The sequence below is a fragment of the Streptomyces sp. NPDC002209 genome, from assembly GCF_042890265.1.
Lineage (GTDB): Bacteria > Actinomycetota > Actinomycetes > Streptomycetales > Streptomycetaceae > Streptomyces.
In genome coordinates this window covers 1-111658 of the sequence record NZ_JBIARX010000002.1, presented here as the reverse complement: position 1 = coordinate 111658, position 111658 = coordinate 1, and the positions used below count along the sequence as shown (strand labels likewise).

Genomic DNA, 111658 nt, shown 5'->3' with positions numbered 1-111658 from the left:
CGAGTGCACCCACGTTGCCGAACTGCCGCGCCCCGAGCCTGTCCCGACTGCCCTGACCTGCCCTGAATGTCAGGTGCTCGGCAGCCATCCGGTGCAGTTGCGGATGTGTCTGGGGTGCGGCTACGTGGCGTGCTGCGACTCCTCCCCGCACCGGCACGCCACGGCGCACCATCAGAGCACCGGCCATCCGGTCATGCGAAGCTTCGAGCCGGGCGAGACGTGGCGGTGGTGTTTTGTCGACGGTTCGATCGTCTGAACCGGGGTAGGTCAACCCTCCGCCGGTTCCCCTGATTTGGGCCCGCAGACCCCTAGCCACTGTGCGTACCCATGGGCTTACCATCAGTCACTGGCCGTGGGCGGGGGTGTCTGGAACGGGCGTCATGAGGGGTGCCGCGACACGATCGCCCGGATCGCGGTAGCGTCACCGGCGAACAGAGCTCGTACCACCTTGGAGGTGAGGGTGTCCCAGATCGCAGGCGAGCCCGGGACCCAGGACTTCGTGGAAGTCCGGCTGCCCGCTGCGGGTGCCTACCTGTCGGTGCTGCGAACGGCCACGGCCGGTCTCGCGGCACGTTTGGACTTCACCCTCGACGAGATCGAGGACCTCCGCATCGCGGTGGACGAGGCCTGCGCGATCCTGCTCCAGCAGGCCGTGCCGGGCTCCGTCCTCAGCTGCGTGTTCCGGCTGGTCGACGACTCGCTCGAGGTGACCGTCTCGGCGCCGACCACGGACGGACGTGCGCCCGAGCGCGACACGTTCGCCTGGACCGTCCTGTCGGCGCTGGCCGGCAAGGTCGAGTCCACCGTCGAGGAGGACAAGACGGTGAGCATCAGCCTCTACAAACAGCGCGGCGCGGGTCCAGGCCCGGCGTGAGCGGCGGGGAGATCCCGGTGCGGGGCGGGGATCGGCCCCGGGTACGGCACGAGGTCGACGGCGGCATCCCGGAGCAGCAGCACGCCCGGCCGCACCCGGCTGACGCGTATGCGGAAGACGGCTTTTTGGACTCGGCGGAGCGACGGGCGGGCCCTATGAGCGAGAACCAGCACGAGGAACCACAATCTTCACAGCCACCCGGAGCCGCTGCCACGGCGCCGGACACGGAACCGGCACCGGCACCGGTGCTGCCGGTGCCCACGGCGCTGCCCGATCCGCGCGACCGCAGCGGGGCGCGGGCCCTGTTCATCGAGCTGCGGGCGCTGCCCGACGGCTCGGTGGAGAAGGCGGAGCTGCGCAACCGGCTCGTGCGGATGCACCTGCCGCTGGTCGAACACCTCGCCCGGCGGTTCCGCAACCGCGGTGAGCCGCTCGACGATCTGACGCAGGTCGCCACGATCGGCCTGATCAAGTCGGTGGACCGGTTCGACCCGGACCGCGGCGTCGAGTTCTCGACGTACGCGACTCCCACCGTGGTCGGCGAGATCAAGCGGCACTTCCGCGACAAGGGCTGGGCCGTGCGCGTGCCGCGGCGCCTGCAGGAGCTGCGGCTCTCGCTGACCACGGCCACGGCGGAGCTGTCCCAGCAGCACGGCCGCTCCCCCACGGTCCACGAGCTCGCCGAACGGCTCGGGATCTCCGAGGAGGAGGTGCTGGAGGGGCTGGAATCGGCCAATGCCTACAGCACCCTCTCGCTGGACGTCCCGGACACCGACGACGAGTCGCCGGCCGTGGCGGACACGCTGGGCGCCGAGGACGAGGCGCTGGAGGGCGTCGAGTACCGCGAGTCGCTCAAGCCCCTGCTGGAGGGGCTGCCTCCGCGGGAGAAGCGGATCCTGCTGCTGCGGTTCTTCGGCAACATGACGCAGTCGCAGATCGCGCAGGAGGTCGGCATCTCACAGATGCACGTCTCCCGCCTGCTGGCCCGCACCCTGGCCCAGCTGCGCGAGAAGCTCCTGGTCGAGGAGTAGGAGTACGGGTACGGGCACGGCCGCAGGTTCGCGGCGCCCGTACGGACCGCCGGGTCTAGCGGGTCTGCCCGCCGGGCCCGATTCCCAGCGCCTCGGTCGCCGTCGGGTTCACCAGCAGGGCCACGACGGCCACCGCGGCCACGGCCAGCGCCACGGCGGCGGCGATCATCGCCCCGCCCGTGGAGTACAGGGTCCACGCCACCGGCAACGCCATCAGCTGGGTGATCAGCGCGGGCCCGCGGCTCCAGCGGCGGCCCAGGCGCAGCCCGCGCGCCGCGACCAAAGGCAGCGCGGCGAGCGCGAGCAGGGTGATCCCGCCGGTCTCGGCCTGCTGCGGGGAGTCGGGGTCGCCGGCGATGCCCACGAACAGCATGTAGACGCCGAGGCCGGCCAGCGCCAGGCCCTCCAGGGCGGTCAGCGCGGCGGCGGCGGTCAGCCGTCCGGGCAGCGGGGCGGTCGGCTGGGCCGTGGCGGGGGTGGGCTTCGTACTCACCCCAGCAGGGTAGCCGCGCGCCCGCGCCCCCGGAGGGGACGGGCAGTATGGGCTGCATATGAACGGGTCGGTAGGCTGGCGCCCATGCGTGCACTTCTCGTGGCCAACCCAGCAGCGACGACCACCAGTGCGCGCACGCGCGACGTCCTGACCCATGCCCTGGCCAGCGAGATGAAGCTGGAGGCGGTGACCACCGAGTACCGCGGGCACGCCCGGGACCTGGGCCGCACGGCGGCCGAGAACGGCATCGACCTCGTCGTGGCGCTCGGCGGCGACGGCACGGTCAACGAGGTGGTCAACGGGCTGCTGCACAACGGGCCGGATCCGGAGCGGCTGCCCCGGCTGGCGGTGGTGCCCGGCGGCTCGACGAACGTGTTCGCCCGCGCACTCGGGCTGCCCAACGACGCGGTCGAGGCGACCGGCGCCCTGCTGGACGCACTGCGGGAGCAGCGGGAGCGGACGGTGGGCCTCGGGCTGGCGGCCGGCACCCCGGGCACGGAGGACGAGTCGGTTCCGGCGCGCTGGTTCACGTTCTGCGCGGGCTTCGGTTTCGACGCGGGGGTGGTGGGCCGGGTCGAGCAGCAGCGGGAGCGCGGCAAGCGTTCGACGCACGCCCTGTACGTACGACAGCTGATGCGTCAGTTCTGGGACGACCCGAACCGGCGCCGCGGCACGGTGACGCTGGAGCGCCCCGGCGCGGATCCCGTCACGGGCCTGGCGCTGTCGATAGTCTGCAACACCTCGCCGTGGACGTATCTGGGCAATCGTCCGCTTTACGCCTCTCCGGAGGCATCGTTCGATACTGCGCTTGACGTATTGGCACTCAACCGTTTGTCAACTCCGGCCGTCGCCCGCTACGCCACACAGCTCCTGACCTCGACTCCTGAGCGCGGTCCGCACGGCAAGCACGCGGTGTCTCTGCACGATCTGACCGACTTCACCTTGCATTCGAAGGTTCCCCTTCCGTTCCAGATGGACGGAGACCACCTCGGCCTGCGCACCAGCGTTCGGTTCACAGGCGTACGCCGTGCACTGCGTGTGATTGTGTGAGTGGAAGGGCCCAAAGTCCTTTCACTCGAACGTTTACACGCCGGTCCACCCTCACGATGTAGGGCTGTGACCTAGTAGACACCGACGAATCAAAAAAAACTTTCCGGAAGGGGTTGTATCCCCGTCCGAGGTTTGCGAATCTCTTCATGGCGATCGGGACAGCCCGCAGAACCCGGCACCCACACAGACCGCCAGAACCCCTCCACGAGTCCCTGACTGACCTTCCAGGAAACTGGCTGGTCGCCCTTCCCTCACGGGGGGATTCGTGAAAGCGTTCACATTCACAAGCAACCTGCCCGCAATACAAGGAGATGGAGCAGCCATGGACTGGCGTCACAACGCCGTTTGCCGCGAGGAAGACCCGGAACTCTTCTTCCCCATCGGCAACACCGGTCCTGCGCTGCTGCAGATCGAGGAAGCCAAGGCCGTCTGCCGCCGCTGCCCCGTCATGGAGCAGTGCCTGCAGTGGGCGCTCGAGTCCGGTCAGGACTCCGGCGTCTGGGGCGGTCTCAGCGAGGACGAGCGCCGCGCGATGAAGCGCCGCGCCGCTCGCAATCGGGCGCGCAACGCCACCGCCTGACATCGACTTTCGAGCCTCGAGCCGCAGCGCGTAGCAACACCTGACAAGCGCTCAGCAACGTGCTCTTGAGCCCCGGACCGGGAACCATTCGGTCCGGGGCTCAGTGCTGTCCGGGACACGCTGCGTCACGCAGCGTCACTACTTCTGCGGGCTGACCGGGACGTCGAGGACGACCTTGGTGCCGCGCGGCTCGGCCCGGAGCATGTCGAACGCGCCGCCGAGCTCGCCCTCCACGAGGGTCCGCACGATCTGCAGCCCGAGATTGCCGGCGCGCTGCGGATCGAAGCCCTCGGGCAGACCGGAGCCGTCGTCGAGCACCGTGATCAGCAGCCGGCCGTCGGTGCGGCCGGTGCCGGTGCGGGTCGCGGACACCTCCACCCGGCCGCCCTCCCCCTGGGTGAAGGCGTGCTCCAGGGCGTTCTGGAGGATCTCGGTCAGCACCATCGACAGCGGAGTGGCGACCTCCGCGTCCAGGATCCCGAACCGTCCGGTACGCCGGCACTCCACCTTGCCCGGCGAGATCTCGGCGACCATCGCGATGACGCGGTCGGCGATCTCGTCGAACTCGACGCGCTCGTCCAGGTTCTGAGAGAGCGTCTCGTGCACGATCGCGATCGAACCGACACGGCGCACGGCTTCGTTGAGCGCCTCGCGGCCGCCCTCGGAATCCATCCGGCGGGCCTGCAACCGCAGCAGTGCCGCCACGGTCTGCAGGTTGTTCTTCACCCGGTGGTGGATCTCCCGGATGGTCGCATCCTTGGTGATCAATTCGCGTTCGCGACGGCGCAGTTCCGTGACGTCCCGGCACAGGACGAGGGAGCCGATCCGGGTTCCCTTGGGCTTGAGCGGGATGGCGCGCAGCTGGATGACCCCGCTGTTGCCCTCGATCTCGGTCTCGCGCGGGGCCCAGCCGCTGGCGAGCTTGACGATGGCCTCGTCCACCGGACCGCGGGAGGGGGCGAGTTCGGCGGTGGTGGTGCCCAGGTGCTGGCCGACGAGGTCGGCGGCGAGGCCGAGCCGGTGGTAGGCGGAGAGCGCGTTCGGGGAGGCGTAGGTGACCACCCCGTCGGCGTCGAGCCGGATCAGGCCGTCCCCCGCCCGCGGGGAGGCGTCCATGTCCACCTGCTGGCCGGGGTACGGGAAGGTTCCGGCGGCGATCATCTGGGCCAGGTCGGAGGCGGACTGGAGGTAGGTGAGCTCCAGCCGGCTGGGTGTACGCACAGTGAGCAGGTTGGTGTTCCGGGCGATCACTCCGAGTACCCGGCCCTCGCGGCGCACCGGGATGGACTCGACGCGGACGGGCACCTCCTCGCGCCACTCCGGGTCGCCCTCGCGCACGATCCGGCCCTCGTCGAGCGCGGCGTCCAGCAGCGGGCGCCGGCCGCGCGGCACCAGGTGGCCGACCATGTCGTCCTGGTACGAGGTGGGGCCCGTGTTGGGGCGCATCTGCGCGACCGAGACGTACCGGGTGCCGTCGAGGGTGGGAACCCACAGCACGAGGTCGGCGAAGGAGAGGTCGGAGAGCAGCTGCCACTCCGAGACCAGCAGGTGGAGCCACTCCAGGTCGGTTTCACTGAGAGCGGTGTGCTGGCGTACGAGGTCGTTCATGGAGGGCACGTGGCGAGCGTACCCCGGGTAGGGGCCATGACTTTCCCCACGGCGACTACCGGGGAGTATCCAGGAGGGGCTCGGTCCGCGTACTGTTGGAGGAAGTGACGGGTTGGCAGAGCCCGTCATTGGATGGACAGAACAGAATGGTCTAGTCCACAATTGGCGTAAGCTTCCGCCCTCCCCGCACAGGAGGACGGATCGAGGTAAGCCGCGCGCTCTGCCCTGACTGCGCAGGCACCTCCCACCGGCCGCCGGGAACCGCACACCCGCCGGCCGTAAGTACTCCGGGCTACGGTGCCGGGCGGGTTGAGGGTCCCGCCCCGGCACCGTGGCCCAGAGGAATTTCCGGGCGGAATTCTTCCGGGGTGCATTTCGCGGAGCGTATTCGCCCGCTCACCGTGGCCGCTTTACTGCGGCCAGGCCGCCATCGCCAGTTCCGCCACCGCTTCCAGTTCTTCCCGGCTCGCCCCGTCGCGCGACTGCTGGGACATCCCCACGAGCACCGCCAGCGCGTAGCGGCCCAGCGCCTGCGCGTCCGTGCCGGCGGGCAGCGCGCCGGCCGCGACGTCCGCCCGGATCCTGCGCACGAACAGTTCCAGGCTGGCGTTGCGGCGCTCGCGCAGGGCCTCGGCCACCTCCTGCGAGGTGGTGTTGACGGCCGCGCTGATCACCAGGCAGCCCGGCGGGTGGGCCGGGTCGGTGTAGATCTCGGCCGCCTCGCGCAGGACGCGCCGCAGGCCGGCCCGGGCGGTGGGCTCCTCGGCCAGGGCCGCGGCCGCGAAGTCGGCGTACCGGCCGCCGTAGACCACCACGACCTCGTCGAAGAGCTTGCGCTTGTCGCCGAAGGCGGCGTACAGGCTGGGTGCGCTGATGCCCAGTGAAGCGGTCAGGTCGGAGATCGAGGTCCCCTCGTAGCCGCGCTCCCAGAAAGCGAGCATCGCCCGGTCGAGGGCGGCGTCGCGGTCGAAGGAGCGGGGCCTGCCGCGCTGTCCGGTCACCATGGGACTCATTCTATAGCGAGCGTTACGTAATCTGGTACGGTCCCTTTCTGTAGCGACCGCTATCAAATTCTGAAGGGGGGCGCGTCATGGGCGTGCTCAAGGGGAAGACGGCACTGGTCACGGGCGGCAGCCGGGGTATCGGGCGGGCGGTGGCGGAGCGGCTGGCCCGGGACGGGGCACTGGTCGCCGTGCACTACGGGCGCAACGAGGAGGCGGCGAAGGAGACGGTCGCGGCGATCGAGGCGGCCGGCGGACGGGCGTTCGCGATCGGCGCCGAGCTCGGGGTCCCGGGCGACGCGCAGGCCCTGTGGGCGGCGTACGAGGCGCACCCGCTGCACACCGACGCGGTCGACATCCTGGTGAACAACGCGGGCGCCGCCACGTTCGCCGGCATCGCGGACACCGACGAGGAGACGTACGACCGGGTGCACGCGCTCAACGCGAAGGCCCCGTTCTTCGTGATCAGGCACGGGCTGGCGCGGCTGCGGGACGGGGGCCGGATCGTGAACGTGACCGGCACCCCGGAGATCGCCCTGCCCGCGATCCTGGCCACGATCACGGCCAAGGGCGCGGTGAACGCACTGACCCGGTCCCTGGCGGCCGAGCTGGCCCCGCGCGGGATCACCGTGAACTCGGTGGGCCCCGGCATCACCGACACCGACCTCAACGCGGCCTGGCTGGCGGACCCCGCTGCGCGGGCGCACGCGTCCTCCCGCTCCGTCTTCGGGCGGGTGGGCACGGCCGGCGAAGTCGCCGACGTGGTGGCGTTCCTGGCCTCGGCGGACTCCCGCTGGGTGACGGGCCAGCACCTGGACGCGACGGGCGGCCTGCAGCTGTCCCTGCTCTGAGCGGAGCGCGCGGCCCCGGACCGCGGCCGGCGGGTCCGACGCCGTCGCGGCCGGGGCTGCGCCGCACGTCCCGGCACCGGGAGGCCGGGGGCGGGGAACCGGACCACCATAAGAGGGAGGGGAGTGGGCGCAGACCTGTCTGGGGCGGCCCCGCCTCTGCTAGATTGGTCTATACCACATCGTCCCACTCCAGATCGGCAGGCCCCGCGTGGAAGTTGTCATCGTCCCGGACGCCAAGGCAGGCGGCGAGCTCATCGCGGAGGCCATGGCCGCCCTGGTCCGCCGCAAGCCCGACGCCCTGCTCGGCGTGGCGACCGGCTCTACCCCGCTGCCCATCTACGAAGCCCTGGCCGCCAAGGTGAAGGCCGGCGAGGTCGACGCCTCCCGGGCCCGCATCTGCCAGCTCGACGAGTACGTCGGCCTGCCCGCGGGGCACCCGGAGTCGTACCGCGCCGTCGTGCTCCGCGAGGTCGTCGAGCCGCTCGGCCTGTCCGAGGCCGCCTTCATGGGCCCCGACGGCTCCGCCGCGGACGTCGTCGCGGCGTGCGAGGCGTACGACCGCGCGCTGGCGGAGGCCGGCGGTGTGGACCTCCAGCTGCTCGGCATCGGCACCGACGGGCACATCGGCTTCAACGAGCCCTGCTCCTCGCTCGCCTCCCGCACCCGCATCAAGACGCTGACCGAGCAGACGCGCGTCGACAACGCGCGCTTCTTCGACGACGACATGGCCCAGGTCCCGCACCACGTCATCACCCAGGGCATCGGCACCATCCTCGACGCCCGCCACCTGGTCCTGCTCGCCACCGGCGAGGGCAAGGCGGAGGCCGTCGCACAGACCGTCGAGGGTCCGCTGTCGGCGCTGGTCCCGGCGTCGGCGCTGCAGCTGCACCGGCACGCGACGGTGGTCGTGGACGAGGCCGCCGCGTCCAAGCTGAAGCTGGCGGACTACTTCCGGCACGCGTACGCCAACAAGCCCGCCTGGCAGGGTCTTTAGCCGGCACCGCGCCACGCGCGAGAAGGGCCGGGCCCAGACGGCCGGCCACGTGGTGCAACGACCCCTGGAAGCCGCCCCTGCCGGGGCCGGACCGGCCCTTCGCCGCGCCCCGGGCCCGGACCCCGGGCCCGTGAACGACCGCTTCAGTTCGGGAAGTTCACATAAACCGTGACGTGGATCACTAGACTCGAAAGCGGGGGTGGGCGCCTGCGGCGCCGGCTTCCGCACGCAGAAATCCAGCTCGCGTACGCGGCTCGAGCACGGCGATCCAGGGGGTACCCGTTGGCGATTGACCACTTCACTCTCTTCCAGGAAGCACTGCGGAACCCCGACCGGCCCTACCGGGTCATCCTCTTCGCAGACCTCTCCGGATCCACCGAGATGAAGGGCAAGTCGGGGGAGGTCGGCTGGCTCCCGACCATCGGCAAGTTCCTCGACATCACCACCGAAGCCGTCCGGGCACACGGCGGCACGGTGGTGAAGTACCTCGGCGACGGCACGCTCGCGGCCTTCGACGGGGAGCGCGCGGCCGAAGCGATCCGGGCCGCCATCCGGATCCAGGAGACCCTGCGCTCAGAGAACAGCGCGGGCGTCCTCAACGAGTGCCTGGCCACCATCGGCATCGCGACCGGCCGGGTCGTCGAGTACGAGGCGCCCGGCGGCGGCCTCGACTACAGCGGCTCCGTGGTCGACCTCGCCGCACGCCTGTGCAGCGCCGGCGCCCCGCAGGCCATCTGGGTGGACAGCGCGACGGTCGCCTCGGCGAACATGAGCCGCGTCGAGTCCCAGATGGGACTGGTCCTCGAGTACTCCCCCGACGACTACCTCTCCGACGAGGAGAAGGTCGACCTCAAGGGCTTCGCCAAGCCGATCAAGTACCGCGAGGTCATCTGGCACCGCAAGGCCTTCGGGGTGAAGAACACGGTGCTCACCGAGGCCATCAACCGGGCCCAGACGCACGCCATGGTGCCCCCGCAGCCCGGCCCCGGGGCCCTGCCGCACCCCCCGGAGGAGACGCTCGACGGCGTGGTCGTGCGCTGGGACTCCGAGCAGGGGCGCGGCTTCATCGGGACGACCGAACACGGCGACCACTACGTGGACCGCCGCTTCATCGTGAGCGAACAGGACCTCACGGAAGGACAGAACGTCCGCTTCGTTCCGCTGCCGCCCCTCAAGCCGGGCCAGCGGCCGGTCGCCGGGGCCTGCGTCCAAGAGGGCCAGCGGATCGAGGGGACCTTCCAGCGCGTCCTCGCCCACAAGGGGTTCGCCTTCGTCGACGCCACCGACACCCGCGGCACCCGGCAGAGCCTGTTCGTCTTCCTCGGCGACGGTGCCGCCGGGCACCAGACGGGCGAGCCCGCCACCCTGCTGGTGAGCCGCAACACCAAGGGCATCGCCGGCCAGCTGGTGGTGGGGAGCACCGCCGATGACAACCCCGTCTAGCCTCCAGGACGTCCAGGCGGCCCTCCTGGAGGTCCGTACGGAACTGGCCAGGGCGGACCAGAAGGCGGCGACGCTCCTCGCCCTGTTCTCGGCGATCGCGGCGGGCATCGTGGCCACCTTCGTCGTCCGCAGGGAGGGCATCTTCACGCTCTGGAACGGCGTGGAGTGGGCCGCCTGGGCGGGGATCCTCTGCCTGGCGGGCAGCTTCGCCCAGCTGCTGTACTGCGTACGCCCGGTCGGCGTCGCCCGCCTCCAGGGCAACGGGTACTTCGCGCACTACGCCCAGTACGCCGGCCGCCCCGCCGACCTGGCCGCCCTGCTCGCCGCCGTACCCCACCCGGAGGTCGAGCGGTGCGCCCAGCTCGCCGACCTCTCGGTGCTGGCCACGCGGAAGTACCGGCTGATCGCCCGGGCGGTCGACCTCCTCGGCTGCTCGCTCGTCCTGATCGCGGGGGCCACCCTCCTCGACGCCCTGCACTGAGCGGGCGCGCCGCGCATGCCGACGGGTCCGGCCCGGCACTCACGGGGAGTGCCCGGCCGGACCCGTCGCCGCCGCGCGCCGGGGGTGGTCAGGCCCCGACGATCACCTCCGCGGCCGCGCGGCCGCAGACGCGCGAGGCGCCGTGCGTCGCGATGTACAACGCGCCGCGGGGCTCGGCACGGGGGACGCCCATCTCGACCACCACCGTGTCCGGGCGGGCCGCGACCAGCGCGTCCAGGGCCTGCACCATCCACGGGTGGCGGTGCGCGTCGCGGACCACCGCCACGACGGTGCGTTCCCCCGCCGCCGCCAGGATGTCCGCGGCCGAGGCGCCCTCCGGGAACACCCCGGACCCCGTTCCCGGTACCAGCGCGGCCAGTTCGGCGGCCACGCCCCACGGGGTCTCGTCGCCCACCGCGATGTTCGCGACGGGCGCGAGCGTGGCGACGTACGGGGTGGTCACGGGCGCGGCGGCGCCGGAGACGACCACGGCGCGGCGGGCCGCCGCCAGGCCGATGCCGGGCGCGCTCCCCTCCTTCGGCGCGCCCGGCGCGGCGGCGGCCCGGGCCTGCCGGGTCCATGCGGCCAGCGCCCGTACCCGGGCGGCGGCGTCGGCGAGCCGCTCCTGCGCCAGCGCGCCCTCCCGTACGGCCGCGACCAGGGCGTCGCGCAGCCGGAGCACGGTGGCCTCGTCGGCGAGCCCGCCGCCGACGCAGATCGCGTCGGCGCCGGCCGCGATGGCGAGGACCGAGCCGCGCTCGATGCCGTACGTCCCGGCGATGGCGTTCATCTCCATGCCGTCGGTGACGATCAGGCCCTCGTAGCCGAGCTCCTTGCGCAGCAGACCGGTCAGGATCTGCGGGCTGAGCGTGGCCGGGCGGGTCGGGTCGAGGGCGGGGACCAGGATGTGCGCGCTCATCACGGCCTTGGTGCCGGCCGCGATGGCCGCCCGGAAGGGCACCAGTTCGCGCGCCACCAGCGTGTCCAGGTCCACGTCGATGCGCGGCAGGGCGTGGTGCGAGTCGACGTTGGTGTCGCCGTGGCCCGGGAAGTGCTTGGTGCACGCGGCGACGCCGGCGGCCTGGAGGCCCTCGACGTAGGCCGCGGTGTGCCGGGCGGCGAGGTGGGTGTCGGCGCCGAAGGACCGTACGCCGATGACCGGGTTGTCCGGGTTGGAGTTGACGTCGGCGGACGGGGCCCAGTTGAGGTTGACCCCGCACTCGGCGAGGCGCCGGCCGAGCTCGCGGGCGACGTCCCGGGTCAGCGCGGTGTCGTCGACGGCCCCGAGGGCCAGGTTGCCGGGGAACGACGAGCCGCCGCGGACCTCGAGGCGGGTGACGTCGCCGCCCTCCTCGTCGATGGCGACGAGGACGTCGTCGCGCTCGGCGCGCAGCTGCGCGGTGAGCGCGGCGAGCTGCTCGGGCGAGGCGATGTTGCGGCCGAAGAGGCCGACGGCGGTGAGGCCTTCGCCGACCTGGCGCAGCAGCCACGCAGGGGCGGTGGTGCCCTCGAAGCCGGGCTGGAGGACCGCGAGGGCGTCGCGGGTGAGCTGGTCGTTCGCATCGGATTCGGTGACGCGGTGCGCAAGGACGGTCATGTGGCGTTATCCCTTCACGGCGCCGGCGGTCATGCCGCCGACGGCCTTGCGCTGGAGGAAGACGAAGATCACCAGGACCGGGACCGCGAACAGCGAGGACGCGGCCATGGTGGCGCCCCAGTCGTTGCCGAAGGCGGTCTGGAACTGGGTGAGCCACAGGGGCAGGGTCTGGGCGGTCTTGTCCTTGTTGAGGATCAGGACCATCGCGAACTCGTTCCAGGCGGTGATGAAGCCGAAGAGCGAGGTGGACATCAGGCCGGGGGCCAGCAGCGGGAAGATCACCTTGCGGAAGGCCTGGCCGCGGGTGCATCCGTCGATCTGGGCGGCCTCCTCCAGCGTCACCGGGACGGCGGCGATGAAGCCGCGCAGGGTCCAGATGGTGAAGGGCAGGACCATCACGAAGTAGATCGCGGTCAGCAGCGGGAGGCTGTTCAGCATCTCCGCGTCGCGGGCGATCATGTACATCGCGATGACCATGACCTCCCACGGGGCCATCTGCGCCATCATCACGCCGAGCACGAGGCCCTTGCGGCCCTTGAACTTCATCCGGGCGATGGCGAAGCTCGCGGCGAGGGCCACGACCAGGGCGAGGACGACGGCGCCGACGGTCACGAGCAGGCTGTTCTGCACGTACGTCCAGAACAGCTCGACGCCGGTGGCCTTGGTGAAGTTGTCCAGCGTCGGGGTGAAGACGAAGACGGGGTCCTTGGACAGGATCTCCCCGGACGGCTTGAGCGCCGAGGAGAACATCCAGTAGACGGGGAAGACGAAGACCACGGCCAGGACGAGGGCGCCCAGGTTCTTCGCCACCGTGCCGGGGCGGAGCGGGCGGCGGGTGCGCAGCCTCTGTGCGCGCTCCGGGTGCTGCGGCGCGGCGGGTGCGGGCTTCGGCGCGGTGGTGGTGCTCACTGCTCCTCCTCCTGCTTCAGGATCAGGCGGAAGTAGAAGGACATGACGATCACGAGCATCACGATCGTCAGGACGGAGATCGCGGCCGCGAGCGCGTAGTGGCCCTGGCTCTGGCCCTCGACGAAGGCGAAGACGGGCAGGGTCTCGGAGGCGCGGTCGGGGCCGCCGCGGTTCATCGCGTAGACCTGGGTGAAGGCCTTGAAGACCCAGATCACCTCGAGGAACGTGGTGACGAGGAAGAACGGCTTGAGGTTCGGGAAGACGACCTGCCAGAACGTCTGCCAGCCGTTCGCGCCGTCCATCCGCGCGGCCTCGTACAGCTCGCCGCTGACGGTGGTCAGGCCGGCGTACATGTTGAGGGCGACGAAGGGGACGGATCCCCAGACCACCAGGACGGTGACGATCACCAGGGTGGAGAGGCCGGACTCGAACCAGTTGTGCTGCTCGTAGCCGGAGAAGCCGGCGGTGCGCATGACCCAGTTCATGACGCCGAACTGCTCGTCGAACAGCCACTGGAAGACGGTGACGGACGCGACGATCGGCATGGCCCAGGCCATCACCAGGGCCATCGACAGGACCAGGCGCATCCACTTGCCGAGCCGGTTCAGCAGGATGCCGACGAGGCTGCCGATCAGCATGATCAGCGCGACGTTGGCGGCGGTGAAGGCGAAGGTGCGCACGACGACGGTCCAGAAGTGCGCGTCGCCCAGCAGCTGGGTGTAGTTCTCGACCCCGTTGAAGGGCGCCTTCCGCTGGATGAACTCGATCTTGTCGACCTTCTGGAACGACAGGATCACGTTCTTGGCCAGCGGGTACAGCAGCAGGGTCGCCAGGCTGAGGACCGCGGGCCCGATCAGGAGGTACGGCAGCCAGCCCGAGGGGAGCGACGTTCTGCCCCGGCGAGGAGACGAGGGAGTGGTCCCGGTGGTGGTGGGCGGCGTCTGCTGCCGTCCGGCGGACTTCGGTGGTGCGTCCTGTGGAGCGGTCGCCGCTCCCTGGGAGTGCACGGTCATGTCTTGGTTACCTCGGCTGCGGTCGGGCGTCGCACAGGTCTGTCGAGCGCCACCGGGGGTGCGGCGGGCGCGTGGGCGCCTGCCGCACCCCCGGTGCTGGGTGCTACTTGTTGATGCGGTTCGCGATTTCCTTGTCCGCGTCCGCGCCCGCCTTGGCGGCGTCCTCGCCCTTCAGGACCTTGGTCATGAACTCCTTGAGCGGGTTGGGCTCGGTCTCGACGTTCGCCCAGCCCGGGGTGACCGGGGTGATGCGGCCGTTGACGCCGCCCTTGCCCATGGCCTCGGCGAAGGAGCCCGCGGCGGGGGTGAAGTTCGCGGCGGCCTGGTTCGGGAGCAGCGCGCCCTTGGTCTCGGCGGCGTACTTCGTCATCTGGTCCTTGCCTGCGGCGAGGGCCAGCCACTCCTTGGCGAGCTCCTTGTTCTTGGAGCGCTCGGCGACGGCGAGGTTCGAGCCGCCGAGGAAGACGGTGCCCGGCTTGTCGGCGGTCTTGCCCGGAATCGGGAAGTAGCCGAAGTCGGCCTCCTTGCCCGCATCCTTCAGGGCCTTCTCCGCGCCGCCGGCCTCCCAGCCGAGGCCGATCCAGGAGGCGACGCCGCCCTTGGGAACGACGTCGGTGGACTGCTGCGGGGTGGCCTCGTCCTTGTCCTTCGGGGCGGTGGAGTAGGACTGGAGCTTCTTGTAGAACTCCATCGCGGAGGCGGCCTGGGGGGTGCCGAGACCGCCCTTCCACTTGCCGCCGTCCTTGACGGCGAGGTCGCCGCCCTCGTCCCAGACGAAGCCGGCGAGGACGTACCAGCTCTGGCCGGGCAGGTAGATCGGCTGCGAGGACGGGTCCGCGGCCTTCAGCTTCTCGAGGCCGGCGATCCACTCGTCACGGGTGGTCGGCGGGGTGACGCCGGCCTTCGCGAAGGCCTTCTTGTCGTACACGACGACGCGGTTGGCCGCGTACCAGGGAGCGGAGTAGAGCTTGCCGTCGTACTCGGCCGAGGCGAGCATGCTCTTCTGCCAGGCGTCCGCGCCGAGCTTGGACTTGTCCTTGGTCAGGTCGGCGAGGCCGCCGGTGACCGCGTAGCCGGAGGTCTGGGTGTTGCCGAGCTCGAGGACGTCCGGCGGGGTGTTCTCGGAGAGGGCCGTGGTGACCTTCTCCTGGATGCCCTTCCACTGCTGCTCTTCGACCTTGACGGTGACACCGGGGTGCTTGGCCGAGAACTCCGCGTTGACCGCATCGATCCAGGCCTTCGGCGCGGAGCCGTCCATCACCCAGACGGTGATCTCCTTGGCGCCGCCCGCGTCGGTCTTCCCCTTGTCGTCGCCGCCGTTGCCGCACGCCGCGACTCCGACCATCATGCCCGCGACACTGACCGCCGCGATGAGCTTGCGCTTCACGCCACCCTCCTCAGGGATGCTGCCTGCAACTTCCCTCGCCCGCCGCGGTGACATGCACCAAGTACTGCCCTGGGGCCGGGATCTGATCCATATTGGTTTAGACCAGTAACCGGAGCTTGGCCTAGACCTTTAGGGGTGTCAAGGGTCTAATGAGCGGGTGATCGGTCCGTTACCGGACCGACACCTGGGGGAGGGAGGAGGCCTGCCCTCCCACCCGTGTCACGATGTGACCGCACATATCGGAGGAGCCGGTGACGGCAGCGAAACTGGAGTCGGGAAGGCGGGCGGCGATGTCCACCGAAGGGGCGACCACGGAGCCGGAAGGCGGGGCAGCCACTCGCACGGCGCGTGTGCCCAAGTACTACCGACTCAAGCGGCACTTGCTCGACATGACCGAGACGCTGCCCCCCGGCACGCCGGTACCGCCCGAGCGCACGCTCGCGGCCGAATTCGACACCTCGCGGACCACCGTGCGCCAGGCGCTCCAGGAGCTCGTCGTCGAGGGCCGGCTGGAGCGCATTCAGGGCAAAGGCACCTTTGTCGCGAAACCGAAGGTCTCCCAGCCGCTCCAACTGTCCTCGTACACGGAGGACATGCGGGCCCAGGGACTGGAGCCCACGTCCCAACTCCTCGACATCGGGTACGTGACGGCCGACGACACCCTGGCCGGGCTCCTCAAGATCGCCACCGGCGGCCGGGTGCTGCGCATCGAGCGGCTGCGCCTCGCCAGCGGCGAGCCGATGGCCATCGAGACCACCCACCTCTCGGCCAAGCGCTTCCCCGCGCTGCGCCGGTCGCTGGCCAAGTACACCTCCCTCTACACGGCGCTGGCCGAGGTGTACGACGTACGGCTCGCGGAGGCCGAGGAGACCATCGAGACCTCCCTGGCCACCCCGCGCGAGGCGGGCCTGCTGGGCACCGACGTCGGCCTGCCGATGCTGATGCTCTCCCGCCACTCACTGGACGCCGACGGCGAACCCGTCGAGTGGGTGCGGTCGGTGTACCGCGGCGATCGCTACAAGTTTGTCGCGCGGCTCCAGCGCCCTGCCGTCTGACGCAGCGGCGACCACGGTGCATGCGGACGGGCCCCGCCTGACACGGGCGGACCGGTCCGTCCGATCCCACCCCACACCATTCGATCGCCTTCGACTCGACTCGGCCACTTCCATGCAATTCAGGCGATCTCGCCGCCATACCCCGCATGCCGCCATTTGGGGGCTCTAGGGTCACCCACGTGCAACTGCGCCACAACTACCGCATATATCCCAACGCCTCTCAGCGCGCGGCGGGGCTGCCGTACGTCTCCTCGGCCCAGCTTTCCAGGCAGCTGATCACGGAGGCCAAGCGCACCGAGGGGCGGGCGCGGCTCGCAGAGGTGTCAGCCGTGGTGCTCCAGCAGTCGCTTCGGGACTTGGACGCAGCGTTCAGGGCCTTCTTCGGGGCGCTGAGGATCAGGTGGTCTCGTCCGCTGCCGGCCGCACCGGCGGCGGTCGGCCACCTTGGCGCACTGCCGGGCGACCTTGAGCCGAGCGGCAAAGGTGGCCGGCCCGAGGTCGATCCCGACCTCTGGGCGCGAGCCCCGGCGCCGCGCAATGAAGCAGGAAGACCGGGTCGCACGGACCAGGGTCGCGTCAAAAGTTCGTCGCTCGGCTCTGGGCCAGGCCAACTGATCCGTGCTTGACTCTCGTTCCGCTATACGGACGGGGGCTTACGTTCACCGGGCGGCCCCCGTAGATTCCCTGCGCTCAAGCAGATGATCAACGAGGGGACGAGGATCATGCCGGAACCGGGAGCAACAGGTACGGAACGGAACGCGGCGAGTCCGGACACGGCTGCGGACTCGCCTTCCGCATCAGGGGACATGACCTCGGGGGGCATGACCCCGAAGGCGATCGCCGTCTGGGTGCTCGTCGGCCTCATCGGGGCCCTCGGCTGGGGCATCCTGGCGCTCTCGCGCGGCGAGGAGATCTCGGCCGCCTGGCTGCTCGCCGCCGCGCTGGGTTCGTACGCCATCGGCTACCGCTTCTACGCGCGGTTCATCTCCCACCGGGTCCTGAGGGTCGACAAGACGCGGGCCACCCCGGCCGAACGCCTTGACAACGGTGTCGACTTCCACCCCACCGACCGCCGCGTGCTCTTCGGCCACCACTTCGCCGCCGTGGCCGGCGCCGGCCCGCTGGTCGGTCCCGTGCTCGCCGCGCAGATGGGCTACCTGCCGGGGACCATCTGGATCGTCGCGGGCGTCATCTTCGCGGGCGCCGTCCAGGACATGGTCACCCTCTTCTTCTCCACCCGCCGCGACGGGCGCTCGCTCGGCCAGATGGCCCGGGACGAGATCGGCCCCGTCGGCGGAGCCGCCGCCCTGGTCGCCGTGTTCGCCATCATGATCATCCTGCTGGCCGTGCTCGCCCTGGTCATCGTCAACGCCCTGGCGCACTCCCCCTGGGGCGTCTTCTCCATCGGCATGACCATCCCGATCGCCCTCTTCATGGGCTTCTACCTGCGCGTGCTGCGGCCGGGCCGGGTCACCGAGATCTCCGTCATCGGAGTCGCGCTGCTGCTGCTCGCCATCGTCGCGGGCGGCTGGGTCGCCGAGTCCTCACTGGCGAGCACCTTCACGCTGGAGAAGGAGACCCTCGTCCTCTGGATGGTCGCGTACGGCTTCGTCGCCTCGGTGCTGCCGGTGTGGATGCTGCTCGCGCCCCGCGACTACCTGTCCACCTTCATGAAGGTCGGCACCATCGCGCTGATGGCGGTGGGCGTCGTGCTGGCCATGCCGACGCTGAAGATGCCCGCGGTCACCGACTTCGCCGCCCGCGGGGACGGGCCGGTGTTCGCCGGATCGATGTTCCCCTTCGTCTTCATCACCATCGCCTGCGGCGCCCTGTCCGGCTTCCACGCACTGGTCTCCTCGGGCACCACCCCGAAGATGATCCAGAAGGAGACCCAGGTCCGGGTCATCGGCTACGGCGCCATGCTGACCGAGTCCTTCGTCGCCGTCATGGCGATCATCGCGGCCACCATCATCGAGCCCGGCCTGTTCTTCGCGGTCAACTCCCCCGCCGGCGTCATCGGCACCACCGTCGAGACCGCCTCGCAGGCCGTGACCCACTTCGGCTTCGCCGTCTCGCCCGAGTACCTCGCGCAGGCCGCCAAGGACGTCGAGGAGGCCAGCCTGCTGTCCCGTACGGGCGGCGCGCCGACCTTCGCACTCGGAATGTCGGAGATCTTCTCGTCCGTGCTCGGCGGCGCCGGGATGAAGGCGTTCTGGTACCACTTCGCGATCATGTTCGAGGCGCTGTTCATCCTGACGACCCTCGACGCGGGCACCCGCGTCGGCCGGTTCATGCTCCAGGACACCCTCGGCAACGTGCACAAGTCCTTCAAGGACATCAGCTGGAAGCCGGGCGTGTGGCTGGCGAGCGCGCTCGTCGTCGGCGGCTGGGGCTACTTCCTGTGGGTCGGCATCAAGGACCCGCTGGGCGGCATCAACCAGCTGTTCCCGCTGTTCGGGATCGCGAACCAGCTGCTCGCGGCGGTGGCCCTGGCCGTCTGCACCACGCTGCTCGTCAAGTCCGGGCGGCTCAAGTGGGCGTGGGTCACCGGCGTCCCGCTGGCCTGGGACGTGGCCGTCACGCTCACCGCGAGCTACCAGAAGGTGTTCTCCGACGACGTGAAGGTCGGCTTCTTCGCGCAGCGCGACAAGTACCAGACCGGCATCGACGCCGGGAAGGTACTGCCGCCCGCCAAGAACATGGACGAGATGCACACCGTGGTCACCAACGCCACGGTGGACGGCGCGCTGTCGGCCCTGTTCGCCGCCTTGATCATCATCGTGCTGCTGGACGCGGCGCGGACCTGCTTCAAGGCGATCGCCGCCCCGGAGGCGGTCAGGCTGTCCGAGGTCCCGTGGACGGAGTCGAAGATCATCGCCCCGGCCGGTCTCATCGCGACGCCCGAGGAGCGGGCGGAGCTCGCCGCCGCCGGCCTGGACTCGGGCGGCGGCCGCGTGAAGGAGCCGGTGGCGTGAGCGGGGTCCGCGCGGCGCTGGCGAAGGCGCGGTACTTCGTACGGGAGTTCTCGGGCGAGGCGGCGTACGACCGCTACGTGGCCCACGCCCGTACGCACGACCCGGACGCGGAGGTCATGACCCGCCGCGCCTTCGAACGCGCCCGCACGGACTCGCGCGAGGCGGACCCCCGCGAGGGCTTCCGCTGCTGCTGAGCACGTACGTGAAGGGCCCCGCCGGACGCTTCCGGCGGGGCCCTCGTGCGTGTTCAGCGCACCCAGTCCTTCAGGGGCTCGGTCGGGAAAGAGAACCCGACGGGGTCTGGCAGCTCGACGTCCTTGCCGAAGGGGATGGTGCGTACCGTCTCGTACAGCTTCCCGTTGGGATCGCTGTGGACATGCACAAGGCAGTTGTCCCGGTCGATGAGGAGGTAGACGGGAATGCCGGTCGCCGCGTACGCGCCGGGCTTCGCCTTACGGTCGCGTGCGTCGGTGTCGGAGTCGTACGACGTAACCTCGACGACCATCAGGACAGGAGCCGGGTCGGCCCACTCCCCCTGCCCTTCGAATGCGCCATCCGGGGCAAGGGACGCATCCGGGCGTGCCCGACCCGAACGGTACTGCTCGACCTTCAGGCCGCGTTCCACGTGGAGCCAGACCTCGGGCCGGTGCTGCATACAGATGCGGGACAGCCACACGACGATTCGGTCGTGATCTCCGTCAGGCACCGCTTTGACCCCCAGCTTCCCGTCGATGAATTCCAACCGCAGCCCCTCCACCTCTCTGGCGCCTATGCGCGCAAGGGTCTCGAAGTCCTCGGTCAGCATCTGGGGCCTGTCGGTCATCACGGTCATGCCTCGCTCGCCTTCCTCGACGGTGCTGTCTCCGACGATAGCGCCGGGCACCGACAGCCGTCCGGCACACTCGGTGGCATGGACATCGTGATCAGGGAAGCGCTGGCGGCGGAGTACGGGACGCTCGGGGAGATCACCGCGCAGGCCTACCTCGGGGACGGGCTGCTCACCTTCGGCGAGGACGACCCGTACCTCGCGCGGCTGCGCGACGTGGCCGGGCGGGCGCGCGACGGGGTGATACTCGTCGCCGCCGCGAGCGACGGACGGCTCCTCGGCGGTGTGGCGTTCGCCGCTCCCGGGAGCCCGCTGTGCGACATCGCCGTGGCCGGCGAGGCCGAGTTCCGGATGCTGGCCGTCGCCCGGGAGGGCCGCGGCCGGGGCGCCGGGGAGGCGCTCGTACGGGCCTGCATGGAGCGGGCGAGGGCCATCGAGGGCGTACGGCGCCTCGTGCTGTCCACCACGGACGACATGGCCGGCGCCCACCGGATCTACGAACGGCTCGGCTTCGTCCGTACGCCCGAACGGGACTGGGAGCCCGTCCCCGGCCTCCCTCTGCTCACGTACGGTCTCGAACTGTAGCCACGCCGACACAACATCTAGGGGGTCGCACAGGAAGCGGCCCCCACATGTATGCTCATGCTCGCTGTCGTCGCAGGGGAATCCGGTGCGAATCCGGAACTGTCCCGCAACGGTATGAAGTACACCCATTGGTGTCACCGCAAGTCCGAGGACCTGCCGACAGTGCGCCCGGCTCGACCGAACCGGGTGCCGACACGTCCGGGCCTCGCGGTTGGGCCGGTGGACGCCGCGCGGTGCTGCCCCGTCATGCCCGCGCGCGCCCGCTCGCGCCCGCACCGCAGGTGTCCCGGAGCCGAGCGAGGGAGAGCTCCCCCCGTGACCATCGCGCCTTCCGCACCGCGCGCCGAGTCCGACCCGTCCGACACCGGAATCGAGACCGGGGGACCTGGGGCCGCACTGCTGCGTACCCTCACCGAGCTGACGGCCGACCTCCCCGACACCGACCCGGGCCGGGTCGCCGCCGCCGCGCTCCGCGGGCGCAGCGCCGCCGCCGACGAGGCCGAGCTGCGCGGCCTGGCCACGGAGGCCGCCGCCGGTCTCATCTCCGAGGACCCTGCGTACTCCCGGCTCGCCGCCCGGCTGCTGACGCTGGCCGTCGCCGAGGAAGCCGCGGGCCAGGGGGCCACCTCCTTCTCCGCCTCCGTCGCGGTCGGCCACCGCGAGGGCCTGATCGCGGACCGCACCGCCGAGTTCGTGGCGCTGCACGCGAGCCGCCTGGACGCACTGGTCGAGCACACGCTCGCCGAGGGCGCCGACGACCGCTTCGGCTTCTTCGGCCTGCGCACCCTGCACAGCCGCTACCTGCTGCGCCACCCGATCACCCGCCAGGTCGTCGAGACCCCGCAGCACTTCATGCTGCGCGTGGCCTGCGGCCTCGCCGAGAACGACAGCGTCCAGGCCGTCGAGGAAGTGGCCTCCCTCTACCGGCTGATGAGCCGCCTCGACTACCTGCCGTCCTCCCCCACGCTCTTCAACTCCGGCACCCGGCACCCGCAGATGTCCTCCTGCTACCTGCTGGACTCCCCGCTCGACGAGCTCGACTCGATCTACGACCGCTACCACCAGGTCGCGCGCCTGTCGAAGCACGCCGGCGGCATCGGCCTCTCGTACTCGCGCATCCGCGCCCGCGGTTCGCTGATCCGCGGTACGAACGGCCACTCCAACGGCATCGTGCCGTTCCTGAAGACCCTCGACGCCTCCGTCGCCGCCGTGAACCAGGGCGGCCGGCGCAAGGGCGCCGCCGCCGTCTACCTGGAGACCTGGCACGCGGACATCGAGGAGTTCCTGGAGCTCCGCGACAACACCGGCGAGGACCAGCGCCGTACGCACAACCTGAACCTGGCGCACTGGGTCCCGGACGAGTTCATGCGCCGCGTCAACGCGGACGCCGACTGGTCGCTGTTCTCCCCGGCCGACGTGCCCGAGCTGGTCGACCTGTGGGGCGACGAGTTCGACGCCGCGTACCGCAAGGCCGAGGCGGACGGCCTGGCCCGCAAGTCCATGCCCGCCCGCGACCTCTACGGCCGGATGATGCGCACCCTCGCGCAGACCGGCCAGGGCTGGATGACCTTCAAGGACGCCTCCAACCGCACGGCGAACCAGACCGCCGAACCGGGCCGGGTCGTGCACTCGTCGAACCTGTGCACCGAGATCCTCGAGGTCACCAACGACGGCGAGACCGCCGTCTGCAACCTCGGCTCGGTCAACCTGGGCGCGTTCGTCCTCACCGGGACGGGTGAGATGGACTGGGAGCGGCTGGACGAGACCGTCCGCACCGCCGTGACCTTCCTCGACCGCGTCGTGGACATCAACTTCTACCCGACCGAGCAGGCCGAGCGCTCCAACTCCCGCTGGCGCCCGGTCGGCCTGGGCGCGATGGGTCTGCAGGACGTCTTCTTCAAGCTGCGCCTGCCCTTCGACTCCGCAGAGGCGAAGGCCCTTTCCACCAAGATCGCCGAGCGCATCATGCTCGCGGCGTACGAGGCCTCCTGCGACCTGGCCGAGCGCCACGGCGCGCTCCCGGCCTGGTCGGAGACGCGTACGGCCCGCGGTGTCCTGCACCCGGACCACTACGACACCGAGCGCGCCTGGCCCGAGCGCTGGGACGCCCTGCGCGCCCGCGTCGCCGAGACCGGCATGCGCAACTCCCTGCTCCTCGCCATCGCCCCGACGGCGACGATCGCCTCGATCGCCGGCGTGTACGAGTGCATCGAGCCGCAGGTCTCGAACCTCTTCAAGCGCGAGACGCTGAGCGGTGAGTTCCTCCAGGTGAACGGCTACCTGGTGGAGGAGCTGAAGCAGCTCGGCGTGTGGGACGCCCAGACCCGCGAGGCCCTGCGCGAGTCCTCCGGCTCGGTCCAGGGCTTCGGCTGGATCCCGGCCGAGGTGCGCGAGCTGTACCGCACGGCGTGGGAGATCCCGCAGCGCGGCCTGATCGACATGGCGGCGGCCCGTACGCCGTACCTCGACCAGTCGCAGTCGCTGAACCTGTTCCTGGAGACGCCGACCATCGGGAAGCTGTCCTCGATGTACGCGTACGCCTGGAAGCAGGGCCTGAAGACCACGTACTACCTGCGCTCGCGCCCCGCGACGAAGATCGCCCGCGCCGCGCAGGCGGCCACCCCCGTCGCGCTGCCCCAGGCGGTCGCCGACGCCGAGGCGCTGGCCTGCTCCCTTGAGAACCCCGAGTCCTGCGAGGCCTGCCAGTAATGAGCTCCACCGACAAGAACCTCCTGGACCCGGGCTTCGAGCTCACGCTCCGCCCCATGCGCTACCCGGACTTCTACGAGCGCTACCGGGACGCGATCAAGAACACCTGGACCGTCGAGGAGGTCGACCTCCACTCGGACGTCGCCGACCTGGCGAAGCTGACGCCCGCCGAGCAGCACATGATCGGCCGCCTCGTCGCGTTCTTCGCGACGGGCGACTCGATCGTCTCGAACAACCTGGTGCTGACGCTGTACAAGCACATCAACTCCCCGGAGGCGCGCCTGTACCTGTCGCGCCAGCTGTTCGAGGAGGCCGTGCACGTCCAGTTCTATCTGACGCTGCTCGACACCTACCTGCCCGACCCGGACGACCGCGCGGCCGCCTTCGACGCGGTCGAGGAGATCCCGTCGATCCGCGAGAAGGCGCAGTTCTGCTTCAAGTGGATGGACTCGGTCGAGAAGATCGACCGGCTGGAGACGCAGGCCGACCGCCGCCGTTTCCTGCTGAACCTGATCTGCTTCGCGGCGTGCATCGAGGGCCTGTTCTTCTACGGCGCCTTCGCGTACGTGTACTGGTTCCGCTCCCGCGGCCTGCTGCACGGCCTGGCCACCGGCACGAACTGGGTGTTCCGCGACGAGACCATGCACATGAACTTCGCGTTCGAGGTCGTGGACACGGTCCGCAAGGAGGAGCCGGAGCTCTTCGACGACGCGCTCCAGCAGCAGGTCACCGACATGCTGAAGGAGGCCGTGGAGGCGGAGCTCCAGTTCGGCCGCGACCTGTGCGGTGACGGCCTGCCGGGCATGAACACCGAGTCGATGCGCGAGTACCTGGAGTGCGTCGCGGACCAGCGCCTGGTCCGTCTCGGCTTCCCCGCGGTGTACGGCTCGCAGAACCCGTTCTCCTTCATGGAGCTGCAGGGCGTCCAGGAGCTGACGAACTTCTTCGAGCGCCGCCCGTCGGCCTATCAGGTCGCGGTCGAGGGCACGGTCGACCTGGACGAGGACTTCTAGGTCGCCCGTTCCAGGCGCTTGACGGCGTCCCCGCCCATGGGGAGTACGACTCGGGTGACCGGGGTCCTGGGCGGGGGCGCTTCGTCATGTCCGTGACCGGGCGCCGCACGGAGCTGCCGGTCGATGCGGCGCTCGCGCAGAGCGCCGTGGAGCGCGGGCCCGAGGAGGAGGGCGGCGACGGCGAGGACGGCGAGGTAGTCGAGGAAGGTGTTCATGACTCCACCCTCCCCAGTGCGGCAAAAACCGGACAGTGGCAGGACTGTCATGGAAGAGCGAATTACTGCCACACTGGTGTCATGCTGAACAACGTGGCCGTGGCCCTCGTCAATGGCGTCGCCCCGTTCGAACTGGGCATCTTCTGCGAGGTCTTCGGGATCGACCGCAGCGAGATGGGGCTGCCGGTGTACGACTTCGCCGTGTGCGCGGCGGAGGACCGGCGCTCCCCGACCGGCGACGGGCATTTCGACGTCGTCGTCCCGTACGGGCTGGAGCGGCTGGAGAGCGCAGACCTGATCTGCGTGCCCGCCGACCGCGCGGCGGCGACCCGGGAGTACCCCGAGCCGCTGCTGGAGGCGCTGCGCCGGGCCGTCGACCGGGGTGCGCGGGTGCTGAGCGTGTGCAGCGGGGCCTTCGTGCTCGGCGCCGCCGGGCTGCTGGACGGCCGGCGCTGCACCACGCACTGGATGCACTCGCCGGCCCTGGCCCGGCGCTTCCCGCAGGCGCGGGTGGACCCCGACGTGCTGTACGTGGACGAGGGCCCGGTGATCACCGCCGCGGGCACGGCTTCGGGCATCGACGCGTGCCTGCACGTCGTGCGCCAGGAGCACGGCGCCGAGGTGGCCAACACCATCGCCCGGCGGATGGTCGTCCCGCCGCACCGGGACGGCGGCCAGGCGCAGTTCATCCAGCGGCCGCTGCCGCGCACGGCGTGCGACACGGTGGGCGAGGTGATCGGGTGGATGGCCCGCCACCTGGACGAGGAGATCACCGTCGAGCAGCTCGCGGAGCGTGCGCACATGTCACCGCGCACCTTCGCCCGCCGCTTCCTCCAGGAGACCGGGACGACCCCGTACCAGTGGGTGCTGCGCCAGCGCGTCCTGCTGGCGCAGGAACTCCTGGAGGCCACGGACGACACGGTCGACGCCATCGCGGGCCGCAGCGGCTTCGGCAACGCGGCGGCCCTGCGCCACCACTTCCTGCGCGCCCTCGGCACGACCCCGAACGCCTTCCGCCGCACGTTCCGGGGCCCGCAGGCCGTGGCCTGAGCCGTGGGCCCGGGCCACGGTCCGGGGAAGGCTCAGGCGTTCGGGACCGTCTCGTAGCGCGGGGTGCCCTCTTCCATCTGGCGCAGGGCGTCCTTGCGGTCGCGCTTGGAGAGGCGGTCGATGTACAGGTACCCGTACAGGTGGTCCGTCTCGTGCTGCAGGCAGCGCGCGAAGTAGCCCGTGCCCCGCACCTTGATCGGGTTGCCCTGCGCGTCCTGGCCGGTCACCTCGGCGTAGTCCGGGCGGGCCAGCGAGGCGTACGCGGTCGGGACCGACAGGCAGCCCTCGTTGGAGTCGTCGAGCACGCGCGAGCCGGCCGGCAGCTCCACGAGCCTCGGGTTGACCACGACACCGGTGTGGCGCACGCCGTCGTCGTCGGGGCAGTCGTAGACGAAGACCTTGGCGTCCACGCCGATCTGGTTCGCGGCCAGGCCCACGCCCTCGGCGGCCTTCTGGCTGGCGAACATGTCGTCGATCAGCTGCGCGAGTTCGTCGCCGAACTCGGTGACGTCCTTGCACTCGTGGTGGAGGACCGGGTTGCCGACGACCGTGATCGGGCGGGCGGTGCCGCGCTCGCGGTGGGCGAGCTCGCGCTCCGCACAGTCCTCGGTGTCCACGACGTACCCGTCGTTCACAAGCTCGACGACCTCGTTCTCCTGCTGCGCCATGTCCGCCGTACGCCTTCCGTAAGTCCACCCGTTCACCAATGTGCCGGTACAGCCTACGGTGCCCGCTCAGCAGACTTCCTCGAGATCCCGCCACTCCCGGGTCTCCGGGCTGTCCGCGACCCAGCCGTCGAGCAGTCCGCGCACCAGACCGGCCGGCGCCGCGATGCCGCATTCCCGCTCCGGCACCCACAGCGGGCCGGAACCGTTCGTACGGTGCCCGAGCGGACCGGGATGCCCCGGTTCGCTGTGGTCGTGCGGGTCGAGGTGCTCGCCGTCGCCCTCGCCGCTCGGCATCACGCTCTCCGAGCAGGTCCGGCACAGCAGCCGCACCGACGAGGACCAGTCCTCGGCGGCGAAGCCCGCGTCCGAGGCCAGCTGCTCCAGCGCGTCGCGGTCCGCCTCGGTGGCCGCCTCCAGCAGCACCACCCAGGTCGGCACCGGCGAGGGCGCCCACAGCTCGATCTCGTCGAAGACGGGGTACGAGGGCCCGGCCGCGGTGACCCGCTCGCCGTGCGGGACCCCGTCGTGCAGGACGACCTCGCCCCAGCGCCGTCCCGAGGAAGGCAGCGGGATCGACAGGACCTCCATGCGGGCCGGGTCCAGCCGGCGGCCCCAGACCACCTCGGCCTCCCCCTCGGGGGACAGCCGTACGGCGGCGCTGCCGAGCTCCATGCCGACCGGTTCGCCGCTGTTCTTCTTCCCACCGGCGGCGGCGTCCCCGGGCACCTTCAGCCCGTACGCCTGCCAGGCCCGGCGGGCCAGCGGCCAGTCCTGCAGCGCCGTCGCGGCGATGCCCACGTTCCACCAGTCCGGGGCGCCGGTCTCGCGGTCCAGCAGGGCCACGGCGCGCAGCCCGGCGGCCCGCGCCTGCTCCCAGTCGTGCCGGAACTTGTGCAGCAGGGCCAGGTTGAACCAGGACTCGGACAGCCAGGGCTCCAGGTCCGCGGCTCTGGTCAGCAGCGCACCCGCATCCTCGTACCGCCCGTCGCCGATCAGCGTGAACGCGCGGTCGGTGGCCTGCCGCCACGAAGCGGAGGGCCGATGCCGTACCTTCCCGAAGATCCTCACGATTCCCGCCTGCCGGTCCAACGGTGCAGCCTTGCGGACACCCTCACGGACACTCCTACTGGCATCCAACCATGCCCACTCGGACGGCCGCTCATTACCCATGGGTTACCCAAGTGGGACTTGACCGACTCTGTCACGTCCGCCCCTGGCCAGAACCCTTGCAAGACACTCCACGACCTCTGGCTGGTAGTCGCTCCCGGTGCCCAGCCGGAGCTGCTCCAGAGCCGCCAGGGAGCCGCCCGGGTGACGGCTCCCGCCGAGCAGGTCGTCGTACGCGTTGACCGCCCGTACGATGCGCGCCAGGGCGGGCTGGTCCCGGTACGGGTCCGCCTGCCGCTCCACGACCACGGCCACCTCGGCGGGCACCCCGGTCTGCCGGGCGACCTCCCCGCCGAGCACGGCGATCCGGCGGGCCTCGGCGGCCGGCAGCGAGGCAGTGGCCCCCGCCCGGACCGGGTCGACGAGGGAGAGCTGGCCGATGTCGTGCATCAGGGCGGCGTATTCCAGCACGGTGAGCTCCCGCTCCGACAGCCCGAGCTCCCGTCCGACGGCGCAGCTCAGCGCGGCGACGCGGCGGGAGTGCCCCGGGCGGGTACAGCCGGCGATCTCGGTGGCCCGGGCCAGGGAGGTGATGGTCTGGCGGTAGGTGGTGCGGATCGCGGTGATCCGGTGGAAGGACAGCTGGGTCAGCAGCAGGGGGACGCAGAAGACGGGCAGGGCCCACAGCCCGGCGACGGCCACGCCGAGGGCCATGACCACCCCCGTGGCGCAGATCGCCGAGCCGATGCCGAGCTGGGCGCGCAGCTCGTCGCGCAGCAGCGGCCCGTACGGCCGGCCCGTACGGGCGCCGGCCGGCGCGGCGGCGAGCACGGCGTCGCAGAGGGCGGTGAGGCCGAGCAGGAAGAGCAGGAAGAGGACGAGGTACGGGCCCCGCCCGATGCCGTGCTCGAGCCTGCCGGAGTTGTAGAGCGGCTGGAAGCAGACGGCGGCGAAGGCGACGGTGAGGACCCGGCGGGCCAGGTGGTCGGCGGACGGACCGCGGCCCCGGGCGATGTGCGGGACGATCCCGGCGAGTGCCGCGGCGACGACGACCGCGACGATCTGGAGCACCCCGTGGTGGGTGGGCTGGGCGGCGCTCGGACCGAGCAGCGCGTACGCGAGGGCGCCGGCGGAGCCCAGCGGTGCGGGCTGGCGCTCCCCGGCCGCGTCCCGGGGGTCGCTCGTGTCGCGGCGGGCGAGCTCGCCGCAGGCGATCAGGGTGCCGAAGGCCAGGGCGGTGCCGGGCTCGACGACGCCGTACCACAGGGTGTGCCCGAGCCCGGCCAGGGTGAGCACCCCGGCGGCCCCGCGCACCGCCCACACGGCCGCGCCCCTCACGCCCCGCCCCCGCCGTCCGGTTCCTGCCCGGAGCGCGGATCCGCGCTCCGGGCGCCCAGCCGGGCGCCCTGGGCCGGGAGCCCGGACAGCCCGGGGCCGCCGGGGTCCGCGACGGCCGCGACGGGGACGGCCGCGACGGGAGCGGCGGCGGCCGCGGCGACGGCCGACGGCACGCGGCCGGAAGCGGAACCGGCAGCGGAACCGGTCGGGATCACCTGCACGTCGTCGTCCGCGGTGACCACCGGGTGCCAGCCGTCCCGGCCGATCGCGTCCACCAGCGCGTGCACCATCACCGGGTCGAAGTGCGCGCCCGCACACCGTTCCAGCTCGGCCAGGGCCACCGGCACCGGCCGGGCCCGGCTGTACGAGCGGGTCGAGGTCATCGCGTCGAAGGCGTCGGCCACCGCCACCACCCGGGCCAGCACCGGGATCTGCTCACCGGCCAGCCCGTACGGATATCCGGTGCCGTCGACCCGCTCGTGGTGGTGCAGGATCGCGGACCGGGCCTCCCCCAGGAAGCCGATCCCGCGCACCATCTCGTGCCCGTACTCGGGGTGCAGCTCGATGACCCGGCGCTCCTCGGGCGTCAGCGGCCCGTCCTTGCGCAGCAGCCGGGTCGGGACGCCGAGTTTGCCGACGTCGTGCAGGATCCCGGCGATCTGGACGACCTCGAGCCGGTCCCCGGCCATGCCGAGCTCGCGGGCGATCATGGCCGAGGCCTGGCCGACGCGCTCGCTGTGGCCGCGCGTGTAGCGGTCCTTGAGGTCGACGGCCTGGACGAGCGCCCGGATGGTGGCCTGGTGGGCGGCCCGTTCGCGGTGGTACTGGGCGAAGACCCAGCAGGAGACGTACATCGGCAGCAGGCCGAGCAGCGCGGCCGGGAGCCCGTAGGGGCTGCGCCACATGACGGCCATCATCAGCCCGGCGAGGCCGTGCACGCAGTGCGGGGCCAGGGTGCGGCTCCCTCCGGACGAAGTCCGCAGGAGGGTGACCGGTCCGAGCCACGTGGTCCGCGCGGGCCGTCCCTCGGCGGCGGCCAGGATGCCCGCGTCGAGAGCGGTCAGTACGAGACAGAAGGCGGCGGCCGCGGCCGCCGCGGGGAGCATCGCGTACGGGAAGTCCGCGAGCCGGCCGGCCGCACCGGGCGGCCCGGACCCCCCGAAGGCCGCGCCGAAGGACCCCCCGAGGTGCCGTCCGCCGAGCGCGGCCGGCCCGCCGAGCAGGGCGAACGTCCGTCCCGCGGCCCAGGCGGCGGTGGCCTGCTGCGCCGCGTGCCACACCCGGCGCACCCCGGCGGGGCGCTGGACCACGGCCTGGGCGAACCCGCCGGGCAGCGCGACGAGCGCGGCGGCGGCCGGCGGCAGCAGGAAGACGGCGGCGAGCACCACGGGGAAGAAGGAGCCGATGCCCTCGGGGGCCCGGCTGCGGCTGCCCGGCAGCGGGCACAGCTTGACGAGTTCGCAGCCCAGGTAGAGGAGGGCGAGCAGGCCGACGGCGGGCCAGGGGGTGCCGGAATCGGCGAAGGCGGGGGCGGTGCAGGCCGCCGCCGCGAGGACGGCGCACAGGATGACGGCCCGCACGAGGGAAGGGTGCGCCGCCGGCGGAAGTACCCGCATGGCGCTCTCCTCCCCTGTGCCGTGCGCACGCGGTGCCGCATCGCACCGGCACCGTCTGGGGAGAATAGGTGTGGCCCTTTGTGCTGCGGGCCACATTTTCGTATTGCGCCGTACGGGCGCCCCCGGATTAGCACCTACGGGTGAACGAAGTGCGTTTCCAGGGGCGGTTGTTCGATCAGCCGGTGGCGGGATCCGCGGTCACGTCGTGATCGGGGACGGCCTGGCCCGAACGGATCAGCTCGATCCTGCCCATGACCTTCGAGCGCAGATCGCTCGGCACGTCGTCCGAACCGCAGCAGCGCTTCACCAGCTTCTTCACGGCCTGCTCGAGGCCGTACTTCTCCAGGCAGGGATTGCACTCGCCGAAGTGCGTCTCGAACTTCGTGCAATCGCTGTCCGGCATCTCGTGGTCCAGGAACTCGTACAGGTGGTCCAGGACCTCAGAGCACTCCGTCTCGTGCGGCTCTCCGCAGCTCATGAGCCCGAGCCTTTCAGGTCGTTCGACTCTCCCGCGCCGGCGGGGACCAGCCCGCGCTCACGGGCATAGTCCTCCAGCATTCCGCGGAGTTGACGGCGGCCACGGTGCAGTCGCGACATGACCGTACCGATGGGTGTACCCATGATGTCCGCGATCTCCTTGTACGCAAAGCCCTCTACGTCGGCAAGATAGACCGCGATGCGGAACTCCTCCGGAATGGCCTGAAGCGCTTCCTTCACATCCGAATCGGGCAGGTGGTCGAGCGCCTGCGATTCGGCGGAACGCAGTCCCGTCGACATGTGCGACTCGGCGCGCGCCAGCTGCCAGTCCTCGATCTCCTCCGCCGCGCTGCGCTGCGGTTCACGCTGCTTCTTGCGGTAGGAGTTGATGAACGTGTTGGTCAGAATGCGGTAGAGCCACGCCTTGAGATTGGTGCCCTCGCGGAACTGGTGGAAGGACGCGTATGCCTTCGCGTACGTCTCCTGGACCAGGTCCTCGGCGTCGGCCGGATTGCGCGTCATGCGCAGTGCGGCCGAGTACATCTGGTCGAGGTAGCCGAGGGCGTCCCTCTCGAAGCGCGCATTGCGCTCCGGGGTTGTCTCCTCCGCGTGGCCTTCGTCGGTCCCAGCGACAGGACCCACCTCCTCCGACTGCGTGACGGCTCCGAAAGCGGACCCGCTCGAATCGGAGAATAGTCGACCATCCCGGCCTTCCGCCGCCTGAAGCAGGCCGCGCTTGGGCCCGGGCAGGACCGTCCAGTCCAGGCCTGCCGCCTGCGGACGGTGCTGGCTGATGACCTGGGTCATGCGCTCCCTCTCCTCCGACGATTTCCCGTGCGTTTCCGACATCCGGCACAACAGAAGGGCCGGGCCGTGCATTCCCGGGCGTGCGCCCTCTGCCGGGCGGGCGCCGAAAGGTGATCGGGATCACGTCACAGGGGAAGTCCGGCGAGCCACGCGGTGACGGCCCCGGTGATCGCCTCCAGGGTCTCCTCCTGGGTCGGACCGGCCTTCTTCGGCACCGCGAAGCCGTGATCGGCGTGCGGGACCTCCACGAGTTCGTACGCCGCCTGCGCGGTCGGCGGCGGGAACTCCCCGGGCCGCCCGAAGGGGTCCCGGCCGCCCTGGACGACCAGGGTGGGCCGCCCCGCGCCGGTCAGCTCCTCGGCCCGGGACTTCTCGGGCCGGCCCGGCGGGTGCAGCGGGAACGCCAGCGCCAGCACCCCGGCCGCCCCCAGCTCGGCGGCGGTCCGGCAGGCCACCCGGGCCCCGGCGCTGCGCCCGCCCGCCACGACGGGCAGCCCGGGCCCGGCCAGCGCCGGCCACAGACCCCGCCAGCCCTCGTCGAGCACCTTGGGCGCGGCGGCCACCTTCTTCCCGGCGACCCGCCACGGCTGCTCGACCAGCGCCACGGTGACCCCGTGTGCGGGCAGGGCGGCGGCCAGGGCCTGGAGGTCGCGGGCCTCGATCCCGCCGCCGGCGCCGTGACCGACGGCCAGAACGAGGCGGGCCGTGCGGGCGGGGACGGCCCGATGCCAGGTGATGCGGGCCTCGCCCGCCGGGGTGTCGACGCTCTCGGTGCGCGTACGGGTGGTCATGGACCCATCCTGCACGGGTCAGAACAGCGTGCACTCCTGCGGCGCGGCCAGCTCGTCGAGCAGCTCGGGCCCGTTGTTGCGGACGTTGCTGACGGCCGTGGACACCGGGTAGGCCCGCATCAGGCCGCCCGGCGGCGGCGCGAGCAGGGCCTGGAGTTCGCCGGTGTCGGTACGGGCCGGGTCCAGCCAGGCGTCCCAGCGGTCCGGGGTCAGCATCAGCGGCATCCGGGGGTGGATCTCGGCGAGCGAGGCCGGTCCCTCGGCGGGGGCCACGGCCAGCGGCCCGGTCTCGGCCTCGGCGGTGATCACCGAGCAGGTCGCCCACCAGGCCTGCGGGTGGTCGCCGGGGAGGGTCGGGTCGCGCCAGAACTCGTAGATCCCGGCCATGGCGAAGACGGAGCCGTCGGCGGGGAGCACGAAGTAGGGCTGTTTGCGGGCCCGCTTCTTCTTGCCCTCGACCTCGAGCTGCCGCTCGTCGTGGGCGGTGACCCACTCGTAGTAGCCGTCGGCGGGGACGATGCAGCGGCGCTGTGCGAAGGGCCGGCGGAAGGACGGCTTCTCGGCCAGCGTCTCGGACCGGGCGTTGATCATCCGGGCGGCGCCGTCGGGGTTCTTGGCCCAGGAGGGGACGAGCCCCCACTTCAGGGTGCGCAGCTGACGAACCGGACGCGGATCCGGAGCGTCCTTCACAGGACGGTCGAGGACGACGTGGACCTCCTTCGTCGGCGCCACGTTCCAGTCGGGGGCCAGGGTCTCCTCCGGCTCCCACCGCTCGATGCCGAAGGCCTCCACCAGGTCCTCGGGCCCACGACTCGCTGCATACCTTCCGCACATGGCTGCCACACTGCCATCTCACCCGCCCACCACCGCAAGGAGTCCGCCACTCTATGGACAGCACCACGACCGCCGGCCTGTGGGACCGGCTCACCGGGATACAGACCCCGCCGGCCCTGTGGCTGGTGATCGTGACGGGCGTGGTCGCGCTGGCCGCCGTGGTGCCGCGCCCGCTGTGGCGGCTGTCCCGCAACGCCGTGACCATCGCCCACGAGGGCGGCCACGGGCTGGTGGCCCGGCTGACCGGCCGCACGCTCGACGGGATCCGGCTGCACTCCGACACCAGCGGCGTCACCGTCAGCGTCGGCAAGGCGACCGGGCCCGGGATGATCCTGACCGCCGCCGCCGGGTACCCGGCGCCCGCGCTGCTCGGGCTCGGCGGGGCCGCGCTGCTGTCGGCCCACCGCATCACGCTGCTGCTGTGGGCGGCCACCGCGCTGCTGCTCGCGATGCTGGTGATGATCCGGAACGCGTACGGGGCCCTGATGGTGGTCCTCGTCGGCGCCGCGTTCGTCCTGGTCTCCTGGCTCGCCTCGGCCGAGGTCCAGGCGGCCTTCGCGTACCTGGTGGTGTGGTTCCTGCTGATGGGCGCCGTACGGCCGGTCTTCGAGCTGGGGGCCCAGCGCCGGCACGGCGGGGCGCCGGATTCCGACGCGGACCAGCTGGGGCGGCTCACCCACGTCCATCCGGTGGCCTGGCTGCTCCTCTTCCACGCCGTCGCGCTGTGCTCGCTCATCGGCGGCGGGCGCTGGCTTCTCAACCTCTGAGACGGACCCCGCCCGGCCCCGCTGCGGCGGCGAGATCAAGATCTGGGCCCGGGAGGAGCCACTAAAGTGGGGGCCATGACCGAGACCCCCGCGCTCCACGCCCTCTGGCCCGCCCCGCTCGCCGACGGCACCGTCCACGCCACCGTCACCGTGCCCGGGTCGAAGTCGGTCACCAACCGCGCCCTCGTCCTCGCCGCGCTCGCCGCCGAGCCGGGCTGGGTGCGCCGCCCGCTGCGCTCGCGCGACTCCCGGCTGATGGCGGACGCGCTGCGCGCGCTGGGCGTCGGCATCGAGGAGACCGCGTCCTCCAGCTCCGGCGACGGCTCCGGCGGCGAGGCCTGGCGGATCATCCCGGCCGCCCTGCACGGCCCGGCCACGGTCGACGTCGGCAACGCGGGCACGGTCATGCGCTTCCTTCCGCCCGTCGCCACCCTGGCCGCCGGCGACATCCGCTTCGACGGCGACCCGCGTTCCTACGAGCGCCCGCTCGGCCAGGTCATCAGCGCCCTGCGCACCCTCGGCGCCCGGATCGACGACGACGGCCGGGGCGCGCTGCCCCTGACGGTCCAGGGCGGCGGGGCCCTGGAGGGCGGCGTCGTCGAGATCGACGCCTCCAACTCCTCGCAGTTCGTCTCGGCGCTGCTGCTCTCGGGCCCGCGCTTCAACCAGGGCGTCGAGGTCCGGCACGTGGGCACCGCCCTGCCCTCGATGCCGCACATCCGGATGACGGTGGAGATGCTGCGCGCTGCGGGCGCCCAGGTCGACACCCCCGAGGCGGGCGGCGAGCCGAACGTGTGGCGGGTCGCGCCGAGCGCGCTGCTGGGCCGCGACATGGTCGTGGAGCCGGACCTGTCGAACGCGCAGCCGTTCCTGGCGGCGGCCCTGATCACCGGCGGCACGGTCACGGTCCCGGACTGGCCGCGCCGCACCACCCAGCCCGGCGACGAGCTGCGCCGGATCTTCACCGAGATGGGCGGCTCCTGCGAGCTGACCGACGCGGGCCTGGTCTTCACGGGCAGCGGCAAGATCCACGGCATCGACGTGGACCTGAGCGAGGTCGGCGAACTGACCCCGGGCATCGCGGCCGTGGCGGCACTGGCCGACTCCCCGTCCACCCTGCGCGGGGTGGCGCACCTGCGGCTGCACGAGACGGACCGGCTGGCGGCGCTGACCGCGGAGATCAACGGGCTCGGCGGCGAGGTCACCGAGACCGCGGACGGCCTGCACATCCGCCCGCGCCCGCTGCACGGCGGCGTGTTCCACACGTACGACGACCACCGGATGGCCACCGCGGGTGCGGTGATCGGCCTGGCGGTGGAGGGCGTGCAGATCGAGAACGTGGCGACGACCGCGAAGACCCTGCCCGACTTCCCCCGGATGTGGGCCGACATGCTCGGCGAAGCCCCGCGGGTTGCGGGAGCGTAGGGCCCGTCATGCGCAGGTACGGCAAGCACACCGACGAGGACGACATCCGCCAGCGGCCCAACCCCAAGGGCAACCGGCCCCGGACCACCATCCGGCCCAAGCACGAGGACGCGGCCGAGGGCTTCGTCCTGACCGTCGACCGCGGCCGGCTGACCTGCCTGGTCGACGGCCGCACGATCCACGCGATGAAGGCCCGTGAGCTGGGCCGCAAGGCGGCGGTGGTCGGCGACCGGGTCTGGATCGTGGGCGACCTGTCCGGCAAGAAGGACACGCTCGCGCGGATCGTGCGGATCGAGGAGCGCAAGTCCGTCCTGCGGCGCACCGCGGACGACGACGACCCGTACGAGCGGGTGGTCGTCGCCAACGCGGACCAGCTGGCGATCGTCACGGCGCTGGCCGACCCGGAGCCGCGGCCCCGGATGATCGACCGCTGTCTGGTGGCCGCGTACGACGCCGGGCTGGAGCCGCTGCTGGTGCTCACGAAGTCGGACCTGACCTCCCCGGACAAGATCCTGGAGATCTACTCCACGTTCGGCCTGAACTACGTGGTCACCAACCGCGAGGAGCTGGCGAGCGGCGACGCCGCCGACCGGGTGCGCGAGCGCCTGAACGGCCGGATCACCGCCTTCGTCGGCCACTCGGGCGTCGGCAAGACCACCCTGGTGAACTCGCTGGTCGCCGAGGGCCGCCAGCGCGCCACCGGGCACGTCAACGCGGTGACCGGCCGCGGCCGGCACACCACCACCTCGGCGCTCGCGCTGCCGCTGCCCGGCGGCGACGGCTGGGTCATCGACACCCCGGGCGTGCGCTCGTTCGGACTGCACCACGTGGATCCGTCCCGGGTGATCCTGGCCTTCCCGGAACTGGTTCCCGGTACGGAGGGCTGCCCGCGGGCCTGCAGCCACGACGAGCAGGACTGCGCGCTCGACAAGTGGGTGGAGGACGGCCACGCGGATCCGGCGCGCCTGTACTCGCTGCGGCGGCTGCTCCAGACCCGCGAGCGCCGCGAAGGAGACTGATCGTCCGGCGGGGTTTGCCGGGCACGACGTCTGGTAAATGCATAATCGCACCACGTGACACGACGTCACCTGACTGCGGGGAGGCATGCGCCATGGCGTGGCTGCTGGTGGTCGTCGCCGGAATCCTGGAGACCGGCTTCGCGGTCTGCCTGAAGCTGTCCCACGGGTTCACCCGGCTGTGGCCGACCATCGCCTTCGCCGCGTTCGCGCTCGGCAGCTTCGGGCTGCTGACCCTGGCGCTGAAGAAACTGGACGTGGGCCCGGCCTACGCGGTGTGGACGGGCATCGGGGCCGCCGGGACGGCCATCTACGGCATGGTCTTCCTCGGCGATCTGGTCTCGACCCTCAAACTCGTCTCGATCTCGCTGGTCATCCTGGGTGTCATCGGCCTCCAGCTGTCCGGTTCGGCTCACTGAGCAGGCGCAGCAGCCGCATCAGCTCCCCGAGCCCGGGCTCCTCGCCCGGGGCTATCACGTAGGACAGCGCGAGGCGCACGGCGAGCTCGCACCGCTGCGCCCCCTCCCCCGGGGTGAGCGCCACCGAGGCCCGGTCGCGGACGGCCCGGGCCAGCTCCCCGGGTCCCGGGGCCGGTACGCCCGGCCGCACTCCCTGCCCGGGCGGCACCGGTAAGTTTCCGTCCCAGCACCCCGTCAGCAGCGCCCGGACGAGGGGACGCGCGCGGGCCGCCCGTACGGTCCACTCCGCGACCGAGGCGAGGCGTTCGGCGGCCCCGGCCGGGGAGCGCAGGACCCGGTCCACCCCTTCGAGGTACCAGTCGGCCTCGCGGCGCACCAGGGCCCGGCCCAGGCCGGCCTTGCCGCCGAACTCGTTGTAGAGGGTCTGCCGGGACACCCCGGCGGTGGCCGCCACGTCCACCATCCGCACGGACGGCCAGGGGCGCGCCAAGAGCGCGGCTCCCGCCGCTTCCAGCAAGGACTCCCGGGCTGCCGGCATGCACGCCTCCCCGCTCGACTTCCCCCACTCCGATTCCCCGCTCGGCCTTCCCGCCAGAGTTGACGGACCGACAGATCCTGTCAAGGGCGCCTCCCGGTCGTACCGTGGACGCCGTTCGCCGGGTCCGGGGAGTCCCGATACTGTTCGGCCATGCCCGAGTATGACGATGACCTCCGCCTTGCCCTTGAGCTCGCCGATGCGGCGGACGCCGCCACGATGCAGCGTTTCCGCGCCCTGGACCTGAAGGTCGAGACGAAGCCGGACATGACCCCGGTGAGCGAGGCGGACAAGGCCGCCGAGGAGATCGTCCGGGCCGGGATCGAGGCCGCGCGGCCCGCCGACGCCATCCTGGGCGAGGAGTACGGCCTCAAGGGCAGCGGCCCGCGCCGCTGGGTGGTGGACCCGATCGACGGCACGAAGAACTACGTGCGCGGCGTCCCCGTCTGGGCCACGCTGATCTCGCTGATGACGGAGGGTGCCGACGGGGTCTTCCGGCCGGTCGTCGGCGTGGTCTCGGCACCTGCGCTGGGCCGCCGCTGGTGGGCGGCGCAGGGCGGGGGCGCGTACGCCGGCGGTGCGCTGGGCGCTGCGCCCGTCCCGCTCGGGGTCTCGAAGGTGGGCACCCTGGGCGACGCCTCGTTCGCGTACTCCTCGCTGAGCGGCTGGGAGGAGCAGGGCCGGCTCGCCGGGTTCCTGGACCTGACCCGGCAGTGCTGGCGGACCCGCGGTTACGGCGACTTCTGGCCCTACATGATGGTCGCGGAGGGCTCGCTGGACCTGTGCGCCGAACCGGAGCTGAACCTGTGGGACATGGCGGCCATCGCGGTCGTGGTCCAGGAGGCGGGCGGCCGGTTCACCGACCTGGACGGCGCGGAGGGCGTGCACGGCGGGAACGCCGCGGCCTCGAACGGGTTGTTGCACGAGGAGATGCTGGGATATCTGCGCCCGCGCGCCTGAGCCGTTCGGGCCCTGCGCCCGGACAACCGGGTGCGCCCTCTTGATGACCCTCCGTGTTCATGGGAATCTGAGGGTCCATCCGCTTGTGCGCTTGTGAAGGCCTTCTCTAAGTTCCGTGCCCGTTCGGTGCGGACCTTCACCGGGTGCACCCACCCAAGCGGAGGGACTCTCCCCAGGAGGTGGCTCTCTTCATGCTCGTCCGTGACGCCATGAGCACCGTGATCCTCACCCTCGGACCCGCCCACACCCTCCGGCAGGCGGCCTGCCTGATGTCCGGCCGACGGGTCGGCGCAGCCGTCGTCCTCGATCCCGACCACAGCGGAATCGGCATCCTGACCGAACGCGACATCCTCAACTCCATCGGCGCGGGACACGACCCCGACCGGGAGTCCGTGGGCGCGCACACCACCAACAACGTGGTGTTCTGCACCCCGCAGGCCACCGTCCAGGAGGCCGCCGAGGCGATGGTCCACGGCGGCTTCCGCCATCTGATCGTGCTGGAGCACGGCGGGCCCGTCGGCATCGTGTCCGTGCGCGATGTCATCCGCTGCTGGGTGCCGGCGCGCAGGAGCACCGTACCGGCGTAGCACCGTACGCACCGTAGGCACCGGCGCAAGCCGGAGGGCCGGACCCCGTCGGGGTCCGGCCCTTCAACTCTCGGCGAGCGGGGGATCAGCCGCGGAGGGCCTGGACCGCGGCCTCCAGCCGCTTGCCGAAGTCACCGTCCGCCTGGCGGAAGTTGTCGATCGCGCGCTCGGCGATGTCGTCACGGGAGACCTTGGCGATGAAGCCGGACAGGTTCTCGATCAGACGGGACTTCTCGTCCTCGGACATCAGGCGGTAGAGGTTGCCCGCCTGGACGAAGTCGCTGTCCTCGGAGTGCACCGGGGCGGCGTGGTTGCCCGTGCCGCCGGTGACCGCGGTGGACTGCCACAGCGGGCGGTCCGTCTGGAAGGGGCCGCCGAAGCTGTTCGGCTCGTAGTTCTTGGCACCCTTGTGGCGGCCGTCGTACAGGAAGCCGTCACGGGAGTTGGTGCGCGCCTCGGTGGCGTGCGGGCGGTTCACCGGCAGGTGGTCGGCGTTGATGCCGACGCGGTAGCGGTGGGCGTCGCCGTACGCGAAGAGACGGCCCTGGAGCATCTTGTCCGGGGACGGGCCTATGCCGGGGACGAAGTGCGCCGGGCTGAATATGCTCTGCTCGACCTCGGCGAAGACGTTCTCCGGGTTGCGGTTGAGCTCCAGCGTGCCGATCTCGATCGGCGGGTAGTCCTCGTGCGGCCACACCTTGGTGAGGTCGAACGGGTTGAAGCGGTACTCGGCCGCGTCCGCCGCCGGCATGATCTGGACCTGCACGGTCCAGGTCGGGAACTCGCCGCGCTCGATGGACTCGCGCAGGTCGCGCTGGTGCGAGTCGGGGTCCTCACCGGCGAGGGCGTTGGCCTCGGCCTGGGTGAGGTTCTTGATGCCCTGGTCGGTCTTGAAGTGGTACTTGACCCAGAAGACCTCGCCGGCCTCGTTGTTCCACTGGAACGTGTGCGAGCCGTAGCCGTTCATGTGGCGGTAGGACGCCGGGATGCCGCGGTCGCCGAACAGCCAGGTCACCTGGTGCGTGGACTCGGGCGACAGACCCCAGAAGTCCCAGACGTTGTCCGCCTCCTGCGAGCCGGTGTACGGGTCGCGCTTCTGGGTGTGGATGAAGTCGGGGAACTTGATGGCGTCCTTGATGAAGAACACCGGGGTGTTGTTGCCGACGAGGTCGTAGTTGCCCTCTTCGGTGTAGAACTTCAGCGCCCAGCCGCGGGGGTCGCGCACCGCGTCGGCCGCACCGAGGTTGCCCGCGACGGTGGAGAAGCGCAGGAAGGTCTCGGTCTGCTTGCCGACCTCGGACAGGAACTTCGCCCGGGTCCACTGCGAGACGTCACGGGTGAGGGTGAAGGTGCCGTACGCGCCGGCGCCGCGGGCGTGCACCACGCGCTCCGGGATGCGCTCGCGGTTGAAGTGCGCCAGCTTCTCGAGGAGCAGCTGGTCCTGGACCAGAACGGGACCTCCGACGCCGGCCGTCTCGCTGTTCTGGTTGTCGGCGACCGGGGCCCCGGCCTCCGTGGTGAGCGGTCCCTGCGTCACGTGCGCCTCCTGCGTCATTCCTTGCGTGTCCCGTCCTTGGCCTTTGCCGTACTCGATCCTACGATGGACTTTGTCTAAGTCAAGTAAGGGTCCAACTCCACACAGGTTCGGGAGTTACACCGAATCCCCTCGCTGTTAGGCTGGTGCCCATGAGTGACCTGCTGGAACGACTTCGCGGACGCGGATGGCGCATGACCGCACAGCGGCGCGTCGTGGCCGAGGTGCTCGACGGTGACCACGTTCACCTGACGGCCGACGAGGTGCACGCCCGGGCGGTGGACAAGCTGCCGGAGATCTCGCGCGCCACCGTCTACAACACGCTGGGCGAGCTCGTGTCCCTCGGCGAGGTCCTGGAGGTCTCCACGGACCGCCGGGCCAAGCGGTACGACCCGAACGCCCACCAGCCCCACCAGCACCTGGTCTGCGCCCAGTGCGGCGCGATCCGCGACGTGCACCCGTCGGGCAACCCGCTGGCGGACCTCCCGGACGCGGAGCGCTTCGGCTTCGTGGTGTCGGCGGTCGAGGTGACGTACCGGGGACTGTGCCCGTCCTGCGCGGCGGCGTGACGGACGACGAACGGACACGGGCCCGGGAGCGATGCTCCCGGGCCCGTCTTCTGTGCCGTGAAACGGCCGAAGGCCCGGATCCAGAGGATCCGGGCCTTCGGTCTTCAGTAGCGGGGACAGGATTTGAACCTGCGACCTCTGGGTTATGAGCCCAGCGAGCTACCGAGCTGCTCCACCCCGCGTCGGTAAACACGACTTTACGCGACGCCACCCGACAGATGCAAATCGCTTAACGATGGGGCGGCTGCGCGGCACCCGCGAGGCGGCGGCACCCCGGCCGGGGGTCAGGCGGAGAGCTCCTCCGCGAGCGCCTCGCGGAGCCGGGCGGCCCGCTCGGAGACCTCCGCCGGCCCCAGCTCCATGGCCCGCACGCACCACTTCTGCCCCTCCGCCAGGTCCCCGTGCCGCGCAGCGAGGAGCCCGAGCCGCAGCGCCGCCCGGCCGTGCCCGGCCACGGCGGCCCGGGTCCACCACAGCGCGGCCTCCGGCTCGTTCCCCTCGCGGGCGAGCAGCAGCCCGAGGTTGAACGCCCCGTTGCGGGAACCGGCCTCGGCCGCCTCCCGGTACCACCGCGCCGCGACCGCCAGATCGCCCCGCGCGGCGGCCAGCATCCCGACCCGGACCTGCGCGCGCCGGTGCCCCAGCTCCGCGGCCCGCTCGTACCACTCCTCGCTCTCGGTGCGCTCGGCCCCGCCGACCGGCTCGCCCAGCGCCACCGGCTCCGGCGGCGGAGCCAGCGATTCCAGCAGCGCGGCCAGCCGGAACGCCGCCTCCGCGCTGCCGCCGCCCGCCGCGCAGCGCAGGTGGCGCTCCGCCGCCCGGTCCTCGCCGTCGCGGACCAGCGCGATGCCGACCTGGAGCGCCGCGTCCGTGTGGCCCGCCGACGCGGCCCGCTCGTACCACTTCAGCGCCGTCCGGTCCTCGTCCCGGCTCGCGAACAGGATCCCGAGGTTGAACGCGGCGTCGACGCTGCCCGCCTCGGCCGCCTTCGAGAACCACGGCTCGGCCCCCGCCGCGTCGCCGACCTGCAGCAGCATGATCGCCAGGGCGTTGGCCGCCTCGCGGTGGCCTGCGTAGGCCGCCCGCCGGTACCACTGCTCCGCCTGCGCGGTCCGCTCCTGTGCGGCGCACAGCAGAGCAAGGTTGTACGCCCCGTTCTGGTCGCCCGCGTCCATGGCGGTGCGGTACCACTTCTCCGCGGTCTGGGTCTCCCCCCGCGCGGCGTGCAGTGCGCCCAGCGCATTGGCGGCGTTCCCGTCGCCGTCCTGCGCGGCCCGGTTCCACCACGCGACGGCGCTCTCCTCGTCGCCGGCGTCGCGCAGCAGGAAGCCGAGCGCGCACGCGGCCCGTGCCTCGCCCTGCTTGGCGGAGGTCAGGTACCAGCGCCCGGCCTCCTTGAGCTCCCCGCGCGCCTCCAGCAGGGCGCCCAGGTGCAGTGCGGCCCTCCGGTGCCCGCGCGCGGCGGCCTGCCGGTACCACTGCTCGGCCTCGGCGGGGTCGCCCTTGCGCAGGTGCCGGGCCAGCCGGTACGCGGCCTCGCGGTGCCCCTGCTCGGCGGCCTGGCGCAGCCAGCGCTCGACGCCCTTGTCCCCGCGGTGCTCCAGCAGGTCGGCGAGCCCGTACGCGCCGAGGGCATGGCCGGATTCGGCCGCCTGGCGCAGCCAGTACTCGGCGGCGGGCTCGTCCCCGCGCTCGCGGAAGTGACGGCCCAGCGCGTGCGCGGCCGGCGCGGAGCCGGCGACGGCGGCGACCCGCCACCAGCCGGCGGCCTCCTCGGGGTAGCCCCGCTGGAGCAGCAGCACCCCCAGGTTGTTGGCGGCGGCGCGGTCCCCCTCCGCGGTGGCGCCGCGCAGGTACGGCTCGGCGCCGGCCAGGTCGCCGCGGCGCAGCAGCAGCGCCCCGAGCACGCTCATCGCGCCCGGGTCGCCCCGGTCGGCCGCGACCCGGTGCCGTGCTTCCAGCTCCGTGTCGCTCGCCGGGTCGGTCTCGGCGAACATTTCTTCCGCGAAATCCGCATCGGTCAGTGCGGTCTGCGCGTTAACGACCGGAGCCTCCTCGTTGGCCTCTGCGCCCGATTCGACTTCCGCCCTCACAAACCGCCCTGTCTCCAGCAGAGTTGACCTGTCCCCCATAAATCCCATCGTCGCATCACCTGCTACCCGCGTACACCTGGTATGTCGCAGCCTGTGAGGTCACTACAGCGTTTTGTCGACATGCCCACAGAGAGATAAGTCAAACACGCTCCCACCCCAACTCACCCGTCCCAGCTACCTCATGACCCCCGCGTGTCCTCCTGGACATGACGAAGGACGTGCCGAACCTGGACATGACGAAGGCCCGGATCCCATGGATCCGGGCCTTCATCTTCAGTAGCGGGGACAGGATTTGAACCTGCGACCTCTGGGTTATGAGCCCAGCGAGCTACCGAGCTGCTCCACCCCGCGTCGGTGAAACCACAGTATCACGACGCGGGACTGAGCCATTACCGATGCTGCTTCCCGACTACGTAGCGGGCTTCGGAGCCGTCAGCTTCGCCTCTGCGTCGATCGCCCGCTGCAGCGCCGCCTTGATGTCGTCCTGGGCCTTGCCGAAGGCCGCCCAGTCGCCTGCCTGGCGGGCCTTCTCGGCTGCCTCGATCGCCTTCTTCGCGTCGTCGAGGGCCGTCTTGACCGTCGGGTCCGTGGCGGTCGGGGGCGTGGTGGTCCCCTCGCCGGGCGGGGTCACCGGAGTCGTGGGCACCGTCGGCGCCTCGGCTCCGAAGACGACGTTCAGCGCCTTCTCCAGGGAGTCCTCGAACGCGGTCTGGCCGCCGTACGTCACCAGCACCTTGCGCAGCAGCGGGTACTTCAGCCCCGAACTGCGCACGTACACCGGCTCCACGTACAGCATCCCGCCGTCCAGCGGCACCGCGAGCAGGTTGCCGTACTCGACCTCGGAGTCGCCGCCGCGCAGCAGCCGGATCGACTCGGCGATCTTCGGTTCGGACTGGAACTTGCTCTGCACCTGCTTGGGGCCGTCGACCGGCTTGCTGGTCGGCAGCTTCAGGATTCTGATCTTGCCGTAGTCCGGGGTGCCCGGATCGGCGTTGACCGCCATGAAGGCGCTCAGGTTGTCCCGCTCGTTCGGCGTGAACGTCGTCGTGAGCGAGAAGACCTGGTCCTTCTCCTTCTGGTCCGGCATCTTCATCGACAGGTAGTACGGCGGGACCGCCGTGCCGGCCTTGGTCGTCGGGTCGTCCGGGACCGCCCAGGCCTCACTGCCGCTGAGGAAGGTCTGCGGGTCCGTGACGTGGTACCGGGTGAGCAGCTCGCGCTGGACCTTGAAGAGGTCCTGCGGGTAGCGCAGGTGGTCCATGAGCGGCTTGGAGATGTCGCTCTTGGGCTTGACCGTCCCCGGGAACGCCTTCATCCAGGTCTTCAGGACCGGGTCCTCGGTGTCCCACTGGTACAGGCTGACCGTGCCGTCGTACGCGTCGACGGTGGCCTTGACCGAGTTGCGGATGTAGTTGACCTGGTTCTCCTGCGCCACCACCGCGCGCTGGCTGTTGGTGAGCGAGTCCGCGGTGCTCTGGCCCAGCGTGGTGCGCGAGGCGTACGGGTAGCCGTTCGTCGTCGTGTACGCGTCGACGATCCACTTGATCCGGCCGTCGATGACCGCCGGGTACGGGGCGCCGTCGATCGTCAGCCACGGGGCGACGGCCTCGACGCGCTCCTTGGGCGTGCGGTGGTAGAGGATCCGCGAGCCGTCGCCGATGGCGCCGGAGTACAGGATCTGCGGCTCGCTGAACGCGAGCGCGTACGCCGCCCGGTTGACCGGGTTGTCGAGGTTGACGCCGGAGTCGCCCTTGTAGCTCGTCTCCTTCTCGCCCTTGTCGTCCGAGTAGTCGAGCTCCTTCTGCGGCCCGCCGACGATCGAGTACTGCTTCGTCTGCTCGCCGTAGTAGATGCGCTGCTCGAAGTCCGTGCCGAACATCCCCTTGGAGGGCAGGTCGGACTGCGTGAAGTCGGGAGCGCCGTCCTTCACGGTGGTGCCCTTGGCCGCGACCACGCCGTAGCCGTGCGTGTACTTGAAGTGGTCGTTGATCCAGTTGTTCTTCGGGATGCCGCCGATGTTCAGCTCGCGCAGCCCGATGACCGTGTCCTGGCCGCTGTACCGGTCGACGGCGAGCGTGGACGGGAAGGCGTAGTAGCCCTTGACCTGCTGGAGCTGCTGGAAGGCCGGGGAGACGATGTTCGGGTCGAGGAGCCGGACGCTGGCGGTGGTGTTGGCCGCCTGCCGCAGCTTGGTCTTGTCCTCGGTCTGCGGGACGCCCGGGTAGTCCTTCACGTCGGACTGGTCGATCCCGTAGGCGTCGCGCGTCGCCTTGATGTTCTTCTCGACGTACGGCGATTCCTTGGCCTGCTCGTTCGGCTGGACCTGGAACTTCTGCACGATCGCCGGGTAGAGCCCGCCGATCAGGATCGCCGAGAGCACCATCAGGCCGAAGCCGATGACGGGCAGCTGCCAGGTGCGGCGCCACAGCGTCGCGAAGAACAGCACGGCGCAGATGGCGGCGATGGCGACCAGGATCGTCTTCGCCGGCAGGTACGCGTTCGCGTCGACGTAGCGCAGGCCGGTCCAGTTGTCCGCGGCCTTGAAGTCGCTGGACTTCACGGCGAGGCCGTACCGGTCGAGCCAGTACGCGACCGCCTTCAGCGTCACGAAGAGGCCGAGCAGCACCGACAGGTGCCCGGTCGCCGCGGCGGTGGCGCGGGCGCCCGGGCTGGTCACGCGCAGCCCGCCGTACAGGTAGTGGACGACGACCGCGGCGATCACCGACAGCACGACCGCGGCGAAGCCGAAGCCGAGCAGGAAGCGGTACCAGGGCAGGTCGAAGGTGTAGAACGACACGTCCAGGTGGAACTGGGGGTCCTTCTGCCCGAAGGGCACCCCGTTCACGTACATCAGCCAGGTCTTCCACTGGCCCGCCGCCGAGGCACCCGCGATCATGCCGACGAGCGCCGCGATCCCGATGAGCAGCCACTTCTTGTACGGGGCGACGCTCATCCGGTAGCGGTCGAGGCTCTGCTGCTCCATCGACATCGCCGACAGCGGCGGCCGCAGCCGGTACGCCAGCCAGATGTTCAGCCCGACCGCGCCCGCCATCAGCAGGCCGAAGACGGCGAAGAGGCCGATCTTGGTCCACAGGGTGGTGGTGAAGACGGTGGAGTACTTCACGGAGCGGAACCAGAGCCAGTCCGTCCAGAAGCCCGCGAACATGATGAACGCCATGCCGAGGACGGCCAGGACGCCCAAGGTCATCAGAAGAGTTCGGGCACGCCGGGAGGGGCGGCCGACTCTCATCCGTGGCCCGGAGGGGCCTCCGCCGCGGTCCGGCATCTGGAAAGCCAAGGTGCGCACCTCGAAAGTCGCTGAGTCTCGTTGCGGAACATTTCAAAAGCTGGGCCGATGGTAGGGCCCACTCATGCAACTTACTGAGGCTTTAGTCAGTTCCCGGTATCGGGTGGAAAGGAGGCAGGATGTTGTCCATGTCCAACCTTTCGCCTTCCCCGGGCGGCACGCCGATGGCCGCCACCCCCCTGACGCGTGCCGTCCTCGAGATCGACGAGTACGCCTCCACCCTCGGCTGGGACAAGCCCGCCCGGCTCTTCGCGCTCGTCGACACCGCCAGGCTCCGCAAGTCGGAGCCCCGGCTCGCGAGCCAGCTCGGCCTCGACCAGGACGACGCCGGAAAGAGCCAGCTCACCCCGATCGAGCAGGACGAGGTGCCGAAGGGCACGCCGCTGGACAAGTTCCTGGGGACCATCGCCTGGCCCCCGTCGATCGTCGGCTGCGCGCTGACGGTGGAGCGGCTGATGCTGCCGCCGTCCGCGGAGGCCTCCGTACCGGAGGGGCTGAGCGACAAGCAGCTGGCCAAGTGGGTCGCCGCGCACCCGGACCGGCAGGAGGTGCGCCTCACCGTGGGCGTGCTGCGCGACGGGGCGCGGGAGTCGGCCGTACGCCTGCGCGAGAAGGACTCGTCGACCGAGGTGCTGACCGGCGCGAGCCTGGTCCCGGGCCTGGCCGACGCGCTGGCCGCGACGTTCCTGGACTGAGCGGGTCCGGCCCGCTCGTCCGCTCGTTCTCGGGCGGGGGGGACAGGTCAGGACTTGCCGCACTGCGGCAGCCCGGCCGTGTCCCCCTTGCTGATCTTCTCCAGCGCCTTCGTGGCGTCGTCGATGGTGGCGACCTTCACGAGGGTCAGGCCGTCGGGGACGTGCTGGGCGGCGGAGGAGCAGTTCTCGGCGGGCGTCAGGAAGTACTCGGCGCCGGCCTGGCGGGCGCCGATCGTCTTCATCTGGATGCCGCCGATGGGGCCGACCTTGCCCGCGTCGTCGATGGTGCCGGTGCCCGCCACGAACTTGCCGCCGGTCAGATCGCCCGGGGTGAGCTTGTCGACGATGCCGAGGGCGAACATCAGGCCCGCGCTCGGGCCGCCGACGTCGGCGAGCTTGATGTCGATCGTGAACGGGAAGGTGTGGTCGGTGCCCGCCCGGATGCCCACGATGGCGTGCCCGTCGCCCTCCGCCTTGGCGGTGGTGATCACGATCTTGGTCGACCCGGTGGGCTCGCGGTGCGCCTTCTCGGCCTCGGCCGCCTCGGCCGTGGGCACGATGGTGAACTCGACCGGCTCGCCGGCCTTGTGCTTGGTGACGAGCTTGGCCACGTCGTCGGGGCCGACCACCGGGCTGCCGTCGACGGCCCGGATCACGTCACCGGCGTGCAGCTTGCCCTCGGCGGGGCTGCCCTTGACCACGGTGGAGACCACGACGCGGGTGGTGACCCCCGGCGTGCCCAGCTGCTTGAGGGCCGCCACCTTGGCGCTCTCCTGCGACTGGCTGAACTCCTCCGCGTTCTCCTGGGTGGACTGCTCCTCCGTCTTCCCGTCCGGGTAGAGGTTCTCGTGCGGGACGACGATGTTGTCGTCGGACAGCCAGCCGTAGACCGCCTCGAGCAGGTTCATGTCGTAGTCGGCGCCCGTGACGCGGACCGTCGTCATGTTGAGGTGCCCGCTGGTCGGGTACGTCTTGTGGTCCGCGATGCTGATGACGGGCTCGCCGCGCGAGTCCCCGAGCGTGTTCACCGTCGGGCCCGGGCTCATTTCCGAGTACGGGACCTTGATGAACACCCCTGCGCAGAGCAGCGCGAACAGCATGAGGGTGGAGGCGAGCATCGTCGCAGTGCGGCGTGGCATGGATCGACAGTACGGGACGGCCCTGACGGGCGGCCGCCGGGGCCGGTCCGTACGGGAGCCGCACGCGGAACTCTCAGCGGATTCTCAGGTGGTCTGGGGGCCTCGCCCGGGACGCGTCACACCGCGTCGGAACCGGAATGGGCCGCTGCCTTCGCCCTGGCCTGATCGGCCTTGTCCATCGCTTCACGGAACCTCGCGTAACCCGCGAGTTCGGATATGTCACCTTGAGTGCGGTCGCGTGCCGCCCAGCTGCCCCATATCGCCGCTCCGATCGCGGCGAACAGCGGAATCAGCAACCACGCCAATGACGCCATGGACGTGCCTCCCTGCCCCGAAAGTACGTGTCGTTGGTGGCTTCAACGCTCGTGCCCGGGAGGGGGTTACGCAAATCGAGGGCGTGTTGCGCGGCCGAACGGGTGGGACAGTACCGGTACGCGAAAACCTTCCCGCGCCCGGGTCCCCCCACCTGATCGGCGGGGACGCTCAGCAGGCGCCGACCCATTCCTCCGTGCCGTCGGAGAAGGTCTGGTGCTTCCAGATCGGGACCTCGTGCTTGAGGTCGTCGATCAGCATCCGGCAGGCCTCGAAGGCCTCGCCGCGGTGCGGGCAGGACACGGCCACGATCACCGCGAGGTCACCGACGGACAGGTCGCCGATGCGGTGGACGGCGGCCAGGGCGCGGACCGGGTACTTGGCCACCACGCGCTCGGCGACGCGGCGCATCTCGGCCTCGGCCGTCGGGTGGCAGGAGTAGCCGAGCGCGTCGACGTCCGCCCCGCTGTCGTGGTTGCGCACCGTTCCGACGAAGAGCGTCGTGCCGCCCGTCGCGTCGTCGCCGACGGCCGTGAAGACCTCGTCGATCGAGAGCGGGGTCTCACGGATCTCGAGCAGCCGGATCGGGTCCGGGGCGGCCTGCTCGCCGGGGTGGTCGAAGTGCGGTGCCATGCAGCCATCGTGCACCACCGCTCTCACTTCGCGATATAGCCGATTCGACCGGCTGTACGACCTGCGGATATGGAGCCTCCTACAGGGCCTCCGCCCACCGGGCCGAGGAGAACAGCCCCGGGGCGTCCGGCAGCACGACCCACCGCACCCGCAGCGGTGGCCTGCTCGCGGCGCGGCCGTCCGCCCCCGGGCCGGGAGACGGGGCCACGGCCCGGGGCGCGAGCCAGGAGCCGGAGGCCGTGCCCGGGCCGGGACCCGGCCACGGAATGGGCGGGTCCGGGGTCAGAGGCCCCTGCGGCGGCGGGCGGCGCGGACCACTGCCGCGGCGCCGAGCAGGGCCACCGTCGCGCCCGCGGCGCCCGCTGCGGTGGCGTCCTTGCGGCCCAGGCGGCGGCCCGCGACCGTGTGCCGGCCCGCGACCTCCTGGAGGAGCTCGGCCAGCACCTCCTCGTTGGTCCAGCGCGGCCGCCAGCCCGCCGCGTGCAGCGCGCTGACGCTGACCACCCACGGGTGCATCGTGTACGCGAGGTCGCCCGCCGGGGACGGCGTCAGGCCGATCCGGTGCAGGCGGGCCGCCGCGCCCAGCGCGACCGCCGACGGGAGCTCCATGCGGCGGATGCCGCTCAGCTCCTCGACCTCCTCCTGCTCCAGCCAGCCCTCGCAGCCCACCGCCAGCTCGCCCTCGACCTTCTCCAGCGCGGCGTATTCCAGCGCGCTGACCAGGTCCTCCACGTGGCAGAACTGCCAGGTCGGCCGGGATCCGGCCACCACCAGCAGGCGCGGGGACTCGAAGTAGCGGGTCAGGGCGGTGTCCGTGCCGCCGACCAGGACCGCGGGGCGGACCACCGTGACGTTCAGACCGGGATGGGCCCGGGGCGCCCGGCGGCCCAGCCGCTCGATCTCCAGCAGGTCGCCGACGCCGGTCGCCTCGGCCGTGGCCCGCAGCTCGGAGTCCTCCGACAGCGGGATGTCGTTGTCCGGCAAGGCCCCGTAGACCATCGCCGAGGTGCACAGCACGACCCGGTGCACCCCCGCCGCCGCGGCGGCCGTCAGTACGGTCTGGGTCCCGCGCACGTTGTACGCGGTACGGGCCGCCGGGTCCGTCTCGAGGTCGAGGTCCAGCGCCAGGTGCACGACCACGTCGGCGCCGCGCAGCTTCTCGGCGATGGCGGGGTCCCGTACGTCCAGGACGTGCCACTGCGCGGCCGCGCAGTCACCGCGCCGCTCGTCGATCGCCACGACCTGCTTGACCTCGTCGGAGGCGGCCAGGCGGGCCACCAGGGCCGCCCCGACCCCGGAGGCGGCCCCGGTCACCGCGATCACGGGGCCTCGTGCCGGCTGGTTTCGCGGCTGGCGAACGCCATGGGCGCTCTCGCCGTGCTCAGGGCGGTTTTCGGCGTCGTGCGGCGCGCGAACCTGCGGATCTGGGGAACTCACCAGGCGTCTCCAGCGGTTGTCTTCAGTAGGGACGCGCCGTGACGCGTACCTACCAGGTGATGTCCATCCTGCCGCAGCCCAGGAGTCGGCGGAGCACCGAGCCCGGAAGCGGGTGTGGTGTCTACGCTGGGTGGTGTTGTCGGACCATTTCCCGTCGGCCCTTGCCGGCGGCCCTACGAGCCGAGGAAACCCGTGAGCGACACCCCATTCGGATTCGGCCTTCCGCCGGAGGAGCCGGAGAACGGCGACGAGGGCAAGAAGAAGGGCAATCAGGGCGGTCAGGGCGGCCCGAATCCGTTCGGGTTCCCGGGCATGGGCCTGCCGGGCGGCGCCGGCGGCCCCGGCGGCGCGGACAATCCGTTCGCGGCGATGTTCGGTTCGATGAACCCGAACGACCTGGGCGCGGCCTTCCAGCAGCTCGGCCAGATGCTCAGCTACGAGGGCGGTCCCGTGAACTGGGACATGGCCAAGGACATCGCCCGCCAGACCGTCGCCCAGGGCACGGCGGACGGGGTGAAGGACACGAGCGTCGGCGTCGCCGAGAAGTCGGCCGTCGAGGAGGCCGTGCGCCTCGCCGACCACTGGCTGGACGGGGTGACCTCGCTGCCCTCGGGCGCCACCACGGCCGTCGCGTGGAGCCGCGCCGAGTGGGTCGAGGCGACCCTCCCGGTGTGGAAGGAGCTCGTGGACCCGGTCGCCGAGCGCGTCGGCGCGGCCATGGGCAGCGTGCTGCCCGAGGAGATGCAGGCCATGGCGGGCCCCCTCCTCGGCATGATGCGCTCGATGGGCGGGGCCATGTTCGGCCAGCAGATCGGCCAGGCCGTGGGCGTGCTCGCGGGCGAGGTCGTCGGCTCGACCGACATCGGCCTGCCGCTGGGCCCGGCCGGCAAGGCCGCCCTGCTGCCGCTGAACATCGAGGGCTTCGGCAAGGACCTGGGCGTCCCCGCCGAGGAGGTGCGGCTGTACCTGGCCCTGCGCGAGGCGGCCCACGCCCGCCTCTTCGCGCACGTGCCGTGGCTGCGCTCGCACCTGCTCGGCGCGGTCGAGGGGTATGCGCGGGGCATCAAGGTCGACACCTCGAAGCTGGAGGACGTCGTCGGCCAGCTCGACCCGTCGAACCCGGAGCAGCTGCAGGAAGCCCTGCAGGGCGGCATGTTCCAGCCGCAGGACACCCCCGAGCAGAAGGCCGCGCTGGCCCGCCTGGAGACGGCGCTGGCGCTGGTCGAGGGCTGGGTGGACGCGGTCGTGCACGAGGCGGCCAAGCCCCGGCTGACCTCGGCGGACGCCATGCGCGAGACCATGCGCCGGCGGCGCGCCTCGGGCGGTCCGGCGGAGCAGACCTTCGCGACGCTGATCGGGCTGGAGCTGCGCCCGCGCCGGCTGCGGGACGCCTCGCGGCTGTGGGCCTCGCTGACCGACGCGCGCGGCGTGGACGGCCGCGACGGGCTGTGGGAACACCCGGACATGCTGCCGACGGCCTCCGACCTCGACGACCCGGACGGGTTCGTGCACCGCGAGCAGCTGGACTTCTCCGAGATCGACAAGATGCTCGGCGAGGCGGCGCAGAAGCGCGAGCAGGGCGAGCAGGGCGAGCAGGGCGACGGCGATTCCGACGGCGAGGGTGAAGCGAAGAAGTGAGCCTGTACGACGACGCAGTGCTGGTCCTCAAGGAGTACGAGGGCCAGAGCGAGCTGCGAGACCTCTATCTGGAACACCTGGCCGAGCACCCCGACGGGGTCTACAAGCCCTGCCAGGCCGGGCACATCACCGGCAGCGCGCTGGTCGTCGACCCGGCGGGCGGGCGCGTCCTGCTGACGCTGCACAAGAAGCTGGGCATCTGGCTCCAGATGGGCGGGCACTGCGAGCCCGGGGACACCACCCTCGCCGGGGCCGCGCTGCGCGAGGCCGTCGAGGAGTCGGGCATCGCGTCCGGTCTGGCCCTGCTGCCGGGCGGGCCCGTACGGCTGGACCGGCACCCGATCCCCGCGCCGTGCAACTGGCACCTGGACGTGCAGTACGCGGCGCTGGCGCCGGCCGACGCGGTGGCGGAGATCAGCGAGGAGTCCCTGGACCTGCGCTGGTTCCCGTACGAGGAGGTGGCGGCGGTGGCCGACACCTCGGTCGTCCGGCTGATGGAGGCCACCCGGGCTCGGCTCTGACGCCCCGGAACGACGGAAGGGGCGGCCCCGCATCCGCGGAGCCGCCCCTTCCGTATGCCCTGCGGCGCGCTAGTTCCAGGCGTTGTTCTGGTTCTGCGCGTGGGCGCCGTGCTGGCCCATGCCGTACTGCGCGGCGAGGCCCTGTCCGAGCTGGGCGTTCTGCGGCGGCAGCACCTCGCTCGGCTGCACCAGCGCGAAGCCGGTGCCGAGGAAGCTGAGCTCCCAGCCCTCGCCCGTGTTGCCGCGGCGCCGCCAGACGCCGGTGGAGTGCGTCTGGGCCTGCATCTGCACGCGCAGCGAGGTGGACCAGGCGACGATCGCGTCCGCGTCGGCGTTGACGTACTTGTCGGGCGTGACCTGCATCATCAGCGGCTGCCCGGAGGTCATCAGCGCGACCTTGCCGCGGCCGGAGATGTTGAGCTGGTACTTGCCGGAGCCGGAGATCCCGTACTGGCTGTCCACCGCGATGGCCTCGGTATGCAGGGTGGAGTCCAGGGCCAGCACGTAGCTGCTGTCGACGGTGAGGCCGTCCTGGTCCACGTCCACGACGTGGACGTACTGGGCCAGGTTGGCCAGGTAGACCGTGCCCTGCCCGGAGCAGCGCATCAGGTCGAGGCCCTCCCCGGTGCGGGCGCGGGCGGTGCGCTGGGTGGTGCTCTGGTACTCGCCGTCGAAGTCGATGATCCCCTGGTAGGCGACCATCGCGCCCTTGCGGGCGAGTACGTCGTCGGAGCCGGTCAGGGTGACCCGCAGCAGCTGCGGGTTCTGGACGGCGTACCGCTCCTGGGACTGCTGCTCGGCGTGGCCGAAAAGTGAGCTCTGCATGATGTGTCCGCTCCCCCTCAGCCCCGGGTCCGGAGCCGGTCGGTGCTGTCCTCGCTGGGCTGTACGACGACGATGCCCTGGCCGGAGAAGGCCATCTGGTAGGCCTCCCCGCTGCCCCGGCCGATCATCGACGAGGCCTTGAAGCTGCGCTTGCCCTTCACCTTGAGGTTCGGGGACCAGGCGACGAGCGCGTCGGGGTCGACGTACGTCTCGTCCTCGCCGCGGCCGCAGTCGACCACGATCGGGGTGCCGCGGGAGGTGATCGCGACCCAGCCGGTGCCGGCGACCTGCACGTTGAACAGGCCCTGGCCGGCGAACTTGGCCATGCCCTTGACCCGCTCGACGCCCCACTGGAGGTGGGCGTCGAAGGCGAGCAGATTGGTGCCGTTGACCGAGAGCGCGTCGTTGTTGAGGTTGATCACCACGACGTCGGCGCCGTAGTCCGCGAGGTAGAGCAGGCCGTCGCCGGTGCACTTCATCAGCGGGGCGCCCTCGCCGGTCAGCCACTGCGAGGCCATCTGGCGCAGGGCAGGCGGGTTGGGCTCGTACTGGACGAAGCCCTCGTACGCGACCATCGATCCGGTGCGAGCGAAGAGGTCCTGGCCGCTCTGCATGGCGACCTTGAGCATGGCCCGGCCGTGGTTCTCCATGCGGGCCGTGACGGGGGTGGGGGCGTAGCCCGCGAGCTGCTGGTTCATTGCGTTCATGACGGGCTCCCTCAGACCTCGTACGGCTGGACGACGATGAAGTTGCCGGGAGCGCCGCGGAACTGGAGGTTCACGGTCTCCCCGCTGTGGCCGGGGTAGGCGTTGCGCCGCAGCCGGACCTGGCTGGAGACGATCACCTGCGAGGCCGCGGACCACGCGACGATGGCGTTGCTGTCGGCGAAGGTGGTCGGGGTGACGGGCAGCACGACCGGCGTGCCGTGCGTCTTGACGATCACCGTGCCGGAGCCCTGGAACAGCATGGTGAACAGGGCGCCGCCGGGGATGCCGTGGCCCTCGATGCGGCGGACCTCGTGCTGGAGGGACTCGTCGAAGGCGAGGACGCTCTCGGCGGAGACGCAGATTCCGTCGCCCTGGAGCTCGATGGCGTGCAGGTGCGCGCCGTTCTCGGCGAGGAAGACCTGGCCGCGGCCGCTGCAGCGCATCAGCTGCATCTCCTGGCCGGTGGCGTTGCCGACGATGCGGCCGGCGAAGCCCGCGCCCTTGTAGCTGAAGTCGACCTTGCCCTGGTAGAGGACCATGCTGCCCTGGCGGGCGAGGACGGGCTGGCCGCCCATCGCCAGGTCGACCCGCATGAGCTGCTGGTTCTGCGAGGTCCAGCGCGTGCCGGTGGGTACTTCCTTGTACGGCTGGAGGGCGGCGGCGAGGCCGGCGCCGGCGGCCTGCGGGGCGCCCTGGCCGTAGCCGGGCTGCTGGCCGGGGACCTGCCCGGGAGCCTGGCCGTACGGGGGCGGCTGCTGGCCGGGGACCTGGCCGTAGCCGGGGGCCTGCTGGCCGTACGGCGCGGGGGCCGGGGCCGGCGGCGGGACCTGGCCGCCGTAGCCGGGCACCTGGCCGTACGAGGGCTGCGGCTGCTGGCCGTACGAGGGCGGGCCGGGCGGCTGCGGGGCGTGCGGCGGCTGGCCGTACGGCGCGGGGGCCTGCGGGGTGGCGATCGGGCCGACCATGGTCGGGGCCGAGTGCACCGGGGCGGGCGCGGCGGGCTGCTGGTACTGCGGGGCGGGCGCGGGGGCCGGGGCCGGCTGCGGGACGTGCGGGGGCTGCGGGGCCTGGACCGGGGCGCCGAAGGACGGCGCCGGGGCGGCGGCCTGCGGCGGCGGGGCGAATCCCGGCGCGGCGCCGGACTGGGCCTGGGCGGGGGCCTGCGGCTGCTGCTGGGCCGGTGCCTCGTCCTCCTCGGCGACTTCGCCGCCGAAGTTCTTCAGCAGTGCGGCGAGCCCGCCGTCGAAGCCCTGGCCGACGGCGGCGAAGCGCCATACGTCCTTGAGGTAGAAGTCGCCGAGCATCACCGCGCGCTCGGTGCTGAACTCCGCGCCCGTGAAGGAGTACCGGACGACTTCCTCGCCGCCGGCCACGATCCGGAGGTATCCCGGGCCGATCTGCGACATCTGCCCGGCGCCGTCGATCGTGGCGGTGAAGGACAGCTTGTGGATGCTCGCCGGAACGCGGTCCAGCGTCACCCGGAAGGACTCGGTGTCGCCGGCCTGGGCGCCGAGCTGCTGAATGGACTCCTCGGGCGACTTCGGCTGGTTGTAGAAGACGAAGTAGCGGTCGTCCGACAACTGCTCATTGGCGTCGAGGCCGAAGCAGCTGATGTCGAAGGCGAGTCCGGGGCCGGCGATCTGGACGCCCACGTACAGATCGGTGCCTGCCGTCAGATCGCTGATCTTGGCCTTGTGACCGCGTTGGAATTCCCTGGCCATACGTAACGACCGTCCCCCATCCCGACAGTGAAATGCGTGCCGCTCAGGCTAGCCGCATCTGCCGACATCCGGCCAAGCCGGTACCGACCCGGTACATATCGATACCTCCGCGCCCGGGGATGCGCGGGCGGGGTCATTCCTCGCGGGCCGCCGGGACCTTGGGGAGGCGCTCGGCGGCGACCACTCCCTCGAGGTAGCCGCGGGCCCGCTCGGTGCGCGGGTAGGCCTCGAGCAGTTCCCAGAAGCGGGGGCCGTGGCCGGGCACGAGCAGGTGGGCGAGTTCGTGGAGCAGCACGTAGTCGACGACGTACTCCGGCATCCCCTGGAGGCGGTGCGAGAGCCGGATGCTGCCTTCGGCCGGGGTGCAGGAGCCCCAGCGGGTGTTCTGGTTGGTGACCCAGCGCACCGAGCGGGGGCGGGCACGGGCGCCGAAGTACTGCTCGGACAAACGCTCGGCGCGCTCGGTGAGTTCCGCGTCCCCCAGGGTGCGTCTGCTCTCCTGCGCGGCCAGTTTGTCGAGCATGACCCCCACCCAGCGCTGTTCCTCGGCCTCGGACATCCGGGCAGGGATGAGGACGACCGTACGGTCACCCTCGCGATAGGCGGATACGGTCCTGCGGCGGCGCGCGCTCCGGCGGACTTCGACGGCGCGCTGCTGTGGGTCGGCGGACACGCCCAAGACCGTACCCGCTCGCCGTCGCGGAAGTCGCCCTGCTCCACGGTTCGAACATGATCGATTCGGAGCCGGTACAGGAAACAGCCTTTTTCTCCATCTCATATGCCTAATAACCCTTGCCTGTGGACAAATGCGCGCACGGAATGCGGCGGGCGGGCACTCTGCGGGGGACGGGAAAGAGACGGAGTTCGCACGAGGGGGGAAGGCCATGTATCCGAAGGTGAAGCCTGCGCTGGCGAGGGCGTGGCGGGATCTGCAGACGGTGCAGTTCGGGGTGACACCCGCGCATGCGGTGGTGCTCGGCCCGGTGGACACGGCGACGGGATCGCTGCTCGACCGGATCGACGGGACGCGGGGCATGGAGCTGCTGCGCGCGGAGGCGGCGGCCGTGGGGCTGCCGGAGGGGCAGGTGGACGCGCTGGTGCGGAGGCTGGCGGCGGCCGGGCTGCTGGACGATGCCACCGCGGGCGGGGCGCGGGCCCAGGCGGTGCGGGCGCGGCCGGAGACCCTGGAGCGGCTCGGGCCCGATCTGGGTTCGCTCTCGCTGGTCCACCGGGACCCGGGAGGGGACTTGCGCGCTGTCGCGGCGCGCCGGGCCATACGGGTCCAGGTGCGCGGGAGCGGCCGGGTCGGCGGGGTGATCGCCGGGGTCCTGGCGGGAGCCGGCGTGGGCCGGGTCGAGGTCCTCGACGGCGGCCGGGTGGAACCGGCGGATGTGGCTCCGGGCGGGCTGGGGCCCGGCAGCATCGGCCGGCTGCGGGCCGAGGCGGCGACCGGGCTGGTGCGCACATCGGCCCCGGGGCGCGCGCCGCGGACCGCGGAGCACGCGGGGACCGAGCCGGGGGTGTCCCTGGTGGTGGTCGCGCCCCGGGACGGCCTGCAGGCGTGGGCCCCGGATCCGGGCCTCGCGGCCGACTGGATCGCCACCGGCACCCCGCATCTGTATGCCGGTGTGCTGGAGGGGACCGGACTGGTGGGGCCGCTGGTGCTGCCCGGTGCCACGGCGTGCGCGGGCTGCATGGAGCGCGAACGGGTCGAGGCGGATCCGGCCTGGCCCCGGATGCTGGTCCAGTGGCGCTCGGCGCACCGCCGCCGGACCGCCGCGGCCTGCGACCTGGGCCTGGCCACGGCGGTGGCCGGCCTCGCCGCGGCGCACGCCCTGTCCTTCCTCGACGGCGAACTCCCCGCCTCCACGGCCTCCCGCTGGGAGGCCGCCCTCCCGGGCCTCCACTGGGACCGGACCCCTTTGCACCCCCACCCCGCCTGCCCGTGCGCGGCGGCCCCGGTCCCGGCGGAGCAGGCGGTGGGGCCATGAGGAGCCTGCTGTGAAGGCGCGCCGAGCCGCTCCGCCACAGGTGCCGGGTTCGGGGCGGGCGCCTCGGGCGGGGTGGGCCGGGGGTGCCATGACAGGATGCGGTTGGCCGAGGGGTCATCCTGAACCGCCGCTTGCGGCACAGCAGTCTGGGACTTGGAGGGGCATATGTCTGATCTTCCCCGGAAGGCGGTCACCCGTACCGTCAAGCTGGCCGCGCTGCCGCTCGGCTTCGCGGGCCGGGTCACCTGGGGGCTGGGGAAGCGGATCGGGGGCAAGTCTGCGGAGATCGTGGCGCGCGAGCTCCAGCAGCGGACCGCCGAGCAGCTGTTCCGCACGCTCGGGGAGTTGAAGGGCGGTGCCATGAAGTTCGGGCAGGCGCTCTCGGTCTTCGAGTCGGCCCTGCCCGAGGAGGTCGCCGGGCCGTACCGGGCGGCGCTGACCAAGCTCCAGGAGGCGGCCCCGCCGCTGCCGGCCGAGACCGTGCACCAGGTGCTGGCGGAGCGGCTGGGCGCCGACTGGCGGGACCTGTTCGAGGAGTTCGAGGACAAGCCGGCCGCGGCCGCCTCGATCGGCCAGGTGCACCGGGCGGTGTGGCACGACGGCCGGCAGGTCGCGGTGAAGGTCCAGTACCCGGGGGCCGGCGAGGCGCTGCTGTCGGACCTCCGGCAACTGGGCCGGTTCGCGGGGCTGCTGGGGCCGCTGATTCCCGGCATGGACGTCAAGCCGCTGATCAAGGAGTTGCGGGACCGGGTCGCGGAGGAGCTGGACTACGAGCTCGAGGCGGAGGCCCAGCGGATCCACGCGGAGGCGTTCGAGGGCGACGAGGACGTGGTCGTACCGGACGTCGTGCACCAGGGCGACCAGGTGCTGGTGACCGAGTGGATGGAGGGGACCCCGCTGTCGGAGGTGATAGCGGACGGCACCGAGGAGGAGCGCAACGGCGCCGGTCAGCTGCTGGCCCGCTTCCTCTTCTCGGGGCCCGCGCGCACCGGACTGCTGCATGCCGATCCGCACCCGGGCAACTTCCGTCTGCTGACGGGGGCGGACGGCCGGATGCGCCTCGGCGTGCTGGACTTCGGCACCGTCGACCGGCTGCCCGGCGGCTGGCCCAAGCCCATAGGCACCTCGCTGCGGATGACGCTCGAGGGCGACGCCGAGGGGATCTACGGGCACCTGTGCGCCGAGGGGTTCGTGAAGGAGTCCATCGAACTGGACCCGGAGGCGGTGCTGGACTACCTGTTGCCCATCATCGAGCCCGCACAGGCCGAGGAGTTCACCTTCACGCGGCCGTGGCTGCGCGGCCAGGCGGCCCGGATCGCCGATCCCCGCTCCCCCGCGCACCAGTTGGGCCGGCAGATCAATCTGCCGCCCTCGTACCTGCTGATCCACCGGGTGACGCTGAGCACCATCGGGGTGCTCTGCCAGCTGGGTGCGACGGTACGGCTGCGGAGCGAACTGGAGTCCTGGCTCCCGGGGTTCCTGCCCGAGGAGTGAGCACACAGGTCCTGCGGGCCCGGGGTCACCACCAGGACGAATCGAGGCGGCCCTCGATCGCCCTGAGGTTGGCCCGCGCGCAGTCGACGCAGAAGTACTGTCTGGTCCCGTTCTCCACCGAGCAGGTCCAGGTGGGCGGGGCGCCGTCGGGAGCCTTCTTGCCGCAGCGCGCGCAGACGACGGGCTGGGCCTCGGGTCCCGACGGGGCGGGGTGGGGATTCGGCTGGTCCACCTCCAGACGATATCCCCGTCCGGAGCCGACAGCCGCGCGCAACGCACCGGCGGAGGGGGCGGTTCCCCTCCACTCGGCTCATCCCGCTCGGCTCACACCAGGGTGATCGTCACGTCGACGTGGTGCGCCGCGTAGCTCAGGGTTTCCCAGAGCACCGCGCCGGCGAACGCGTAGAAGGTCGCGCCCAGCCGGGAGACGGGATCGGGCAGCCAGCGCACCGGCTTGGGCGGCAGTTCGGTCGCCGCCGTCGCTCCCGTGGTCGGTTCTGGACTGATTTCCGGCTGCTCGGGTGTCTGCGAGCTGCTTGTGCAACGATTGCACATGGTGTGTCCCTCCGGATATGCCGTGGGCCGGCCCCTCATCGGGTGTTGTGAGAGACGGTCGGTGAGAGGGCGGGCCCGCTTGTCAGTGTCGGTTCTTGAAGCGCAGGTAGAGCGTGACCACGCCAGGGATGACCGCGAATACGGACATGATCACGGGAATGAGAACCGTGGAGATGTCCGCGGCGGTAAGGGTCACCATCAGACTCACGGCGGCCGTGAGGGTGGCGAGCGAGGTCGTGCCGAGAACCACGCTGGTCTGTTCGTCTTCCCGGTGCTGCCGAGCCTGGATCGCATCGGCCTTCTCCATGATTCGTGCGTAGCGCTGGTCGGTCAGTGCGCTGTGTCGAGCGTCCTTGCCGGGCATCAGGAACCTCCTTCCATGTGATCTGCGAAGAACGTCACCACGGCGTCGAGGTCCGTCACGGCGCTGATGCGGGCATCCGCCTTCGTGGTCCCGACCGAGTTGATGGAGACCCCGAGCCGGTCTGCGGCCAGAGCCATGGGATAGGCGAAGACCCGGCGGGCCTCGAAGACCCGCTTCATCGCATCGGGCATCCCGTCGATGGCCCGCAGCCCCTTCATCACCTCGGGGTCGGCGACGTCGGCGAAGAGTACGGAGTACTCGTTGCTGCTCCAGCTCTTGCCGGACCAGGTGTCCGGCAAGTCCTTGAGCGCCTCGCGAGCGTAGAACTTCACCAGTCGGCGCAACGACTCCACCGCCCGGTTCTGTTGACGCACCCAGTCGGCGCAGAGCCGGGCGTACGCGTCCTCGACGACGCATTCGATGTCCACGCGCGGATCGGAGCACGTGGTGAACGCGAGCCGTTGGCATGCCGCGAACTGCTCCGCGATCAGTGCCCGCTGCACGGCGACGATCTCCGGCGTCTTCCCGTAGATCTTGACGCGGCGGTTGACGAGACTGCTCCCGGCGAAACTGTTCACCCACAACTCCTTTCTGCTTGCCCCGCCTTCGCCTACGGTGCCAGGTCGGCGTCAAGGGGCTGTGCCGCGACCGCGGTGGGGCACGACGAGCCGGGGCCGGCCGCAACCTCTTGGTCGCGCAGGTGCCGTGCGACCCGGTCCATCCGCTCCAGCAGGCGCGTCACCATGCGGTCCGCCTCGTCCTGGTCGGCCGTGGCGGCATCCCGGTACGCGGCGGCAACACCCTTCATGCTGGACGCGAACTCCACTGCTCGGTCGACGTATGCGGCGAACACCTGCACCGGATTAACCGGGTTAACCGGTTCACCGGTATCGGCCACTGCGGCGTCGGAGCGGGTCGCGGACCGAGTCGGGGTCCTGCGCGCGGACTTGGCCCGGCTCATCGCCCGCTCAGCTTCCGCCTGTTGCCGTTCGACGGCCAGCCCGCCGATGCGACGGGCGTCCTTCACCGGGAGTTCGCCGCTGCGGACCTTGTCCTTCAGGCCATCGGTGAGCTTGAGCAGAGCGAGCCGCTGCGAGACCCAGGCGGCGGTCTTGCCGAGCTTCGCCGCCACGTCCTTCTGCCGCCCGTACGCCAGGACCAGCTGCCGGATCGCCATGGCCTCCTCCAGCGGCCCCAAGTCGGCGCGGTGGATGCTGGTGATCAGCGCCGCCTCGAGCATCTCCTCCGCGCTCGCCGCGAGTTCGTCACGGATGTCGATCCTCAGCTCGGCGAGCCCGGCCACCAGGGCTGCGGCCAGCCTGCGGTTCCCGTCGACCACGACGTAGTCCGCCTCGCCGAGTACGTGCTCCTGCCCGGTGTGGACGGCGAGGAAGGCCTCGCGCCGCACGACGGTGACGGCCTGGATCTGGCCCCTGGTGGTCAGCGACCGGGCTATCTCCTCGATGTCGCCGAGCCGGGTACGCGGATTGAACGGGTTGTGCGCGAGCTCGGCCGGCTTCACTGCCATCGGCGCGCGCCTCGTGTCACGCTGCATGCTCTGCACCCTAGGGGCCCTGCGGGAGTCCGTCGTGCCGGTCGGCCGTCCGCCGGTCTCACCGGGTCATCAGGGCGCGGGGGTTCGCGGGACCGGGTCCTGACGCACCAACAGGTCGTCGAGCCGTGCGCACCACCGAAAACGGACGTCGGCCCCCACCTCCGGTGAACCGGTTGGTGAGGGCCGACGTCCTGTCTTGTTCAGCCGTCAGTGCATGACGGCCATGGCCAGCGCCCGCCGGGCGCGCATCGAGACGCGCTCGGCTCGCCGCTGCATGCGGCGGGCGGCGACCAGGCGGAGGGCCTGACGCTCGGCGTCGACCTCCCTCATGCGGTCGTCCATATGGGCACGGGCCAGGGCTTCTGGGATGAGTTGCATTTCGCGGGTCCTGTTCTGACGCGAGGTGATCGCGCCGGCGGTGATGAAGTCTGCGGTGGCGGAGCCGTACGGCTGCTCGCTCGTCGTGTGGGCGGTCATGGAGGCCTGCTTCAAGGGGTCGTGCGTCACGGGGCGGTCGATGGTTCCGGTGGCGGTCATGCCGCAACAACCGGGTTCTTGCGCGGACGGCCACGGGGGCGCTTCCGGGCTACGACGACACCCTGGACGAACAGCTCGCCACCCCAGACACCCCAGGGCTCGCGGCGCTCGAGCGCACCGGCGAGGCAGGCCTCGACCAGCGGGCAGGTGGCGCACAGGGACTTGGCGTACTCGACGTCCGCCGGGGACTCGGCGAAGAAGACCTCGGGGTCGTAGGTACGGCAGGCGACGGGTACGCCGAGGTTCTCGATGGCGTCGTCGAGCGCGGTCAGCGCGGTGAGGGGAGTCAAGGTGGAGTCCTCCGGGACTGCGGGCGGGGAGATCGTCTGGGTCTGCGGTACGGACGGGGCGTGCGCTTCGAGTTGCACGGTGTTTTCTTCCTCGTCTTGGTTGGCTAGTCGTTCCGGCCGGGTTCGGCCGGGGGCGGCTGGTACCTGGTCTTGCCAGTCCCGAGGCTCCTTCGTGCCTTCGTCCCCGTTCGGGGACAAACAGAAGGGCCGCGGATCCCGGGTGGGGTTCCGCGGCCCTGAAGGCGCCGGCCTGATCTTGGAATCAGGCTGGATCACTCCAGGGTTCGAGCCCACGGAAGGCCCACATCAGGTGGTGCTGCTGCTTCGTCTGCTTCGTCTGGGATCCGGCACCGGCTGCGGCCGCAAACCCATAGGCGCCATGCGCCTGGGCTTCCAGTACTGCCACCGGTGCCTGGGTCGGTCGCTCATTCCGCTCGCTCACGAGGCGCACGGCGGGCGCGGCCAGCAGGGCGCGGCTGTCAGCGCAGATCGCAGACAGACCGGTACCCAGGAGCGGGAGGAGCGAGGAGGAGCCGAGCGTGCAGGAAGCGGCGACCGAGCGATCGGTCATTTTGGTGCTGGTGATGAAGCTGGTCACTGGTCTCGCCTCCTCTCGGCGTCTCGGGGACGGGCCCGGGGGCCTGTCCCATGCGTATTCGGATAAGTACAGCACGGATCCGGAGCTTCGGAGAAGCCACCGTTTCCGTTGCTAAGAACCTATGGGGATTCGCTGGGCATGTGCAAACTATTTTTCCGACGAGTTTCTACGCGTCGTCAGCTTCCCCGCCCCCAGGCTCCTGACCTGCGCAGATGGCCAGGACGTCGGCTCCGTACCGGTCGAGCTTGCGGCCGCCGACTCCAGAGATCCTTGAGAGCTCGCCGTCCTCGGACGGTGCGGCCTCGGCGATCGCGACGAGCGTCCGGTCCGTGAACACGCAGTACGCGGGCAGCCCCTGCTCCTTCGCCTGGCCCGCGCGCCACTCCCGCAGCCGCTCGTAGAGGCCCTCGTCCATGTCCGACGGGCAGTCGTCACAGCGCATCAGTTTCAGCTCGCCGGCCTCGGTCAGCGTCTTGCCGCACACCCGGCACAGAGCCGGGCCGCGGCGGCCCCGCTTGCGGACCCCCCGCTCGGCCGGGGTACCCGCGGCGCCCGCCCTGCTGCCCGGGGCCGCAGAGCCCGGCCGCAGCCCGTTCAGGAAGCGGCTGGGGCGTCGGGAGGCCCGGCCGCCCGGAGCCCGGGAGAGCGCCCAGGACAGCGTCAGGTGCAACCGCGCCCGCGTGACGCCGACATAGAGCAGCCGGCGCTCCTCCTCCACCTGCTCGTCGGTCTTGGCGTGCGTGATCGGCACCATGCCGTCGGTCAGGCCGACGAGGAACACGGCATCCCACTCCAGGCCCTTCGCCGCATGCAGCGAGGCGAGGGTGACGCCCTGGACGGTCGGGGCGTGCTGGGCGGCCCGGCGCTCGTCCAGCTCGACCGTCAGGTCCGCCAGGGTGGCCCCGGGCCGGCCCCGGGCGAAGTCCTCGGCGAGCCGGACCAGGGCGGCCACGGACTCCCACTGGTCGCGCACCGCGCCGGAGCCGGCGGGCGGCTCGCTGGTCCAGCCGGTGGAGCTGAGCACGGCCCGGACCTGGGAGCCGAGTTCGACGACGTCGTCGAGCAGCGGGTCGTTGCCGCCGGAGCGGGCGGCGCCGCGCAGGGCCAGGATCGCCTTCTGCACCTCGCCCCGCTCGAAGAAGCGCTCGGCGCCGCGCAGCTGGTACGGGACCCCGGCGTCGGCGAGGGCCTGCTCGTAGACCTCGGACTGGGCGTTGATGCGGTAGAGCACCGCGATCTCGCCGGCCGGGACGCCCGCCGCGATCAGGTCCCGGATCCGGACGGCGACGCCCTCGGCCTCGGCGGGCTCGTCCGGGTACTCGGCGTAGACCGGGTCGGGGCCGGGCTCGCGCTGGGAGACCAGCTCGAGGCGGTGTTCGGCGGCGCGGCCCTTGGCCTGGGCGAGGAGCCCGTTGGCGAGGTGGACCACCTGGGGGGTGGAGCGGTAGTCCCGGACCAGCTTGACCAGGGTGGCCTGCGGGTAGCGGGTGCGGAAGTTCAGCAGGTGGTCCGGGGTGGCCCCGGTGAAGGAGTAGATCGTCTGGCTGGCGTCGCCGACGACGCAGAGGCTGTCGCGCTCGCCGAGCCACAGGTCCAGCAGCCGCTGCTGGAGCGGGCTGACGTCCTGGTACTCGTCCACCACGAAGTGCTGGTACTGGGTGCGGATCTGTTCCGCGATGTCGTGCCGGTCCTGGAGGATGCCGACCGTGAGCAGCAGCACGTCCTCGAAGTCGATCATGCCGCGGTCGCGCTTGAGCTGCTCGTACGTCCCGTAGATCTGGGCGATCTCCGCCATGTCCCGGGGCGCCTCGCGGCCCGCCTTCAGGGCTGCCGCCGGATAGTCGGAGGGCACGGTCTGGGTGACCTTCGCCCACTCGATCTCGCCGGTGACATCGCGCAGCTCGCCCCGGTCGAGCCGGATGCGGCAGCGCGCGCCCGCCTCGGCGACCAGCTGGACCTTGCGCTCGACGAGCCGGGGCACCTCGCCGCCGATCGCCTTGGGCCAGAAGTACTGGAGCTGGCGCAGGGCTGCGGAGTGGAACGTCCGCGCCTGCACCCCGCCCGCGCCGAGGGAGCGCAGGCGGCCGCGCATCTCGCCCGCGGCGCGGTTGGTGAACGTGACGGCCAGCACGCTCGCCGGCATCAGCTGGCCGGAGCGGACCCCGTAGGCGATCCGGTGGGTGATCGCCCGGGTCTTGCCCGTGCCCGCGCCCGCCAGCACGCACACCGGCCCCCGCAGGGTCGTCGCGACCTCGCGCTGCTCCGGGTCCAGGCCCAGGAGCACCGCGTCGGCCGAGTCCGCGCCGGCGGGGAAGGATGAGAGGTGCGTTGCTGATGTCACCCCGCCATGCTGCCAGGTCTCCAGGGGCGCACGGGAAACTTGTCCACAGGGTGCGGGCATTGTTCGTACCGGCTCCTTGACGCACGTGACGTACTTGACGTAGCAGCCGTCCCGCGGGTGCGGGAATGGCCCCGCGGTCCCGTACGTTCGAGTACTCGGACCACCCAGACCCCACAGAGGAGAGCGCAGCATGCAGGACACGGGTTCCGTCACGATGTACAGCACGACCTGGTGCGGCTACTGCCGCCGGCTGAAGACCCAGCTGGACCGGGAAGGCATCGCGTACAACGAGATCAACATCGAGCTGGACCCCGAGTCCGCGGCGTTCGTGGAGAAGGCGAACGGCGGCAACCAGACGGTTCCGACCGTCCTCGTGGTGTCCCCGGCCGGCACCGAGGCCGTCATGACGAACCCGAGCCTGGCCCAGGTCAAGCAGGCCCTCGCCGTCTGAGCCGCAGCCCGGCGCACTGCGTGAACAGATCTGCGTGAACAGAAAGGCCCCCGCCGCGGCGGGGGCCTTCTGCTGTGTGAGAAGCCTTACGTCGTCCGTCCCGCGCCCTACGCGAGCGGGCGCGGCAGCGGCTCTCCGTACCAGCGCTCGACCAGGCGGGCCGCGATGGAGATCCCCGACGGGGGCACCATCGCGCCCGACTCGAACGCCGCGCGCAGCTCCTCGCGGGAGAACCAGCGGGCCTCCTGGATCTCCTCGCCGTCGACCGTGATCTCCGTGGTGGTGGCGCGCGCCGTGAAGCCCAGCATCAGGCTGTACGGGAACGGCCAGGGCTGGCTGGCGACGTACTCGACCTCGCCGATCCTGACGCCCGCCTCCTCCCACACCTCGCGCACGACCGACTGCTCGATCGACTCACCCGGCTCGACGAACCCGGCCAGCGTCGAGAAGCGCCCCTCCGGCCAGTGCACCTGGCGGCCCAGCAGCGCGCGGTCGTGCTCGTCGGTGACGAGCATGATCACCGCCGGGTCGGTGCGCGGGTAGTGCTCGGCCCCGCAGCCCGGGCAGCGGCGGATGTGCCCGGCGGCCGCGACCACCGTGCGCTCGCCGCAGCGGGAGCAGAAGCGGTGCATCCGCTGCCAGTTCTCCAGGGCCACCGCGTGCACCATCAGCCCGGCGTCGCGCGGGGACAGCAGCAGTCCGGCCTCGCGCAGGCCGGCCGCGCGGGCCGACTGGTCCATCCGGCCCGGCAGCGAGTCCTTCTGGAGCGCGAAGTACCGTACGCCGTCCTCGTCGGTGCCGAGGAAGTAGCGGTGCGTCTCGGTGACCGGGGCCTCGAAGGCCGGGGTCATCACGATCCCGGTCTCCCCGTCGGGGGTGTCGTCGATCAGGACCTGGCCGCCGGAGACGACGAACACGCGGGTCGTCGGGTGGCTCCAGGCGGCGGCGAGCCAGGCCTCGTCGAGGCGGTGGTGCGCCGCGCGGTCGATTCCGCTGGGCGCGGTGAGCGAGATCGGGTGCTCGGTATGGGTGCTCACAGGTACTTCCAACTCCCCCGGTGGTGGGACAGGCAGGCTCAGTGACTCGTGACTCGTGTTTCGGTACGGCGGTGCGTGCGGTGCGTGCGGTGGTGCGTCCTTGCGTCAGGCGGGCTTCCCGCGGTCGGCGGCCAGGTCTCCCCACAGGTAGGCGGCCGTCTCGACGCCCTTGAGGAGCAGGTCCAGCTCGACCTTCTCGTTCGGCGAGTGCCAGCCGTCGGACGGCACGGAGATGCCGAGGAACAGGACGGGCGCGTCCAGTACGTCCTGGAGGTCCGCCGCGGGTCCGGAGCCGCCCTCACGGGTGAAGCGGACCTTCTCGCCGAAGGCGCGGCCCATGGCCCGTACGACCGACTGCAGCGCCGGGTGGTCCAGCGGCGTCAGGCACGGCCTGGTCGGGGCGCCGAAGACGATGGAGTGGCGGATCCCATCCGGGATCCGGGCGGCCACCCAGTCCCGGACGGCCGCCTCGACCTCGTACGGGTCCTGCCCGGACACCAGGCGGAACGAAAGCTTCAGGTGGGCGGAGGCAGGCACGATGGTCTTGCCGCCGGGGCCCTGGTAGCCGCCGCCGATGCCGTTGACCTCGGCCGTCGGGCGGGCCCAGACGCGCTCCAGGGTGGAGTAGCCCTTCTCGCCCGCGGCCGCGTGCGACTTGGCCGTACGCAGCCACTCGGACTCGTCGAACGGCAGCTCAGCGATGAGCGCCCGCTCCTCGTCCGTGAGCTCGGCGATGTTGTCGTAGAAGCCGGGGATCGTGACCCGCTCGTCGGCGTCGTGGAGCGCCGCGACCAGGCGGGCGGCGACGGTGGCCGGGTTGGGCACGGCACCGCCGAAGGCACCGGAGTGGATGTCCTGGTCGGGCCCGTGGAGGTCGATCTCGCAGTCGGCGACGCCGCGCATGCCGGTGCAGACGGTGGGGGTGGTCTCGGACCACATGCCCGTGTCGGAAACGATCACGACGTCGGCGGCGAGGCGCTCCGCCTCGCGCTCGACCAGGGCGCGGAAGTTCGGGGAGCCCGACTCCTCCTCGCCCTCGACGATCAGTTTGAGGTGCACGGCCGGGGCCTCGGCGCCGGTCGCGGCCAGGTGGGCGCGCACACCGAGGGTGTGGAAGAAGACCTGGCCCTTGTCGTCGGCGGCGCCGCGCGCGTACATCCGGCCGTCGCGGATCACCGGCTCGAACGGGTCGGTGTGCCAGCCGTCGGCGACGGCGGCGGGCTGCACGTCGTGGTGCCCGTAGACGAGGACGGTCGGGGCGTCCGGGTCCGCGCTCGGCCACTCGGCGAAGACGGCGGGCGCGCCGGGGGTCTGCCAGATCTCCGTGACCGGGAAGCCGGTCTCCTTGAGCTTGGCGGCGAGCCATTCGGCGCTGCGGCGTACGTCGTCCGCGTGCTCGGGCTGGGCCGAGACGGAGGGAATGCGCAGCCACTCGGCGAGGTCGTCGAGGAAGGCGGCGCGGTGGGTCTCGATGTACGTGCGGACGACGCTGTCCGCCGGGGTTTCGCTCATGCCCCTGAGCCTAACTGTCGGGTTGCCGGTCACTGTCCGTGTCCGGTTTGCCTTGGAGGATCCGCTCAAGACGGGCCCGGTCGGGGAGGTTGCGGGGCCGGATCACGCGGCCGCTGCGGACGTGGAGGAAGCAGGCGGCGACCCGGTCGAGGGGCGTGCCGGTGGCTTCCGCCCAGGCCAGGCGGTAGACGGCGAGCTGGAGGGGGTCGGCCTCGGTGGTGCGGCCGGTCTTCCAGTCGACGATCTCGTACGAGTCGTCGTGGTTGCGGTAGACCGCGTCGATCCGGCCGCGGATGACGCGGCCGGCGAGGGTGAGCTGGACCGGGACCTCCATGCGGTGGGGGGTGCGCTCGGCGTACTCGCTCCGCTCGAAGGCGGCCTTGAGGGAGTCGAGATCGGCTTCGTCGGCGATCTCCTGGTCGGAGCCGGGCAGCTCGGTGGCAGGGTCGAGGACGTCGAGGAGCGGCAGCGGGAGCTCGTCGAACCGGGACTCGACCCAGGCGTGGAAGCGCGTGCCCTGGCGGGCCGCGGGCTGCGGGGGCTTGGGCATGGGGCGGGCGAGGTCACGGGCGAAGCCCTGCTCGTCCGCGGCGAGGCGCAGGAGCTGGCTGGCCGAGAGGGCGGCCGGGAGCTGGACGTCGCGCACGGCGGCGCGGGCACGGCGGAGCTCGCCCTCGAGGGCGTCGAGGTCCCGGTCCCAGGAGGCGACGGCGCGGGCCTCCTCGGACGTGAGGCCGGCAGCTGCCGCGCCGCCCCGGGCTCCGGCTCCACGGGGCGGGCGCCCGCCCCGGCCCTGCACGCCGTGCGGGGTCGGGCCCCCGGCGGGCGCGCCGGGTCCCTCCGGGGGTTCGCCGGGGACCCAGTCGTCGTCCGGCCACAGGTCGTCGTACGGATCGGCGGGGGCTCCGTCGCGGGCCGCGGGCACGGCCGCGCCGCCGCCCGGCCCGGCCCAGGCCTCGTCGGCGGCCCAGGCCTCGTCCGCCGCCCAGGGGTCGGCGTCGTCCGGAGCCGGGGCCGGCGCCGGGTTCGGGCCGGCGGTCGCGTGCAGGGCGTCGCCGTCCGGCAGGCCGGGGCCCGCCTCGGTGCGGGCGTGCGGGACGGCCGCGCCGCCGCCCGGGGCGGCCCAGGCCTCGTCGGCCGCCCAGAGGTCGGCGTCGGCCGGGGCGGGTTCGTCCGCGTACGCCGGGTCCTCGCAGTGCGGGGGCCAGACGTAGGGGTCCGGGGCCGGGGCGGCCAGGTGGGACTCGACCAGGGCCGCCGCCGCGCGGCGCAGGGCCAGCGAGTCCGGGTCCAGGGGCAGGGGCCAGGACCGGTCCGGGGTGGACCCGGTGGCGAGGGAGGGGTTCTCCGCGTCCGGGTCCGGTTCCTGCGCCCAGGCTTCGATCTCGCCGTGGCCCGCCGCGCAGTGGTCGTGGAGCGAGGACAGGAAGGCCGACGGGCCGCGGCGCTTCTTCTGCGTCGGTCCCCACCAGTGTGCCGAGGCCAGGAGGAGCGAGCGGGGGCGGGTGAACGTCACGTAGCCCAGGCGGAGTTCCTCCACCGCCTTGTGCTCCTTCAGGGCGGACTTGAAGGACTTCAGGCCTGCCGAGGTCCACGCCGGATCGGCCGGCAGGGTGGCCGCGTCGCCGCGCAGGCCGTACGGCAGGACCTTGGCGTACGAGGTCCACGGCTCCGGGGCCTTCTCCTTCGGGAACGAGCCCGCGCACAGGTCCGGAACGACCACCACGTCCCACTCCAGCCCCTTGGACTTGTGGGCGGTGAGCACCTTCACCGTGTTCTCGCCGCCGGGGAGGGCGTGGTCCAGGCCCTTCTCGTACTGGACCGCCGTGCGCAGGAAGCCGAGGAAGGCCAGCAGGGACGCCTCGCCGTCCAGCGAGGCGAAGCCCGCCGCGACGTCCAGGAAGCCGGACAGCGACTCGCGGCGCCGGGCCGCCAGCGCGTGCGGCGAAGCCGACAGCTCCACGTCCAGGCCGGTCGCGGCCAGCACCCGGTGCAGTACGTCCATCAGCGGGTCGGCGAGCGAACGCCGCAGATCGCGCAGCTCCTGGGCGAGGTGCGCGAAGCGGACCCTGGCCGCGGCGGAGAACGGCAGGTCGTCCGCGGACGACCCCGACCCGGAGCCGTCCAGGAAGGTCTCCAGCGCGTCCGCCAGCGAGACGATCTCCGCCGGGTCCACGCCCTCCACCGCCGCCGCGAGGCGCTCGTCCGGGTCCGTCTCGCCCGGCGCGCGGCCGATCAGCTGCCGCGCCCGGCGGCCCAGCAGCGCCAGGTCGCGGGCGCCGATCCGCCAGCGCGGGCCGATCAGGAGCCGGACCAGGGAGGCGTTGGCGCCCGGGTCCTGGAGCACCTCGCACACCGCGACCAGGTCCGCGACCTCCGGCAGGTGCAGCAGGCCCGACAGCCCGACGACCTCCACCGGCACGTCCCGGGCCACCAGCACGGCCTGGATCTGCGCGAAGTCCCGCGCGGACCGGCACAGCACCGCGATCTCACGCGGCTCCGTCCCCGTACGGACCAGGTGCGCGACCGAGTCCGCGAGCCACTCCAGCTCCTCGGCGTGCGTGTTCAGCAGGGCGCAGCGGACGGTGCCGGCCTGCTCCTCCCCCGGCGCCGCGCGCAGCGCCTCGACGCCCTCGTGCATGGACCGCAGCGGGGCGGCCAGCCCGTTGGCCAGGTCGAGGAGGCGGCCGCCGCTGCGCCGGTTCTCGCTCAGCGAGAACCGGGTGGCGGGGCTGCCGTCGGCGTGCGGGAAGTGCTCGGGGAAGTCGTCCAGGTTGGCCACGGACGCACCGCGCCAGCCGTAGATCGCCTGGCAGGGGTCGCCGACGGCGGTCACGGCATGCCCGCTGCCGCCGCCGAACAGGCCGGACAGCAGCAGCCGCTGGGCCACGGAGGTGTCCTGGTACTCGTCGAGCAGGACCACCCGGAACTCCTCGCGCAGCAGCGCCCCGACCTCGGGCCGGGTGGTGGCGAGCTGCGCGGAGAGGGCTATCTGGTCGCTGAAGTCGAGCAGGTCGCGGGAGCGTTTGGCGGCGCGGTAGCGCTCGGTCAGCTCCAGCAGCTCGAGGCGGCCGCGCACGGCCTCGGGGACCTTGCGCAGGTCGTCGTTGGTGAGCCTGGTGGTGGCGAGGGTGTCGAGGAGGTCCGTGTCGTACGCGCGCAGCTCGGCCGGGGTGACCAGGTGCTCGGAGAGTTCTCCGTCGAGTGCGAGCAGGTCGCTGACCAGGTCGGGGACCGATTTGGTGAGCGCCGGGTACGGGCCGGGCGCCTCGCGCAGCACGCGCGCGGCGAGCTGGAAGCGGGTGGCGTCGGCGAGCAGCCGGGCACTGGGCTCCAGGCCGATGCGCAGGCCGTGGTCCTTCAGGAGCTGGCCGGCGAAGGCGTGGTAGGTGGAGATGCGCGGCTCGCCGCCGGCCGCGTCGGCCTCGGCGGGTGAAGGGTCCGGGTCGCTGATGCCGGCCCGCGCGAGGGCCTTGCGCACGCGCTCGGCGAGCTCGCCGGCGGCCTTGTTGGTGAAGGTCAGGCCGAGGACCTGCTCGGGCGCGACCGCTCCGGTGCCGACCAGCCAGACCACGCGGGCGGCCATGACCGTGGTCTTGCCGGAGCCGGCGCCGGCCACGATGACCTGCGGGGCGGCCGGGGCGGTGATGCAGGCCAGCTGTTCGGGCGTGAAGGGGATGCCGAGGAGCTCCTTGAGCTGCTCGGGGTCGGTGAGGACGGACGGACGCGCGGACACGTGAAGAGGCTAGCCGGACCCACGGACACTCCCCGCCGCCGTCTCACCGGCCGGTCGGTCACCGCCCGGAGACTGCCCGGCCCGGCGGTCCGGCCGTGTGACTCACTCCACCGTCTGGCGGCCCTCCGGGCGGGCGCTGCACGAGCTGCGGAAGGAGCAGTGGTCGCAGTGCTTGCCGGCGGCGGGCGCGAAGCGCTCGTCCAGGACCCGGCCGGCGGCGGTGGCGAGGAGGTCCCCGACCCATTCGCCGTTCAGCGGCTGCTGCGCCTGGATCCTGGGCACCGCGTCGCCGCCGTCGCGCTGCGCGGCGCCCTGGCGCAGCTGCACCAGCTCGGCGCCGCCCGCTTCGGGGCGCAGCCCGTCGAAGACCTCGTCCACGGCGCCCTCCCGGACGGCGAGCTGGTACACGGCGAGCTGGGGGTGCCGCGCGACCTCGTCCTTCGTGGGCGCGGCCTTGCCGGTCTTGAAGTCGACGACGTACGCACGCCCCTGGGGGTCCGATTCGACCCTGTCCATGGAACCCCGGATCCGAACGGTGTGGTCACCCGCTTCGAGCGTGACGTCGAACGCGTGCTCCGTGGCCACGGCCGCCCTGCCCGCGCGGTCGGTGGTGTGCCAGCGCAGGAAGCGCTCCAGGGCGGCGCGGGCGTTGTCCTTCTCCTGGCGGGACTTCCAGGGGGCGTCGAAGGCGAGGGCGTCCCACACGGAGTCGAGGCGTTCCATCAGGACGGCGAGGTCGGCGGGGGTGCGGCCGGAGGCGACCTCGTCGGCGAGGACGTGGACGACGTTGCCGAAGCCCTGGGCGGCGGTGGAGGGGGCGTCGGCCTTGACCTCGCGGCCCAGGAACCACTGGAGGGAGCAGGTGTTGGCGAGCTGGTCCAGGGCGCTGCCGGAGAGGGTGACGGGCCGGTCCCGCTCGCGCAGCGGGACGCTGCTGCGGGTGGGCTCGTACAGCCCCCACCAGCGCTGCGGGTGCGCGGCGGGGACCAGCGGGCGGTCGTCCTCGTCGGTGAGCGCGGCGAGGCGGGCCAGGCGCCGGGCGGCGGCGTCGCGGAGCGCGGGCGAGGCGTCGGGGTCGACGGTGGTGGCACGCAGCTCGGCGACGAGCGCGGGGACGGCGAGGGGGCGGCGGGGGCGGCCGGTGACGTCCTTGGGGGTGACGCCGAGCTCGGTGAGGAACCGGGAGGGCTGGTCGCCGTCCTCGGCGGGGGCCTTGACGGCGGTGACGACGAGGCGGTCGCGGGCGCGGGTGGCGGCGACGTAGAAGAGGCGGCGCTCCTCGGCGAGGAGCGCACCGGGGGGAAGGGGCTCGGCGAGGCCGTCCCGGCCGATGCGGTCGGCTTCGAGGAGGGAGCCGCGGCGGCGCAGGTCGGGCCAGAGCCCCTCCTGTACGCCGGCCACGACGACGAGTCGCCACTCCAGGCCCTTGGAGCGGTGGGCGGTCATGAGGCGGACGGCCTCGGAGCGGGTGGCGCGGGTGGTGAGGGTGTCGGCGGCGATGTCCTCGGCCTCGAGCTGTTCGAGGAAGTTGAGGGCGCCGCGGCCGCCGGTGCGCTCCTCGGCGCGGGCGGCGGTGTCGAAGAGCGCGCAGACGGCGTCGAGGTCGCGGTCGGCGTTGCGGCCGGCCGCGCCGCCGCGGCGGGCGCCCCGCTCCAGGCGCTGGGGCCAGGGGGTGCCCTCCCAGAGGGTCCACAGGGCCTCTTCGGCGGTGCCGCCGCCCTGGAGGAGCTCGCGGGCCTTGCGCAGGAGCAGTCCGAGGCGCTGCGCTCCGCGGGCGTAGGCGGGGTCGTGGGCGGTGAGCCGTTCCGGCTCGGCGAGGGCGCGCGCGAGCAGGACGTCGGACGGGGCCGGCACCTTGATGCCGGCGGCCCGTTCCTCGTCGCGCAGGGCTCGCCCGAGCCGCCGCAGATCGGCGGCGTCCATGCCGCCGAGCGGCGAGCTCAGCAGCGCGAGCGCCGCCTCGACCCCGACCCACCCCGCGTCTGCGGCATCGCCCGCGGCGGGCTCGGGGTCGCCGTCCCCGCCCGCGGCGGGCTCGGAGTCCGGGTCGGCGCCGTGGCCGGGCAGGCCGGGGCCGGCCGTGTCCGCGGCCGCGGGTGCGGCGGCAGGGGCCGGGGCCGCCGCGGGCTCGGTGGCGGCCGTGCGGAGGGCCGTGAGGAGGGGGGCTATCGCCGGTTCGTGGCGGAGGGGGGTGTCCGAGCCGTCCGTTTCCGCCGGGACTCCCGCCGCGATCAGGGCGCGGCGCATCGCCGGGAGGGTGCGGCCGCCCGAGCGGACCAGGACGGCCATGTCCTGCCACGGCACGCCGTCCTCCAGGTGCGCCCGGCGCAGGATGTCGGCGATGTTGTCCAGTTCGGCCCCGGCCGTGGGGTACGTGAACACCTCCACCCCGCCGCCCTCCCGGACCGGGGCCAGGGCGCGGTGGGCGCGGACCGCCGCCGACGGCAGGCGCGGGACCGGCATGCGGGTCGTCAGCAGCCGGGTCGCGGCGAGGAGGCCGGCGCCCGAGCGGCGGGCCACGGTCAGGGCGTGCACCGCCGCGCCCGGGAAGGAGCCCTCGAAGTCCAGGATGTTGTTGATGTCGGCGCCGCGGAAGGCGTAGATGGACTGGTCGGGGTCGCCGAACGCGACCAGCGTGCCCGCCGGCCCGGCCAGGGCCCGCAGCAGCCGCAGCTGGGAGGCGTCCGTGTCCTGGTACTCGTCCACGTAGATCACGTCGTAGGACCGGGCGAGGGAGGGGGTGCGCTCCGACAACAGGACCGCGCGGTGCACGAGCTCCGCGTAGTCCAGGGTGCCCTGCATGTCGAGGACGTCCAGGTACTCGGAGAGGAAGGCGGCCGCCGCCTTCCAGTCCGGGCGGCCCAGCCGGGTCGCGAACGCGTCCAGCGCCGTCGGCCCCAGGCCCAGCTCGCGGGCGCGGGCGAGCACCGCGCGGACCTCGTCCGCGAAGCCGCGCGTGGTCAGCGCGGCCCGCAGGTCGTCCGGCCAGCGGATGGACCGGATGTGGCGCTGGCCCTCCAGCAGGGTGCGGACCGTCACGTCCTGCTCGGGCCCGGACAGCAGGCGCAGCGGATCCGCGAACAGGTCGGTGTCCTGGTGGGCGCGGACCAGCCCGTAGCAGAAGGAGTGGAAGGTGGTGGCCTGCGGGGCCCGCGCCCCGCCGAGCCGCAGGGCGGCCCGGTCGCGCAGTTCCACCGCAGCCTTGCGGCTGAAGGTGAGGATCAGGATCCGGGCGGGGTCCGTCCCGGCCTCGACGCGGGCCGCGGCCGCCTCGACCAGGGTGGTCGTCTTCCCGGTTCCCGGTCCGGCCAGGACGAGAAGCGGTCCGCCGGTGTGATCAACCACCGCCTGCTGCGCTGCGTCCAGCACAGGGGGATCGACCCGCTGCGGCCCGGTGCGCACGAGGCGGTACGCGTCAGGGGTCCGCGTACGCCGCCGCTCGGAGCGGTCGGATGGAGAGGTGATCACGTGGGGTGCCGGTCCAGGTCCTGGTGGGTCTGCGGTGACTGCGGTTGCTGCGCTCACGGCGGGTTCCGCGGCCGCTGCCGCGCTTGCCGAAGAGGCAACGCTACGGCAACCGGCGGGTGCCGCGCAGTTCCCCGAGGTCCGGGCGGGCGGGCCGCGCAGGCCCTCCCCGGTCGCCCGTACCGTCGTCCGTACCGTCGCCCGTACGGGCGCTCGACCGCCCGCCCGGGCCCCGCATGCACGAAGCTGTCAGATGTGACCCTCGTCCCGTGCGGCGTGCTCCTGCGGCCCGTCCCAGCGCGCCCGCGGCATGTTCAGCCGGGCCTCGCCGTCGGCTGTCAGACGCAGCGGGGTGGCCTCCGCGCGGTAGTGCTCCAGGGCCCGGTGCTCGCTGCCGGGCAGCGGTCGCCCGTCCGCCCTGACCACCCGCCACCAGGGCACGGCTCCCCCGTACAGGGCCATCACGCGCCCGACTTGGCGCGGGCCGCCCTCGCCGAGCCATTCGGCGACGTCCCCGTACGTCATCACCCGGCCGGGCGGAATCCGCTCGGCCGCCTCCAGCACCCGCTCCGCGTACGCGGGCAGCTCTTCGCTCATTCCGCCCATGGTGCCGTACATCACGGACCGGTTCCCGGAAGGTTTCCTTCCGTACCGGCACGCACCCTGATGCCCCGCCCGCCGGTCGGTCCGTGCCACCATCTTCCGGGCGGTGACTGGTGATACGTGATCAAGAAGAGACGGATGTGACGACGAAGGAGCAGGGTGTGAGCCCTCCGGACGGCGCGGCTGAGGACGACGGCACGCGCCCGGACCCGCGTCCCGGGAAGCTCCCCGACGAGCTCCCCGGCCGGGCCGCACCCGAACCCGGGACAGGGGCCGCTCCCGAACCCGGCGCCCGGGCCCGGGCCGGCTCCGGAGCGGGAGCGGGAGCGGGAGCCGGGGACCGGCCCGAGGCGGCCGACTCCGAGGGGCCGCACGGGCGCGCGTCCGCGTCCGCCGACCAGGTCGAGGTCGACGAGCCGCTGCTCGCCGCCCGCGTCCACCGGCCGTCCGACCTCGTACGCCTCCTCGTCGGCATCCTCGGCATCGCCGTCGTCCTCGCCATCGCCGCCTTCGCCCACCGCACCACCGCCGGCCTCGAGGCCGACATCTCCCAGGGCACCGGCGCCGCGCCCGATCTGCTGATCAAGGTCGCCGGGCTGGTGTCCAGCATCGCCGTGCTGCTCGTACCCGTCGCCTTCGCCATCGAGCGGCTGATCAAGCGGGACGGGCTGCGCATCGCCGACGGCGTCCTCGCCGCCGTCCTCGCGCACGGCGTGACCCTGGCCACCGACCTGTGGGTCTCCCAGGCCGCCTCCGACACCATCCAGGAGGCCCTCACCCGTCCCACCAGCGTCGGCGGCCCCCTCACCGACCCGGTGCACGGCTACCTCGCGCCCGTCATCGCGTACATGACCGCCGTCGGCATGACCCGCAGGCCGCGCTGGCGGGTCGCGCTGTGGGTGGTGCTGCTGCTCGACGCGTTCGCGATGCTGGTGAGCGGGTACACCACCCCGTTCTCGATCATCCTCACCGTGCTGATCGGCTGGAGCGTCGCGTACGGGACCCTGTACGCCGTCGGCTCGCCGAACGTCCGCCCCACCGGGCAGACCCTCCTCGCCGGCCTGCGCCGGGTCGGCTTCAAGCCGGTCAGCGCCATGCGCGCGGAGCTCCCGGACGGCGCCGACCCCTCGGAGGTGAGCGACCGGGGCCGCCGGTACCACGTCACGCTGGAGGACGGCCCGCCGCTCGACGTCACCGTCGTCGACCGCGAGCAGCAGGCGCACGGGTTCTTCTACCGGGTCTGGCGCCGGCTCACCCTGCGCGGCATCACGACGCGGCGCAGCCTCCAGTCGCTGCGCCAGGCTCTGGAGCAGGAGGCGCTGCTCGCGTACGCGGCCATCGCGGCCGGGGCCAACGCGCCGAAGCTGATCGCCACCTCCGAGCTCGGCCCGGACGCGGTGATGCTCGTGTACGAGCACCTGGACGGCCGGCCCCTCGACGCGCTCGCCGACGAGGAGATCACCGACGACCTCACCCGCAGCACGTGGAAGCAGGTACGGGCCCTCCAGTCGCGGCGGATCGCCCACCGGCGGCTCACCGGCGACGCGCTCGTGGTGGATCGTTCCGGCAATGTCGTCCTCACCGACCTGCGCGGCGGCGAGATCGCGGCCGGCGACCTGGTGCTCCGGATGGACATCGCGCAGCTGCTGACCACGCTCGGCCTGCGGATCGGCGCGGAGCGCGCGGTGGCCTCGGCGGTGTCGGTGCTCGGGCCGGACGCCGTGGCGGACTGCCTGCCGCTGCTCCAGCCGATCGCGCTCAGCCGCTCGACCCGGGCGACGCTGCGCAGGCTGGCCCGGGAGCGGGCCGACCGGCAGCGGGAGGCCGTACTGGAGTCCTCGCGGGCGGCGAAGGCTGCGCGCGAGGCGGCTGCGGAGGAAGCGAAGCCGGACCGGACGGCGGGCAGGGCGGGCAAGACCGGAGCCAAGCCGGCGGCGAGCACGGCCGCGGAGAAGAAGGCCGAGAAGAAGGCCCTGGACGACGCGCTCGACGGGGCCCGCGAGGAGGACCTGCTGAGCCAGATCCGCCAGCAGGTGCTGTTGATCCGCCCGCAGGCGCCGGTGGAGCCGGCCCGGCTGGAGCGGATCCGGCCGCGCACGCTGGTGTCGTTCATCGCGGGTGCGTTCGGTGCGTACTTCCTGCTCACGCAGCTGGCGCACGTGGACTTCGCGACGATCGTCGGCGAGGCGCAGTGGGGCTGGGTGGGGGCCGCGCTGGCCTTCTCGGCGCTCACCTACTTCGCGGCGGCGATGAGCCTGCTGGGCTTCGTACCGGAGCGGGTGTCGTTCCTGCGGACGGTGGTCGCGCAGGTGGCGGGGTCCTTCGTGAAGCTGGTGGCGCCGGCGGCGGTCGGCGGTGTCGCGCTGAACACGCGGTTCCTGCAGCGGGCCGGAATCCGGCCGGGGCTGGCGGTGGCCAGCGTGGGCGCCTCGCAGCTGTTCGGGCTGGCGAGCCACGTCCTGCTGCTGCTGGCGTTCGGCTACCTGACGGGCACCGAGAAGACCCCGGAGATGACGCCGTCCCGGACGGTCATCGCGGGTCTGCTGACGGTGGCGGTGCTGGTGCTGGTGGTGACGGCGGTGCCGTTCCTGCGCAAGTTCGTGGCGACGCGGGTGCGGGCGCTGTTCGCGGGTGTCGTGCCGCGCATGCTGGACGTCCTCCAGCGGCCGCAGAAGCTGATGACGGGCATCGGCGGCATGCTGCTGCTGACCGGCTGCTTCGTGATGTGCCTGGACGCGTCGATCCGGGCGTTCGGGGGCGGCCAGGCCATCAGCTACGCGAGCATCGCGGTCGTCTTCCTGGCGGGCAACGCGCTGGGGTCGGCGGCGCCGACGCCGGGCGGTATCGGCGCCGTGGAGACGACGCTGACGCTGGGCCTGATCGCGGCCGGGCTGGACAAGGAGGTCGCCATCTCGGCGGTGCTGCTGTTCCGCCTGATGACGTTCTGGCTGCCGGTGCTGCCGGGCTGGATTTCGTTCAACTACCTGACCCGCAAGGAAGCCATCTGACTCCGGCCATCAGCCGGCACGACCAGGAGTTCTGTGTCGCCGCGTCCGAGGACATCGAACTCATCATTCAGGCGATCGCTGCGCAGCCCGCACCGCCGACCGCGGCGCGGCTGTACGTGACCCAGCTCGCGAAGAGCTCCGCCGAGGAACTGCTGTGCGTGGCGGAAAGCCTCACCGGTGAGGCACGGGTCGGCATGGTGTTCCGAGCCGTCGGTGTGCCCGGCGTCGAGGTTCGGCTGACCGCGCTCCGCCGGTACCCGCCCCGGCCGGAGACCAGGCGGCGCGGCCCGCTGGCCGAAGTCGCCCTCGTCGGCAGCGGAGCAGGGCGGATCGGCTCCAAGGAACTGCTCGTCAGCGTTCCCGGCCGCTGAAGCCGCCGGCCCATCCGGCGACCCGAATGGGTCAGCGCGGGGGCGGGGGGGCTGGGGCGGTCGCAGGATGGGGGCATGGGTCGAAACGTGGTGCGGGGTGCCGTTGCCGTGGTGGCTGCCCTTGGGCTGGCCGGGGTCAGCGGGTGTTCCGACAGTGGCGGGGGCAAGCCCGAGGCCGGCGGGACCAAGGGGGCCGCGCCGCTGAAGTGGGGGGAGTGCGAGGCGCCCACCGTCGCCGAAGGCGGGGGGCAGGCGCCGCCCAAGGACTGGGAGTGCGCCACGCTCCACGTGCCCCTCGACTACGCCAAGCCCGAGGGGGAGACCATTCCGCTCGCGCTGATCCGGGCCAAGGCCCGGGACAAGGACAAGCGGCTCGGGTCGCTCGTGTTCAACTTCGGCGGGCCCGGGGGGTCCGGGATCAGTACGCTGCCCGGCGCCGCCAAGGAGTACGAGGCCCTCCGCTCGCGGTACGACCTCGTCAGCTTCGATCCGCGCGGCGTCGGCCGCAGCGCCCCCGTCCGGTGCGAGGACGACAAGCAGCTCGACGCCTACTACGCCCAGGACTCCAGTCCCGAGACACCGGCCGAGGAGAAGGCCTTCGTCGGCAACATCGACAAGTACCAGCAGGCCTGCAAGGACAACTCCGGCCGCCTGCTGCCGTACGTCGGCACCGAGAACGCCGCCCGCGACCTCGACCGGATCCGCCAGGCCCTCGGCGACGAGAAGCTGAACTACTTCGGGATCTCCTACGGCACCGAGCTCGGCGGGGTCTACGCCCACCTCTTCCCGAAGAACGTCGGGCGGGCCGTCTTCGACGCCGTCGTGGACCCGACCAACACCTCCGAGGAGGGGGCGCTGGGCCAGGCCAAGGGGTTCCAGCTGGCCCTCGGCAACTTCGCCCAGGACTGCGTGAACCGCGGCGACGAGTGCCGGCTCCAGGGCAGCACCGCCAAGGAGATCGAGGACAACATCATCAAGCTGCAGAAGAGCCTGGCCGACAAGCCCATCCCCGGGATCGGCGGCCGGATGCTCACCGACTCCGCCGCGACCAACGGCATCGCGCAGGCGCTGTACTCCAAGGAGCTGTGGCCGCTGCTGGAGCAGGGGCTGGACGAGGCCGACGGCGGGCAGGGGCAGCTGCTGATGGCGTTGTCCGACGCGCTTAACGGCCGTGACCAGCAGGGGCACTACAGCAACATCGGCGCCGCCAACACGGCGATCAACTGCGCCGATTTCAAGGACCGGTTCACGCTCGAGCAGACGAAGGCGAAGCTGCCCGCCTTCCGGGCCGCGTCCCCCGTCTTCGGGGACTTCCTCGGCTGGGCCCTGATGAGCTGCACCGACTGGCCGGTGCCGGGCGCCTGGGAGACCCCGGACGTCTCCGCCCCCGGCTCCGCGCCCATCCTGGTGATCGGCAACACAGGCGACCCGGCCACCCCGTACGAGGGCGCCCGCAAGATGGTGGAGCGGCTCGGCCCCGGCGTCGGCGTGGAGCTCACGTACAAGGGCGAGGGGCACGGCGCGTACAACAGCGGCGACAAGTGCGTGCAGCAGGCGGTGAACTCCTACCTGCTGGACGGGAAGGTGCCCGCCGCCGACACGGTCTGCACCCCTTCGCAGAACCCCACGGGGACCCCCGTGGCAACGGAACCCCCGCCGCAGGGCGCCTGAGCCGTGCGGCGGGGGTTCCGGGACGTGACTAGTAGACCGGCTTCTCGGGCTCGATCTGGTGCACCCAGCCGATCACGCCGCCGCCGACGTGGACCGCGTCCGCGAAGCCCGCGGACTTCAGGACCGCGAGGACTTCCGCACTGCGGACACCCGTCTTGCAGTGCAAGACGATGCGCTTGTCCTGCGGGAGGTCCTGGAGGGCGGTGCCCATCAGGAACTCGCCCTTGGGGATCAGCTTCGCGCCGGGGATCGAGACGATCTCGTACTCGTTGATCTCGCGGACGTCGATGATCTCGATCGGCTCGTCGTTGTCGATCCACTCCTTGAGCTGCTTCGGAGTGATCGTGGAGCCGAGCGCCGCCTCCTGGGCCTCCTCCGACACGACGCCGCAGAAGGCCTCGTAGTCGATGAGCTCGGTGACCGTCGCGTTCGGACCGCACACCGCGCAGTCGGGGTCCTTGCGGACCTTGACCTGGCGGTACTGCATCTCCAGGGCGTCGTAGATCATCAGGCGGCCGACCAGCGGCTCGCCGACGCCGGTGAGGACCTTGATGGCCTCCGTCACCTGGATGGACCCGATGGACGCGCAGAGCACGCCCAGCACGCCGCCCTCGGCGCAGCTCGGGACCATGCCCGGCGGCGGGGGCTCCGGGTACAGGCAGCGGTAGCACGGCCCGTGCTCGGACCAGAAGACCGAGGCCTGGCCGTCGAAGCGGTAGATCGAGCCCCACACGTACGGCTTGTTCAGCAGTACGCACGCGTCGTTGACGAGGTAGCGCGTGGCGAAGTTGTCCGTGCCGTCGACGATGAGGTCGTACTGGCTGAAGATCTCCATCACGTTCTCGGCCTCGAGCCGCTCTTCGTGAAGGACCACGTTCACGTACGGGTTGATGCCCAGCACGCTGTCGCGGGCGGACTCGGCCTTGGAGCGGCCGATGTCCGACTGGCTGTGGATGATCTGGCGCTGCAGGTTCGACTCGTCGACCTCGTCGAACTCCACGATGCCCAGCGTGCCCACACCGGCCGCGGCCAGGTACATGAGGGCGGGGGAGCCGAGGCCGCCCGCGCCCACGGCCAGCACCTTGGCGTTCTTCAGGCGCTTCTGGCCGTCCATCCCGACATCCGGGATGATCAGGTGGCGGGAGTACCGACGGACCTCGTCAACGGTGAGCTCAGCAGCTGGCTCGACCAGGGGTGGCAGCGACACGGGGACTCCGTAGATGGGAAAGTCTGAACGGTGGTTCTCCGCGTAACACTGCCACGCCCTTCTTCATTCCGAGACACCCGGTCCGATCCGCGAGACGATTTCGTCCCAGTAGGCGGGCATCGAGGCCCAGGGGTCGCGCCCGGCGGCGGCTGCCCGGTCGGTGAACCAGATCGTGCCGGCGCCCTGCCAGCGGGCGATCCGGACGGCCTCCTCCAGATGCGTCCGCGGCACCCCGTGGACCAGGTGGCAGAAGCGCTCGGGCGGGTACTCGGCGGTCCACTCGGCCACCTGCGACCAGCGGTAGTCGGCCCAGGCCCCGGAGAAGGTGACCAGCTGGTCGGCGGCCTCCGCGTAGCCCTCGTACGGGTGCGTGCCGTGTCCCAGCACGATGCGCAGGCCCTCGCCGAGGCCGCGCAGGGTGTCGGCGACCCGGCGCACCCCGGCCAGTTCGGCCTGGTCCGCCGGGGCGTCGGCCAGGTAGAAGCCGCCCACCCGGTACCAGTCGAGGAAGCGGTGGGCGTCGGAGACCAGCTCGCCGAACGACCGCGCACCGTCCCGCATCGCGAGATGGCCGAGCACGGTCCCGTCGGCCTCCCGGAGCCTGCCCGCGGCCTCCGTGCAGTGGGGGTCGGGCCGGCCGCCCGGCCCGTCCGTGACATTGAGCACCGTCCAGTGCAGCGGGGTCCCGGGCCGGGTCAGCTCGGCCCATTCGACGGGGGCGAGCAGCGGGTGGGCGTAGCCGGGGACGCCGAGGCCGAGGCGGCCCGCCTCGGTCGCGGCGGCCGCCGTGGCTGCCGTCGTCAGATGCGGCACGCCGCCTCCATCCAGATGTCCGCGAGGGACTCCTCCAGGTTGATCCGGGGCCGCCAGCCGAGCCGGTCCCGGGCCGTGCGCACGTCGGCCTGCTGCCAGGCGCCGCAGCCGTCCGGGTACGGGTACGCGGGCGCCGCGCCGCCGGCGAGCTGCTCGGCCGTCGCCTCGGAGCGCGGGGCGCCGATGGCGGCGAGCCCGGGCGACCGGCCCTGGGGCCCGAGCCCGTGCCCGAGCCCGTGGCCGGGTCCGTGACCCGGTCCGTGGCCGTGCCCCTGCCCGTGCTGCCCCTGCTGCGGTACGTCCAGCTCGTGCAGGGCGCCTCCGTACCCGGCGACCCGGGCCAGCACCGCGGCCGCGTCGCGCAGCCGGACCGCACGCCCGGTGCCGATGTTGACGACGCCCTGGGCGGCGGAGAGCGAGGCGGCGTGCACGGCCCGCGCCACGTCCCGTACGTCCACGAAGTCGCGCTGGACGCCCAGCCCGCTGAGCTTGAGCTCGCCGTCGCCGTTCTGCATCGCCCGGCGCATGGCCTCGGCGAGCCGGCCGAGCGGGGATCCGGCGGGGGTGCCGGGTCCGACGGGCGAGAAGATCCGCAGGACGACCGCGTCCAGCCCCGAGCCGAGGACCAGCTCGGTCGCGGCGAGCTTGCTGACGCCGTACGGTCCGCCCGGTCTGGGCACGGCGTCCTCGGCCGTGGACGATCCGGGCTGGCTGGGACCGTACTCGGCGGCGCAGCCGAGCTGGACGAGGCGGGCCCCGCAGCCGCTGCGGCGCAGCGATTCGCAGATGGTGGCCACGGCGACGGTGTTGTGCCGGGTCAGCTCCCGTGCCCCGCCGCGGGTGGCGCCGGCGCAGTTGATGACGACGCCCGGGTGGACGGCGTCGAGGAACCGGGTGAGGGCACCGGGGCTGCCGGTGGCGAGGTCGAAGCGGACGTCCGCGTCGTCGCCGCGGCCGAGCGCGGTGAGCTGGACGGCGGGGTCGGCGAGCAGCCGGTCGGCGACGTAGCGGCCGAGGTATCCGTTGGCTCCGATCAGCAGCACCCTCATCGCGCGGTCCCTCGGTTGGTTGGCTGGCCGGTCATCCTGTGTCTCCTTGGTCGATGGGCGGGGGGTCGGGGGTAGGGGTGGGTACGGCTCCGAAGAGCGGCGGCGGGAGGGGGCGCTCGGGCTCAGGGCCGGGCGTGCGCGGACGCGCGGGACAGCACGAGGACGGCGTGTACGAGGAGCCCTGCCGCGGCGGCGGGCACCGCGGGTGGGACGGGGAGCAGGGCGAGGGCCAGGGCTGCGACGACGGGCCCGCGCGGGGCGCCGTGCACGAGCAGCAACCGGGTCAGGAAGAGCAGCACGGCGAGCGGCACGGCGACGGCGGCCGGTGTCCCGGCGAGCGCGGCCGCCCCCGCGGCGGTGGCGGCGAAGGCCAGGGCGGCCGCGATGACCAGCGGCCGTGCCCGGTCGGCGAAGTCCTCCAGGGCCCGGCTGCCGGCGAGCCGGCTCCGGGCGCGGGCGGCGTACACGGCGCCGACCAGGTGGCCGGGGGCCGCGGCCAGCGCGAGGCCGACGCCGAGGGGGGTGCCGTGGCGCAGCACCGCCCAGCCGACGACGGCCGCGGCGAGCAGGAGCGCGGCGTACGGGAACCGGCCCGGGGCGGGCCGCCCGGTCCGCCCGGGCCTGGCGGGCCACACCAGGGCGGCGGCGGTGGCGAGCACGGCGACGGGCCCGGCGTACGGCACCCCGGCGGCGGCCGCCCCGAGCGCGAGGGCCCCGGGGAGCAGGGCGTACCCGAAGCCGCGTAACGCCCGGGCGTCGGACGGGCTGACGGCGCGGGGCGCGGCCGGCTCGTCCCCGCGCGGGGTGCGGGCGTAGAGCTCCTCGGCGAGCGAGAACACGTCCCGGTGCCGGAAGCGCGCGGCGGTGCGGTCGGTGATGCCCTGCACCTCCAGGCCGGCGGCGATCTCCAGCGGGTCCACGGCCCGCTCGCACAGCGCCCGGTGCCGGTGCAGCAGCGTCTTGACGGGATCCCCGCCGGCCCTGCGGCGGGGGGCCGGGGCGGCGGGGGCGGCTTCGTCCAGGGTCATACCGTCGCCTCCGTGGTCGTGGTGGTGGCCGGGGTCCGGGCCGGAACCGGAGCCGGGTCGGCCGCCGAAGCCGAAGCCGGGTCCGAAGCCGGGCCCGAGCCGGCACCCGGCGCGCCGGACCCGGTCGCCGGGGCGCGGTCCGCAGCCTCGGCCGGAGCCGCCCAGGCGGGGCTCGTCCAATGGCCCGGGACCCGGGCCTCGGGGGGCTGTTCGAAGGGGATCCCGCCGTCGGGCCGGGCCGGGCCGCGGGCCAGCAGCCGCAGGTAGATCTCCCGGAAGGCGGCCACGTTCTGCTCGACGGTGAACAGCTCCAGGGCCCGGGCCCGGGCGGCCGCGCCGAGCCGGTGGGCCCGCTCGGGGTCCCGCAGCAGCGACAGGCAGGCGTCGGCCAGGGCCCGCGGGTTGCGCGGCGGGACGACGAGGCCGGTGCCGCCGATCACCTCGCACACGGCGCCGACGTCGGTGGACACGGTGGCACGGCCGCAGAGCATCGCTTCGGCGAGGGTGATCGGGAAGCCCTCGATCACCGAGGACAGCACGACCACCCGCCCGGAGCCGTACGCGTCGGCCGGCGAGGGGGCCTCGGGCCCGCCGATCTCCTCGAAGGTGACGGGGTTCTCCCCCACCGTGACGGCGTCGGCGGCCTCGTCGGGGAAGAGCTGTGCGGCGAGCGAGCGGCAGTCGGCGAGGTAGCCGGGGACCACGGCGGTCGCGAAGATCCGCAGCCGGGCGTCCGGGGCGGCCCTGCGCACTTCGGCGAAGGCGTGCAGCAGCGCGATCAGGTCCTTGGCGGGCTCTATCCGGCCGACCCAGACCAGGGTGTCGGGGTCCCCGCGCTCCGGGTCCTCGCCGACGGTGGCGAATCGGTCCGCCTCCATCCCGGGGTACACCGTCTGCAGCCGGTCGCGGGTGGCGCCGCAGCGCTCCTGCCAGCGCCGGGCGTGCGCGTTGCCGGGGGTGAGGAGGTCGGCCCGGGCGTAGATCTCGGCGGCCAGCCGCGTGTGGAAGGCCGCGAGCAGGGCCCGGACGGCGGGCCGGGGGGCGCCTCGGCCCGCTCCCGGGCCTCCCGGGCCGCCGGGCCCGGAGGCGGCGTCCGCCGAGTGCTCCAGATAGTGGGCCCGCAGCTGGACCCCGTACTCGGTGACCAGCAGCGGGACCCCGAAGAAGCGTTTGGCCAGCAGGCCGGGGAGCGCGGCCACCCCGCCGGCGGCCGCGTGGCAGACGTCGACCTCGCGCAGGTCCTCGTACCAGTCGAGGGACAACGGCCGCAGCAGCCGCTCCAGTTCGTCGACGAAGTCCAGCAGGTCGGCCACCTGGGCGCGCTGGACGGAGCGCAGCGCGCCGGGGGCCCGGCAGGCGGACTCCACCGCGCGCACCGCGGTCTCGGAGCGCAGGGCCGCGTACAACCCGCCCTGCTCCCGGGCGAGTTCGGCCAGCCCGTACAGGCCGGCGGCGAACGGCTCGGGCTCGCCCGCGCAGATCCCGCGGACCAGGTCCTTGAAGCACTCGGCGAAGCGCCGGCGCTCACGCCGGGAGTACGTGCGGCCGTCGTCCGCCGGGGCCCAGAGCGGAGCGGTCCAGACGCGGGTGACGTGCTCGGGCAGGACGACCCGGCCGCGCTCCTCCTGCTCGGCGCTGCGGCTCAGCGCGTAGAGCTCGAACTCGTGCTGCGGCAGCCCGCGGACCAGCCGGTCGCACCACAGCCTCGCCTCTCCCGTCGCATACGGATAACCACCTTCCGTGAGCAGTCCGATCCGCACGAGTGGCACCCCCGATCTCCCGTTCAGGCGGTCGCCGTCGGTCCGGTGACCCGCCGCGGGAAACTCAAGCGGATATGCCGATGACGCGACGGACGGTTGTCCGTCGCGCCACCGGAAGGGGTGAAGAGTCGTAACTTTCGCCTGCGGCCCGCGTTCGAGCGCGCTACAAAGGGCCTACGGCCCTCGTACCTCCCGGGCCCCCCGCGCCTCTCCCGCTCCGCAGGGAGCCCCGGCCCGGGCCCGGTCCCGCCACGGCGGCAGCGCGCCGCCGCGGACCGTCAATTCCCGGGGAAGACCCAGGGGTTGGGCTTGCACTGGATGCCGCCGATGTCGAGCGACTTCGTCTGCTGCTGCATGATCGGCGCGAGCGAGCCCGGGGTCTGGCAGTTCACGTGCCCGTGCCCGAGCCGGTGGCCGACCTCGTGGTTGATGAGCATCTGCCGGTACGCGAACATCTGGTCCGCGCCGTACGTCGTCGAGCCCTGCGCCCAGCGGAACGCGTTGATCATGACCCGCTCGGTGGACGCGGAGTCGCAGCTGACGTTGTCGACGGTGGTGTCCAGATCGGACTTCGCGCACCACACGCCGGTGGTTCCGGGGCTGGCCAGCGTGATGACGAAGTCGGCCTCGCCGCCCGGCACCCGCTCGAAGGTCTTCGTCCCGCCGTGGCCCCAGCTGCGGTCGTCGTTGAGGGTGCGGTGGACGGCCTCGGCGAACAACTGCGCGTCCAGGCCGAGCCCCTGCTCCACGTCGACCCGGTAGCGGATCTTCTTGCCCTTGCCGGGTGCCGGAGCCACCCCGGGGACGGTGTCGAAGGTCCCCGGTCCCTTCAGCTTCTCGTCGATGGGGAACTGCTGGGCCATCTTCTGCTCGTACGACAGCTCCACCGCGGGTGCGGCCGGTGCGGCGGGGGTCGCCCGGCCGTCGGAGCGGGAGGCCGGGGACCGGCCGGGCTCGGCGCGCTTGTCGGTGTCGCCGGCGGCCCGGGCGGTGGGCGAGGAGCCGCTGTCGCCGTCGGGGGCCATCTGTACGGCCACGACGACGGCGAGCACGGTGGTGACGGCCGCTGCGGCCACCCCCGTGTACGTACGGACCTTGCGCCCGCGACCGGATCCGGGCTGCTCCTCGGCCGGATCGGCGGGAGCCGCCGGTGCGGCGGGAGCGGCGGGTTCGGCAGGCGCGACGGGCGCCGCGGGCGCCGCGGACCGCGCCGCAGCGGCCGCGGTCATCGGCGCGCGCGGGCCGGGCACCAGGCCGTGCGAGCCGGTGGAGGTGAAGGGGTCGGCCGGGGGCTGCGGGAGGGTCACCTGCGGGAAGCCGACCGCGGGGGTGCCGAAGGCCGGCGTGTCACTGTCCATGACGGCGGCGGCCGAGCGCCGCGCCCGCGGTACGCCGTGCCAGTCGCCGTACACCGAGTCGGGCCCCACGCCCCAGGCGCCGCCGGGCTCGCGCTGCTCGGGGTGGCCGCCGCGCGGTTCCTCGTACGGGAACTGCTCCTCGTGCGGGAAGTGCTCCTGGTACTCCCGGTGGTCCTCGTACGGAGCCTGCTCCTGGTACGGAGGGTGGTACGGCGCGTACGGCACGTGCCCGCCATACGGCGGCTGCTCCCCGTACGGCGCCTGCTCCCCGTACGGGAACTCCGCTGCGGGTTCCGCCGCCGGTGTCGGGCGGACAGGGGCGGGGGCCGGAGCGGGCCCCTTGCGACTATGTCGTCCCACGGTCCTCAGCCTCTGCCGTCGTCGGTATCTCGGTCGGTGTCGTGCAGCAGCTCCCGGAAGGCGCTCGCCACCACCTCGGGGTACTCCATCATCGCCACGTGCCCGGCCTCGGGCAGGCTCAGCAGCCGCGAACCCCGGAAGGCCGCCGCCGCTTTCTGCGCCATACGGTACGAGACCAGCTGGTCCCGGCCACCGTAGACCAGCAGGGTCGGGGCGAGTACACGCTGCGCCTGGCGCCACAGCCCGTGCTGCCCGCCGAGGGTGTACGCGTCGACGATGCCGCGCGAGGAGCGGGTCATCGCGTCCCAGAAGTACGGCAGCGCCATCCGCCGCTCCATCTCCGCGACGGCGTGCCCGAAGCCCTCGGGCGTCACCCGGGAGGGGTCCCCGTAACAGAGGTCGGTCACCCCCCGGGTGCGTTCCTCGGCGGTCAGCCCCCGGGTCAGCCGGCCGAACAGCGCGGCCATCCCGGGTACGGCGAGCAGGGCGGTCGGCACGGCCGACTTCTGCACCCGCAGCTCGGGCAGCGCGGGCGAGATCAGCGTGAGCGTGCGGACCAGGTCGGGGCGGACGGCCGCGACGCGCGTGGAGACGGCGCCGCCGAGGGAGTTGCCGAAGAGGTGCACGGGGCCGCGGTCGGCGGCGTCGAGGTGCCGGATGACCGCGCGGGCCAGCGCGGTGACCGAGTAGTCCCGGTCGGCGGGCGGCGGGGACCAGCCGAAGCCGGGCAGGTCGAGGGCCTCGCCGTCGACGGTGTCCTCCAGCTGCACCATGAGGTCCGACCAGTTCGTCGACGAACCGCCGAGTCCGTGCACGAACAGCGCGGGGGGCAGACCCGTACGCAGCGGGGGCCGGGACCGGACGGCGAGCTCCAGTCCGGGCAGCACGGCGGTGCGCAGCTGCTCCCCCTCGGCGACGTGGACGGCTCCCACCTGGGAGGACGGCTCGGATGTGGATCGCACACCCGGCAGCTCGGTCGAAGACATGCGGCCAATGTTACGAGACGATCACGTCCGGACTCTTGTGTTCGGCATCACAGATGTATGGGGATCCGCGTAGCGGGGTATCCGCGATCCTCCTAGGCTCGTAGGTAGGCAGGCCCACGGGGGGTGAGGGAAGAAGGGGAGCCACATGACCGTCGACCCCGCAGAGCCGGATACCTTCCAGGACCGATTCCGGGAGACCCTCGACGCCGAGGCGCCCGAGGCCGATGCGGCGGAACAGCTGGCCGAGTTGCAGCCCGACGACGACGACCGGGTCACCGGGGTGGACCGCGACGAGGCTGCGGACGGGGACGCCGCCGAGCAGGCGCGGGTGGTGACCCTGGACGAGGACGACTACCGCTGACTTCCCCCGGGCCCGGCGGCCCGGGAGGTACCCCCAGCTCAAAGCTACCGCGCGGTACCCCTGCCGAGCACCGCTGACCAGCGCCTCCGGGCGGTCCGTACAGCGAGAAAACTCGGCTTCGACCCTCCAGATTCGGTTACCGAAAAGTACGATGGCGGCGCGGCGCAGAGCGCACTGTGTTCTTAGAGAAAGTGGGAGGCGGCGTGACAGCCATCGAGCAGACGGAGGCAGCGCGTCCCCGGGGCACGCGACTGCCGCGCCGAGCCCGACGCAATCAGCTCCTGGGCGCGGCCCAGGAGGTCTTCGTCGCGCAGGGCTACCACGCGGCGGCGATGGACGACATCGCCGAGCGTGCCGGAGTCAGCAAGCCGGTGCTGTACCAGCACTTCCCGGGCAAGCTCGACCTCTACCTGGCGCTGCTGGACCAGCACTGCGAGGCCCTGCTGCTCGCCGTGCGCACGGCGCTCGCGTCGACGACGGACAACAAGCTGCGCGTGGCCGCGACCATGGACGCCTATTTCGCGTACGTGGAGGACGAGGGCGGCGCGTTCCGGCTGGTCTTCGAGTCCGACCTGACCAACGAGCCGGCGGTGCGCGAGCGCGTCGACCGCGTCTCGCTGCAGTGCGCCGAGGCCATTTCCGACGTGATCGCCGAGGACACCGGCCTGTCCAAGGACGAGTCGATGCTGCTCGCCGTGGGCCTGGGCGGGGTCTCGCAGGTCGTGGCCCGGTACTGGCTCTCCAGCGAGAGCCCGGTCGCCCGCGACACGGCGGTGGGGCTGCTGACCTCGCTGGCCTGGCGCGGTATCGCCGGCTTCCCGCTGCACGGCACGGAGGGCGGGCAGGGGCAGGCCTGACCGGCCGCTGTTCGCTGCGAGCGTGTCCGGAGCGCCGCATCCGCATCCCCTCTCCGGGCTAATGTGGACCGGTACGGCGCGGCTGATCGCGCACAACCGACCATCGGAGGGACAAAGCCGTGGAGGTCAAGATCGGCGTGCAGCACGCACCCCGGGAGATCGTGCTGGAGAGCGACTTGAGCGCCGAGGAGCTGGAGCGCATCGTCACCGCCGCGCTGACCGGTTCGGAGCCGCTGCTGAGCCTCACCGACAACAAGGGCCGCAAGGTCCTGGTGCCGGCCGACCGCCTGTCGTACGTCGACCTGGGCGAGCCGAGCGTGCGCAAGGTCGGTTTCGGCGCGCTCTGACGCAGCGCGACCCGCGTTCGAGAACTGGGTGCAACGGCCCGGTGGTTGATCCCACCGGGCCGTTTCCCTTTCTTCCGCTTCGGGTAGGACCGCAGTGAACCGGTTTGCCCCTGACCTGCGGGAGGCCCACATGCTGCTGATGGAAGCGCTCGGCTCTGCCCTCCTGGGCCTCGCCCTGGCCGGAGTGGCCGTCCGGGTGCTCGCGCAGCGGCTGCCGTCCCCGAGGGTGGTGCTGGTCAGCGGGGTGCTGGGGGCGCTGTTCGGGGCTTATCTGACGCAGTTCGCGCTCGGCCCGGGACACAACACGCTGACCGCGACCCTGGTCGGCTCGGTGCTGGTGTCCGCGGTGGTGCTGTCGCTGCTGCTGCGTCCCGGCGCGGGGCCCCGGCGCTCGTCCCACCGGACTCCGTTTTCGCTCCCGTCCCAGGGCTGACCGGCCCTCGGACGCCTCCGACTCCACGGACTCCCCGGACTCCCCGGACTCCCCGGACTCCAAGGAGTCCTCCGACTGACCACGTACGTCGGCCCCGGCGCGGGATTCCGCGCCGGGGCCGACGTACGAGCAGGTGGGGCGAGCGGGTGAGCGATCAGGCGGCGAGGCCCAGTGCGGCCATCCGCTTCGTGTGCGCCTTGGTGATCCGGGTGAACATCTCGCCGACGGCCGCCAGGTCGAAGCCGGCCGCCATCCCGTCCACGCCACCGACCAGCATGGTGGAGAGCGCGTCGCGCTCGGCGACCACGCGCTGCGCCTGCGAGAGCGCCTCGCCCATCAGCCGGCGGGCCCACAGCGCGAGGCGGCCGCCGCAGCGCGGGTCGGCCTCGATGGCGGCCCGCACCTTCTCGACGGCGAAGCCGCCGTGGCCGGTGTCGTCCAGCACGCTCACGACCAGGGCGCGCGTGTCGGTGTCCAGGTGGCTGGCGACCTCGCGGTAGAAGTCGCTGGCGATCGAGTCGCCGACGTAGGCCTTGACCAGGCCCTCCAGCCAGTCCGACGGCGCGGTCTGGCGGTGGAAGTCGTCGACGCCCTTGGCGAAGGGCTCCATGGCGGCGGTGGGCTCGGCGTCGATCGCCGCCAGCCGGTCGCGCAGCCGCTCGAAGTGGTGGAACTCAGCGGAGGCCATCTTCGCGAGCTCGGCCTTGTCGTCGAGGGTGGGTGCGAGCTTCGCGTCCTCCGCGAGGCGCTCGAAGGCCGCGAGCTCTCCGTACGCCAGTGCGCCCAGCAGGTCCACGACGGCGGCCCGGTACTGCGGCGAGGCGGAGGCGGCCGCCCAGTCCTGGGCAGCGATCCCGCTCGCCTCGGCGGCGGTGCTGTCGTCGGAGGGCGATGCGTTTTCAACGGTCGACATGCTCCGCACAATAGCCCGCCGGAACGCCCCGCAAGGCACCGCATCCGGTCACTGTCGGTCCGCCTAAACGCGACTACCAGGTGAATTCACCCGACACAGCTGCGCGATTCCGGGGTACAGTGGTAATGCGCCTGCCGGATACTCGGCGGGCCATCCGAATGAGGATGCCCGGTCGGTGGCCCGATCGGCTCCACCCGACCGCCCTCGGCGTGATGCGTACGTCCATGCGTACCGCCTCTCCACGAGGGGCCCCCTCAGCGGCACAAGCGCTTGAGCGAAGGCTAGTGGTCCCGCGCAGCTTCGTATGTACGTTGCAGTACTGCAAGCCAGGCACGGTACGACCCCCCTCGCCGCCTCGCGCCGCGTCTCACAGAAGAGGCAGCACCCTGACTACGTTCCGAGACCTCGGGATCTTTCCCGAGACGGCCGAAGCCCTTGAGGCCGTCGGCATTGTGTCCCCCTTCCCGATCCAGGAGATGACCCTCCCCGTCGCCCTTTCCGGCACGGACGTCATCGGCCAGGCGAAGACCGGAACCGGCAAGACGCTCGGTTTCGGCCTTCCGCTGCTGGAGCGGGTCGTCGTCCCCGCGGACGTCGAGGCCGGCCGGGCCACGCCCGCGCAGCTCACCGACTCCCCGCAGGCCCTCGTCGTCGTCCCGACGCGCGAGCTGTGCACCCAGGTCACCAACGACCTGCTGACCGCGGGCAAGGTCCGCAACGTCCGCGTCCTCGCCATATACGGCGGCCGCGCGTACGAGCCCCAGGTCGAGGCGCTCAAGAAGGGCGTCGACGTGATCGTCGGCACCCCGGGCCGCCTGCTCGACCTGGCCGGTCAGCGCAAGCTCGACCTGTCGCACGTCAAGGCCCTCGTCCTGGACGAGGCCGACGAGATGCTCGACCTGGGCTTCCTGCCCGACGTCGAGAAGATCATCAACTACCTGCCGGCCAAGCGGCAGACGATGCTGTTCTCGGCGACCATGCCGGGTGCGGTCATCGGCCTGGCCCGCCGGTACATGACGCAGCCGACGCACATCCGCGCCACCTCGCCCGAGGGCGAGGGCGTGACCGTCGCCAACATCAAGCAGCACGTCTTCCGCGCGCACAACATGGACAAGCCGGAGCTCGTCTCCCGCATCCTGCAGGCCGAGGGCCGCGGGCTGGCCATGATCTTCTGCCGTACCAAGCGCACCGCGGCCGACATCGCCGAGCAGCTGGAGAAGCGCGGCTTCGCGTCCGGCGCCGTCCACGGCGACCTGGGCCAGGGCGCGCGCGAGCAGGCGCTGCGCGCGTTCCGCAACGGCAAGGTCGACGTGCTGGTGTGCACGGACGTCGCCGCGCGCGGCATCGATGTCGAGGGTGTCACCCACGTCATCAACTACCAGACGCCGGAGGACGAGAAGACCTTCCTGCACCGCGTGGGCCGTACCGGCCGCGCGGGCAACAAGGGCACCGCCGTCACCCTGGTCGACTGGGACGACATCCCGCGCTGGCAGCTGATCAACAAGGCGCTGGAGCTGGACTTCCACGACCCGGTCGAGACGTACTCCACGTCGCCGCACCTGTTCGAGGAGCTGCACATCCCGGCCGGCACCAAGGGCATCCTGCCGCGCGCCGAGCGCGTGCGGGCCGGCCTGAAGGCCGAGGAGCTCGAGGACCTGGGCGAGACCGGCGGCCGCGGTGGCCGTGGCGGTCGCGGTCCGGCCCCGGCCGCTGCGGTGGCCGAGGAGCGTCCCGCCCGTACGCGCACCCCGCGCCAGCGCCGCCGTACGCGGGGCGGGGCGGAGCTCGGCGCCGAGGGCGCTGCCGTCACCCCCGTGGTCGAGGCGGAGGCCCCCGAGGCTCCGGCCGGCGACGAGGTGCGCAAGCCGCGGCGCCGCCGGACGCGTTCCGTGACGACGGCCGCCGCCGCTGCGGCTGCCGTGGCGGAGGCCGCCCCGGTCGCTCCCGTCGTGGAGGCCGCCCCCGTGGCCCCGGTCGCCGAGGCTCCCGCCGAGGAGGCCCCGGTCAAGGCCCGCCGGACCCGGACCCGCAAGGCCGCCGAGGCGCCGGTCGTGGCGGAGCCGGACGTCGAGCAGGCCCCGTCGGCCGAGCCGGTCAAGGCCGAGCCGGTCAGGGCCCGCCGGGTCCCGACCCAGAAGCCCGTCCTCGCGCAGGTGACCCCGATCGCCGAGGCTCCGGCGGCGGAGACCGTGGTCAAGGCCCGCCGGACCCGGACCCGCAAGGTCGTCGACGCGGCCCCGGAGCCGGACTTCCAGGTGGCCCCGCCCGTGGAGCCCCCGGTGAAGGCCCGTCGCAGCGCCCCGGCCACCCGGACCCGCAAGGTCGCGGCGGCCTCTCCGGTCGCCGAGGCCGCCGCGGTGGCCGAGGAGGCCCCGGTCAAGCCGAAGCGCACCCGGACCCGCAAGGTCGCGGAGGCCGCTCCCGTCGCCGAGGCCGCCGCGGTGGCCGAGGAGGCCCCGGTCAAGCCGAAGCGCACCCGGACCCGCAAGGCCGTCGCGGAGACCACGGAGGCCTGATCCCCCGTTCCGCCGTCCGGTGGCCCCGGTCCCCTTCCGAGGGGGCCGGGGCCATCGGCGTACCCGGGCTGGACAGGCCGCTACGGGCCGGTAACCTCTGGCCATGAGCAAGCCGCCCCGCCTCACGCTGCCGTCCGGTGCCCGCGCGCACGTCCTGTCCACCGACCGCGGCGGGTTCGCCGTGCACGAGGCCGGCGAGCCGGTCCGCGGCACCGCCCTGCTGGTGCCCGGTTTCACCGGCAGCAAGGAGGACTTCATCGGCCTCCTCGAGCCGCTGGCCGCCGCCGGGTACCGGGTGGTCGCGGTCGACGGGCGCGGCCAGCACGAGAGCCCCGGACCGCGCGAGGAATCGGCGTACGCGCTGGACGAGCTGGCGCTGGACGTCCTCGCCCAGGCCGCCGCGCTGGGCGGGGGGCCGGTCCACCTGGTCGGCCACTCGCTGGGCGGGCTGATCGCACGGGCCGCCGTACTGCGCGATGCGGCGCCCTTCGCCTCCCTCACCCTGATGAGCAGCGGCCCGGCCGCGATCTCCGAGGAGCAGCAGGAGCGTACGAAACTGCTGGTCGCCGCATTGGAGGCGATGCGCGAGGACATGCCGGGGGTATGGACGGCGATGCGGTCCTTCGATCCGCAGGACGCGGTGCCCGACGCCCCCGAGCTCGCGGAGTTCCTGCGCGGGCGGTGGCTGGCCACGGTGCCGGAGCAGCTGATCGCCACGGGCCGGATCCTGGTCTCCGAGCCGGACCGGGTGGACGGGCTGAGCGGCGTGGACCTGCCCAAGCTGGTGCTGTCCGGCGAGGTCGACTACGCATGGCCGGTCCCGCTGATGGACGACATGACACATCGACTGGGCGCTGAGCGGGTCGTCGTACCGGGCACCGAGCACTCCCCCAATGCAGAGAATCCGCAGGTCACAGCCGGTGCACTGGCCTCGTTCTGGGACGCCCACCCCCAGCTTTAGTTAGCGAATGAAAAAATTTCCTTAGCGTAGGGAATGTTTGCCTCTTACACTTCGTTGGAACAGTGCAAGGAGAACACTGACGAAGGGAGAAGCCCCATGCGCTTCGAGATTCTGCGCCTGGACGATGTCGACGGATCCGCCGTGGACAGCACCGTCGTGGACGCGGCCTCCGTCAACCGGATCGTGCAGCAGGCGGCCGCCGTAGGCCAGCGCATTCTGATCCGACCGGCCGAGAGTGCGTCCTCCTGACACTCCGCACCATCCGCACCATCCGCACAAGACGCCGCCGCCCCCGCACCGATCCGGTGCGGGGGCGTTCGCGTACGCGGGAGCCGGCCGGGCGCCGGTCAGGCACCGGTCAGGCGCCGTGCACGACCTGGAGCACGCCGTTGATGATCTGCTGGACGGCGATCGCGGAGAGCATCATGCCGGCGAGCCGCGTCACGAGGACGACGCCGCCGTCCTTGATGACCCGGATGATCACGAGCGAGTAGCGCATCGTGAGCCACAGCACGACGTGCATGGCGACGATCGCCAGCCAGACCGAGACCTGGCCGGTGACCCCGTCCGCCTTCTGCACGGCGAGGATGACGGACACGATCGCACCGGGACCGGCGAGCAGCGGCATGCCGAGCGGGACGAGGGCGACGTTCACGTCCTTGGTCTGCTTGGGCTCGTCGTTCTTGCCGGTGAGCAGGTCGAGCGCGATGAGCAGGAGCAGCAGACCGCCCGCGATCATCAGCGCGGGGACGGAGACGTGCAGGTAGTCCAGGATCTGCTGGCCGCAGATACCGAAGACGGCGATGACGCCGAAGGCCACGCAGACGGCCTGCCAGGCCATGCGGCGCTGCACCTTGGCGGGCCGGCCGGAGGTCAGGGCGAGGAAGATCGGCGTGATCCCCGGGGGGTCCATAATCACAAAAAGGGTGAGAAATAGGGATCCGAAGACGGCGAAGTCGAACACAGTGATGCCTTGCAGGAGAGAGGGGTGTTACGAAGGAAGAGGAAAGGGCGGCGAGGCGCGGTTACGCGCCGGTCGCTCCGCCTGCGCCCGGAACGGGGAAGGCCCCCGTCGCGCGGCGCGTGATCTCGCCGTAGATCTCGGGGTCGGTCGTGTACTCCCCGAGGCGGCAGGTCTTGCGGCTGCCGTGGTAGTCGCTGGACCCGGTCACGAGGAGTCCGAGCTCGCCGGCCAGGGCGCGCAGCCGCGCGCGCGTGTCCGTGTCGTGGTCCATGTGGTCCACCTCGATCCCGTCCAGGCCTGCGGACGCGAGCTCGGCTATCGCGGACTCGGGTACGCACCGGCCGCGCTTGACGGCGGCGGGGTGCGCGAACACGGTGACCCCGCCGGCCGCCTTGACGAGGCGGACGGCTTCGAAGGGGTCCAGCTCGTGCTTCTCGGCGTACGCGCGGCCGCCGTCGGCGAGCCAGTCCGGCGTGAAGGCGTCGGACACGGTGGGCACGACGCCCAGCTCGACGAGCGCGCTGGCGATGTGCGGCCGCCCGACGGAGCCTTCGCCGGCGATGCGGGACACCTGCTCCCAGGTGACGTCGACGCCGAGCTCCCGGAGCTTGCCGATCATGGCGTGGGCGCGCGGGGTGCGGTCGTCGCGGACGAGCTCCCGCTCGCGGGCGAGCTCGGGCTCCTCGGGGTCGAAGAGGTACGCGAGCATGTGCATCCCGATGCCGTCGAGTCGGCAGGACAGCTCCATGCCGGTGACGAGGGTCAGCCCGTGCGGCACCGCGGCGAGGGCTTCGGCGTATCCCCCGACGGTGTCGTGATCGGTGAGTGCGACCACGTCCAGCCCGGCGGCGGCCGCGTTGCGGACCAGCTCGGCGGGGGTGTCGGTGCCGTCGGAAGCCGTGGAGTGGGCGTGCAGATCGATGCGCACGGCCGGGGCTCCAGGGTCTCGCGGGTACGGGGGGACACCCCAGGATACCGCCCGGCTGCCGCGCGGGCGCCACGCCACCCGACGCCCGGCCCCGGCGGGGGCCTTGGGGTGTGCGGCTAGGGGCCCAGCACGCGCGGGCTCAGGGCGCCGCACGGCAGGAGTTCGACCTCGGCGCCCGCGTCCCGCAGGTCCGTCAGCACCAGTTCGTCGTACATCAGCAGTCCCGACTGCTCCGGCCAGACGACGGCCCACAGCCACAGCCCGCGCGCCTCGCCGGCGAACACGGCGCGGTCCTCCGGGGCTCCCTTCACGTGCCACAGCGGTGTCGGGCGGCCCGCCGCGACGACCTTGGCGTGCGGCGGGGCCGAGACGTCGATGTAGGTACCGGGGTCGGGTCCGTCGATCCCCGCGTACCGCGCGCCGAGGCCGACCCCCAACTCCTCGGCGACCAGCAGCAGCTCCCCGATCCCGCCGAGCGGCCCGGGACCCGAGCAGGCCACCGCCGTCGCGCGGCCCCCGCTGCGGTCGTCACCGGCCGCCGCCACTCCGGTGAACAGCCACCCCACCGGCAGCGGCCACGGCATCCACACCGGCACCTGCGCCCGGTTCACCACGACGCCCAGGCCTTCGACGCTGGGCGGGATGACGGGCTGCAGGGGGTGCACCGTGCCGTGCACCGCACACTGCCACGAGTCGGAGAAAAGCCCGGGCGCCCTGACCCGTCCACCGCACTTCGGGCAAGTTGGTTCGCCCCTCATAAGAAGCCACGCTCCTCCCCGCCCGGCGCCCCGTCAAGACACGATCACCCGTCCGGATGTCTCAGTCCAGCGCCACGGCGGTACGAAGAGGATCCCGCAGATCCGTGCCGTGCGACAGCCAGCGTTCCTGGAGCGCCGCCGCGCCGTGCACCCGCTTCCACGCGGCCTCGTTCGCCGTCATGGGCAGGAGCGGGAGGAAGTGCACCGGGTCCATGGGCTCGTCGAGTTCCAGGTCCTCTACCAGTCCGCCCGGCTCCGCGACGAGTACGGAGGTGAAGGGCGCCCCGTCCCACAGCGGGCCGCCGACGTCGAGCGAGGCGCCGGGGGCCACGACCAGCCCCTCCACCTGCGGCGAGGCGCCCAGCACCGCGAGGGGCCGCAGCAGCTTGTCGGTGGGCGCCAGGCCCGCCCGTACGGTCAGCACGAGCTCGGCGCGCGGTCCGCGCAGCGGGTCGGCCACCACGGCGGTCGGGTCGGTCATCGGATGCGCGGACATGCCGAGGGTCGCGTAGCGCACGAGGTCGCCCTCGGCGAAGCGGAGCACTTCGATGCGGTCGGTGCCGAGGAAGGTGACGGCGGCGCGGGCGTCGGGTTCGCCGAGTGCGCTGCGCAGCCGGGCTTCGACGAGAGCCAGAATTTCTGCCATGAGGCGAGCATAGAACTCGTATGAGGCGGGTAAAGGGCGGGTCTTGACCATCCGTCGGCTGATAATGTTGACCGCTGGTCGGGGCCACACTCCTGAGGAGTTGTTTCGGGGCATCCGACGACAGGACGTCCTCCACGGGGGACCGGCCGGAGGAGGTGGGGCTGCAATGGATCGAAGTCGATCGTGCAGTACCAACCGCTCTTCCACTCCCGGTACGGGCATGTTGCAGCCCGTTTGATCATCTGATCGGTCGAAGAGCGACGGCAGAACTTTGTCCTCCCGTCCTGTTCCTTCCGTCTGCCCGGCCCTGTCCGCCGGCGGCGGCGGAAGGCCTCCCACCCGTACGGTCCGTAGCCGTGCGTGCGAAGGAGCCTGCCATGTCGATGCTGCCCTACCTGCGTGCCGCCGTACGTCCGGCCCTGCGCAGGTCCACCCCGGCCCAGCCCGGCTACGACACCACCCGCGACCCGTCCGCGAGCAGTGCGGTCGTCGACTGCGCCGTGTACCGCGACGGCCGACGCGCCCTGGGATCGGCCTGCCTGACGCCGCGTGAGGCGATGGCCCGGGTCCGCGAGGACGGCGGCTTCGCGTGGATCGGCCTGCACGAGCCGACCGAGGCCGAGTTCGCGGGGATCGCCGCCACCTTCGGGCTGCACCCGCTCGCCGTGGAGGACGCGGTGCACGCGCACCAGCGGCCGAAGCTGGAGCGCTACGACGACACGCTGTTCACCGTCTTCAAGACGATCCACTACGTGGAGCACGCCGAACTGACCGCCACGAGCGAGGTGGTGGAGACCGGCGAGGTGATGTGCTTCACCGGCCCGGACTTCGTCATCACGGTCCGGCACGGCGGCCAGGGCTCCCTCAAGGGGCTGCGCCACCGACTCCAGGACGACCCCGAGCTGCTGGCCAAGGGCCCCTCGTCGGTCCTGCACTCCATCGCCGACCACGTCGTGGACGGGTACATCGCCGTCGCGGCGGCCGTCCAGGACGACATCGACGAGGTGGAGAGCGCGGTCTTCGCCGCGCCGGCCAAGGGCAGTGCGCGCGGCGGCGACGCGGGCCGCATCTACCAGCTCAAGCGCGAGGTGCTGGAGTTCAAGCGGGCCGTCGCCCCGCTGCTGCGGCCGATGGAGCTGCTGAGCGAGCGCCCGATGCGGCTGGTGGACCCGGCGATCCAGAAGTACTTCCGCGACGTCGCCGACCACCTGGCGCGGGTGCACGAGCAGGTCGTCGGCTTCGACGAGCTGCTGAACTCGATCCTCCAGGCCAACCTGGCCCAGGCGACGGTCGCCCAGAACGAGGACATGCGCAAGATCACCTCCTGGGCGGCGATCATCGCCGTCCCGACGATGATCTGCGGGGTCTACGGGATGAACTTCGAGCACATGCCGGAGCTCCGGTGGCGCTACGGCTATCCGATGGTGATGGCCACGATCGTCGGCATCTGCTTCACCATCCACCGGGCCCTGCGCCGCCACGGCTGGCTCTAGAGCGTCTCGAGGGCCCGCCCTTCGGCTCCGGGGCACCCCCTACTCTGGTGCGCATGACTCTCAGCACGCTCGACCTGGCCCTCGTCGAGGAGGCCACCAAGAAGTCCGGCCTGATCTGGGTCCGCGGCTCCGGGGCCGACCGGGCCCTGTGGCACGCCTGGGTGGACGGCGCGGCCCACGTGCTGGGCGACGGTCCCGGTGAGCAGCCGTTCCCGGGGCTCGCGGACGGCGCGGCCGCCGAGGTGACCGTGCGCAGCAAGGACAAGGGCGGCCGGCTGGTGGCCTGGACCGCGACCGTACGGGAGCTCGCGCCCCGCAGCGAGGAGTGGCAGGCCGCGGTCGCCGAGCTCAAGGGGAAGCGGCTGAACGCGCCCGACTCCGAGGAGATGACCGAGCGCTGGGCGCGCGAGTGCCGGCTGCTGCGGCTGGAGCCGGTGACGGCGAGCACCGACCTGCCGGGCGGATCGCTGGCCGCGGCCCCGCTGGGCTCGCCCGCGGTCACCCGCCGGCCGATCCCGGCAGGCCTGCCGAAGCTCCTGTTCAAGCGGAAGAAGGCGGCCAGCTAGGGCCGGTCCCCCTCTTGAGGCGGACCGGCCGCTTCGGCTACTTCGTCGGGTTCGAGCCCTGGCCGGAGCCCTTGCTCGGGGCCGGGGAGGGCGCCGCCCCCTGCTCCTTGGTCGTGGGCATCTGGGACCCGTAGTCGACGGTCTGGTCCTGCGCGGGCGCCTCCAGCGGGAAGGCCTTGCCCCACTCCGCCAGATCGACCCGGCCCGCCCCGCCGGCCCGCTCCAGGCGCAGCGGGTACGGGGTCCCCTCCAGGGAGACCGACAGCTTGCCGCCCTTGCCCTTGTCCGCCGTGACGAGGACCGCGCGGGTGGGCCCGACCTTGGTGTAGTCGCCCTTGGCGAGCTTGCCGTCGAGTCCGAGCAGCCCGTCGAGCAGCACGTGCATGTCGGTGAACCCGCGGAACTGCTTGTAGGTGGGGTCGCTCTCGGGCACCTTCACGTACTTGTCGCCGAGCTTGCCGGCCGAGTCGGACTTGCCCCAGAAGGCTGCGCTCGCCTTGAGGTAGAGCTGTTCGCCGACCCGGAGCACCTGGAAGGTGTCCTCCTTCGACTTCACCTCGCCGGAGCCGCCGTCCTTCTTGAGGCGCATGTCGAGCGTGAAGGACTTGCCGCCGCTGACGAGCGTGCCGGACAGGTGGACCGAGTCGGCGGCGCCGGCCGCGGCCTTCGCCTTGCTCTCGATCTGGTCGGCGGAGAGCTTGCCGACCCCGTTGGTGCCCTCGTCGGGGTCCGCCCCGCAGCCGGAGCCGGTGACGGCCAGGCCCGCGAACAGGACACCGACGAAGGCCGCCCGGCGCAGCCGTGCGGCGGGGAGGTAGGCGGTCACTGCAGGTGCCTCTCGTCGTGCGTCTTCGAGCAGCAGGCAGCGTACCCGCCCGTAGCAACCGTGCCGGGAGGGTGGTCGGCCCGCCCGGCCGACCCCCCTCCCCGGCCTGCGCACGGGCGGACCGCCCCACCAGGACGGTCTCCCGCGGCACGGGCTAGCCTGAGGGGCGGCAGGACTGAGGATCGACGCTCTAGGAGGCGCTCGCATGGCTGGTGGCGCCCCGCGGATCTTCGTCTCGCATCTGTCGGGTGTGCCCGTTTTCGACCCCAACGGCGACCAGGTCGGCCGCGTCCGCGACCTCGTCGCGATGCTGCGCGTCGGCGGCCGTCCGCCGCGGCTGCTGGGCCTGGTGGTCGAGGTGGTCAGCCGGCGCCGGATCTTCCTCCCGATGACCCGGGTGACGGGCGTGGAGTCCGGACAGGTCATCACCACCGGCGTCGTCAACATGCGGCGCTTCGAGCAGCGGCCCACCGAGCGGCTGGTCCTCGGCGAACTGCTGGACCGCCGGGTGACGCTGGGGACCACCGGCGAGGAGGTCACCGTCCTCGACGTGGCCATCCAGCAGCTGCCGGCCCGCCGCGACTGGGAGATCGACAAGATCTTCGTACGCAAGGGCAAGGGCGGCGCGCTGCGCCGGCGCGGCGAGACCCTGACCGTGGAGTGGTCGGCCGTGACGGGCTTCTCGCTGGAGGAGGAGGGCCAGGGCGCCGAGAACCTGGTGGCCACGTTCGAGCAGATGCGCCCGGCCGACGTGGCGAACGTCCTGCACCACCTGACGCCGAAGCGGCGCGCCGAGGTGGCCAACGCCCTCGACGACGACCGCCTCGCGGACGTCATGGAGGAGCTGCCCGAGGACGAGCAGGTGGAGATCCTCGGCAAACTGAAGGAGGAGCGCGCCGCCGACGTCCTGGAGGCGATGGACCCGGACGACGCGGCCGACCTGCTCTCGGAGCTCCCGGAGGACGACAAGGAGCGGCTGCTGACGCTGATGCAGCCGGACGACGCGGCCGACGTGCGCCGTCTGCTGTCGTACGAGGAGAACACCGCGGGCGGTCTGATGACCACGGAGCCGATCGTGCTGCGCCCGGACGCGACGGTCGCGGACGCGCTGGCCCGCGTGCGGCAGGCGGACCTGTCGCCCGCGCTGGCCGCGCAGGTGTACGTGTGCCGGCCGCCGGACGAGACGCCGACGGGCAAGTACCTGGGCACGGTGCACTTCCAGCGGCTGCTGCGGGACCCCCCGTTCACGCTGGTGAGCTCGATCGTGGACACGGACCTGCCGCCGCTGCGCCCGGACGCCTCGCTGCCCCAGGTGACGAGCTATCTCGCCGCCTACAACATGGTGGCGGTGCCGGTGGTCGACGAGAGCGGTTCGCTGCTGGGTGCGGTGACCGTGGACGACGTACTGGACCACCTGCTGCCGGACGACTGGCGGGAGACGGACTACCACGCCGAGGAGGTCCCCGGTGCCCGGTGAGCGACGGGGTGAGCCGGCGCGCGAGCGGCGCCGGGAGCAGATCCGCGTGCGGCGCGAGCTGGCGCGCGAGCACGCCCGCGAGTTCGCGCGCGAGCAGGGGCTGACGGGCCGGGAGGAAGAGACGGCCGAGCGGCTGCGGTCCAAGGCGGCCGGCTCCTCGACCGGGTCGACCGCGCTGACCCGCTCGCCGCGGGTGCGGCTGGACCAGCCCAGGACGGACAGGCGGCGGGTGCTCCCGGTGTACGACCCGGAGGCGTTCGGGCGGCTGTCGGAGCGGGTGGCGCGGTTCCTCGGCACGGGCCGGTTCATCGTCTACATGACGCTGGTCATCATCGTCTGGGTGCTGTGGAACATCTTCGCGCCCTCGCACCTGCGGTTCGACGAGTACCCGTTCATCTTCCTGACGCTGATGCTGTCGCTGCAGGCCTCGTACGCGGCCCCGCTGATCCTGCTCGCGCAGAACCGGCAGGACGACCGCGACCGGGTCAACCTGGAGCAGGACCGCAAGCAGAACGAGCGCTCCATCGCCGACACCGAGTACCTGACCCGGGAGATCGCGGCGCTGCGGATGGGCCTGGGCGAGGTCGCGACCCGCGACTGGATCCGGTCGGAGTTCCAGGACCTGATCAAGGAGATGGACGAGCGGCGGCTATTCCCGCTCGAGAGTGACGAAGGCGACCGCTAGCGGCCTTTCCTGAGGCGGGCTACCGAGCCGTACCATCGGGTCATGGCTACCGACACAAGCTCCGCCGCCGTGCCTGAGCAGGATGCGATCCTCGACGCGCTGGCGACGGTGAACGACCCCGAGATCCACCGGCCGATCACCGAGCTCGGCATGGTCAAATCGGTGGAGATCGGCGAGGGCGGCGAGGTCGCCGTCACGGTCTACCTCACGGTGTCCGGCTGCCCCATGCGCGAGACGATCACCAAGAACGTCACCGAGGCCGTCGAGCGGGTCGCCGGCGTCACGTCGGTCGCCGTCACGCTGGACGTGATGAGCGACGAGCAGCGCAAGGAGCTGGCGGCCACGCTGCGCGGCGGCACCGCCGAGCGCGAGGTCCCGTTCGCCAAGCCGGGTTCGCTGACCCGCGTCTACGCGGTGGCGTCCGGCAAGGGCGGCGTCGGCAAGTCGTCGGTGACGGTGAACCTGGCCGCGGCGATGGCCGCGGACGGCCTGAAGGTCGGCGTCGTCGACGCGGACATCTACGGCCACAGCGTGCCGCGCATGCTGGGCGTGGAGGGCCGCCCGACCCAGGTCGAGAACATGATCATGCCGCCGTCCGCGAACGGCGTGAAGGTCATCTCCATCGGCATGTTCACCCCGGGCAACGCGCCGGTGGTGTGGCGCGGTCCGATGCTGCACCGGGCCCTCCAGCAGTTCCTGGCGGACGTGTTCTGGGGCGACCTGGACGTCCTGCTGCTGGACCTGCCGCCGGGTACGGGCGACATCGCGATCTCCGTGGCCCAGCTGGTGCCGAACGCGGAGATCCTGGTCGTGACCACCCCGCAGCAGGCTGCGGCCGAGGTCGCGGAGCGGGCCGGCTCGATCGCCGTGCAGACGCACCAGAAGATCGTCGGCGTGGTCGAGAACATGTCCGGGCTGCCGTGCCCGCACTGCGACGAGATGGTCGACGTGTTCGGCTCGGGCGGTGGCCAGAAGGTCGCCGACGGCCTGACCAAGACGGTCGGCGCGAGCGTCCCGGTGCTCGGCTCCATCCCGATCGACGTACGGCTGCGCGAGGGCGGCGACGAGGGCAAGCCGGTCGTCCTGTCGGACCCGGACTCCCCCGCCGGTGCGGCGCTGCGCTCGATCGCGGGCAAGCTGGGCGGCCGCGCCCGCGGCCTGGCCGGCATGTCCCTGGGCATCACCCCGCGCAACAAGTTCTGACCGGCACGACGTGAGGGGCACCGCCGGACGGCGGTGCCCTTTCCCGTACCCGGGCTACTCGTACGAGGCGATGTCGCCGATCACGGAGAAGCCGAGCCCGTACGCGCTCATCCCGCGCCCGTAGGCGCCCAGGTGCACGCCACCCCGGGTGGAACCGGCGAGCACCCAGCCGAACTCGGACTCGCGGTAGTGGAACGGCGTCGGCTCGCCGTCGACCGGGAGCGAGAGCGTCGACCAGTCCGTGCCGTCGAGGTCGTCGGCGAGCTCCCACGCGGCCTCGGTCTGCTGGTCGAGCCAGTCGTCGCGCAGGGTGTGGTCCATCTGGCCGGGCCAGCTGTAGGCCAGCAGCCCGGAGCCGGCCAGCCAGGCCGCCGAGGACACCGAGGTGGCCTCCAGGACGCCGGTGCCGTCGCTGCTGCGGCGCAGCGGGTTGCTCGCGACGGTGACGACCACCGCGAAGCGCTCCTTCTCGCCGGTGGCGAGCTCCCCGCGCGCGGAGGGCTCGTCGCCGTGGCCGGTGGAACCGTGTTCGACGGTGCCGTCGGCGCCGGTGCCCACCTGCATGAGCCAGCGGGGGCCGGTGAAGGCCCCGTCAAGCCCGTACCAGGGGAAGTCGGCCCGCAGGTACCCCTCGGCGGTCCGGCGGGCCGTCGGGACGGGTGCGGCGGCCTCCTGGGGCTGCGCGGGGGCGGGCTGCGGGGACGCGGCCCCCGGTTCCGCCGGTGCGGCTGGTTCTGCTGGTGCGGCAGCGGGAGCGGGCGCCTCGGCGGGCTGCACCCCTACCCGGCTACTGCTCGTCGTCTCCATCGATGCGGCCTCTCGTTCCGTGGGGTCCGGAACGCGCCCTCCCCCAACGTCTCGTCGGGGGGACCCCCACCTGGGGCGTCCTGGGTCCGGACTCATGGAGGATAGCCACCGGACCCCGGATCGCCGGGGAAGGCTCGAATCAGGGGGTGTCTCGGACACTCCCTACGTGGCGTCGGCGTCGTACGGGGTGCGCTGGTCGGCGGCCGGGGCGGCGGGCTTCTTCAGCAGGTCCGGGCCGGTGGCGGCGGGCACGGCGGCGGTGCCGGCGGAGGCCGTCTCCTTGCTGTTCACGGCGTCGGTGACGTCGTTCAGCTCCTTGCGGAGATCGAAGGTGCTGCGGATCTCCTGAAGGTCCTCGTTCTCCGTCAGCTGCTTGCGGATGAACGTCTTCGGGTTCAGGTCCTCGAACTCGAAGTCCTTGAACTCGGGACCGAGTTCCGACCGGATGTCCTGCTTCGCACTGTCGGAGAACGCGCGGATCTTCCGGATGACGCCGGTGACGTCCTGGATCACCTTGGGCAGCTTGTCCGGGCCGAAGATGAGGATGGCGAGCACCACGATCGTGACCAGCTCGAGTGCGCCTATGTCGTTGAACACCTTGCCGCTCCTCGGCTCTCTTCACTTCGGGCCACGACACACGGTACCCGGCCTTGCCGACGGGCCCATACATCGGTGCGTCATCGGCCTCGGATTCTCCGTATGGTCATGATCCGTTCGCCGAACCGAGGACAAGCTCCAGGGTGCGCTCCCGGCCGTCGCGCAGCACGGTCAGGGTGAGCGGATCCCCCGGGCGGTGGGCCCTGATCTTGATGACGAGCTCGTCGCCGCCGTGGACGCGGACGCCGTCGACCTTGGTGATCACGTCGCCGCCCTGGATCCCGGCGCGGGCACCGGGGCCGTCGGCGGTGACGGCCGGCTTGCCGCCCCCGCCCTTGGTGGCGACGCGGGCCCCGTCGCCGGTGTACTCCATGTCGAGGGTGACGCCGATGACGGGGTGGGTGGCGTGGCCGGTGCGGATGAGCTCCTCGGCGACGCGCTTGCCCTGGTTGACGGGGATGGCGAAACCGAGCCCGATGCTGCCGCTCTGCTTCGCGCGCTCGTCGCCGTCGCCGCCGGCGTCGGCCCCGCGGATCGCGCTGTTGATGCCGATCACGCGGGCCTTGGCGTCGAGGAGGGGGCCGCCGGAGTTGCCGGGGTTGATGGGGGCGTCGGTCTGAAGGGCGTCGACGTAGCTGATGTCGCTGCCGTCGCCCTTGTCGCCGCCTGCGGTGATGGGCCGGCCGGTGGCGCTGATGATGCCGGCGGTGACGGTGTTGGAGAGGTCGAACGGTGCGCCGATGGCCACCACCGGGTCGCCGACCTTCACGTTCTCGGAGTTCCCGAGGGAGAGCGGCTGCAGGCCCCGTACGCCTTCGACCTTGACGACGGCCAGGTCGTAGCCGCCGTCCCGGCCGACCAGTTCGGCGGTAACGCTCTCGCCGGTGCTGAAGGTGACCGTTATGTCCTTGGCGTCGGAGACGACGTGGTTGTTGGTGAGGATGTGGCCCTGCTGGTCGAGTACGAACCCGGTTCCGGTGCCGCTGCCGCCGCTGCCGCGGACGTGCAGGGTCACGACGCCGGGCAGCGCGGTGGCGGCGATCCCGGCCACGCTTTCGGGAGCCCGGTCCTTGCTCTCGACGGCGGCCTGCGGGAGTTCGAGGCGGGTGCTGCTCTGCCGTTCGGCGAGGACGCCGAGCCAGCCGCCGATGCCGCCGGCGAGGAGGGCCGTGCCCAGGCCGAGGGCCACGGCGTGCCGCAGCCGGATGCCGCGCCCGCCCGGCGCCTTCCCCTGATCGGCGACCTGGAGCGGACGCTCGCCCCACGGGTCGTACCGCGGCCCCGGCACCGCAGCCTGCGGGGCCGGCCCGGCCGCCGGATCGGAGTCCGCGCCCGGCTCGGCCGCCGGTCCGGGCTCCGCTCCGGCCGCTGCCGCCGGGGCGGCGGGGCGGCTCCACCACGACGGAGCCGTGTCGGACTGCTGCTGGTCGGCCATGGGCGCTCCCTGGGGGTCCCCCGGCGGAGCCCGGGGACGGTACCTGTAGCACCGCCGGGCGGCGCATCTGCCGCAGATTCAACCAGGTCCCCCGGCCCCGGGGGGTCACACCCCCGGTTCCCGGCCCCCGCCGACCCGGGCGTCAGCGGGTCAGGGAGACCGGGCGGGGTGAGGCGGAGACCGAGGGGTGGACCGGTGGCAACGGACCCGTGGGGCGCGGGCCCGCGACGAACCCGGGGCTCGGCGCCCGGTCCCGGACCACCGCATCGGCCGCCGACACCGCGGGGCCGGGCCGCGTCGCCGGGGCCTCGCCCCGCACGTTCGGCTCGAGGGTGTCGACCGGCAGCGAACCGCCCAGCGCGATCGCGGCCAGCGAGACCGCCCCGGCCGCCACGAACGCGAAACGGCGGCGCGGACGCCCCACCTCGTGGATGCGGAAGCCCTGCTGCGGTGCGGTCGGGGGCACGTACCCGAAGAGCTCCGCCCCCGGCGGGCTCTGCGGACCCGGCGGACCGGACGGCCCGTCGGGGCCGTCGCCCGGCAGCCCCTGCAACCGGGCCAGCAGCCCGGCCGACAGCGGCGGTGGCGCGCTCTCCACGAACAGGCTCTTCACACGGCGCTGCGCATCGGCCTCGGCCTTGCACTTGGCGCAGGTGGCCAGATGCGCCAGGACCCGCTCGCGGGCGTCATGGCTCAGCTCCCCGTCGACCAGCGCGGCGAGACGGTCGCCCAGGTGCTGTTCGGCAGGAGACGGACTGACTCCGCTCACTCGGTTCCGCCCTCTCCCCCGGCGCCCGGCGCGCCCACCGCCACTCCCGCGAGCGCCCGCTGCTCGGCACGGGCCTCGGGAGACCGGTGCTTGAGCGCCTTGCGCAGATGGGAACGGCCCCGGTGGATACGGCTGCGCACGGTGCCGAGCTTGACGCCCAGCGTGGCGGCGATCTCCTCGTACGAGAGGCCCTCGATGTCGCACAGCACCACGGCGGCGCGGAACTCGGGCGCAAGGGTGTCCAGCGCCTGCTGCACGTCCGCGTCGAAGTGGGTGTCGTGGAGGACCTGCTGCGGGGACGGCTCACGGCTCGGCAGCCGCTCGGCCGCGTCGTCGGCGAGCGCGTCGAACCGGATCCGCTGCTTGCGGCGGACCATGTCCAGGAACAGGTTGGTGGTGATCCGGTGCAGCCAGCCCTCGAACGTGCCCGGCGTGTAGGTGGACAGCGAGCGGAAGACGCGGACGAAGACCTCCTGCGTCAGGTCCTCGGCGTCGTGCTGGTTACCCGTCAGACGGTAGGCAAGGCGGTAGACCCGCGCACTGTGCGTGCTGACGATCTCCTCCCATGAGGGAGGGGTCCACGCCTGGGTGCCCGCATCGGCGGCAAAGGTCGCGGTGGTTGCGGTGGCAGCGGTGTGGAAGCGGTCAGCAATGTTGGTCACGGATTTCGGCTCACCCGCCGACCAGAAGAGGCGTCTGAATACGCCCCCACGATCCACAGGCGCAGCCGCACCTCCCCTATCGGCTCTGGTGGTGTCCAGTGGAGTCCCTACCATAGCCACCCCTCCCGTCAGCTCCGGATAAGCATTTTTGCAGTAACTTTGCACGTGCCTTCGACACGCCGGGCCGTCGATCTGCCCGGTGCCGTCCCCATCTATCCCGGCTGCGCCCCGCCCTTACGCCCCCTTTTGCCTCGCTGGGTCTTTCCGCCGCCGTTTTCTTCAACGCCCGGTCCCATCTGCGGGTTCCCGACGTCAACGGATACAGTCACCGTTGCGCCAACTATGGGGACAGGAGAGGGTCATTACCGGCAACCGGCAGACGAGCTGGGCGTTCGCCGACGCGTTTGTCGCCGAGGACGACGCTCTGCGGTGGGCCCGCGACCGGGCCAGGGAAGCGGGCCTGCGCTCCGTCTCCCCGGGCACCGGGGCCGCGCTGCGCCTGCTCGCCGCCACCGCGGACGCCAAGGCGGTCGCCGAGATCGGCACCGGCACCGGCGTCTCCGGCATCCACCTCCTCCACGGCATGCGCCCCGACGGGGTGCTGACCACCGTGGATCCCGAGGCCGACCGGCAGGCCTTCGCCCGCCAGGCCTTCCGGGCCGCCGGCTTCGCGGGCAACCGCGCCCGGTTCATCCCCGGCCGCGCGCTCGACGTCCTCCCCCGGCTCGCCGACGGCGGGTACGACCTCGTCTTCTGCGACGGGGACCCGTCCGAGTCCCTCGACTACCTCGCCGAATCGTTGCGCCTGCTGCGCCCCGGGGGGCTGGTGTGCTTCGAGGGGGTCTTCTCCGACGGCCGCACCGTCGACTCGGCGGCCCAGCAGATCGAGGTGATGCGGGTACGGGAGCTGCTGCGCAGCGTCCGGGAGAGCCCGGCACTGGAGGCGGCCCTGCTCCCGGTGGGCGACGGCCTGCTGTGCGCGGTCCGGCGCTAGGTCGTCTCTTTCGGATCTTGCCGGTCAAGCCCGCGTCGTCTGGTGCCGTGCATCGCAAGGCGGAGGGGCGCCCGAGTACTGGACGTACTCGGGCGCCCCGAC

106 protein-coding genes, 2 tRNA genes, 1 pseudogene and 1 riboswitch (1 of these 110 cut by a window edge) are annotated in these 111658 nt (G+C 72.2%); of the genes and pseudogenes, 46 read left to right on the top strand and 63 right to left on the bottom strand.

Annotated features, from left to right (window positions below):
- The 3 genes from ACFYXK_RS05395 to ACFYXK_RS05385 form a co-directional block, all read left to right on the top strand.
- On the top strand, positions 1-256 hold the 3' portion of the coding sequence (locus tag ACFYXK_RS05395; protein ID WP_389409925.1) for a UBP-type zinc finger domain-containing protein. 5 nt of this gene lie to the left of the window's left edge; only the last 256 of its 261 coding nucleotides appear in the window; the start codon falls outside the window, past its left edge; it ends in the stop codon at positions 254-256.
- Positions 257-460: 204 nt separating this feature from the next.
- A complete protein-coding gene (locus ACFYXK_RS05390; RefSeq protein ID WP_030291315.1) occupies positions 461-874 on the top strand; it encodes an anti-sigma regulatory factor in 414 nt (137 codons plus the stop codon).
- A gap of 17 nt (positions 875-891) precedes the next feature.
- The gene (locus ACFYXK_RS05385; RefSeq protein WP_389410238.1) at positions 892-1905 is read left to right on the top strand and encodes an RNA polymerase sigma factor SigF; all 1014 of its coding nucleotides are present in this window, start codon (positions 892-894) and stop codon (positions 1903-1905) included.
- Between the two features lie 55 nt (positions 1906-1960).
- On the opposite strand, the gene ACFYXK_RS05380 is transcribed toward ACFYXK_RS05385, so the two are convergent.
- Entirely contained in the window at positions 1961-2398 is a 438-nt protein-coding gene (locus tag ACFYXK_RS05380) for a hypothetical protein (protein WP_389409924.1), read from the bottom strand.
- 84 nt (positions 2399-2482) lie between these two features.
- Between ACFYXK_RS05380 and ACFYXK_RS05375 the strand changes: the two genes are divergently transcribed.
- On the top strand, positions 2483-3448 hold the full coding sequence (locus tag ACFYXK_RS05375) for a diacylglycerol/lipid kinase family protein (RefSeq protein WP_389409923.1): 966 nt from the start codon (positions 2483-2485) through the stop codon (positions 3446-3448).
- A gap of 322 nt (positions 3449-3770) precedes the next feature.
- Positions 3771-4028 carry a WhiB family transcriptional regulator gene (locus tag ACFYXK_RS05370; protein WP_004937597.1) on the top strand — a complete coding sequence of 86 codons (258 nt, stop codon included), beginning with the start codon at positions 3771-3773 and terminating at the stop codon, positions 4026-4028.
- Positions 4029-4166: 138 nt separating this feature from the next.
- On the opposite strand, the gene ACFYXK_RS05365 is transcribed toward ACFYXK_RS05370, so the two are convergent.
- Positions 4167-5636, bottom strand: a complete 1470-nt coding sequence (locus ACFYXK_RS05365) for a sensor histidine kinase (protein ID WP_389410237.1) — start codon at positions 5634-5636, stop codon at positions 4167-4169.
- Positions 5637-6046: 410 nt separating this feature from the next.
- On the bottom strand, positions 6047-6640 hold the full coding sequence (locus ACFYXK_RS05360) for a TetR/AcrR family transcriptional regulator (RefSeq protein WP_389409922.1): 594 nt from the start codon (positions 6638-6640) through the stop codon (positions 6047-6049).
- 86 nt (positions 6641-6726) lie between these two features.
- On the opposite strand from ACFYXK_RS05360, the gene ACFYXK_RS05355 reads away from it, so the two are divergent.
- The 4 genes from ACFYXK_RS05355 to ACFYXK_RS05340 all read left to right on the top strand — a co-directional run bounded on the left by ACFYXK_RS05355 (position 6727) and on the right by ACFYXK_RS05340 (position 10406).
- Positions 6727-7488 (top strand): SDR family oxidoreductase, encoded by a 762-nt coding sequence (locus tag ACFYXK_RS05355; protein WP_389409921.1) that lies wholly within the window; start codon positions 6727-6729, stop codon positions 7486-7488.
- A 208-nt stretch (positions 7489-7696) separates the two neighbouring features.
- Positions 7697-8482, top strand: coding sequence for a glucosamine-6-phosphate deaminase (gene nagB, locus ACFYXK_RS05350; RefSeq protein WP_389409920.1), 786 nt, complete (start codon positions 7697-7699; stop codon positions 8480-8482).
- Positions 8483-8764: 282 nt separating this feature from the next.
- Positions 8765-9925 (top strand): adenylate/guanylate cyclase domain-containing protein, encoded by a 1161-nt coding sequence (locus ACFYXK_RS05345; RefSeq protein ID WP_389409919.1) that lies wholly within the window; start codon positions 8765-8767, stop codon positions 9923-9925.
- Positions 9909-10406, top strand: coding sequence for a Pycsar system effector family protein (locus ACFYXK_RS05340; RefSeq protein WP_389409918.1), 498 nt, complete (start codon positions 9909-9911; stop codon positions 10404-10406). The genes ACFYXK_RS05345 and ACFYXK_RS05340 overlap by 17 nt, the downstream gene beginning before the upstream one ends.
- 88 nt (positions 10407-10494) lie before the next feature.
- Here the strand turns inward: ACFYXK_RS05340 and ACFYXK_RS05335 are convergent, their stop codons facing one another.
- The 4 genes from ACFYXK_RS05335 to ACFYXK_RS05320 all read right to left on the bottom strand — a co-directional run bounded on the left by ACFYXK_RS05335 (position 10495) and on the right by ACFYXK_RS05320 (position 15312).
- Entirely contained in the window at positions 10495-12003 is a 1509-nt protein-coding gene (locus ACFYXK_RS05335) for a glycoside hydrolase family 3 protein (RefSeq protein ID WP_389409917.1), read from the bottom strand.
- Positions 12004-12009: 6 nt separating this feature from the next.
- Complete coding sequence (locus ACFYXK_RS05330) at positions 12010-12846, bottom strand: carbohydrate ABC transporter permease (protein WP_389410236.1); 837 nt, start codon at positions 12844-12846, stop codon at positions 12010-12012.
- Positions 12847-12908: 62 nt separating this feature from the next.
- Complete coding sequence (locus ACFYXK_RS05325) at positions 12909-13925, bottom strand: carbohydrate ABC transporter permease (protein ID WP_389409916.1); 1017 nt, start codon at positions 13923-13925, stop codon at positions 12909-12911.
- Between the two features lie 103 nt (positions 13926-14028).
- Positions 14029-15312, bottom strand: a complete 1284-nt coding sequence (locus ACFYXK_RS05320) for an extracellular solute-binding protein (RefSeq protein WP_389409915.1) — start codon at positions 15310-15312, stop codon at positions 14029-14031.
- Positions 15313-15602: 290 nt separating this feature from the next.
- Here ACFYXK_RS05320 and ACFYXK_RS05315 point away from each other — a divergent pair, with 290 nt between their 5' ends.
- The 4 genes and pseudogenes from ACFYXK_RS05315 (at position 15603) to ACFYXK_RS05300 (ending at position 19536) form a co-directional block, all read left to right on the top strand.
- Positions 15603-16367 carry a GntR family transcriptional regulator gene (locus tag ACFYXK_RS05315; protein WP_030153577.1) on the top strand — a complete coding sequence of 255 codons (765 nt, stop codon included), beginning with the start codon at positions 15603-15605 and terminating at the stop codon, positions 16365-16367.
- Between the two features lie 179 nt (positions 16368-16546).
- Positions 16547-16762 (top strand): annotated as a pseudogene (locus tag ACFYXK_RS05310) (RNA-guided endonuclease TnpB family protein); the annotation flags it as partial.
- Positions 16763-17188: 426 nt separating this feature from the next.
- Complete coding sequence (locus ACFYXK_RS05305) at positions 17189-19342, top strand: carbon starvation CstA family protein (protein WP_389409914.1); 2154 nt, start codon at positions 17189-17191, stop codon at positions 19340-19342.
- Positions 19339-19536: a YbdD/YjiX family protein gene (locus ACFYXK_RS05300; protein ID WP_133896922.1), complete on the top strand. Its 198-nt coding sequence runs from the start codon at positions 19339-19341 to the stop codon at positions 19534-19536. Before ACFYXK_RS05305 ends, ACFYXK_RS05300 begins: the two co-directional genes overlap by 4 nt.
- A 53-nt stretch (positions 19537-19589) precedes the next feature.
- On the opposite strand, the gene ACFYXK_RS05295 is transcribed toward ACFYXK_RS05300, so the two are convergent.
- On the bottom strand, positions 19590-20174 hold the full coding sequence (locus ACFYXK_RS05295; RefSeq protein ID WP_389409913.1) for a Uma2 family endonuclease: 585 nt from the start codon (positions 20172-20174) through the stop codon (positions 19590-19592).
- Positions 20175-20252: 78 nt separating this feature from the next.
- On the opposite strand from ACFYXK_RS05295, the gene ACFYXK_RS05290 reads away from it, so the two are divergent.
- The 3 genes from ACFYXK_RS05290 to ACFYXK_RS05280 all read left to right on the top strand — a co-directional run bounded on the left by ACFYXK_RS05290 (position 20253) and on the right by ACFYXK_RS05280 (position 24475).
- A complete protein-coding gene (locus ACFYXK_RS05290) occupies positions 20253-20753 on the top strand; it encodes a GNAT family N-acetyltransferase (RefSeq protein ID WP_389409912.1) in 501 nt (166 codons plus the stop codon).
- A 44-nt stretch (positions 20754-20797) separates the two neighbouring features.
- Positions 20798-20929, top strand: a riboswitch (cobalamin riboswitch).
- A 139-nt stretch (positions 20930-21068) separates the two neighbouring features.
- Positions 21069-23462: a ribonucleoside-diphosphate reductase subunit alpha gene (locus tag ACFYXK_RS05285; protein WP_389409911.1), complete on the top strand. Its 2394-nt coding sequence runs from the start codon at positions 21069-21071 to the stop codon at positions 23460-23462.
- On the top strand, positions 23462-24475 hold the full coding sequence (locus tag ACFYXK_RS05280; RefSeq protein WP_048475403.1) for a ribonucleotide-diphosphate reductase subunit beta: 1014 nt from the start codon (positions 23462-23464) through the stop codon (positions 24473-24475). The genes ACFYXK_RS05285 and ACFYXK_RS05280 overlap by 1 nt, the downstream gene beginning before the upstream one ends.
- On the opposite strand, the gene ACFYXK_RS05275 is transcribed toward ACFYXK_RS05280, so the two are convergent.
- Complete coding sequence (locus ACFYXK_RS05275) at positions 24472-24690, bottom strand: hypothetical protein (protein WP_389409910.1); 219 nt, start codon at positions 24688-24690, stop codon at positions 24472-24474. The two genes, ACFYXK_RS05280 and ACFYXK_RS05275, sit on opposite strands and share 4 nt — an antisense overlap.
- An 81-nt stretch (positions 24691-24771) precedes the next feature.
- On the opposite strand from ACFYXK_RS05275, the gene ACFYXK_RS05270 reads away from it, so the two are divergent.
- Positions 24772-25740 carry a helix-turn-helix domain-containing protein gene (locus tag ACFYXK_RS05270; RefSeq protein WP_389409909.1) on the top strand — a complete coding sequence of 323 codons (969 nt, stop codon included), beginning with the start codon at positions 24772-24774 and terminating at the stop codon, positions 25738-25740.
- Between the two features lie 32 nt (positions 25741-25772).
- Here ACFYXK_RS05270 and def read toward each other — a convergent pair whose 3' ends face one another.
- The 8 genes from def to ACFYXK_RS05230 all read right to left on the bottom strand — a co-directional run bounded on the left by def (position 25773) and on the right by ACFYXK_RS05230 (position 33378).
- Positions 25773-26408 (bottom strand): peptide deformylase, encoded by a 636-nt coding sequence (gene def, locus ACFYXK_RS05265; RefSeq protein ID WP_389409908.1) that lies wholly within the window; start codon positions 26406-26408, stop codon positions 25773-25775.
- 66 nt (positions 26409-26474) lie between these two features.
- Positions 26475-27476, bottom strand: a complete 1002-nt coding sequence (locus ACFYXK_RS05260) for a hypothetical protein (RefSeq protein ID WP_266625664.1) — start codon at positions 27474-27476, stop codon at positions 26475-26477.
- A 105-nt stretch (positions 27477-27581) separates the two neighbouring features.
- Positions 27582-28853: an HD-GYP domain-containing protein gene (locus tag ACFYXK_RS05255; protein ID WP_389409907.1), complete on the bottom strand. Its 1272-nt coding sequence runs from the start codon at positions 28851-28853 to the stop codon at positions 27582-27584.
- Positions 28850-30469 carry an HD-GYP domain-containing protein gene (locus ACFYXK_RS05250; RefSeq protein WP_389409906.1) on the bottom strand — a complete coding sequence of 540 codons (1620 nt, stop codon included), beginning with the start codon at positions 30467-30469 and terminating at the stop codon, positions 28850-28852. Before ACFYXK_RS05250 ends, ACFYXK_RS05255 begins: the two co-directional genes overlap by 4 nt.
- 175 nt (positions 30470-30644) lie before the next feature.
- On the bottom strand, positions 30645-30947 hold the full coding sequence (rsrA, locus tag ACFYXK_RS05245) for a mycothiol system anti-sigma-R factor (RefSeq protein WP_383504660.1): 303 nt from the start codon (positions 30945-30947) through the stop codon (positions 30645-30647).
- On the bottom strand, positions 30944-31588 hold the full coding sequence (locus tag ACFYXK_RS05240) for a sigma-70 family RNA polymerase sigma factor (protein ID WP_008741505.1): 645 nt from the start codon (positions 31586-31588) through the stop codon (positions 30944-30946). Before ACFYXK_RS05240 ends, rsrA begins: the two co-directional genes overlap by 4 nt.
- 290 nt (positions 31589-31878) lie before the next feature.
- Positions 31879-32544 carry an alpha/beta family hydrolase gene (locus tag ACFYXK_RS05235; protein ID WP_389409905.1) on the bottom strand — a complete coding sequence of 222 codons (666 nt, stop codon included), beginning with the start codon at positions 32542-32544 and terminating at the stop codon, positions 31879-31881.
- Between the two features lie 18 nt (positions 32545-32562).
- On the bottom strand, positions 32563-33378 hold the full coding sequence (locus ACFYXK_RS05230) for an SOS response-associated peptidase (protein WP_389409904.1): 816 nt from the start codon (positions 33376-33378) through the stop codon (positions 32563-32565).
- Between the two features lie 53 nt (positions 33379-33431).
- On the opposite strand from ACFYXK_RS05230, the gene ACFYXK_RS05225 reads away from it, so the two are divergent.
- The 4 genes from ACFYXK_RS05225 (at position 33432) to ACFYXK_RS05210 (ending at position 37005) form a co-directional block, all read left to right on the top strand.
- On the top strand, positions 33432-34145 hold the full coding sequence (locus ACFYXK_RS05225; RefSeq protein WP_389409903.1) for a M50 family metallopeptidase: 714 nt from the start codon (positions 33432-33434) through the stop codon (positions 34143-34145).
- A 75-nt stretch (positions 34146-34220) separates the two neighbouring features.
- A complete protein-coding gene (aroA, locus tag ACFYXK_RS05220) occupies positions 34221-35570 on the top strand; it encodes a 3-phosphoshikimate 1-carboxyvinyltransferase (RefSeq protein WP_389409902.1) in 1350 nt (449 codons plus the stop codon).
- A gap of 8 nt (positions 35571-35578) precedes the next feature.
- A complete protein-coding gene (rsgA, locus tag ACFYXK_RS05215) occupies positions 35579-36589 on the top strand; it encodes a ribosome small subunit-dependent GTPase A (protein ID WP_389409901.1) in 1011 nt (336 codons plus the stop codon).
- Between the two features lie 92 nt (positions 36590-36681).
- Positions 36682-37005 (top strand): multidrug efflux SMR transporter, encoded by a 324-nt coding sequence (locus ACFYXK_RS05210; RefSeq protein WP_030153546.1) that lies wholly within the window; start codon positions 36682-36684, stop codon positions 37003-37005.
- Here ACFYXK_RS05210 and ACFYXK_RS05205 read toward each other — a convergent pair.
- Complete coding sequence (locus ACFYXK_RS05205) at positions 36971-37543, bottom strand: TetR/AcrR family transcriptional regulator (protein ID WP_389409900.1); 573 nt, start codon at positions 37541-37543, stop codon at positions 36971-36973. The genes ACFYXK_RS05210 and ACFYXK_RS05205 overlap by 35 nt on opposite strands.
- 150 nt (positions 37544-37693) lie before the next feature.
- Between ACFYXK_RS05205 and hisN the strand changes: the two genes are divergently transcribed.
- Positions 37694-38500: a histidinol-phosphatase gene (hisN, locus tag ACFYXK_RS05200; RefSeq protein ID WP_383504677.1), complete on the top strand. Its 807-nt coding sequence runs from the start codon at positions 37694-37696 to the stop codon at positions 38498-38500.
- Between the two features lie 191 nt (positions 38501-38691).
- On the top strand, positions 38692-39087 hold the full coding sequence (locus tag ACFYXK_RS05195) for a cyclic nucleotide-binding/CBS domain-containing protein (protein ID WP_053784601.1): 396 nt from the start codon (positions 38692-38694) through the stop codon (positions 39085-39087).
- A gap of 85 nt (positions 39088-39172) precedes the next feature.
- On the opposite strand, the gene ACFYXK_RS05190 is transcribed toward ACFYXK_RS05195, so the two are convergent.
- The gene (locus ACFYXK_RS05190) at positions 39173-40642 is read right to left on the bottom strand and encodes a catalase (protein ID WP_389409899.1); all 1470 of its coding nucleotides are present in this window, start codon (positions 40640-40642) and stop codon (positions 39173-39175) included.
- 131 nt (positions 40643-40773) lie between these two features.
- On the opposite strand from ACFYXK_RS05190, the gene ACFYXK_RS05185 reads away from it, so the two are divergent.
- Complete coding sequence (locus tag ACFYXK_RS05185) at positions 40774-41190, top strand: Fur family transcriptional regulator (protein WP_383504683.1); 417 nt, start codon at positions 40774-40776, stop codon at positions 41188-41190.
- A 108-nt stretch (positions 41191-41298) separates the two neighbouring features.
- Here the strand turns inward: ACFYXK_RS05185 and ACFYXK_RS05180 are convergent.
- From ACFYXK_RS05180 to ACFYXK_RS05165, 4 genes are all read right to left on the bottom strand, one after another.
- Positions 41299-41372: transfer RNA gene (locus ACFYXK_RS05180), tRNA-Met, on the bottom strand.
- 102 nt (positions 41373-41474) lie between these two features.
- Positions 41475-43322: a tetratricopeptide repeat protein gene (locus tag ACFYXK_RS05175; protein ID WP_389409898.1), complete on the bottom strand. Its 1848-nt coding sequence runs from the start codon at positions 43320-43322 to the stop codon at positions 41475-41477.
- 238 nt (positions 43323-43560) lie between these two features.
- Positions 43561-43634 (bottom strand) — tRNA-Met (locus ACFYXK_RS05170).
- Positions 43635-43692: 58 nt separating this feature from the next.
- The gene (locus tag ACFYXK_RS05165) at positions 43693-46569 is read right to left on the bottom strand and encodes a UPF0182 family protein (RefSeq protein ID WP_389410235.1); all 2877 of its coding nucleotides are present in this window, start codon (positions 46567-46569) and stop codon (positions 43693-43695) included.
- Positions 46570-46709: 140 nt separating this feature from the next.
- Here ACFYXK_RS05165 and ACFYXK_RS05160 point away from each other — a divergent pair, with 140 nt between their 5' ends.
- Positions 46710-47285, top strand: a complete 576-nt coding sequence (locus ACFYXK_RS05160; protein ID WP_389409897.1) for a PPA1309 family protein — start codon at positions 46710-46712, stop codon at positions 47283-47285.
- Positions 47286-47332: 47 nt separating this feature from the next.
- Here the strand turns inward: ACFYXK_RS05160 and ACFYXK_RS05155 are convergent, their stop codons facing one another.
- From ACFYXK_RS05155 to ACFYXK_RS05140, 4 genes are all read right to left on the bottom strand, one after another.
- Positions 47333-48424, bottom strand: coding sequence for a PDZ domain-containing protein (locus tag ACFYXK_RS05155; protein ID WP_389409896.1), 1092 nt, complete (start codon positions 48422-48424; stop codon positions 47333-47335).
- Positions 48425-48540: 116 nt separating this feature from the next.
- On the bottom strand, positions 48541-48738 hold the full coding sequence (locus ACFYXK_RS05150) for a hypothetical protein (protein WP_266663975.1): 198 nt from the start codon (positions 48736-48738) through the stop codon (positions 48541-48543).
- A 169-nt stretch (positions 48739-48907) separates the two neighbouring features.
- On the bottom strand, positions 48908-49369 hold the full coding sequence (locus ACFYXK_RS05145; protein WP_389409895.1) for a molybdenum cofactor biosynthesis protein MoaE: 462 nt from the start codon (positions 49367-49369) through the stop codon (positions 48908-48910).
- Between the two features lie 282 nt (positions 49370-49651).
- The gene (locus tag ACFYXK_RS05140; protein ID WP_389409894.1) at positions 49652-50806 is read right to left on the bottom strand and encodes an SDR family oxidoreductase; all 1155 of its coding nucleotides are present in this window, start codon (positions 50804-50806) and stop codon (positions 49652-49654) included.
- A gap of 192 nt (positions 50807-50998) precedes the next feature.
- On the opposite strand from ACFYXK_RS05140, the gene ACFYXK_RS05135 reads away from it, so the two are divergent.
- Both ACFYXK_RS05135 and ACFYXK_RS05130 read left to right on the top strand, forming a co-directional pair.
- Entirely contained in the window at positions 50999-52444 is a 1446-nt protein-coding gene (locus ACFYXK_RS05135) for a zinc-dependent metalloprotease (protein WP_389409893.1), read from the top strand.
- Entirely contained in the window at positions 52441-52965 is a 525-nt protein-coding gene (locus ACFYXK_RS05130) for an NUDIX hydrolase (RefSeq protein ID WP_389409892.1), read from the top strand. The genes ACFYXK_RS05135 and ACFYXK_RS05130 overlap by 4 nt, the downstream gene beginning before the upstream one ends.
- 69 nt (positions 52966-53034) lie before the next feature.
- Here ACFYXK_RS05130 and ACFYXK_RS05125 read toward each other — a convergent pair whose 3' ends face one another.
- The 4 genes from ACFYXK_RS05125 to ACFYXK_RS05110 form a co-directional block, all read right to left on the bottom strand.
- Positions 53035-53790 carry an AIM24 family protein gene (locus tag ACFYXK_RS05125; protein WP_389409891.1) on the bottom strand — a complete coding sequence of 252 codons (756 nt, stop codon included), beginning with the start codon at positions 53788-53790 and terminating at the stop codon, positions 53035-53037.
- A 17-nt stretch (positions 53791-53807) separates the two neighbouring features.
- Complete coding sequence (locus tag ACFYXK_RS05120) at positions 53808-54488, bottom strand: AIM24 family protein (protein ID WP_030291234.1); 681 nt, start codon at positions 54486-54488, stop codon at positions 53808-53810.
- A 20-nt stretch (positions 54489-54508) separates the two neighbouring features.
- On the bottom strand, positions 54509-56218 hold the full coding sequence (locus tag ACFYXK_RS05115; RefSeq protein ID WP_389409890.1) for a TerD family protein: 1710 nt from the start codon (positions 56216-56218) through the stop codon (positions 54509-54511).
- Between the two features lie 133 nt (positions 56219-56351).
- Complete coding sequence (locus ACFYXK_RS05110) at positions 56352-56996, bottom strand: M48 family metallopeptidase (RefSeq protein ID WP_389409889.1); 645 nt, start codon at positions 56994-56996, stop codon at positions 56352-56354.
- Positions 56997-57102: 106 nt separating this feature from the next.
- On the opposite strand from ACFYXK_RS05110, the gene ACFYXK_RS05105 reads away from it, so the two are divergent.
- Positions 57103-58209 (top strand): ThiF family adenylyltransferase, encoded by a 1107-nt coding sequence (locus ACFYXK_RS05105; RefSeq protein ID WP_389409888.1) that lies wholly within the window; start codon positions 57103-57105, stop codon positions 58207-58209.
- A 165-nt stretch (positions 58210-58374) separates the two neighbouring features.
- Positions 58375-59703 carry an ABC1 kinase family protein gene (locus tag ACFYXK_RS05100; protein ID WP_389409887.1) on the top strand — a complete coding sequence of 443 codons (1329 nt, stop codon included), beginning with the start codon at positions 58375-58377 and terminating at the stop codon, positions 59701-59703.
- A gap of 25 nt (positions 59704-59728) precedes the next feature.
- Here ACFYXK_RS05100 and ACFYXK_RS05095 read toward each other — a convergent pair whose 3' ends face one another.
- The 9 genes from ACFYXK_RS05095 to ACFYXK_RS05055 form a co-directional block, all read right to left on the bottom strand.
- Positions 59729-59935: a hypothetical protein gene (locus ACFYXK_RS05095; RefSeq protein ID WP_099889587.1), complete on the bottom strand. Its 207-nt coding sequence runs from the start codon at positions 59933-59935 to the stop codon at positions 59729-59731.
- A 92-nt stretch (positions 59936-60027) separates the two neighbouring features.
- Positions 60028-60258 (bottom strand): hypothetical protein, encoded by a 231-nt coding sequence (locus ACFYXK_RS05090; protein ID WP_365952546.1) that lies wholly within the window; start codon positions 60256-60258, stop codon positions 60028-60030.
- Between the two features lie 82 nt (positions 60259-60340).
- Positions 60341-60622, bottom strand: coding sequence for a hypothetical protein (locus ACFYXK_RS05085; protein ID WP_266996925.1), 282 nt, complete (start codon positions 60620-60622; stop codon positions 60341-60343).
- Entirely contained in the window at positions 60622-61200 is a 579-nt protein-coding gene (locus ACFYXK_RS05080) for a hypothetical protein (protein ID WP_389409886.1), read from the bottom strand. Before ACFYXK_RS05080 ends, ACFYXK_RS05085 begins: the two co-directional genes overlap by 1 nt.
- A gap of 32 nt (positions 61201-61232) precedes the next feature.
- Positions 61233-62150: a ParB/RepB/Spo0J family partition protein gene (locus ACFYXK_RS05075; RefSeq protein ID WP_389409885.1), complete on the bottom strand. Its 918-nt coding sequence runs from the start codon at positions 62148-62150 to the stop codon at positions 61233-61235.
- Positions 62151-62384: 234 nt separating this feature from the next.
- Positions 62385-62714: a hypothetical protein gene (locus ACFYXK_RS05070; protein WP_389409884.1), complete on the bottom strand. Its 330-nt coding sequence runs from the start codon at positions 62712-62714 to the stop codon at positions 62385-62387.
- On the bottom strand, positions 62711-63082 hold the full coding sequence (locus tag ACFYXK_RS05065; RefSeq protein ID WP_030153506.1) for a WhiB family transcriptional regulator: 372 nt from the start codon (positions 63080-63082) through the stop codon (positions 62711-62713). The genes ACFYXK_RS05070 and ACFYXK_RS05065 overlap by 4 nt, the downstream gene beginning before the upstream one ends.
- A gap of 184 nt (positions 63083-63266) precedes the next feature.
- Positions 63267-63602 (bottom strand): hypothetical protein, encoded by a 336-nt coding sequence (locus ACFYXK_RS05060; protein ID WP_389409883.1) that lies wholly within the window; start codon positions 63600-63602, stop codon positions 63267-63269.
- Positions 63603-63768: 166 nt separating this feature from the next.
- The gene (locus ACFYXK_RS05055) at positions 63769-66003 is read right to left on the bottom strand and encodes an ATP-dependent DNA helicase UvrD2 (RefSeq protein WP_389409882.1); all 2235 of its coding nucleotides are present in this window, start codon (positions 66001-66003) and stop codon (positions 63769-63771) included.
- A 130-nt stretch (positions 66004-66133) separates the two neighbouring features.
- Between ACFYXK_RS05055 and ACFYXK_RS05050 the strand changes: the two genes are divergently transcribed.
- Positions 66134-66394, top strand: coding sequence for a mycoredoxin (locus ACFYXK_RS05050; RefSeq protein ID WP_030291216.1), 261 nt, complete (start codon positions 66134-66136; stop codon positions 66392-66394).
- 107 nt (positions 66395-66501) lie between these two features.
- Here the strand turns inward: ACFYXK_RS05050 and nudC are convergent, their stop codons facing one another.
- The 5 genes from nudC to ACFYXK_RS05025 form a co-directional block, all read right to left on the bottom strand.
- Positions 66502-67443, bottom strand: a complete 942-nt coding sequence (gene nudC / locus ACFYXK_RS05045) for an NAD(+) diphosphatase (RefSeq protein WP_389409881.1) — start codon at positions 67441-67443, stop codon at positions 66502-66504.
- 93 nt (positions 67444-67536) lie between these two features.
- Complete coding sequence (locus tag ACFYXK_RS05040) at positions 67537-68943, bottom strand: dipeptidase (RefSeq protein WP_389409880.1); 1407 nt, start codon at positions 68941-68943, stop codon at positions 67537-67539.
- A 10-nt stretch (positions 68944-68953) separates the two neighbouring features.
- Complete coding sequence (locus ACFYXK_RS05035) at positions 68954-72679, bottom strand: UvrD-helicase domain-containing protein (protein WP_389409879.1); 3726 nt, start codon at positions 72677-72679, stop codon at positions 68954-68956.
- Positions 72680-72781: 102 nt separating this feature from the next.
- The gene (locus tag ACFYXK_RS05030) at positions 72782-76147 is read right to left on the bottom strand and encodes an ATP-dependent helicase (protein WP_389409878.1); all 3366 of its coding nucleotides are present in this window, start codon (positions 76145-76147) and stop codon (positions 72782-72784) included.
- A gap of 246 nt (positions 76148-76393) precedes the next feature.
- Positions 76394-76750, bottom strand: coding sequence for an MGMT family protein (locus tag ACFYXK_RS05025; protein WP_276611452.1), 357 nt, complete (start codon positions 76748-76750; stop codon positions 76394-76396).
- Positions 76751-76860: 110 nt separating this feature from the next.
- Between ACFYXK_RS05025 and ACFYXK_RS05020 the strand changes: the two genes are divergently transcribed.
- From ACFYXK_RS05020 to ACFYXK_RS05010, 3 genes are all read left to right on the top strand, one after another.
- A complete protein-coding gene (locus tag ACFYXK_RS05020; RefSeq protein WP_389409877.1) occupies positions 76861-79755 on the top strand; it encodes a YbhN family protein in 2895 nt (964 codons plus the stop codon).
- Positions 79756-79871: 116 nt separating this feature from the next.
- Entirely contained in the window at positions 79872-80126 is a 255-nt protein-coding gene (locus ACFYXK_RS05015) for a hypothetical protein (RefSeq protein WP_389409876.1), read from the top strand.
- 75 nt (positions 80127-80201) lie between these two features.
- On the top strand, positions 80202-81797 hold the full coding sequence (locus tag ACFYXK_RS05010) for an alpha/beta hydrolase (RefSeq protein ID WP_389409875.1): 1596 nt from the start codon (positions 80202-80204) through the stop codon (positions 81795-81797).
- Positions 81798-81825: 28 nt separating this feature from the next.
- Here the strand turns inward: ACFYXK_RS05010 and moeZ are convergent, their stop codons facing one another.
- The 7 genes from moeZ to ACFYXK_RS04975 all read right to left on the bottom strand — a co-directional run bounded on the left by moeZ (position 81826) and on the right by ACFYXK_RS04975 (position 90358).
- Positions 81826-83004 carry an adenylyltransferase/sulfurtransferase MoeZ gene (moeZ, locus tag ACFYXK_RS05005; RefSeq protein WP_030291201.1) on the bottom strand — a complete coding sequence of 393 codons (1179 nt, stop codon included), beginning with the start codon at positions 83002-83004 and terminating at the stop codon, positions 81826-81828.
- Positions 83005-83067: 63 nt separating this feature from the next.
- Positions 83068-83817 carry a spherulation-specific family 4 protein gene (locus ACFYXK_RS05000; RefSeq protein ID WP_389409874.1) on the bottom strand — a complete coding sequence of 250 codons (750 nt, stop codon included), beginning with the start codon at positions 83815-83817 and terminating at the stop codon, positions 83068-83070.
- Entirely contained in the window at positions 83805-84866 is a 1062-nt protein-coding gene (locus ACFYXK_RS04995; protein ID WP_389409873.1) for an NAD-dependent epimerase/dehydratase family protein, read from the bottom strand. Before ACFYXK_RS04995 ends, ACFYXK_RS05000 begins: the two co-directional genes overlap by 13 nt.
- Positions 84867-84988: 122 nt before the next feature.
- Positions 84989-85894 carry a hypothetical protein gene (locus tag ACFYXK_RS04990; protein WP_389409872.1) on the bottom strand — a complete coding sequence of 302 codons (906 nt, stop codon included), beginning with the start codon at positions 85892-85894 and terminating at the stop codon, positions 84989-84991.
- Positions 85891-87654: a GT4 family glycosyltransferase PelF gene (gene pelF, locus ACFYXK_RS04985; protein WP_389409871.1), complete on the bottom strand. Its 1764-nt coding sequence runs from the start codon at positions 87652-87654 to the stop codon at positions 85891-85893. The genes ACFYXK_RS04990 and pelF overlap by 4 nt, the downstream gene beginning before the upstream one ends.
- Before the next feature lie 278 nt (positions 87655-87932).
- Positions 87933-89372, bottom strand: coding sequence for a DUF3152 domain-containing protein (locus ACFYXK_RS04980; protein WP_389409870.1), 1440 nt, complete (start codon positions 89370-89372; stop codon positions 87933-87935).
- A 5-nt stretch (positions 89373-89377) separates the two neighbouring features.
- A complete protein-coding gene (locus ACFYXK_RS04975) occupies positions 89378-90358 on the bottom strand; it encodes an alpha/beta fold hydrolase (RefSeq protein WP_389409869.1) in 981 nt (326 codons plus the stop codon).
- A gap of 145 nt (positions 90359-90503) precedes the next feature.
- On the opposite strand from ACFYXK_RS04975, the gene ACFYXK_RS04970 reads away from it, so the two are divergent.
- The 4 genes from ACFYXK_RS04970 (at position 90504) to ACFYXK_RS04955 (ending at position 92356) form a co-directional block, all read left to right on the top strand.
- Positions 90504-90719, top strand: coding sequence for a hypothetical protein (locus tag ACFYXK_RS04970; protein ID WP_383504772.1), 216 nt, complete (start codon positions 90504-90506; stop codon positions 90717-90719).
- Positions 90720-90922: 203 nt separating this feature from the next.
- Positions 90923-91576: a TetR/AcrR family transcriptional regulator gene (locus ACFYXK_RS04965; protein ID WP_383504774.1), complete on the top strand. Its 654-nt coding sequence runs from the start codon at positions 90923-90925 to the stop codon at positions 91574-91576.
- A 119-nt stretch (positions 91577-91695) separates the two neighbouring features.
- On the top strand, positions 91696-91923 hold the full coding sequence (locus ACFYXK_RS04960) for a DUF3107 domain-containing protein (protein WP_030153467.1): 228 nt from the start codon (positions 91696-91698) through the stop codon (positions 91921-91923).
- Between the two features lie 130 nt (positions 91924-92053).
- Positions 92054-92356, top strand: a complete 303-nt coding sequence (locus tag ACFYXK_RS04955) for a hypothetical protein (protein ID WP_389409868.1) — start codon at positions 92054-92056, stop codon at positions 92354-92356.
- Between the two features lie 154 nt (positions 92357-92510).
- Here ACFYXK_RS04955 and ACFYXK_RS04950 read toward each other — a convergent pair whose 3' ends face one another.
- Positions 92511-93269, bottom strand: a complete 759-nt coding sequence (locus ACFYXK_RS04950) for a ferritin-like fold-containing protein (protein WP_383504781.1) — start codon at positions 93267-93269, stop codon at positions 92511-92513.
- 476 nt (positions 93270-93745) lie between these two features.
- Between ACFYXK_RS04950 and ACFYXK_RS04945 the strand changes: the two genes are divergently transcribed.
- From ACFYXK_RS04945 to ACFYXK_RS04935, 3 genes are all read left to right on the top strand, one after another.
- Positions 93746-95785: a DEAD/DEAH box helicase gene (locus tag ACFYXK_RS04945; RefSeq protein ID WP_389409867.1), complete on the top strand. Its 2040-nt coding sequence runs from the start codon at positions 93746-93748 to the stop codon at positions 95783-95785.
- A 103-nt stretch (positions 95786-95888) separates the two neighbouring features.
- Positions 95889-96746 (top strand): alpha/beta fold hydrolase, encoded by an 858-nt coding sequence (locus ACFYXK_RS04940; protein WP_389409866.1) that lies wholly within the window; start codon positions 95889-95891, stop codon positions 96744-96746.
- Positions 96747-96842: 96 nt separating this feature from the next.
- On the top strand, positions 96843-96995 hold the full coding sequence (locus ACFYXK_RS04935; protein WP_166663124.1) for a hypothetical protein: 153 nt from the start codon (positions 96843-96845) through the stop codon (positions 96993-96995).
- 109 nt (positions 96996-97104) lie between these two features.
- Here ACFYXK_RS04935 and ACFYXK_RS04930 read toward each other — a convergent pair whose 3' ends face one another.
- The 4 genes from ACFYXK_RS04930 to ACFYXK_RS04915 form a co-directional block, all read right to left on the bottom strand.
- Positions 97105-97710, bottom strand: coding sequence for a MarC family protein (locus ACFYXK_RS04930; protein ID WP_383504789.1), 606 nt, complete (start codon positions 97708-97710; stop codon positions 97105-97107).
- 61 nt (positions 97711-97771) lie between these two features.
- Positions 97772-98638 carry a PHP domain-containing protein gene (locus ACFYXK_RS04925; protein WP_389409865.1) on the bottom strand — a complete coding sequence of 289 codons (867 nt, stop codon included), beginning with the start codon at positions 98636-98638 and terminating at the stop codon, positions 97772-97774.
- Between the two features lie 116 nt (positions 98639-98754).
- The gene (locus ACFYXK_RS04920) at positions 98755-99396 is read right to left on the bottom strand and encodes a DUF6758 family protein (RefSeq protein ID WP_383504795.1); all 642 of its coding nucleotides are present in this window, start codon (positions 99394-99396) and stop codon (positions 98755-98757) included.
- A 61-nt stretch (positions 99397-99457) separates the two neighbouring features.
- Positions 99458-100042, bottom strand: coding sequence for a suppressor of fused domain protein (locus ACFYXK_RS04915; protein ID WP_389409864.1), 585 nt, complete (start codon positions 100040-100042; stop codon positions 99458-99460).
- 377 nt (positions 100043-100419) lie between these two features.
- Between ACFYXK_RS04915 and ACFYXK_RS04910 the strand changes: the two genes are divergently transcribed.
- Both ACFYXK_RS04910 and ACFYXK_RS04905 read left to right on the top strand, forming a co-directional pair.
- Entirely contained in the window at positions 100420-101535 is a 1116-nt protein-coding gene (locus ACFYXK_RS04910; RefSeq protein WP_389409863.1) for a magnesium and cobalt transport protein CorA, read from the top strand.
- 53 nt (positions 101536-101588) lie between these two features.
- On the top strand, positions 101589-102101 hold the full coding sequence (locus tag ACFYXK_RS04905; protein ID WP_389409862.1) for a hypothetical protein: 513 nt from the start codon (positions 101589-101591) through the stop codon (positions 102099-102101).
- Between the two features lie 37 nt (positions 102102-102138).
- Here the strand turns inward: ACFYXK_RS04905 and ACFYXK_RS04900 are convergent, their stop codons facing one another.
- On the bottom strand, positions 102139-102927 hold the full coding sequence (locus ACFYXK_RS04900) for a hypothetical protein (protein ID WP_389409861.1): 789 nt from the start codon (positions 102925-102927) through the stop codon (positions 102139-102141).
- Positions 102928-103132: 205 nt separating this feature from the next.
- Between ACFYXK_RS04900 and ACFYXK_RS04895 the strand changes: the two genes are divergently transcribed.
- The 3 genes from ACFYXK_RS04895 (at position 103133) to ACFYXK_RS04885 (ending at position 106292) form a co-directional block, all read left to right on the top strand.
- Positions 103133-104404 (top strand): magnesium transporter MgtE N-terminal domain-containing protein, encoded by a 1272-nt coding sequence (locus ACFYXK_RS04895; protein ID WP_389409860.1) that lies wholly within the window; start codon positions 103133-103135, stop codon positions 104402-104404.
- A gap of 133 nt (positions 104405-104537) precedes the next feature.
- Entirely contained in the window at positions 104538-105089 is a 552-nt protein-coding gene (locus ACFYXK_RS04890; RefSeq protein WP_383505755.1) for a DUF1003 domain-containing protein, read from the top strand.
- Positions 105090-105176: 87 nt separating this feature from the next.
- Positions 105177-106292 (top strand): Mrp/NBP35 family ATP-binding protein, encoded by a 1116-nt coding sequence (locus ACFYXK_RS04885; RefSeq protein ID WP_389410234.1) that lies wholly within the window; start codon positions 105177-105179, stop codon positions 106290-106292.
- A 54-nt stretch (positions 106293-106346) separates the two neighbouring features.
- Here ACFYXK_RS04885 and ACFYXK_RS04880 read toward each other — a convergent pair whose 3' ends face one another.
- The 5 genes from ACFYXK_RS04880 to sigE form a co-directional block, all read right to left on the bottom strand.
- Positions 106347-107099: a hypothetical protein gene (locus tag ACFYXK_RS04880; protein ID WP_389409859.1), complete on the bottom strand. Its 753-nt coding sequence runs from the start codon at positions 107097-107099 to the stop codon at positions 106347-106349.
- 162 nt (positions 107100-107261) lie between these two features.
- Positions 107262-107696 (bottom strand): sec-independent translocase, encoded by a 435-nt coding sequence (locus ACFYXK_RS04875; RefSeq protein WP_389409858.1) that lies wholly within the window; start codon positions 107694-107696, stop codon positions 107262-107264.
- Between the two features lie 106 nt (positions 107697-107802).
- The gene (locus ACFYXK_RS04870; protein WP_389409857.1) at positions 107803-109131 is read right to left on the bottom strand and encodes a S1C family serine protease; all 1329 of its coding nucleotides are present in this window, start codon (positions 109129-109131) and stop codon (positions 107803-107805) included.
- 142 nt (positions 109132-109273) lie between these two features.
- Positions 109274-109900: a zf-HC2 domain-containing protein gene (locus ACFYXK_RS04865; protein WP_389409856.1), complete on the bottom strand. Its 627-nt coding sequence runs from the start codon at positions 109898-109900 to the stop codon at positions 109274-109276.
- Positions 109897-110676 carry an RNA polymerase sigma factor SigE gene (sigE, locus tag ACFYXK_RS04860; RefSeq protein ID WP_389409855.1) on the bottom strand — a complete coding sequence of 260 codons (780 nt, stop codon included), beginning with the start codon at positions 110674-110676 and terminating at the stop codon, positions 109897-109899. The genes ACFYXK_RS04865 and sigE overlap by 4 nt, the downstream gene beginning before the upstream one ends.
- 217 nt (positions 110677-110893) lie before the next feature.
- Between sigE and ACFYXK_RS04855 the strand changes: the two genes are divergently transcribed.
- Positions 110894-111556 carry a class I SAM-dependent methyltransferase gene (locus tag ACFYXK_RS04855; protein ID WP_266664074.1) on the top strand — a complete coding sequence of 221 codons (663 nt, stop codon included), beginning with the start codon at positions 110894-110896 and terminating at the stop codon, positions 111554-111556.
- Positions 111557-111658: the final 102 nt, after the last annotated feature.

Bases quoted from the DNA above. Each gene is read 5' to 3' on its own strand.
- ACFYXK_RS05375 (WP_389409923.1), top strand. From the start codon at position 2,483: ATGCGTGCACTTCTCGTGGCCAACCCAGCAGCGACGACCACCAGTGCG.
- ACFYXK_RS05370 (WP_004937597.1), top strand. From the start codon at position 3,771: ATGGACTGGCGTCACAACGCCGTTTGCCGCGAGGAAGACCCGGAACTC.
- ACFYXK_RS05365 (WP_389410237.1), bottom strand. From the start codon at position 5,636: ATGAACGACCTCGTACGCCAGCACACCGCTCTCAGTGAAACCGACCTG.
- ACFYXK_RS05360 (WP_389409922.1), bottom strand. From the start codon at position 6,640: ATGGTGACCGGACAGCGCGGCAGGCCCCGCTCCTTCGACCGCGACGCC.
- ACFYXK_RS05355 (WP_389409921.1), top strand. From the start codon at position 6,727: ATGGGCGTGCTCAAGGGGAAGACGGCACTGGTCACGGGCGGCAGCCGG.
- ACFYXK_RS05340 (WP_389409918.1), top strand. From the start codon at position 9,909: ATGACAACCCCGTCTAGCCTCCAGGACGTCCAGGCGGCCCTCCTGGAG.
- ACFYXK_RS05335 (WP_389409917.1), bottom strand. From the start codon at position 12,003: ATGACCGTCCTTGCGCACCGCGTCACCGAATCCGATGCGAACGACCAG.
- ACFYXK_RS05325 (WP_389409916.1), bottom strand. From the start codon at position 13,925: ATGACCGTGCACTCCCAGGGAGCGGCGACCGCTCCACAGGACGCACCA.
- ACFYXK_RS05315 (WP_030153577.1), top strand. From the start codon at position 15,603: ATGTCCACCGAAGGGGCGACCACGGAGCCGGAAGGCGGGGCAGCCACT.
- ACFYXK_RS05305 (WP_389409914.1), top strand. From the start codon at position 17,189: ATGACCCCGAAGGCGATCGCCGTCTGGGTGCTCGTCGGCCTCATCGGG.
- ACFYXK_RS05295 (WP_389409913.1), bottom strand. From the start codon at position 20,174: ATGACCGTGATGACCGACAGGCCCCAGATGCTGACCGAGGACTTCGAG.
- ACFYXK_RS05290 (WP_389409912.1), top strand. From the start codon at position 20,253: ATGGACATCGTGATCAGGGAAGCGCTGGCGGCGGAGTACGGGACGCTC.
- ACFYXK_RS05280 (WP_048475403.1), top strand. From the start codon at position 23,462: ATGAGCTCCACCGACAAGAACCTCCTGGACCCGGGCTTCGAGCTCACG.
- ACFYXK_RS05275 (WP_389409910.1), bottom strand. From the start codon at position 24,690: ATGAACACCTTCCTCGACTACCTCGCCGTCCTCGCCGTCGCCGCCCTC.
- ACFYXK_RS05270 (WP_389409909.1), top strand. From the start codon at position 24,772: ATGCTGAACAACGTGGCCGTGGCCCTCGTCAATGGCGTCGCCCCGTTC.
- def (WP_389409908.1), bottom strand. From the start codon at position 26,408: ATGGCGCAGCAGGAGAACGAGGTCGTCGAGCTTGTGAACGACGGGTAC.
- ACFYXK_RS05250 (WP_389409906.1), bottom strand. From the start codon at position 30,469: ATGCGGGTACTTCCGCCGGCGGCGCACCCTTCCCTCGTGCGGGCCGTC.
- rsrA (WP_383504660.1), bottom strand. From the start codon at position 30,947: ATGAGCTGCGGAGAGCCGCACGAGACGGAGTGCTCTGAGGTCCTGGAC.
- ACFYXK_RS05235 (WP_389409905.1), bottom strand. From the start codon at position 32,544: ATGACCACCCGTACGCGCACCGAGAGCGTCGACACCCCGGCGGGCGAG.
- ACFYXK_RS05230 (WP_389409904.1), bottom strand. From the start codon at position 33,378: ATGTGCGGAAGGTATGCAGCGAGTCGTGGGCCCGAGGACCTGGTGGAG.
- ACFYXK_RS05225 (WP_389409903.1), top strand. From the start codon at position 33,432: ATGGACAGCACCACGACCGCCGGCCTGTGGGACCGGCTCACCGGGATA.
- aroA (WP_389409902.1), top strand. From the start codon at position 34,221: ATGACCGAGACCCCCGCGCTCCACGCCCTCTGGCCCGCCCCGCTCGCC.
- rsgA (WP_389409901.1), top strand. From the start codon at position 35,579: ATGCGCAGGTACGGCAAGCACACCGACGAGGACGACATCCGCCAGCGG.
- ACFYXK_RS05210 (WP_030153546.1), top strand. From the start codon at position 36,682: ATGGCGTGGCTGCTGGTGGTCGTCGCCGGAATCCTGGAGACCGGCTTC.
- ACFYXK_RS05205 (WP_389409900.1), bottom strand. From the start codon at position 37,543: ATGCCGGCAGCCCGGGAGTCCTTGCTGGAAGCGGCGGGAGCCGCGCTC.
- hisN (WP_383504677.1), top strand. From the start codon at position 37,694: ATGCCCGAGTATGACGATGACCTCCGCCTTGCCCTTGAGCTCGCCGAT.
- ACFYXK_RS05195 (WP_053784601.1), top strand. From the start codon at position 38,692: ATGCTCGTCCGTGACGCCATGAGCACCGTGATCCTCACCCTCGGACCC.
- ACFYXK_RS05190 (WP_389409899.1), bottom strand. From the start codon at position 40,642: ATGACGCAGGAGGCGCACGTGACGCAGGGACCGCTCACCACGGAGGCC.
- ACFYXK_RS05185 (WP_383504683.1), top strand. From the start codon at position 40,774: ATGAGTGACCTGCTGGAACGACTTCGCGGACGCGGATGGCGCATGACC.
- ACFYXK_RS05175 (WP_389409898.1), bottom strand. From the start codon at position 43,322: ATGGGGGACAGGTCAACTCTGCTGGAGACAGGGCGGTTTGTGAGGGCG.
- ACFYXK_RS05165 (WP_389410235.1), bottom strand. From the start codon at position 46,569: ATGCCGGACCGCGGCGGAGGCCCCTCCGGGCCACGGATGAGAGTCGGC.
- ACFYXK_RS05160 (WP_389409897.1), top strand. From the start codon at position 46,710: ATGTTGTCCATGTCCAACCTTTCGCCTTCCCCGGGCGGCACGCCGATG.
- ACFYXK_RS05155 (WP_389409896.1), bottom strand. From the start codon at position 48,424: ATGCCACGCCGCACTGCGACGATGCTCGCCTCCACCCTCATGCTGTTC.
- ACFYXK_RS05150 (WP_266663975.1), bottom strand. From the start codon at position 48,738: ATGGCGTCATTGGCGTGGTTGCTGATTCCGCTGTTCGCCGCGATCGGA.
- ACFYXK_RS05145 (WP_389409895.1), bottom strand. From the start codon at position 49,369: ATGGCACCGCACTTCGACCACCCCGGCGAGCAGGCCGCCCCGGACCCG.
- ACFYXK_RS05125 (WP_389409891.1), bottom strand. From the start codon at position 53,790: ATGCAGAGCTCACTTTTCGGCCACGCCGAGCAGCAGTCCCAGGAGCGG.
- ACFYXK_RS05120 (WP_030291234.1), bottom strand. From the start codon at position 54,488: ATGAACCAGCAGCTCGCGGGCTACGCCCCCACCCCCGTCACGGCCCGC.
- ACFYXK_RS05115 (WP_389409890.1), bottom strand. From the start codon at position 56,218: ATGGCCAGGGAATTCCAACGCGGTCACAAGGCCAAGATCAGCGATCTG.
- ACFYXK_RS05110 (WP_389409889.1), bottom strand. From the start codon at position 56,996: ATGAGATGGAGAAAAAGGCTGTTTCCTGTACCGGCTCCGAATCGATCA.
- ACFYXK_RS05105 (WP_389409888.1), top strand. From the start codon at position 57,103: ATGTATCCGAAGGTGAAGCCTGCGCTGGCGAGGGCGTGGCGGGATCTG.
- ACFYXK_RS05100 (WP_389409887.1), top strand. From the start codon at position 58,375: ATGTCTGATCTTCCCCGGAAGGCGGTCACCCGTACCGTCAAGCTGGCC.
- ACFYXK_RS05090 (WP_365952546.1), bottom strand. From the start codon at position 60,258: ATGTGCAATCGTTGCACAAGCAGCTCGCAGACACCCGAGCAGCCGGAA.
- ACFYXK_RS05085 (WP_266996925.1), bottom strand. From the start codon at position 60,622: ATGCCCGGCAAGGACGCTCGACACAGCGCACTGACCGACCAGCGCTAC.
- ACFYXK_RS05075 (WP_389409885.1), bottom strand. From the start codon at position 62,150: ATGGCAGTGAAGCCGGCCGAGCTCGCGCACAACCCGTTCAATCCGCGT.
- ACFYXK_RS05070 (WP_389409884.1), bottom strand. From the start codon at position 62,714: ATGACCGCCACCGGAACCATCGACCGCCCCGTGACGCACGACCCCTTG.
- ACFYXK_RS05055 (WP_389409882.1), bottom strand. From the start codon at position 66,003: ATGCCCGCACCCTGTGGACAAGTTTCCCGTGCGCCCCTGGAGACCTGG.
- ACFYXK_RS05050 (WP_030291216.1), top strand. From the start codon at position 66,134: ATGCAGGACACGGGTTCCGTCACGATGTACAGCACGACCTGGTGCGGC.
- ACFYXK_RS05040 (WP_389409880.1), bottom strand. From the start codon at position 68,943: ATGAGCGAAACCCCGGCGGACAGCGTCGTCCGCACGTACATCGAGACC.
- ACFYXK_RS05025 (WP_276611452.1), bottom strand. From the start codon at position 76,750: ATGGGCGGAATGAGCGAAGAGCTGCCCGCGTACGCGGAGCGGGTGCTG.
- ACFYXK_RS05010 (WP_389409875.1), top strand. From the start codon at position 80,202: ATGGGTCGAAACGTGGTGCGGGGTGCCGTTGCCGTGGTGGCTGCCCTT.
- ACFYXK_RS04995 (WP_389409873.1), bottom strand. From the start codon at position 84,866: ATGAGGGTGCTGCTGATCGGAGCCAACGGATACCTCGGCCGCTACGTC.
- ACFYXK_RS04990 (WP_389409872.1), bottom strand. From the start codon at position 85,894: ATGACCCTGGACGAAGCCGCCCCCGCCGCCCCGGCCCCCCGCCGCAGG.
- ACFYXK_RS04975 (WP_389409869.1), bottom strand. From the start codon at position 90,358: ATGTCTTCGACCGAGCTGCCGGGTGTGCGATCCACATCCGAGCCGTCC.
- ACFYXK_RS04970 (WP_383504772.1), top strand. From the start codon at position 90,504: ATGACCGTCGACCCCGCAGAGCCGGATACCTTCCAGGACCGATTCCGG.
- ACFYXK_RS04955 (WP_389409868.1), top strand. From the start codon at position 92,054: ATGCTGCTGATGGAAGCGCTCGGCTCTGCCCTCCTGGGCCTCGCCCTG.
- ACFYXK_RS04950 (WP_383504781.1), bottom strand. From the start codon at position 93,269: ATGTCGACCGTTGAAAACGCATCGCCCTCCGACGACAGCACCGCCGCC.
- ACFYXK_RS04945 (WP_389409867.1), top strand. From the start codon at position 93,746: ATGACCCTCCCCGTCGCCCTTTCCGGCACGGACGTCATCGGCCAGGCG.
- ACFYXK_RS04940 (WP_389409866.1), top strand. From the start codon at position 95,889: ATGAGCAAGCCGCCCCGCCTCACGCTGCCGTCCGGTGCCCGCGCGCAC.
- ACFYXK_RS04935 (WP_166663124.1), top strand. From the start codon at position 96,843: ATGCGCTTCGAGATTCTGCGCCTGGACGATGTCGACGGATCCGCCGTG.
- ACFYXK_RS04920 (WP_383504795.1), bottom strand. From the start codon at position 99,396: ATGAGGGGCGAACCAACTTGCCCGAAGTGCGGTGGACGGGTCAGGGCG.
- ACFYXK_RS04915 (WP_389409864.1), bottom strand. From the start codon at position 100,042: ATGGCAGAAATTCTGGCTCTCGTCGAAGCCCGGCTGCGCAGCGCACTC.
- ACFYXK_RS04910 (WP_389409863.1), top strand. From the start codon at position 100,420: ATGTCGATGCTGCCCTACCTGCGTGCCGCCGTACGTCCGGCCCTGCGC.
- ACFYXK_RS04905 (WP_389409862.1), top strand. From the start codon at position 101,589: ATGACTCTCAGCACGCTCGACCTGGCCCTCGTCGAGGAGGCCACCAAG.
- ACFYXK_RS04895 (WP_389409860.1), top strand. From the start codon at position 103,133: ATGGCTGGTGGCGCCCCGCGGATCTTCGTCTCGCATCTGTCGGGTGTG.
- ACFYXK_RS04880 (WP_389409859.1), bottom strand. From the start codon at position 107,099: ATGGAGACGACGAGCAGTAGCCGGGTAGGGGTGCAGCCCGCCGAGGCG.
- ACFYXK_RS04870 (WP_389409857.1), bottom strand. From the start codon at position 109,131: ATGGCCGACCAGCAGCAGTCCGACACGGCTCCGTCGTGGTGGAGCCGC.
- sigE (WP_389409855.1), bottom strand. From the start codon at position 110,676: ATGGTAGGGACTCCACTGGACACCACCAGAGCCGATAGGGGAGGTGCG.